87 protein-coding genes and 4 pseudogenes (2 of these 91 only partly in view) are annotated in these 115,343 nt (G+C 64.0%); 56 read left to right on the top strand and 35 right to left on the bottom strand.

Annotated elements, in window-relative coordinates; genetic code table 11:
* The 20 genes and pseudogenes from carA to AXW84_RS07055 form a co-directional block, all read left to right on the top strand.
* Positions 1 to 400, top strand: partial view of a glutamine-hydrolyzing carbamoyl-phosphate synthase small subunit gene (gene carA, locus AXW84_RS07150; RefSeq protein WP_068230641.1) — the 3' end only. It extends 695 nt beyond the left edge of the window; only the last 400 of its 1,095 coding nucleotides appear in the window; the start codon falls outside the window, past its left edge; the stop codon is at positions 398 to 400.
* Between the two features lie 87 nt (positions 401 to 487).
* A complete protein-coding gene (locus tag AXW84_RS24620; RefSeq protein WP_157886871.1) occupies positions 488 to 1,246 on the top strand; it encodes a hypothetical protein in 759 nt (252 codons plus the stop codon).
* 73 nt (positions 1,247 to 1,319) lie between these two features.
* Positions 1,320 to 4,550: a carbamoyl-phosphate synthase (glutamine-hydrolyzing) large subunit gene (gene carB, locus AXW84_RS07145; protein WP_068230638.1), complete on the top strand. Its 3,231-nt coding sequence runs from the start codon at positions 1,320 to 1,322 to the stop codon at positions 4,548 to 4,550.
* Between the two features lie 118 nt (positions 4,551 to 4,668).
* Positions 4,669 to 4,935, top strand: a complete 267-nt coding sequence (locus tag AXW84_RS07140; RefSeq protein ID WP_157886870.1) for a hypothetical protein — start codon at positions 4,669 to 4,671, stop codon at positions 4,933 to 4,935.
* 89 nt (positions 4,936 to 5,024) lie between these two features.
* On the top strand, positions 5,025 to 5,969 hold the full coding sequence (locus AXW84_RS07135; protein ID WP_068230630.1) for an N-acetylornithine carbamoyltransferase: 945 nt from the start codon (positions 5,025 to 5,027) through the stop codon (positions 5,967 to 5,969).
* A 377-nt stretch (positions 5,970 to 6,346) separates the two neighbouring features.
* Positions 6,347 to 7,069: a rhamnogalacturonan acetylesterase gene (locus AXW84_RS07130; protein ID WP_068230628.1), complete on the top strand. Its 723-nt coding sequence runs from the start codon at positions 6,347 to 6,349 to the stop codon at positions 7,067 to 7,069.
* A 17-nt stretch (positions 7,070 to 7,086) separates the two neighbouring features.
* Positions 7,087 to 7,917, top strand: a complete 831-nt coding sequence (locus AXW84_RS23115) for an IS5 family transposase (protein ID WP_236943273.1) — start codon at positions 7,087 to 7,089, stop codon at positions 7,915 to 7,917.
* A gap of 38 nt (positions 7,918 to 7,955) precedes the next feature.
* On the top strand, positions 7,956 to 8,567 hold the full coding sequence (locus AXW84_RS26400; RefSeq protein ID WP_068230623.1) for a hypothetical protein: 612 nt from the start codon (positions 7,956 to 7,958) through the stop codon (positions 8,565 to 8,567).
* Positions 8,534 to 8,821: a glycosyl hydrolase family 28 protein gene (locus AXW84_RS26395; RefSeq protein WP_068230621.1), complete on the top strand. Its 288-nt coding sequence runs from the start codon at positions 8,534 to 8,536 to the stop codon at positions 8,819 to 8,821. Before AXW84_RS26400 ends, AXW84_RS26395 begins: the two co-directional genes overlap by 34 nt.
* Entirely contained in the window at positions 8,818 to 9,447 is a 630-nt protein-coding gene (locus AXW84_RS26390; RefSeq protein WP_068230619.1) for a glycosyl hydrolase family 28 protein, read from the top strand. Before AXW84_RS26395 ends, AXW84_RS26390 begins: the two co-directional genes overlap by 4 nt.
* Positions 9,448 to 9,578: 131 nt before the next feature.
* A pseudogene (locus tag AXW84_RS23920) lies at positions 9,579 to 10,844 on the top strand (glycoside hydrolase family 88/105 protein).
* A 49-nt stretch (positions 10,845 to 10,893) separates the two neighbouring features.
* Positions 10,894 to 11,859 carry an IS481 family transposase gene (locus AXW84_RS07095; protein ID WP_068230605.1) on the top strand — a complete coding sequence of 322 codons (966 nt, stop codon included), beginning with the start codon at positions 10,894 to 10,896 and terminating at the stop codon, positions 11,857 to 11,859.
* Entirely contained in the window at positions 11,859 to 12,059 is a 201-nt protein-coding gene (locus AXW84_RS07090) for a pectate lyase (RefSeq protein WP_157886869.1), read from the top strand. The genes AXW84_RS07095 and AXW84_RS07090 overlap by 1 nt, the downstream gene beginning before the upstream one ends.
* Positions 12,060 to 12,082: 23 nt before the next feature.
* A complete protein-coding gene (locus tag AXW84_RS07085; RefSeq protein WP_236943272.1) occupies positions 12,083 to 13,627 on the top strand; it encodes a tagaturonate reductase in 1,545 nt (514 codons plus the stop codon).
* A gap of 145 nt (positions 13,628 to 13,772) precedes the next feature.
* Positions 13,773 to 15,425, top strand: a complete 1,653-nt coding sequence (locus AXW84_RS07080; RefSeq protein WP_068230600.1) for a UxaA family hydrolase — start codon at positions 13,773 to 13,775, stop codon at positions 15,423 to 15,425.
* A 118-nt stretch (positions 15,426 to 15,543) separates the two neighbouring features.
* Positions 15,544 to 16,995 (top strand): glucuronate isomerase, encoded by a 1,452-nt coding sequence (gene uxaC, locus AXW84_RS07075; RefSeq protein WP_068230597.1) that lies wholly within the window; start codon positions 15,544 to 15,546, stop codon positions 16,993 to 16,995.
* Positions 16,996 to 17,181: 186 nt separating this feature from the next.
* Positions 17,182 to 18,198: a sugar kinase gene (locus AXW84_RS07070; protein WP_068230594.1), complete on the top strand. Its 1,017-nt coding sequence runs from the start codon at positions 17,182 to 17,184 to the stop codon at positions 18,196 to 18,198.
* A gap of 112 nt (positions 18,199 to 18,310) precedes the next feature.
* Complete coding sequence (locus AXW84_RS07065) at positions 18,311 to 18,964, top strand: ketohydroxyglutarate aldolase (protein WP_068230591.1); 654 nt, start codon at positions 18,311 to 18,313, stop codon at positions 18,962 to 18,964.
* 175 nt (positions 18,965 to 19,139) lie between these two features.
* On the top strand, positions 19,140 to 20,519 hold the full coding sequence (locus tag AXW84_RS07060) for an MFS transporter (protein WP_068239018.1): 1,380 nt from the start codon (positions 19,140 to 19,142) through the stop codon (positions 20,517 to 20,519).
* 10 nt (positions 20,520 to 20,529) lie between these two features.
* Positions 20,530 to 21,048 carry a nuclear transport factor 2 family protein gene (locus AXW84_RS07055; protein WP_082773749.1) on the top strand — a complete coding sequence of 173 codons (519 nt, stop codon included), beginning with the start codon at positions 20,530 to 20,532 and terminating at the stop codon, positions 21,046 to 21,048.
* 193 nt (positions 21,049 to 21,241) lie between these two features.
* On the opposite strand, the gene treF is transcribed toward AXW84_RS07055, so the two are convergent.
* Entirely contained in the window at positions 21,242 to 22,888 is a 1,647-nt protein-coding gene (treF, locus tag AXW84_RS07050; RefSeq protein WP_068230589.1) for an alpha,alpha-trehalase TreF, read from the bottom strand.
* Between the two features lie 302 nt (positions 22,889 to 23,190).
* Here treF and AXW84_RS07045 point away from each other — a divergent pair, with 302 nt between their 5' ends.
* On the top strand, positions 23,191 to 25,848 hold the full coding sequence (locus AXW84_RS07045) for an MGH1-like glycoside hydrolase domain-containing protein (RefSeq protein WP_068230586.1): 2,658 nt from the start codon (positions 23,191 to 23,193) through the stop codon (positions 25,846 to 25,848).
* A gap of 160 nt (positions 25,849 to 26,008) precedes the next feature.
* Here AXW84_RS07045 and AXW84_RS07040 read toward each other — a convergent pair whose 3' ends face one another.
* Together AXW84_RS07040 and AXW84_RS07035 are read right to left on the bottom strand one after the other, a co-directional pair.
* Positions 26,009 to 27,178 (bottom strand): tol-pal system protein YbgF, encoded by a 1,170-nt coding sequence (locus tag AXW84_RS07040; RefSeq protein ID WP_236943271.1) that lies wholly within the window; start codon positions 27,176 to 27,178, stop codon positions 26,009 to 26,011.
* 248 nt (positions 27,179 to 27,426) lie between these two features.
* Positions 27,427 to 28,461: a Gfo/Idh/MocA family oxidoreductase gene (locus AXW84_RS07035; protein WP_236943270.1), complete on the bottom strand. Its 1,035-nt coding sequence runs from the start codon at positions 28,459 to 28,461 to the stop codon at positions 27,427 to 27,429.
* Between the two features lie 84 nt (positions 28,462 to 28,545).
* On the opposite strand from AXW84_RS07035, the gene AXW84_RS07030 reads away from it, so the two are divergent.
* Complete coding sequence (locus AXW84_RS07030) at positions 28,546 to 28,971, top strand: DUF983 domain-containing protein (protein WP_236943269.1); 426 nt, start codon at positions 28,546 to 28,548, stop codon at positions 28,969 to 28,971.
* Between the two features lie 62 nt (positions 28,972 to 29,033).
* Here the strand turns inward: AXW84_RS07030 and AXW84_RS07025 are convergent, their stop codons facing one another.
* The 4 genes from AXW84_RS07025 to AXW84_RS07010 all read right to left on the bottom strand — a co-directional run bounded on the left by AXW84_RS07025 (position 29,034) and on the right by AXW84_RS07010 (position 36,266).
* Positions 29,034 to 29,612: a hypothetical protein gene (locus tag AXW84_RS07025; RefSeq protein WP_068230580.1), complete on the bottom strand. Its 579-nt coding sequence runs from the start codon at positions 29,610 to 29,612 to the stop codon at positions 29,034 to 29,036.
* A 164-nt stretch (positions 29,613 to 29,776) separates the two neighbouring features.
* Positions 29,777 to 30,970, bottom strand: a complete 1,194-nt coding sequence (locus tag AXW84_RS07020) for an efflux RND transporter periplasmic adaptor subunit (RefSeq protein WP_068230576.1) — start codon at positions 30,968 to 30,970, stop codon at positions 29,777 to 29,779.
* A gap of 200 nt (positions 30,971 to 31,170) precedes the next feature.
* Complete coding sequence (locus tag AXW84_RS07015; RefSeq protein ID WP_068230573.1) at positions 31,171 to 35,661, bottom strand: CusA/CzcA family heavy metal efflux RND transporter; 4,491 nt, start codon at positions 35,659 to 35,661, stop codon at positions 31,171 to 31,173.
* Positions 35,662 to 35,852: 191 nt separating this feature from the next.
* A complete protein-coding gene (locus AXW84_RS07010; protein ID WP_068230566.1) occupies positions 35,853 to 36,266 on the bottom strand; it encodes a hypothetical protein in 414 nt (137 codons plus the stop codon).
* Positions 36,267 to 36,703: 437 nt separating this feature from the next.
* Between AXW84_RS07010 and AXW84_RS07000 the strand changes: the two genes are divergently transcribed.
* The 9 genes from AXW84_RS07000 (at position 36,704) to ureG (ending at position 43,592) form a co-directional block, all read left to right on the top strand.
* Positions 36,704 to 37,309 (top strand): hypothetical protein, encoded by a 606-nt coding sequence (locus AXW84_RS07000; protein ID WP_068230559.1) that lies wholly within the window; start codon positions 36,704 to 36,706, stop codon positions 37,307 to 37,309.
* Between the two features lie 194 nt (positions 37,310 to 37,503).
* A complete protein-coding gene (locus AXW84_RS06995; protein ID WP_068230555.1) occupies positions 37,504 to 38,235 on the top strand; it encodes an urease subunit beta in 732 nt (243 codons plus the stop codon).
* Between the two features lie 52 nt (positions 38,236 to 38,287).
* Positions 38,288 to 38,893: a hypothetical protein gene (locus tag AXW84_RS24610; RefSeq protein WP_157886868.1), complete on the top strand. Its 606-nt coding sequence runs from the start codon at positions 38,288 to 38,290 to the stop codon at positions 38,891 to 38,893.
* 34 nt (positions 38,894 to 38,927) lie between these two features.
* Positions 38,928 to 39,038: a hypothetical protein gene (locus AXW84_RS23110; RefSeq protein WP_071891089.1), complete on the top strand. Its 111-nt coding sequence runs from the start codon at positions 38,928 to 38,930 to the stop codon at positions 39,036 to 39,038.
* A 48-nt stretch (positions 39,039 to 39,086) separates the two neighbouring features.
* Entirely contained in the window at positions 39,087 to 39,467 is a 381-nt protein-coding gene (locus AXW84_RS06990; RefSeq protein WP_068230552.1) for a helix-turn-helix domain-containing protein, read from the top strand.
* A 167-nt stretch (positions 39,468 to 39,634) separates the two neighbouring features.
* Positions 39,635 to 40,075 (top strand): hypothetical protein, encoded by a 441-nt coding sequence (locus AXW84_RS24605; RefSeq protein ID WP_157886867.1) that lies wholly within the window; start codon positions 39,635 to 39,637, stop codon positions 40,073 to 40,075.
* Positions 40,076 to 40,088: 13 nt separating this feature from the next.
* The gene (gene ureC / locus AXW84_RS06985; RefSeq protein ID WP_068230550.1) at positions 40,089 to 41,804 is read left to right on the top strand and encodes an urease subunit alpha; all 1,716 of its coding nucleotides are present in this window, start codon (positions 40,089 to 40,091) and stop codon (positions 41,802 to 41,804) included.
* Between the two features lie 153 nt (positions 41,805 to 41,957).
* On the top strand, positions 41,958 to 42,632 hold the full coding sequence (locus AXW84_RS06980; RefSeq protein WP_068230547.1) for an urease accessory protein UreF: 675 nt from the start codon (positions 41,958 to 41,960) through the stop codon (positions 42,630 to 42,632).
* Between the two features lie 204 nt (positions 42,633 to 42,836).
* Entirely contained in the window at positions 42,837 to 43,592 is a 756-nt protein-coding gene (gene ureG, locus AXW84_RS06975; RefSeq protein WP_068230544.1) for an urease accessory protein UreG, read from the top strand.
* 236 nt (positions 43,593 to 43,828) lie between these two features.
* On the opposite strand, the gene AXW84_RS06970 is transcribed toward ureG, so the two are convergent.
* Entirely contained in the window at positions 43,829 to 44,686 is an 858-nt protein-coding gene (locus AXW84_RS06970; RefSeq protein WP_068230541.1) for an urease accessory protein UreD, read from the bottom strand.
* A 240-nt stretch (positions 44,687 to 44,926) separates the two neighbouring features.
* Here AXW84_RS06970 and AXW84_RS06965 point away from each other — a divergent pair, with 240 nt between their 5' ends.
* The 5 genes from AXW84_RS06965 (at position 44,927) to AXW84_RS06945 (ending at position 50,392) form a co-directional block, all read left to right on the top strand.
* Positions 44,927 to 45,622: a hypothetical protein gene (locus AXW84_RS06965; protein WP_068230538.1), complete on the top strand. Its 696-nt coding sequence runs from the start codon at positions 44,927 to 44,929 to the stop codon at positions 45,620 to 45,622.
* Complete coding sequence (locus AXW84_RS06960; RefSeq protein WP_068230535.1) at positions 45,619 to 46,617, top strand: PspA/IM30 family protein; 999 nt, start codon at positions 45,619 to 45,621, stop codon at positions 46,615 to 46,617. Before AXW84_RS06965 ends, AXW84_RS06960 begins: the two co-directional genes overlap by 4 nt.
* 90 nt (positions 46,618 to 46,707) lie before the next feature.
* Positions 46,708 to 48,486, top strand: coding sequence for an OmpA family protein (locus AXW84_RS06955; protein ID WP_068230532.1), 1,779 nt, complete (start codon positions 46,708 to 46,710; stop codon positions 48,484 to 48,486).
* 193 nt (positions 48,487 to 48,679) lie between these two features.
* Positions 48,680 to 49,456, top strand: coding sequence for an ABC transporter permease (locus tag AXW84_RS06950; protein WP_068230530.1), 777 nt, complete (start codon positions 48,680 to 48,682; stop codon positions 49,454 to 49,456).
* A 102-nt stretch (positions 49,457 to 49,558) separates the two neighbouring features.
* Complete coding sequence (locus AXW84_RS06945; RefSeq protein WP_068230526.1) at positions 49,559 to 50,392, top strand: ATP-binding cassette domain-containing protein; 834 nt, start codon at positions 49,559 to 49,561, stop codon at positions 50,390 to 50,392.
* On the opposite strand, the gene AXW84_RS06940 is transcribed toward AXW84_RS06945, so the two are convergent.
* The 3 genes from AXW84_RS06940 to AXW84_RS06930 form a co-directional block, all read right to left on the bottom strand.
* The gene (locus AXW84_RS06940) at positions 50,389 to 50,847 is read right to left on the bottom strand and encodes a hypothetical protein (protein WP_068230525.1); all 459 of its coding nucleotides are present in this window, start codon (positions 50,845 to 50,847) and stop codon (positions 50,389 to 50,391) included. The two genes, AXW84_RS06945 and AXW84_RS06940, sit on opposite strands and share 4 nt — an antisense overlap.
* Positions 50,848 to 50,932: 85 nt before the next feature.
* Complete coding sequence (locus tag AXW84_RS23105; protein WP_071891083.1) at positions 50,933 to 52,078, bottom strand: AAA family ATPase; 1,146 nt, start codon at positions 52,076 to 52,078, stop codon at positions 50,933 to 50,935.
* Positions 52,079 to 52,238: 160 nt separating this feature from the next.
* Positions 52,239 to 52,907: a Dps family protein gene (locus AXW84_RS06930; RefSeq protein ID WP_082773747.1), complete on the bottom strand. Its 669-nt coding sequence runs from the start codon at positions 52,905 to 52,907 to the stop codon at positions 52,239 to 52,241.
* A gap of 489 nt (positions 52,908 to 53,396) precedes the next feature.
* Between AXW84_RS06930 and AXW84_RS06925 the strand changes: the two genes are divergently transcribed.
* Together AXW84_RS06925 and AXW84_RS06920 are read left to right on the top strand one after the other, a co-directional pair.
* Positions 53,397 to 54,068 (top strand): response regulator transcription factor, encoded by a 672-nt coding sequence (locus AXW84_RS06925; protein ID WP_068230517.1) that lies wholly within the window; start codon positions 53,397 to 53,399, stop codon positions 54,066 to 54,068.
* Positions 54,052 to 55,449 (top strand): sensor histidine kinase, encoded by a 1,398-nt coding sequence (locus AXW84_RS06920; RefSeq protein WP_157886866.1) that lies wholly within the window; start codon positions 54,052 to 54,054, stop codon positions 55,447 to 55,449. The genes AXW84_RS06925 and AXW84_RS06920 overlap by 17 nt, the downstream gene beginning before the upstream one ends.
* A gap of 92 nt (positions 55,450 to 55,541) precedes the next feature.
* Here AXW84_RS06920 and AXW84_RS06915 read toward each other — a convergent pair whose 3' ends face one another.
* The 4 genes from AXW84_RS06915 to AXW84_RS06900 are packed head-to-tail and all read right to left on the bottom strand — an operon-like array spanning position 55,542 to position 58,667.
* Complete coding sequence (locus AXW84_RS06915) at positions 55,542 to 56,819, bottom strand: DUF3570 domain-containing protein (protein ID WP_068230511.1); 1,278 nt, start codon at positions 56,817 to 56,819, stop codon at positions 55,542 to 55,544.
* A 41-nt stretch (positions 56,820 to 56,860) separates the two neighbouring features.
* A complete protein-coding gene (locus AXW84_RS06910) occupies positions 56,861 to 57,097 on the bottom strand; it encodes a DUF4266 domain-containing protein (RefSeq protein ID WP_204248433.1) in 237 nt (78 codons plus the stop codon).
* A gap of 20 nt (positions 57,098 to 57,117) precedes the next feature.
* Entirely contained in the window at positions 57,118 to 58,200 is a 1,083-nt protein-coding gene (locus AXW84_RS06905; protein ID WP_068230507.1) for an FAD:protein FMN transferase, read from the bottom strand.
* Positions 58,201 to 58,205: 5 nt separating this feature from the next.
* Entirely contained in the window at positions 58,206 to 58,667 is a 462-nt protein-coding gene (locus AXW84_RS06900; protein WP_068230504.1) for a thioredoxin family protein, read from the bottom strand.
* 219 nt (positions 58,668 to 58,886) lie between these two features.
* Between AXW84_RS06900 and AXW84_RS06895 the strand changes: the two genes are divergently transcribed.
* Positions 58,887 to 60,239 (top strand): sigma-54-dependent transcriptional regulator, encoded by a 1,353-nt coding sequence (locus tag AXW84_RS06895; protein ID WP_068230501.1) that lies wholly within the window; start codon positions 58,887 to 58,889, stop codon positions 60,237 to 60,239.
* Positions 60,240 to 60,383: 144 nt separating this feature from the next.
* The gene (locus AXW84_RS06890; protein WP_068230498.1) at positions 60,384 to 61,847 is read left to right on the top strand and encodes a sensor histidine kinase; all 1,464 of its coding nucleotides are present in this window, start codon (positions 60,384 to 60,386) and stop codon (positions 61,845 to 61,847) included.
* Between the two features lie 126 nt (positions 61,848 to 61,973).
* On the opposite strand, the gene AXW84_RS06885 is transcribed toward AXW84_RS06890, so the two are convergent.
* The 5 genes from AXW84_RS06885 to AXW84_RS06865 all read right to left on the bottom strand — a co-directional run bounded on the left by AXW84_RS06885 (position 61,974) and on the right by AXW84_RS06865 (position 67,246).
* A complete protein-coding gene (locus AXW84_RS06885; RefSeq protein ID WP_157886865.1) occupies positions 61,974 to 63,299 on the bottom strand; it encodes a DUF4270 family protein in 1,326 nt (441 codons plus the stop codon).
* Between the two features lie 10 nt (positions 63,300 to 63,309).
* Positions 63,310 to 64,203: a Kelch repeat-containing protein gene (locus AXW84_RS06880; RefSeq protein ID WP_157886864.1), complete on the bottom strand. Its 894-nt coding sequence runs from the start codon at positions 64,201 to 64,203 to the stop codon at positions 63,310 to 63,312.
* A gap of 274 nt (positions 64,204 to 64,477) precedes the next feature.
* Entirely contained in the window at positions 64,478 to 64,927 is a 450-nt protein-coding gene (locus tag AXW84_RS06875; RefSeq protein ID WP_068230486.1) for a hypothetical protein, read from the bottom strand.
* Positions 64,928 to 65,075: 148 nt separating this feature from the next.
* Positions 65,076 to 65,816 carry a LytR/AlgR family response regulator transcription factor gene (locus AXW84_RS06870; protein ID WP_068230482.1) on the bottom strand — a complete coding sequence of 247 codons (741 nt, stop codon included), beginning with the start codon at positions 65,814 to 65,816 and terminating at the stop codon, positions 65,076 to 65,078.
* 308 nt (positions 65,817 to 66,124) lie between these two features.
* The gene (locus tag AXW84_RS06865; protein WP_068230479.1) at positions 66,125 to 67,246 is read right to left on the bottom strand and encodes a sensor histidine kinase; all 1,122 of its coding nucleotides are present in this window, start codon (positions 67,244 to 67,246) and stop codon (positions 66,125 to 66,127) included.
* A 317-nt stretch (positions 67,247 to 67,563) separates the two neighbouring features.
* Here AXW84_RS06865 and AXW84_RS06860 point away from each other — a divergent pair, with 317 nt between their 5' ends.
* Positions 67,564 to 72,087, top strand: coding sequence for a Pls/PosA family non-ribosomal peptide synthetase (locus AXW84_RS06860; RefSeq protein WP_068230476.1), 4,524 nt, complete (start codon positions 67,564 to 67,566; stop codon positions 72,085 to 72,087).
* 150 nt (positions 72,088 to 72,237) lie between these two features.
* Here AXW84_RS06860 and AXW84_RS23100 read toward each other — a convergent pair whose 3' ends face one another.
* Positions 72,238 to 73,155, bottom strand: a complete 918-nt coding sequence (locus AXW84_RS23100) for a DUF2971 domain-containing protein (RefSeq protein WP_082773745.1) — start codon at positions 73,153 to 73,155, stop codon at positions 72,238 to 72,240.
* A 202-nt stretch (positions 73,156 to 73,357) separates the two neighbouring features.
* On the opposite strand from AXW84_RS23100, the gene AXW84_RS06850 reads away from it, so the two are divergent.
* From AXW84_RS06850 to AXW84_RS06825, 6 genes are all read left to right on the top strand, one after another.
* Positions 73,358 to 74,059, top strand: coding sequence for a 4'-phosphopantetheinyl transferase family protein (locus tag AXW84_RS06850; RefSeq protein ID WP_157886863.1), 702 nt, complete (start codon positions 73,358 to 73,360; stop codon positions 74,057 to 74,059).
* 165 nt (positions 74,060 to 74,224) lie between these two features.
* Positions 74,225 to 75,103, top strand: coding sequence for a hypothetical protein (locus AXW84_RS06845; RefSeq protein WP_157886862.1), 879 nt, complete (start codon positions 74,225 to 74,227; stop codon positions 75,101 to 75,103).
* Between the two features lie 75 nt (positions 75,104 to 75,178).
* Positions 75,179 to 78,463: an AsmA-like C-terminal region-containing protein gene (locus AXW84_RS06840; RefSeq protein WP_068230463.1), complete on the top strand. Its 3,285-nt coding sequence runs from the start codon at positions 75,179 to 75,181 to the stop codon at positions 78,461 to 78,463.
* 404 nt (positions 78,464 to 78,867) lie between these two features.
* Positions 78,868 to 79,680: a hypothetical protein gene (locus AXW84_RS25765; RefSeq protein ID WP_068230460.1), complete on the top strand. Its 813-nt coding sequence runs from the start codon at positions 78,868 to 78,870 to the stop codon at positions 79,678 to 79,680.
* Complete coding sequence (locus tag AXW84_RS26385) at positions 79,598 to 80,437, top strand: T9SS type A sorting domain-containing protein (RefSeq protein ID WP_068230457.1); 840 nt, start codon at positions 79,598 to 79,600, stop codon at positions 80,435 to 80,437. Before AXW84_RS25765 ends, AXW84_RS26385 begins: the two co-directional genes overlap by 83 nt.
* Positions 80,438 to 80,601: 164 nt before the next feature.
* Positions 80,602 to 84,024 (top strand): S41 family peptidase, encoded by a 3,423-nt coding sequence (locus tag AXW84_RS06825; RefSeq protein ID WP_204248432.1) that lies wholly within the window; start codon positions 80,602 to 80,604, stop codon positions 84,022 to 84,024.
* 37 nt (positions 84,025 to 84,061) lie between these two features.
* On the opposite strand, the gene AXW84_RS06820 is transcribed toward AXW84_RS06825, so the two are convergent.
* Entirely contained in the window at positions 84,062 to 84,607 is a 546-nt protein-coding gene (locus tag AXW84_RS06820; protein WP_068230454.1) for a hypothetical protein, read from the bottom strand.
* Positions 84,608 to 84,878: 271 nt separating this feature from the next.
* Between AXW84_RS06820 and AXW84_RS06815 the strand changes: the two genes are divergently transcribed.
* Positions 84,879 to 85,577, top strand: a complete 699-nt coding sequence (locus tag AXW84_RS06815; protein ID WP_068230451.1) for a hypothetical protein — start codon at positions 84,879 to 84,881, stop codon at positions 85,575 to 85,577.
* 415 nt (positions 85,578 to 85,992) lie between these two features.
* Positions 85,993 to 87,954 (top strand): CocE/NonD family hydrolase, encoded by a 1,962-nt coding sequence (locus tag AXW84_RS06810; protein WP_071891077.1) that lies wholly within the window; start codon positions 85,993 to 85,995, stop codon positions 87,952 to 87,954.
* Between the two features lie 266 nt (positions 87,955 to 88,220).
* Here AXW84_RS06810 and AXW84_RS06805 read toward each other — a convergent pair whose 3' ends face one another.
* A complete protein-coding gene (locus tag AXW84_RS06805) occupies positions 88,221 to 90,971 on the bottom strand; it encodes an MGH1-like glycoside hydrolase domain-containing protein (protein ID WP_071891074.1) in 2,751 nt (916 codons plus the stop codon).
* Positions 90,972 to 91,141: 170 nt separating this feature from the next.
* Here AXW84_RS06805 and AXW84_RS06800 point away from each other — a divergent pair, with 170 nt between their 5' ends.
* On the top strand, positions 91,142 to 91,375 hold the full coding sequence (locus AXW84_RS06800; protein WP_068230449.1) for a hypothetical protein: 234 nt from the start codon (positions 91,142 to 91,144) through the stop codon (positions 91,373 to 91,375).
* 76 nt (positions 91,376 to 91,451) lie between these two features.
* On the opposite strand, the gene AXW84_RS06795 is transcribed toward AXW84_RS06800, so the two are convergent.
* From AXW84_RS06795 to AXW84_RS23090, 12 genes and pseudogenes are all read right to left on the bottom strand, one after another.
* Positions 91,452 to 92,303, bottom strand: coding sequence for a hypothetical protein (locus tag AXW84_RS06795; RefSeq protein WP_157886861.1), 852 nt, complete (start codon positions 92,301 to 92,303; stop codon positions 91,452 to 91,454).
* 217 nt (positions 92,304 to 92,520) lie between these two features.
* Positions 92,521 to 93,702: pseudogene (locus tag AXW84_RS25755) on the bottom strand (GH39 family glycosyl hydrolase).
* Complete coding sequence (locus tag AXW84_RS26140) at positions 93,657 to 93,923, bottom strand: GH39 family glycosyl hydrolase (RefSeq protein ID WP_204248431.1); 267 nt, start codon at positions 93,921 to 93,923, stop codon at positions 93,657 to 93,659. Before AXW84_RS26140 ends, AXW84_RS25755 begins: the two are co-directional and overlap by 46 nt.
* A 158-nt stretch (positions 93,924 to 94,081) precedes the next feature.
* On the bottom strand, positions 94,082 to 94,753 hold the full coding sequence (locus tag AXW84_RS25750) for a hypothetical protein (RefSeq protein ID WP_236943327.1): 672 nt from the start codon (positions 94,751 to 94,753) through the stop codon (positions 94,082 to 94,084).
* A 396-nt stretch (positions 94,754 to 95,149) separates the two neighbouring features.
* Positions 95,150 to 96,174: pseudogene (locus tag AXW84_RS25745) on the bottom strand (glycosyl hydrolase 115 family protein); the annotation flags it as partial.
* Positions 96,175 to 96,724: 550 nt separating this feature from the next.
* Positions 96,725 to 97,273 carry an endo-1,4-beta-xylanase gene (locus tag AXW84_RS06770; protein ID WP_236943268.1) on the bottom strand — a complete coding sequence of 183 codons (549 nt, stop codon included), beginning with the start codon at positions 97,271 to 97,273 and terminating at the stop codon, positions 96,725 to 96,727.
* A 104-nt stretch (positions 97,274 to 97,377) separates the two neighbouring features.
* Positions 97,378 to 99,453, bottom strand: coding sequence for a transketolase (tkt, locus tag AXW84_RS06765; protein WP_068230431.1), 2,076 nt, complete (start codon positions 99,451 to 99,453; stop codon positions 97,378 to 97,380).
* 78 nt (positions 99,454 to 99,531) lie between these two features.
* Complete coding sequence (xylA, locus tag AXW84_RS06760; RefSeq protein WP_068230428.1) at positions 99,532 to 100,848, bottom strand: xylose isomerase; 1,317 nt, start codon at positions 100,846 to 100,848, stop codon at positions 99,532 to 99,534.
* A 213-nt stretch (positions 100,849 to 101,061) separates the two neighbouring features.
* Positions 101,062 to 102,567 (bottom strand): xylulokinase, encoded by a 1,506-nt coding sequence (locus AXW84_RS06755; protein WP_068230425.1) that lies wholly within the window; start codon positions 102,565 to 102,567, stop codon positions 101,062 to 101,064.
* Between the two features lie 9 nt (positions 102,568 to 102,576).
* Positions 102,577 to 103,374, bottom strand: coding sequence for a glycoside hydrolase family 3 C-terminal domain-containing protein (locus AXW84_RS06750; RefSeq protein WP_068230423.1), 798 nt, complete (start codon positions 103,372 to 103,374; stop codon positions 102,577 to 102,579).
* A 106-nt stretch (positions 103,375 to 103,480) separates the two neighbouring features.
* Positions 103,481 to 104,571 (bottom strand): IS3 family transposase gene (locus AXW84_RS06745; protein WP_157886860.1). Its coding sequence is split into 2 segments (ribosomal slippage): positions 103,481 to 104,322 and positions 104,322 to 104,571, totalling 1,092 coding nucleotides; the frame shifts between segments, so codons are not numbered across the junction.
* A 72-nt stretch (positions 104,572 to 104,643) separates the two neighbouring features.
* Positions 104,644 to 104,757 (bottom strand): annotated as a pseudogene (locus AXW84_RS23090) (mannonate dehydratase); the annotation flags it as partial.
* Between the two features lie 365 nt (positions 104,758 to 105,122).
* Here AXW84_RS23090 and AXW84_RS06735 point away from each other — a divergent pair.
* The 6 genes from AXW84_RS06735 to AXW84_RS06710 all read left to right on the top strand — a co-directional run.
* Positions 105,123 to 106,238, top strand: a complete 1,116-nt coding sequence (locus AXW84_RS06735; protein ID WP_236943267.1) for a LacI family DNA-binding transcriptional regulator — start codon at positions 105,123 to 105,125, stop codon at positions 106,236 to 106,238.
* A gap of 123 nt (positions 106,239 to 106,361) precedes the next feature.
* Positions 106,362 to 109,115, top strand: coding sequence for a substrate-binding domain-containing protein (locus AXW84_RS06730; RefSeq protein ID WP_068230409.1), 2,754 nt, complete (start codon positions 106,362 to 106,364; stop codon positions 109,113 to 109,115).
* A gap of 211 nt (positions 109,116 to 109,326) precedes the next feature.
* Positions 109,327 to 110,646 carry a sugar porter family MFS transporter gene (locus AXW84_RS06725; RefSeq protein ID WP_442905604.1) on the top strand — a complete coding sequence of 440 codons (1,320 nt, stop codon included), beginning with the start codon at positions 109,327 to 109,329 and terminating at the stop codon, positions 110,644 to 110,646.
* Positions 110,647 to 110,688: 42 nt separating this feature from the next.
* Complete coding sequence (locus AXW84_RS06720; RefSeq protein WP_068230403.1) at positions 110,689 to 111,573, top strand: carbohydrate kinase family protein; 885 nt, start codon at positions 110,689 to 110,691, stop codon at positions 111,571 to 111,573.
* A 22-nt stretch (positions 111,574 to 111,595) separates the two neighbouring features.
* Positions 111,596 to 113,158 (top strand): glycoside hydrolase family 32 protein, encoded by a 1,563-nt coding sequence (locus AXW84_RS06715; protein ID WP_071891065.1) that lies wholly within the window; start codon positions 111,596 to 111,598, stop codon positions 113,156 to 113,158.
* A gap of 359 nt (positions 113,159 to 113,517) precedes the next feature.
* On the top strand, positions 113,518 to 115,343 hold the 5' portion of the coding sequence (locus AXW84_RS06710) for a SusC/RagA family TonB-linked outer membrane protein (RefSeq protein ID WP_082773742.1). Its footprint extends 1,240 nt past the window's final position; the window shows 1,826 of its 3,066 coding nt (coding positions 1-1,826); its start codon is at positions 113,518 to 113,520; its stop codon lies beyond the right edge, outside the window.

The raw sequence follows: 115,343 nt of genomic DNA, 5'->3' as shown, positions 1-115,343 counted from the left end.
CCAGCACTTGCAAAAAGCCCTGCAACAGGACAAGCCCATTTTCGGCATCTGCCTGGGCAGCCAGCTCATGGGCCTGGCCGCGGGCGGCGACACCTTCAAGCTGAAATACGGCCACCGCAGCCACAACCAGCCCGTGAAGCTCACCGGCACCCAGCGCTGCTACATCACCAGCCAGAACCACGGCTTCGCGGTAGATACCGAAACGCTACCCGCCGAATGGCAGATGCTGTTCGAGAACCTGAACGACGGCACCTGCGAAGGCATCAAGCACAAAACCAAGCCGTTTTTCTCCACCCAGTTTCACCCCGAAGCCGCCGGTGGGCCCCAGGATACGGAGTTTCTGTTCGATGATTTTTTGAAAGCGGTGGTGGAGTATAAGAGTAATGCCGGGGCAAAGTAGAACGTCATGCAGAGCGCAGCGAAGCATCTCCACCGCTTCGTTGCAAACTGGTTCTGTCAATCCTTAATTAAAACTTTCCACTCTCACATGAAATCACTCTTCGCTCTGCTCGCAATAATTTTACCCTATGTTGCAACAGCACAGACTGTGAAGAAAATTACTTCGAAAAAGGCGGCAACAACACTAAAGGTGAGCGTTCCGCGAGAACCCAATTTAAAAGGGCTAGGGCCATTCATTATTGGCAAATCAATAACTGCTATTCTTAATCCCTTAAAGGCGGAATGGAATACTGACATTCGTGTTGCAATCTCTGCGATTGAGGTTGAATTGCAGACTAGCACAACAGAAAGTATTATAGAATTAAAACCAGCACTTGATAATTATATTTTTAACGCTCCTCAATGTTCAGATAGCAGAGTGTTTGTATTGCCAAAATACCTTGTACAAATAGGTCGGGATGGGACAGTGAAGTCAACTATAAATTTATATATAACATTTTACAAGGGAGTATTAGCGCGAATTTGGTCTGGTGACACTGAAACCATTCAAAATTCATTTCAAGATTATTATCATTTCATTGATGGCATCGAAGCTCAAGCCAAAAGCGCTGAAATTATTACTTGCTATGATTCCCAAATCAAAAAATATATATCTCGACCCCTAACCACCACAAAAACTACAACCTGGCAAAATGGCGATGTTGTAGCAGTAAGCTATTCAATATATAGTTACGCAAAAGACGCAACGAATTGTGCGCCAAGTAGGGATAGTTTTTTGGTAATAAAGAGTCGTCGTTTAGATGCTGAATTACTGAGTTGCGAAGCAGCAAGTAAAATAAAGCCATAACTGGTCTTACGAAGTGTGCGAGATGCTTCGGCCGGCTCAGCATGACCGTTCTTTTTTGAACATACACAACCTAATGAACAAACCCAACAAAGTACTCATCCTTGGTTCCGGCGCGCTGAAAATTGGCGAGGCCGGGGAGTTCGATTATTCCGGCTCGCAGGCCCTCAAGGCGCTGAAGGAGGAAGGCATCCGCACCATCCTCATCAACCCCAACATTGCCACCGTGCAGACCTCCGACGGCATGGCCGACGACGTGTACTTCCTGCCCGTGACGCCCTACTTCGTGGAGGAAGTCATCAAAAAAGAGCGGCCCGATGGCATTCTGGTGGCCTTTGGCGGCCAAACGGCGCTGAACTGCGCCGTGGCCCTGTACCGCGCCGGCGTGTTCGAGCAGTACAACGTGCAGGTGCTGGGCACGCCCGTGCAGAGCATCATCGACACCGAGGACCGGGAGATTTTCAAGGTCAAGCTCGACCAGATTGGCGTGCTCTCGGCCCGCAGCGTGGCCTGCACCAGCATGGCCGAGGCCCTGGCCGCCGGCGAAACCATTGGCTTCCCCATCATCGTGCGGGCCGCGTTTGCACTGGGCGGGCTGGGCAGCGGCTTCGCCAACAACATGGACGAGCTGCGGGCCCTGGCCCGGCAGGCCTTCACGACTTCGGACCAGATTTTGGTGGAAGAATCGCTGAAGGGCTGGAAGGAAGTGGAGTACGAAGTGGTGCGCGACCAGTTTGATAACTGCATCACGGTCTGCAACATGGAGAACTTCGACCCCATCGGCATCCACACCGGCGAGAGCATCGTGGTGGCCCCGTCCCAAACGCTCAGCAACCGCGAGTACCACAAGCTGCGCAGCATCGGCATCCAGACCATTCGGCACCTGGGCATTGTGGGCGAGTGCAACATTCAGTACGCCCTCGACCCCGTGTCGGAGGATTACCGGGTGATTGAGGTGAATGCGCGCCTGTCACGCTCCTCGGCGCTGGCCTCGAAGGCGACGGGCTACCCGCTGGCCTTCGTGGCCGCCAAGCTGAGCCTGGGCTACTCGCTGGCCGAGCTGAAAAACAGCGTCACGCAGACCACTTCGGCCTTTTTCGAGCCGGCCCTCGACTACGTAGTAGTGAAGCTGCCGCGCTGGGACCTGGGCAAATTCTCGGGCGTGAACCGCCAGATTGGCTCGGCCATGAAGAGCGTGGGCGAGGTGATGGCCATCGGAAAATCGTTCGAGGAAGCCATTCAGAAGGGCCTGCGCATGCTGGATACCGGCAAGCGCGGCTTCGTGGCCAACCGGCCCGAAAACATCGAAAAGGACACGATTGATAAGCTCCTGAGCGAGCCTAACGAGGAGCGCATCTTCGCCATCAACAACGCCTTCGAGGCCGGCTACACGCTGGAACAGGTGCACCAGCTGACCAAGATTGACCACTGGTTTTTGCAGCGCCTGTTCACCATTTTCGAGCTGGGCCAGCAGTTGGCCGCCGGCCGCACCGTTGGGTTGGATTCTTTGGAAACCAAGCTGTTGCGTGAGGTGAAGAAAGCCGGTTTCTCAGACCAGCAGATTGCCGTGCAATTGCTGGGCGAGGGCGACGTGAAGGCCGACGAGCTGCGCGTGCGCGCCCGCCGCAAGGCTCTGGGCGTGCTGCCCGTGGTGAAGCAGATTGACACGCTGGCCGCCGAATTTCCGGCCAAGACCAACTACCTCTACACCACCTACCACGGCACCGAAAACGACCTGGCCCGCGAAACCGCGAAGTCCATCGTGGTGCTGGGCTCGGGCGTGTACCGCATCGGCTCGTCGGTGGAGTTTGACTGGTGCGGGGTGCAGGCCGTGCAGACGGCGGCCGAGGAGGGCTACAAAACCATCCTCATCAACTACAACCCCGAAACCGTTTCGACCGACTACGACGTGAGCGACCGGCTCTACTTCGAGGAGCTGAGCTTCGAGCGGGTGATGGACATCCTCGATTTCGAGCAGCCCGGCGGCGTCATTCTGAGCACCGGCGGTCAGATTCCCAACAACCTCGCCACCCGCCTCGAAGAAGCCCACGCGCCCATCCTGGGTACCTCGGCCGCCCGCATCGACGAGGCCGAGAACCGCCACAAGTTCAGCAGCATCATGGACGAGCTGGGCATTGCCCAGCCGCGTTGGAAGGAGCTGACCTCGCTGGCCGCCATGCAGGAATTCGTGCAGGAAGTTGGTTTCCCAGTGCTCATCCGGCCGAGCTACGTGCTGTCGGGCGCGGCTATGAACGTGGTGTCCAACAACTTCGAGTTGGAGGAATTCCTAAAAGCCGCCAAGGAGGTGAGCGCCGAATACCCGGTGGTGGTGTCCGAGTTCATTCAGGAAGCCAAGGAAATTGAGCTGGATGCGGTGGCCGACCACGGCGAAATCGTGAGCTACGCCATTTCCGAGCACGTGGAATTTGCCGGCGTGCACTCCGGCGACGCGACGATGTACTATCCGCCGCAGCGCGTGTACGTGGGCACGGTGCGCAAACTGAAAATCATCGCCGAAAAAATTGCGAAGCGCTACGAAATCAGCGGTCCGTTCAACATCCAGTTCCTGGAAAAGAACGGCACTATCCGGGTGATTGAGTGCAATATCCGGGCGTCGCGGAGTTATCCGTTCGTGTCGAAAATCTCGGGCAATAACCTCATCAAAAAGGCCACCCAGGTACTGCTGGGCAAACAAGTAGCCCGCGACGAGAGCGAGCGGGTCTACGACCTGCCCTTCGTGGGCGTGAAGGCCCCGCAGTTCTCCTTCACCCGCCTGCCCGGCGCCGACCCGGTGATGCGCGTGGACATGGTGAGCACCGGCGAAGTAGGCTGCCTGGGCGACACCGCCGAGGAAGCCCTATTGAAATCGATGCTGAGCGTGGGCTACAAAATCCCCCAGAAATCGGTGCTCATTTCCGGTGGCCCTATCAAGTCGAAAGTGGCCCTACTCTCGGCCAGCGAGCTGCTCGTGAAAAAAGGCTACCAGATTTACGCCACCCAGGGCACCCACCGCTTCTTCGCTGAAAACGGTGTACCCAGCAGCCTGCTCTACTGGCCCGACGACGCCCAGGAGCCCAACGTGCTGACCTACCTGAAGGAGAAGAAAATCGACTTGGTCATCAACATCCCCAAAAACCTCTCGAAAGGCGAGCTGGACAACGACTACAAAATCCGCCGCACCGCCGTGGATTCCGGCGTCGGTTTGCTGACGAATGCGCGGCTGGCGAAGGCGTTTATCCAGGCCTTCTGCACGCTGGAGATGAAGGATTTGAAAATTAAGAGCTGGAATGAGTATAAGGCGATGTAGTCGTTGAACGTCGTAAAACATCCATCCAGAACCTCATGCTGAGCTTGTCGAAGCATCTCTACCGTTTCGTTGTGACTGTTATATCAGCAGCGTATGAGGAGTCATCAAATGAGAACAGGTGAGTATTATTTACACAAAACGGCGTTTTGCGGCCGAGTTATTGGCGGAATTAGAGCGTGATTTAGCGGAAGCCGAACCACCTTTCTCAGTTGTGCGATTGGCCCGCTGGGCCTCAAGCAAGCACTTCAAGCACCAAGGTCATCTTGAAAAAGGCTTGTACGACACCATAATGACCATTGCGATGATGAAAGACGGGCCAGAGTTCGAACTAGATATAAACCAAGTTAGACAATTAGCTAACGAACTGCTGTGCTCTATAGCATGATATTTCAGTAAACTAATCTAACTACCAACGAAGCAGTAGAGATGCTTCGGTAAGCTCAGCATGACGTTTTGAAAGCCTATACACAGACTATGAAAAACTTCACTTCCTTCGCCGATGCGGGTGACTATAAAGCCCTGTTACAGCAAGCCCTAGAAATCAAGGCCAATCCCTACGGCTACCAGCACATCGGGCGCAACAAAACCGTCGGCCTCATCTTCTTCAATCCCAGCCTGCGCACCCGGCTCAGCTCCATCAAGGCAGCTTATAACCTGGGGGCCCAAGCCTGGGTGCTCAACGCCGGAGCCGACTCCTGGACCCTGGAAATGGCCGACGGCGCAGTGATGAACGGCGGCACCCAGGAGCACATCAAGGATGCCATTGCGGTAATGAGCCAGTATTGCGACGTGCTGGGCGTGCGCACCTTCCCCACCCTCACCGACCGCGACGAGGACTACCAGGAAGTCGTGTTTAACAAGATTCTCCAGTACGCCACCGTGCCCGTCATCAGCCTGGAAAGCGCCACCCTGCACCCCCTGCAAAGCTTCGCCGATCTCATTACCGTGGCCGAAACCAAGCAGAAGGAGCGCGTGAAAGTGGTGCTCACCTGGGCCCCGCATGTGCGCGCCCTGCCCCAGTGCGTGCCCAACTCGTTCGCCGACTGGTTTTCGGAAATCGACTGGGTGGATTTCGTCATCACCCACCCCGAAGGCTACGAGTTGGCCGAGCAGTTCACCAAGGGCGCCCGCATCGAATACGACCAAAAGAAAGCCTTCGAGGGCGCCGACTACATCTACGCCAAAAACTGGAGCAGCTACCGCAACTACGGCCAAATCCTCAGCTCCGACCCCGCCTGGATGGTAAGCGAAGCCCACATGGCCTACACCAACAGTGCCAAATTTCTGCACTGCCTGCCCGTGCGCCGCAACGTGGAAGTATCCGATGCCGTGCTGGACTCGCCCAACTCCCTTATCATTCAGGAAGCCGGCAACCGAACTATTTCCATGCAAACCGTGCTGCACGAATTAATAAAATAGTAATATATATTTTATATATTGGACGTGAGAAAAGGCCTGCCAGTAATTGGCAGGCCTTTTTTCGTAGCGCTGCCAGCGAAAGGCAATTTGCAAACAACTGCCAAGCGCAGCTTATCCGACAACGTTACCGGGAATGTTTGCGCAGAAAAATGGGCCCTGGGACCAGTTTTGAGCGTCTCCGGGGCCCAACCAGCGCTAGTATTGTCTTGCCCTATTTTGGGGTTGCGGCCCGTTGGTGCGGGCGAGGCCGCGCTTTTCCATCCCCTACCACGAGGTCTTTTGTCCTGTATTTTCTCGTCGGCGCAACGGCTTGCCTGCTGGCGTTCCGGCCGGCCGCTGAGCCTAAAACCCAGGTTTTTCTGGTCGGCGACTCCACCATGTCGGACAAGCCGCTTGATAAGGCCGAGCGGGGCTGGGGCATGTACTTCCAGCAGTATTTCGACGGCCAGATTGAGGTGCACGACGTAGCCGTGAACGGCCGCAGCACCCGCAACTTCCGCACCGAGGGGCGCTGGGCCAAGGTGCTGGCCGAGCTGCACCCCGGCGACTGGGTGTTCATCCAGTTTGGGCACAACGACAGCAAGATGGAGGACACCGCCCGCTACGTCGCGCCCCAAACCGCCTACCGCCAAAACCTGACCCGCTTCGTGCAGGAAGCCCGCCAGAAGGGGGCCCTGCCGGTGCTGCTCACGCCCGTGGGCCGCCGCTACTTTGACGCAAAAGGGCAGCGCAAAGACGACCACGGCGAGTACCCCGGCGTGGCGAAGGAAGTAGCCAAGCAGCAGAAAGTGCCGCTGATTGACTTGCACGAAACCAGCTGGGCCCTGTACGCGCAGCTGGGCGAGAAAGGCACGCAGCCGCTGTTTTGGAGCTACCAGAACGGGGCCCACAACGCCAAACTCGACAACACGCACTTCTCGGCCTACGGCGCCGAGCGCGTGGCCCAGCTGGTGGCCCAAGACGTGAAGAAACTGAACTTGCCGCTAGCCAAGAACTTGCGCGCCACGGGCTTCGACGGCAAATTTGTATTTGACTTGCCGGTGGTGCTGGCGCCGTATTTTGAGAAGGACACCTTCAACATTAAGAGGCTATCCAAATAGGGGATTAACTTTGGCTAATGGCGACAGTTCAAGAATTCACGATTTCAGACACGCTTTGGGCGCGGTTAGCGCCCCTGCTGCCCGCGCATGTGGGCAAGGCCCACCCGCTGGGCTGCCATCGGCCGCGCATCCCGGACCGGGACGCGCGGAGCGCCATCTTCTTCGTTTTGCGCACGGGCTGCCAGTGGAAAGCGCTGGATGCAACCGGTTTGTGCCAAAGCAGTACCGCCCACAGCCGGTTCCAGCAGTGGGTGCAAGCCGGCGTATTTGCCCGCCGCTGGGACGAGGCCCTGGGCGACTACGACGAGCTGCTTGGGTTGAATTTTGCGTGGATGGCGCTCGACGGCTCGCTGCACAAAGCGCCGCTGGGCGGAAAAAAAAACCGGCCCCAACCCCACGGACCGCGGCAACGGCGGCGTCAAGCGCAGCCTGTTGACGGAGGCCCGGGGCATCCCGGTGGGGCTGGTGCTCGACGGGGCCAACCGCCACGACGGGAAGCTGGTGGAGAGCACCTGGGCCAGCGTGCCGCCCCAGGCCGAAGCGGCCCGGCAAGCCCACCGGGCAGCGGGCAGCAGGGGCTGTGCCTGGCTGCCGGCTACGCCTCGAAACAGGTGCGCGAACTGCTGGCCGGCTTGGGCTACACGGCCCACATCCGCCCGCGTGGGGAAGAAGTCCAGGCTAAAAAAGCCGGCCAGAAAGCCCGGCGCTGGGCCGTGGAGCGGACCCACTCCTGGCGCAACCGCTTCCGGCACTTGCTTATTCGCTGGGCCAAAAAGCCCGAAAACTACCTGGCCATGCTTCATTTTGCTTGCGCGCGAATCACCTGGTCCAATTGCCTATTTGGATAGCCTCTTAGGCCTACGGGGCCCTGGCCGACGGCCAAACGTTGAACACCGAGGCTTTCCGCAAGGCCACCGACGCGTGCGCGGCCAAGGGCGGTACCGTGCTGGTGCCGCCGGGCCTGTGGCTGACGGGGCCCATCCAGCTGAAAAGCAACGTGAACCTGCACGTGCAGCGTGGGACCCTGGTGCGGTTCACCACCGATAAAAGCCAATTCCGCCTCATCAAAACCAACTGGGAAGGCGTGGACGCCGTGCGCAACGAGTCCCCCCTTTCGGGCTACGATTTGGAAGACATTGCCATCACCGGCGCGGGCGTGTTCGACGGGGCTGGCGACGCCTGGCGCATGGTGAAGAAGGACAAGCTGACCGCCACCCAGTGGCAACGGCTGGTGAAATCGGGCGGCGTGCTCGACGAGAAGCAGACCACCTGGTACCCCTCGGCACAGTCGCTGAAGGGCTCGGCCACTCCAGAACCCGGCATTTTGAAGCCGGGCAAAGACGTGGGCGACTACGCCGACATCAAGAATTTTTTGCGGCCCAACATGCTGAGTTTGCACCGCTGCAAGCAGGTGCTGCTGGAGGATTTCACGATTCAAAACCGCCGGCCTGGACCATCCACCCGATGCTGTGCGACAACATTACGCTGCGCCGCGTGACGGCCAAAAACCCCTGGTACGGCCAGAACACCGACGCCCTGGACCTCGAATCGTGCCGCAACGGGATTGTGGAAGGCTGCACGTTTGACGTGGGCGACGACGGCATTTGCATCAAAAGCGGCCGCGACGAGCAGGGCCGCCAGCGCGGCGTGCCGACGGAAAACTTCATTGTGCGCGACACCAAGGTGTACCACGCCCACGGCGGCTTTGTGATTGGCTCGGAAATGTCGGGCGGGGCCGCAACCTGTTCGTGAGCAACTGCTCGTTTATTGGCACCGACGTGGGGCTGCGCTTCAAGACGGCCCGCGGCCGCGGCGGCGTGGTGGAGAACATTTTTGTGGACGGCGTGGCCATGACCGACATTGCCGGCGAGGCGATTCTTTTCGACATGTACTACGCTGCCAAGGACCCTGTGCCGCTGGCCGGCGAATCGACGGCGCCGCCCGTTATTGCGCCCATGCCGCTGAACGCGGGCACGCCGGTGTTCCGGGGTTTCCGCATCCGTAACGTGGTGTGCAAGGGCGCGGCCACCGGCATCCTGGTGCGGGGCCTGCCAGAGATGAGCATCAAGGACATAGCGCTGGAAAACATCACCATTGAGTGCCAGAAAGGCCTGCTGTGCCAGGAGGCCAGCGGCATCCGCTTCACGAACGTGACGCTGCTTTCGGCCGATACCAAGCCGGTGCTGGAAGTGCAAAACAGCCAGGATATTCGCTTCGACGGCCTGCGCTACACCGCCGGCGCCGACCTGTTGCTGCGCGTGAGCGGCGACCGCAGCAAGAACGTGCAACTGGTGAACACCGACCGCAAAGCCGCCAAAAAAGACGTGGAAATCGGCCCGAAAGTGGGCAAGAAAGCCGTCGTGATTTCGCAGCGCTAGCCAGCAGAACTGGCCGTCCTGCTCATCTGGCGTCCGCGCAGCCGAAGCATCTTTACTGCGCAACTAATTATGGTTACTGCTGCGGTAGGGATGCTTCGACAAGCTCAGCATGACGGCCTCTTGGCAGAAATATGCATAATACCGGGTTCAGCTTTATGAAACACCAACTTCTCGGGGCCCTGGGGCTCACTTTGGCCCTGGCCAGCTTGTCCGCCGGGGCGCAAACGGTCCCCGCCGCGGCCGGGGCCCCCATGTCGGAGCGCATGGCCGATGCGTTCATCGCCCAGCACCCCGATTCCATCGTCATCGGCAGCCGCAAAACGGCCCGCTGGGACTACGAGCAGGGCCTGATGCTCCGGGCTCTGGAGCGGGTGTGGCAGCGCACCGGTGATGCCAAGTACTTCACTTACATCCAAAAAGACGTCGACCAGTTTGTGCAAAAGGACGGGAGCATCCGCACCTACAAGAAGGACGATTACACCCTCGACAACCTGCCCACTGGCCGCGCGCTGCTGCTGCTGGCGCAGGTATCGGGGCCCCAGCAGGCGCGCTACCAGCAGGCCGCCGCGCGGCTGCGCAAGCAGTTGGCCGAGCAGCCCCGCACGAAGGAAGGCGGCTTCTGGCACAAGAAAATCTACCCCAACCAGGTGTGGCTCGACGGCCTGTACATGGCCGAGCCTTTCTACGCCGAGTACAGCCAGCTGATGCAGGAGCCGGCGGGATTTGACGACGTGGCCAAGCAGTTTGCGCTGGTGGAAAAGCACTTGGTAGACCCCAAAACCGGCCTCCTCTACCACGGCTACGACGAAAGCAAGGAATAGAAATGGGCTGATAAAACCACCGGCGACTCGCCCAACTTCTGGGACCGGGGCCTGGGCTGGTACGCCATGGGCCTGGTGGACGTGCTCGACTACTTCCCCCCCGCCCACCCGCAGCGCGCCCAGCTCATCAAGTACTTGCAGCGCCTGGCCCCCGTGCTGGCCAAGTACCAGGACGCCAAAGCCGGCACCTGGAGCCTGGTGATGGGACAGGAAACCCGCAAGGGCAACTACGCCGAGGCGTCGGGCAGCAGCATGTTTGTGTACGCGCTGGCCAAGGGCGCGCGGCTGGGCTACCTCGATAAAGAGTACGCTCAGGTGGCCCGCAGGGGCTACGACGGCCTGCTGAAAAGCTTCGTGGCAACGGAGGCCGGGGCCCTGGCCTTCAACGGTACGGTGAGCGTGGGCGGGCTGGGCGGCACGCCCTACCGCGACGGCTCCTACGAATACTACCTGAGCGAGCCGCTGCGCAAAAACGATTTGAAGGGCGTGGGGCCCTTCATCCTGGCCAGCACGGAAATGGAAATTGCGGCCGAAAACGCCGTGGGCCAGGGCCAAACCGTGGGCCTGGACTACTAGTCCCAGAGGATGGAGGTGTAGCTTTGGAGTCTGCTTTCAAGGCAAACTTATGGGCAAAATACCACATGGCTGCGTCACAACAACGCCGGCAACTCGGCGTCTTATCCAGCAAAGTACAGAAAGCCTACAAAAGGTAGCCAAGCAATTGGGTATCAACGAAAAAGCAGTGGCCAAGTGGCGCGGCCGCACCACGACCGAAGAGGCCGTGCGCGGTCCTAAACCCGCCTCTACGGTGCTCACGCCCGCCGGGGAAGCGGCTGTCGTTTTGTTTCGCCAACAGACCCTGCTGCCCCTCGATGATTGCCTCTATGCGTTGCAGCAGACCATTCCGACCCGGAGCCGCGCGGCCCTGCATCGCTGTTTTCAACGCCACGGCGTCAGCCGCTTGCCACCGGACGAAGAGGCGAGCGCGGCAAAAAAGGCGAAGTTCAAGGACTATCCACTGGGGTATCTGCACCTCGACTTTGCCGAGGTGCAGGCCGAGGAAGGCAAACAGTATCGTTTTATCGCCATTGACCGCACCAGTAAGCTGGCCTTTGCTGGGTTACACCCGCACGCTACCCAGGCCATCGCGGTAGACTTTCTGCGGCGGGTCTTGCCCCAGATTCCCTACAAGGTGCATAAGCTGCTGACGGACAACGGAATTCAGTTTCGCCATTTGCCTCACCAGCCGCAAGTAGGCCGCCCCCCGGTGGGGCAGCTCTGCGACGCGTGGGGTATCGAGCAGCGTTTTACCAAGCCCGCCCACCCCTGGACTAACGGCCAGGTCGAACGGATGAACCGCACGGTCAAAGAAGCGACGATTAAATGCTTTCACCATGAGACCAATGACCAGCTTAATGGACACTTGCAAAGCTTTTTACAGGTTTACAATTTTGCTAAACGGCTTAAGCGCCTGAAAGGACTCACCCCCTACGAATTTGTTTGTGCTGAATGGAGAAAAAATTCTAATAATTTTATTCGCGACCCCACCCACTATCCTCCGGGACCACACACCGGGGCCACGACCGGGTGATGGTGCCCACGCCCGGGGCCGTGTTCTGGGCCCGGTTTTACGAGCTGGACACCGACCGGCCGATTTACGTGGGCCGCGGCACTACCAGCGAAAACGAGCGCCGCGCCGGCTACCTCTACGCCGGCACCTGGCCCGAAAAGCTCCTTACCCAGGCCTACCCCCAGTGGCAGCAAAAACAAGCCAAACCCGCCGGCCAGTAGCCAGCGCCTTACCCCTACTTCCAATGATGCCCTTACTAACGCCCGACCTCGTGCGGGCCGGCGCAGCCAGCCCTGCCGCCTCACTGCCCGCCCCGGCCCTGCTCAGCCTCCCCGAAAAAGTGCTGCAATTCGGCACCGGCGTGCTGCTGCGCGGCCTGCCCGACTTTCTCATCGACCAGGCCAACCGCCAGGGCCTGTTCAACGGCCGCGTGGTGGTCGTGAAGTCCACCGACGGGGGCGACGCCGGCGCCTTTGCCCGCCAGGGGGCCCTGTACACGGTGTGCGTGCGGGGCGTGGAGGACGGCCACACCGTGGCCGAAAACGTGGTGTGCGCTGCCCTTAGCCGCGTGCTGTCGGCCCGCAGCCAGTGGGCCGACGTGTTGGCCTTTGCCGCCAGCCCCGATCTGCAAATGGTCATCTCCAACACCACCGAGGTAGGCATTGAACTGCTTGACGGCGAAGATATTCACGCCGCGCCGCCGCGCTCGTTTCCGGGCAAGCTGCTGGCCGTGCTGTGGGCCCGGTTCCAGGCATTTGCTGGGGCCCCGGACCGGGGCCTGGTCATCGTGCCCACCGAGCTAGTGCCCAACAACGGCACCAAGCTGCGCGCCATTTTGCGCACCCTGGCCGAGCGCCAGGCCCTGGGGCCCGATTTCCTACACTGGCTGGACACGGCCAACGACTGCTGCAACTCGCTGGTGGACCGCATTGTGCCCGGCGCGCCGGCCGCCGGGGCCTTGGCCGCGTTGCAAGCCGAGCTGGGCTACACCGACGAGCTGCTCATCAGCGCCGAGGCTTACCGCCTGTGGGCCATCGAGGGCGGGCCGCGGGTGCGGCAGGCACTGAGCTTCGCGCCCACCGACCCCGGCATTTTCATTCAGCCTGACATCACCCTGTTTCGGGAGCTGAAGCTGCGCCTGCTCAACGGCACGCACTCGCTGAGCTGCGGGCTGGCGGTGCTGGCCAGCTTCGGCACGGTGCGCGCGGCGATGGACGACCGCAACCTGGCCTCGTTCATCCACAACCTGATGCTGGCCGACCTGCTGCCCGGCATCTCCTATCCCATCGACGAAAAGGTGGGCCAGCGCTTCGGCCTGCAAGTGCTCGACCGCTTCCGCAACCCCGCCGTGGAGCACCGCTGGCTGGCCATCACCCTCAACTACAGCGCCAAGATGAGCCTGCGCGTGGTGCCCACGCTGGTGCACTACAGCCAGCACTTCGGAGCCGTGCCGCAGTACGTGGCCCTGGGTTGGGCGGCGTACCTGCTGTTCATGCGCGGCGAAACGCAGGACGAAAAGGGCACCTGGCACGGCCGCCTGCCCAACGGCACCGCTTACCCCATTCACGACGAGCGGGCCGGCTACTTCGCCAACCTCTGGCAGCGGCTGCCCGTTCACATGCTAACCGCCAGCGTATTGGCCGACGTTTCCCTGTGGGGCCAGGACTTGGGGGCCCTGCCCGGCTTTACGGCCGCCGTAACCCAGCACCTGGCCCAGCTATTGACCCACGGGGCCCCGGCCGCCGTGGGGGCCCTGCTGGGCCGCGCCGTACCCGCGCCGGCTGGGTAAAAATTAGCTTTTGCTGGTGGCCCTGGGCGTTCCCAAGGGCCTCGGTGGCACTTTTAGCATTAGCTTAACGATAAGCGGCCAGCCAGGGGCCCGGCCGGGGGCTTGCGGCTTCGTTTGATTTTTATTTTAGCTAGCTTAATCCGTTATGAAACACCTGGTTGCGAAAATCCACTCCGCCGACAACGTACTGGTGGCCCTGGCGGACCTGCCCATCGGTACGCCCGTGACGGCCGGCGGCTTCACCGTGACCACCACGGCCGCCATTCCGGCCAAGCACAAGCTGGCCATGCACCCGCTGGCCCCCGGCGACGCCGTGACCATGTACGGCGTGCTGGTGGGCCGCATGCGCCTGGCTGTGCCCGCCGGCGGCCTGCTCACCACCGCCAACATCCAGCACGCCACCGACAGCTACGAGGAAGGCCAGGCCCGGGCCCCCTGGGCGGCCCCCGACGTAACGCACTGGCAGGGCCGCACTTTCCAGGGCTTCCACCGGGCCGATGGGCGCGTGGGCACCGCCAATCACTGGCTGGTGGTGCCGCTGGTGTTCTGCGAAAACCGCAACATCCAAGTGCTGCAAGCGGCCCTGGTGGACGACCTCGGCTACGGCCGCCGCAAGAGCTACCGGCCCCAAACGCAGGCGCTTATCGAGCTAATGCAAGCCGGCAAGTCGGTGGAAGAAATCCTCCAGGCCGACTTGGAAGGGACCCTGAACGGGGCCCCCAAGCCGCGCCTGTTCCCGAACGTGGACGGCGTGCACTTCCTGACCCACGAGGGCGGCTGCGGCGGCATCCGGCAGGACGCGCAGACGCTGTGCGGCCTGCTGGCCGGCTACATCACCCACCCCAACGTGGCCGGTGCCACCGTGCTCAGCCTGGGCTGCCAGAACGCGCAAGTAGCCATGCTGCAAGCCGAAATTGCGAAGCGTGACCCGAACTTCAGCAAACCGCTGTTTGTGCTGGAGCAGCAGCAGCTGGGCACCGAGGAAACGCTGGTGAGCCAGGCCCTGCGCCAAACCTTTGTGGGCCTGATGCAGGCCAACGGCCAGCGCCGCCAGCCCGCGCCCCTGAGCAAGCTCACGCTGGGCCTGGAGTGCGGCGGCTCGGACGGCTTCTCGGGCATTTCGGCCAACCCCGCGCTGGGCTATGCCTCCGACGTGCTGGTGGCCCTGGGGGCCTCCGTCATCCTGGCCGAATTCCCGGAGCTGTGCGGCGTGGAGCAGGAAATCGTGAACCGCTCGGTAACGCCCGAAACGGCCCACCGCTTCACTTCGCTGATGAAAGCTTACGGCGACAGCGCCGTAGCCGTGGGCTCGGGCTTCGACATGAACCCCTCGCCGGGCAACATCCGCGACGGGCTAATTACCGACGCCATGAAATCGGCCGGGGCGGCCCGCAAGGGCGGCTCGTCGCCGGTGGTGGCCGTGCTCGACTACCCCGAGCTGGTGACGCAGCCCGGCCTGAACCTGCTCTGCACGCCCGGCAACGACGTGGAAAGCACCACCGCCGAGGTGGGCTCGGGGGCCAACATTGTGGTGTTCACCACCGGCCTGGGCACGCCCACCGGCAACCCCGTGGCCCCCGTCGTCAAGGTCAGCTCCAACACCCAGCTGGCCCTGCGGATGCCCGACATCATCGACCTGAACACCGGCACCGTCATCGACGGCGAGGAAACCATCGAGCAAGCCGGCGAGCGCATCCTCGATTACCTGGTGCGCGTGGCCAGCGGCGAAACGGAAGTCAGCGCCGTGCGCCACGGCCAGGAAGACTTTATCCCCTGGAAACGAGGCGTTTCGTTGTAGCCGTTACTTTCCCGATTTTTTCATTTCCGCCGGGCAAGACGCGGCAGGAAGGTAGCCGACCGCCCGGGGCCCTACATTCGCCGCTGCACTCCCGCCCGTCGCCCATCCGTTCGCCCCCATGAGCAAGCCCTTTCTGAACGAAGATTTCCTGCTGCAAACCGAAGCGGCGCGCCAGCTCTACCACCGGCACGCCGCTCCGCAGCCCATCATCGACTACCATTGCCACCTGCCGCCCGACCAGATTGCCCAGAACCGGCAGTTTGACAACCTGACGCAGATTTGGCTGTACGGCGACCACTACAAGTGGCGCGCCATGCGGGCCAACGGGGTAAACGAGCGTTTCATTACCGGCGACGCCTCGGATTGGGAGAAGTTTGAAAAGTGGGCCGGGACCGTGCCCTTCACCGTGCGCAACCCCTTGTACCACTGGACGCACCTGGAGTTGCAGCGCTACTTCGGCATCACCGAACTGCTGGATAAAACCAGCGCCCGCCGCATCTACGACGCCTGCAATGCCCAGCTGCGCACGCCTGCGTTTTCGGTGCAAAGCCTGCTGGCCAAGATGCACGTGGAAACCGTGTGCACCACCGACGACCCCGCCGATAACTTGGAGCACCACCAAACCCTGGCCGTCAGTGGCTTCGGTACGCGCGTGCTGCCCACTTTCCGCCCCGACAAGGCCATGACTCCGGAAGCGGCCGATTACAACCAGTACCTCGACCGGCTGGGCGCGGCGGCGGGCCAGAAAATCCACACCTACGCCGACCTGCTGGGGGCCCTGCGCCAGCGCCACGACCATTTCGCCGCCCACGGCTGCCGGCTGTCGGACCACGGCCTGGAGCACATCTACGCCAGCGACTACACCGAGGGCGAGGCCGCGGCGGCCTTCGCCAAAGCGCGCGGTGGCTACGAGCTGGACACGTTTGAAATCAACCAGTTGAAGTCGGCGCTGCTGATTTTCCTGGCCGAACTGGATTGGGAAAAGGGCTGGACGCAGCAATTCCACTTGGGGGCCCTGCGCAACAACAACTCGCGCGCCCTGCGCCAGCTGGGCCCCGACACGGGCTGGGATTCCATCGGTGATTTTAGCCAGGGCCGCGCCCTCTCGCGCTTCTTCGACCGGCTCGACAGCCAGGACAAGCTGGCCAAAACCATCCTCTATAACCTCAATCCCGCCGACAACGAGCTGATTGCCACCATGATTGGCAACTTCAACGACGGCTCGGTGGCCGGCAAGGTGCAGTTCGGTTCTGGCTGGTGGTTCCTCGACCAAAAGGACGGCATGGAAAAGCAGCTCAACGCCCTCAGCAATATGGGTTTACTGAGCCGCTTCGTGGGCATGCTCACGGATTCGCGCAGCTTTCTCTCCTACCCGCGCCACGAGTACTTCCGCCGCATCCTGTGCAACCTGCTGGGCAACGACGTAGAAAACGGCGAGCTGCCCGCAGAGATCATGCCCTGGCTGGGCGAGGTGGTGGAAAACGTGAGCTACCGCAACGCCAAGGCGTACTTTGGCTTCGAGCAAGGGGCCCCCACGGTGCAGCCAGTGGCCGAAGCCACGCACGTTTAAAGCAGGTTCATATTTGCAGGCAATTAGCCCGTCATGCTCATCTGGCGTCCGCGTAACGAAGTGGAGCCGAAGCATCTCTACTGCTCAACTAATTAGGCTTACTGCCGCAAGAGAGATGCTTCGGCAAGCTCAGCATGACGGCTTTCTATTAAAAAGGCTTACCAATTACCCTCATAATCTCCTTCGATGAAGCAAGTCGTGACGTTCGGCGAAATCATGATGCGGCTCTCGCCGCCGAACCACGAGCGCCTGACCCAGGCCCCGGCCCTGGCCGTGACCTACGGCGGCGGCGATGCTAACGTAGCCGCCGCCCTGGTGCAGCTGGGCCAGCCTGCCGCCCACGCCGGCTGCTTCCCGGCCAACCCGCTGGGCCACGCGGCGGCCGAGCATTTCCAGCGCTACGGCGTGGACATGCAGCACTGCGTGTTCAGCGAAACCGGGCGGCTGGGCCTGTATTTTTTGGAAGTGGGAGCCTCGCTGCGCCCCAGCCGCATCGTGTACGACCGGGCCGAATCATCTTTTGCGCACTTGGACCCGGCGGCGTTCGACTGGGCCAAAATCTTGGACAACGCGCGCTGGCTGCACTGGACGGGTATCACGCCCGCTATTTCGGCCAGCGCGGCGCAGGTCTGCGGCGAGGCCATTGCCGAAGCCCGCCGCCGCGGCCTCACCGTATCGGCCGACGTGAACTACCGCCGCAACCTGTGGCAGTATGGCCAGAAAGCGCAGGATGTAATGCCGCCCCTGGTAGCAGGCTGCGACGTGGTGGTGTGCGCTGAGGGCGACGCCGAGGACCTGTTCGGCATCCGGCCCGCTACCGGGGCCCCCAACGCCTTCGTGTCGATGGCGGAGCAGCTCATCGCGCGCTTCCCGCAAATAAAGCAAGTCGTTGCTACCAAGCGCGAAACCCAGAGCGCCTCTCATGAGCGCATCCGCGGGCTGCTGTACCAGGGCGGCGAATACTACGAAACCGCACCTTACGACATCGCGCCGGTCATTGACCGCATCGGCGGGGGCGACTCGTTCATTTCTGGCTTCATCTACGGCACCACGATGCACCCCGCCGATCCGGCGCGGGCGCTGGCCTTCGCCACGGCCGCCTCGGCGCTGAAGCACACCATCGCCGGCGACATCAACCTGGTATCGGCGGCTGAGGTGGAACACATCGTGGCGGGCAACACCACGGGGCGGCTATTGCGCTGAGTTTTTGGCCCCCAGCAGGGCCCAGCTACCGCAAACGTTCCCGGCTTTTTTACTAGGAATGGGCCCTGGATTAGATCATCTTCGCACAATCGTTTATTCCTTGCCCAGGCCCATGCCCCAATTCTCTGCCGCCGACGTGTTGGCCCGCACGCTGCAAGCGCCGCTGGTCCCCGTTTTTTACCACGCCGATGCGGCCCACGCCCAAGACGTGGTGCGGGCCTGCTACGCGGGCGGCGTGCGGGTGTTCGAGTTCACTAACCGGGGCCCCCAGGCCTACGAGGTTTTCCAGGCATTAGCCAAGCTCACCGCCGAGTTGCCCGAGCTGCTCCTCGGCATTGGCACCATCTACACCGCGGCCGACGCCGAGCGGTTCATCGGCGCCGGGGCCGCCTTCGTGGTGCAGCCCGTGACGACGGCTGAGGTGGCCGCCGCCTGCCGCGCCCACGGCGTGGCCTGGGTGCCGGGGGCCCTCACGCCCAACGAAATTTACGCCGCCCAGCAGCTCGGCGCGGGGCTGGTCAAAATCTTCCCCGGCAACCTGGTGGGCCCCGACTACATCCGGGCGCTGCGGGGCCCCATGCCCCAGGTGCCGCTGATGGTGACCGGCGGCGTGGAGCCCACCACCGAGAACCTGGGCGAGTGGTTCGGGGCCGGCGTGAACGTGGTAGGCATTGGCTCGCAGCTCTTTAAGGGCGCGGCCGACCCAGCCACAATTACCGGCCGCGTGGCTCCGCTTATGCAGTTTCTTTCATCATTTAACAATTAACAATTACCATTTAACACCCCAGCAACCGGCCAGCCAAGCGTGTAAAACGGAGTGGTACTCCGTTGCCGTGCGCATGCCGAACGGAGTACCACGCCGTTCTACAGCACCAGCTCAAAAACGGCCGGCCAACCGCTGCTAAATGTTAAATGCTAACTGTTGAATGACCCTCCGCTCCATGAACCCCGCCCTTCGCAGCTCGCCGCCCCCGCCCGTGACCGGGGCCCCCGGCATAGGCCGATACCGCTGGACCATCTGTTCGCTGGTGTTTTTTGCCACCACGATCAACTACCTCGACCGGGCGGTTATCTCGCTACTGAAGCCCTACCTGGAAAAGGCATTCAGCTGGAATTCAGGCGATTACGCCAACATCGAAATTGCCTTTAAGCTAGCCTACGCGGTGGGCATGGTGGGCGCGGGCCGCATCATCGACAAGCTGGGCACCAAGAAAGGCTACGCCTTCTCGACGGCCTTGTGGAGCCTGGCGGCGATGGGCCACGCATTGGTTAGCAGCACGTTGGGCTTTGGGGTGGCGCGGGCGTTTCTGGGCATCACCGAGGCCGGCAACTTCCCGGCGGCCATCAAAACCACGGCCGAGTGGTTTCCGCAGCGCGAGCGGGCCCTGGCCACGGGCATCTTCAACTCGGGCTCGAACGTAGGGGCCATCGTGGCCCCGCTCACCGTGCCGCTCATCGCCGTCACCATCGGCTGGCAGTGGGCGTTTATCATCACCGGGGCCCTAGGTTTCGTGTGGTTGGTGCTGTGGAACAAGTATTACGAAACGCCGGCTACTCACCCCAAGCTCAGTAAGGCCGAGTTTGACTACATCAACGCCGACATTCCCGCCGGCCTGCCCGCCGAGGGCGTGGTGGAGGAAAAACCCAAGGCCTCGTGGGGCCGCCTGTTGGGCTTCCGCCAAACCTGGGCCTTCGTGATCGGCAAGTTCATCACCGACCCCATTTGGTGGTTCTACCTGTTCTGGCTCCCCGATTTCCTGGGCAAGCAGTACCACCTCACGGGCACGGGCGTTGCCCTGCCGGTGGCGGCCGTGTACGTGCTCTCGAGCGTGGGCAGCGTGGGCGGCGGCTACCTGCCGCTGGGCTTTATCAAACGCGGCCTGCCCGCGTTTCAGGCCCGCAAGTCGGCTATGCTGCTCATTGCCTTTTGCGTGTTCCCGATTGTGTTTGCGCAGTATTTGGGCAAAACCAACATGTGGCTGGCCGTGGGCGTGATTGGGATTGCCGCGGCGGCCCACCAGGCCTGGAGCGCTAATATTTTCACTACCGTGTCGGACATGTTTCCGAAGCGGGCCGTGGCCTCCGTCACGGGCATTGGGGGCATGGCCGGGGGCCTGGGCGGCATCGCCCTCACGGCCCTGGTGCAGAAGCGCATGTTTGTGCACTACGAGGCCATTGGCCAGCTCGACAAGGCCTATTTCATCATGTTTTTGATTTGCGGCGGGGCCTACCTGGTGGCCTGGGTGCTGATGTTTGCCCTGGTGCCGCGCATGGAACCCATCGTGCTCGACGACGAAGACATCCTCCCCACCGCTTCCTAACCCATTGCTGATGAAACAATTATTTGCGGCACTCGTGCTGGGGGCCCTGCCCGTGGCTGGCTTTGCCCAGGGGGCTTCCAAAGCCCCCCGCCGCCCCACCGACCTGGTGGCCGTGGAGGGCAAGCTAGCCGAGCGCAACGCCGCCGCAGTGAAGGAAGTGGAGGCGCTGGAGCGCCAGCGCTTCGCCGCCCAAGTCAGCAAGGATTACACGTTCCTGGAAAAAGCTTTCGCCGACGACCTGGTGTACACCCACGCCAGCGGCAAGCAAAACGGCAAAACGGACTACCTCCAGAGCATCCGCGACGGCAAGAGCGTGTATGATAAAATCGAGGTGGAAAACCTGAACGTGCGCGCCTACAACGGTGGCCAAACGGCGGTGGTAAACGGCCAAATCATCATCTACCAGCCCAATAAGCCCGACGGCACGCCCAACGTGGCCCACCTTAAATACGTGGTGGTGCAGGTGAAAAGCCCGGCCAACGGCTGGCAAGTGGTGCTGTGGCAGTCGCAGAAGCAGCCCGAGAAATAGGCGCGGCTACTCTGGGGCCCCGGGAATCATTAGAATTGTTCCCAATCCAAAACAGCAGCACGTCATGCAGCGCGCAGCGAAGCATCTTTACCGCGGCAGTATATCAATTGATTACTACCCCAGTAGAGATGCTTCGGCTGCGCTCAGCATGACCGTTCCAAAAACCCAAACGGCTGCTAACACCTCCTAATACTTACAGCGGCTTGCCGGCGCCGGGGTAGCGGTTCAGGAGCCAGAGCAGCGTGCCGTTGGTCCAGCCGAAGCCGTCTTGCAGCGGGTACTCGCCGCCGCCGGCGGCGGTGTTCACGTCCAGCACGTTGTATTTCTCCAGCAGCTTGCCGGTTTGGGTGAACACGCGGGCGTTCAGGCCGGCCCAGCGCAGGGCCACGGTGCGGACCAGGGCGGGCTGGTTGTACTTGCGCAACCCGCTGATACTCATCCACTGCAAGGGGGCCCAGGCGTTGGGCGCGTCCCACTGCTGGCCGGTGCGCAAGGGCGTGGTCACGAGGCCGCCGGGCTTGAGGAAGTCGCGCTCCAAGCCAGCCGCCACCAGCTTGGCCTGGGCGGGCAGGGCCAGCCCCAGGGCCAGCGGAAATACCCCCGCCAGCGTGTGGCGGGCCGAGCGCTTCCCTAGTCGCCAGTTGTAGTCGGTAAACCAACCGGTGGCCGGGTCCCAGCAGTATTGCAGCAGGGCTTGGCGGCGGCGGGTAGCCTTTTGCTCGAAGGCAGCGGCCTGCGCGGCGTTGCCCTGCTGGCGGTAGCCGCGGGCAATGGTTTGCTCCAGCCCATAAAGCAGGCAGTTTAAGTCCACGGCCACCAAATCGGTGGTTTGGATGGAGCCCAGCGTGCCATCGGGCCCAAACCAGCGGCTGCTGAAGTCCCAGCCCGAGGCGGCCGCCGCCCGGATGTTGCGGTAGAATGCGGCCGGGGCCTGGCGGCTCAGCTTGGCGGCGGCCACGTCCTCGGCGTACGACTCCTCGCGGGGCTCGGTGCTGGCGTCCCAGTAGCGGTTCAGCAGGGCCCCACTGGGCAGGCGCACCACCGGGCCAGCGGCGGTGCCGGCGCGCACGGCATCGGCCCCAGCCATCCAGTAGGTGTACTCGCCCAGCAAGGCCCCTTGGTAGCGGCGGCGCACGGTGTCGCCCTGGGCGGTGGCCAGCAGCTCCACCATTTGGGCGAAGAACGGCGGCTGCGAGCGGGTGAGGTAGTAGGTGCGGTTGCCGTTGGGGATGAAGCCGTAGCGCCCGATGAGGTAGGCAAAATTGTCCACCATGTCGCGCACCAGGCCCACGCGGTGGGCGTCCACCAGGCCCAGCATCGTGAAGTACGAGTCCCAGTAGTACACCTCGCGGAAGCGGCCGCCGGGCACCAGGTACGGGTGCGGCAGCGGCAGCAGCGACGAGCCGGGCGTCACGGCCGCGGCGTCGGGCCGGCGCTGCAGCACCGTCCACAGCGTGTCGAGGTGGGCGCGCAGGCCGGCGGCGATGTCGCTACGGTAGACGTCCGTGCCTGCCACTGGGGCTTGAAAGTAGGTGTCGGCGAAGGCTTTCAGGTCGAAGCCGGGCTGCTGGTGCTGCTGCGCGTAGGCGGCCACGATGGTGGCCACCGGCGCCTTGGGCAGCGCATCCACGAAGGTTTTGCCGTCGGGGTACACGTGCCCGAGCTGCACGGCCTCGAACAGGCCGGGGTACAGCTGCCGGGGCGACAGCGGCAGCGCACGGGCGGGAGCCACCCGGGCGGCGGGGGCAGCGGGGGCAGCGGCCGGGGCGGCCGCGGGGGCCTGGGCGTGGGCCGCGCCCGCCAGCAGGGCGAGCCCGAGGGCGCAGAAGGAGTTGCGCATGGGCAAGGAGCGTTGGAATGGGAACGGGCCGGCAAGTTCGGCGCTTTTTGGCCAACGGCCACGGCGCGGCGTGGGGGCCCGGCCGGGGCCCTACTTGGGGCCGGCAGCGCATTTTTTTGCCGCCCTTGCTTTTTAGCCGGAGTCCTCCCAAACTACCTTTACGGGCCCCTGGGAGGCCTTTAGTAGGCGAGCTACGCTGGCGCTTCGGCAGCGGCCAGCACAACCTCATGCGCTTTGGTGCGTTTGTTTGCGGCAACGCGCCACCCGGCGGGGCCCCTTGCCCCGCCCCTGCGCCCGCCCACATGGAAGAACAACGACGCCTCGCCGCGGCCACCGCGAAAACAGCCCCCTGGAAGAAATTTGGCCCCTACCTCACTGAGCGCCAGTGGGGTACGGTGCGCGAAGACTACAGCCCCGACGGCAACGCCTGGGGTCACATCACCCACGAGCGCGCCCGCGCCTACGCCTACCGCTGGGGCGAGGAAGGCCTCGGCGGCATCTCCGACGACCAGCAGCACCTGTGCTTCGCCGTGGGCCTGTGGAACGGGCAGGATGACCAGCTCAAGGAGCGCCTGTTTGGCCTCACCAACGGCGAGGGCAACCACGGCGAGGACGTGAAGGAGGTCTACTATTACCTCGACAGCACGCCCACGCACTCCTACATGCGCATGCTGTACAAGTACCCGCAGGCCGCGTTTCCCTACGAACAGCTGCGCCAGGAAAACGCCGCCCGCAGCCGTCAGGAACCCGAATATGAGCTGCTCGACACCGGCATTTTCGACGACGGGCGCTACTTCGACGTGTTCATCGAGTACGCCAAGGCGGGGCCCGACGACCTGCTTATTTCCATCACGGCCCACAACCGGGGGCCCCAGGCCGCGCCGCTGGCCATCCTGCCGCAGCTCTGGTTCCGCAACACCTGGGCCTGGGGCTACGACGACGCCCGCCCTACCCTGGCCGCCGGCCCCGCCGGCACGGTGCGCGCCGAGCACCCCACCCTGGGCCGCTACCAGCTGTACTGCGACGGCCCCGCCGCCCTACTGTTTTGCGACAACGACACGCGGCCCGAAACGGAGCCCGGGGCCGACCACGCCGGGGCCCCCAACTACAACCCCGCCACCGGCGCGTACTACAAAGATGGCATCAACCGCTACGTGGTGGAGGGCGACGACGACGCCGTGAACCCCGCCCGGCGCGGCACCAAGGCCGCCGCCTGCTACACCGCCACCGTGGCCCCGGGCCAACCCCACACCATGCGCCTGCGCCTCAGCCAGGCCGAGCTGGGGGCCCCATTTGCCGATTTCGATGCCGTATTTGCCGCCCGCCGACAGGAAGCCGACGTGTTCTACGACTGCCTTCAGGAAGGATTGACCGGCGCCGACGCCCGCAACGTGCAGCGCCAGGCCTACGCCGGCATGCTCTGGAGCAAGCAGTTCTACTACTACGACGTGGCCCAGTGGCTCGACGGCGACCCCGCCCACCCCGGGGCCCCGCTGCCCGCGGCGCGGCGCGCGGGCCGCAACGCCACCTGGCGCCACCTGCACAACGCCGACCTGGTGTCGATGCCCGACAAATGGGAATACCCCTGGTACGCGGCCTGGGACCTGGCCTTTCATTGCCTGCCGCTGGCGGCGGTGGACGCCGAATTTGCCAAGAGCCAGCTGCGCCTGCTCTGCCAGGACGGCTACCTGCACCCCAACGGCCAGATGCCGGCCTACGAGTGGAAATTCGAGGACGTGAACCCGCCGGTGCACGCCTGGGCCACCTGGCGCGTGTACCAGATGGACAAAAAGCTGAACGGCGGCCAGGGCGACCGCGCCTTTCTGGAGGCCGTGTTCCAGAAGCTGGTGATGACGTTTACCTGGTGGGTGAACCGCAAGGACCGCGACGAGCGCAACATTTTTGAGGGCGGCTTTTTGGGGATGGACAACATTGGGGTGTTCGACCGCAGCTCGCCGCTGCCCACCGGCGGCAAAATGGAGCAGAGCGACGGCACCAGCTGGATGGCCATGTTCGCCCTCAACCTGATGCGCATGGCCCTGGAGCTGGCCCAAACCAACCCCGTGTACCAGGACATGGCCAGCAAGTTCTTCGAGCATTTCCTCTACATCGCCGACGCCATGACGCGCGGCGGCGGCGGCGAACTCAACCTTTGGGACGAGCAGGACAACTTTTACTACGACGTGCTGCACGCCCCCGACGACTCGCGCACCAGCTTGCGCATCCGCTCGATGGTGGGCCTGATTCCGCTGTTTGCCGTGGAAGTACTGGACGACGAGCTGCTGGCGGCCGCGCCGCACTTTATGGCCCGGGCCACGTGGCTCCTCAACCACCGCCCCCATTTGGCCGCCCTCGTGGGCCAGTTGCAGGAGCCCGGCCAGGCCACCCGCCACCGCCTCAGCCTGCTGCGCCGCACCCGCCTGCGCCACGTGCTCACGCGCATGCTCGACGAGCAGGAATTCCTGGCCGATTACGGCATCCGCTCGCTCTCGCGCCACCACCTGGCCGCGCCCTACCAGTACCACACCGCCGACAACGCCTTCACGGTGGCCTACGTGGCCGGCGAGTCCGACTCCGATATGTTCGGCGGCAACTCGAACTGGCGGGGCCCCATCTGGTTCCCGGTCAACTACCTCATCATCGAGTCGTTGCAGCGGTTCCACTTCTACTACGGCGACTCGTTCAAAATCGAGTACCCCACCGGCTCGGGCCACGAGCTGAACCTGCACCAAGTGGCCGCCGCCCTGGCCGAGCGCCTCGCCGGCCTGCTGCTGCGGGGCCCCGACGGCCGCCGCCCGGCCTTCGCCCAAGCCGCGCTGCTGCAAACCGACCCGCACTTCAAGAACTACCTGCTCTTCCACGAATACTTCGACGGCGACAACGGCAAGGGCCTCGGCGCCAGCCATCAAACCGGCTGGACGGGCCTCATCGTGCGGCTGTTGCAGCAGGCGCAGCAGTAGGGCCCCAGGGGACACCGGGGCGTGCAGGTTGGTTAATAACCCGGTCATGCTGAGCGCAGCCGAAGCATCTCTACTGCGGCAGTATTCAATGGTTTAGTGAGCGGTAGATATGCTTCAACTGCGCTCAGCATGACGGCCTAAAGCGTGTTGAAAGACCGCGCTATTTCTTTTTGCGCGGCTTGAAGTATTGCTGGGCTTCGGCGCGCAGGGGCAGGCTGTGGTCGGCGTGGTCGAGTATGGCTTGGTAATAGCGGCGGGCGGCGGCGGCGTCGTGCTCCTGAACGGCTATTTTGGCCAGGTTGCCGTTGGCGTAAGCGTAGTAGCGCTGCTGGGTCTGGCTGCTGATTTCGGCAAAGACGATGCAGCGCAGGTAGTAGTCTTTGGCGGCCACCAGGTTGTGGTAGATAAACTGGTTGTAGTAGCCAAGGTAGTAGGCTGCGTAGCGCCCGCTGGTGGCCTCGTAGCCGGGCAGGCCCTGGTTGATTTTGTCGAGCAGCTGGCGGCTCACGGCCTCGCCTGGCCCGATGTTGCCCGTCACGAAGCACAGCTTGGCGTACTCGCGCTGCACGTAGGCATTGTCGGGGAATTCGGCCATCAGGCCCGCGCAGATTTGCAGGGCCCCGGCGGGGTTTTTCTCGCGCGTGCTTTCCAGCATGTCAATGAGTTGGATCTTGGCCTCGGTGCGGGTGTAGAAGCCCTCGGTGGCCACGGTGCGCACCTGCTGGAGGCCCAGCATACGGTTGCCCTTCGGGAAAAATACCAGGACGGGCTTGAGCCAGGGGTGCGCCTCGCTGATGAGGTCGGCGTAGTAGTTGAACAGGCCCTGGCCGAGCAGAAACTCGGGGCTGAGGCCGTTGGCTTCGCGGCTGCGCTCCAGGTAGTTGAGGGCCCGCTTGCTGTACAGGCTGGCCTTGGCGAAGGAGCTACGCTCGCCGAACAGCCGCGCCTCGAACCCGTAGGCCGCCGACAGGAAAAAGCACGCTTCATAGTCCTTGTCGTCGGCGTCGTAGCGGCGCTTGGCCTGGGCAATGGTCGTGTCCATGTAGGCCAGAAACAGCCGGTCGTACTTCGGGTCGGTGAAGTTGCTGGGCATCATCTTCCACCACACGTTCAGGCCCAGCAAAAAGTAGGGCATGGGGTGGTGCGGGTAGCGCCGGCGCAGCGACCGAAACTGCCGCTCGGCGCGGTCGAACTTGAAGTTGTAGAGGTTGGCCACCGCCCCGCCCAACTCCCCCCGGATGTCGGGGTCGAGCAGCAGCCAGCCCTGCGTGTCCACGGCCTGCGGGGCCACCGCCACCGTGTCGAGGGCCACGGTGCGGGGCCGGCGCACCGTATCGGCCGGGGCTTGGGCACGGGCCCCCAGGGGCCCCAGCAGCAGGCAAAACAGGTAAAATAGCTGTTTGATAATCCTGTAGATATAAAGTTATAAGAACGTCATGCTTATCTGGCGTCCGCACAGCCGAAGCAGCTCTCCCGTGTAAGTAATCAACGATTAGTCAGCGGGAGAACTGCTTCGGCTGCGCGGACGCCAGATGAGAAGGACCTGGCGAGTTACTACTAAAGCAAAATAGCCAGCTGTTACGCCTCGGCTGGTTGTTCCAGAATTTCCATCTGCCAGGCCACTTCTTCGGCGCGCACCGGGTAGGGCTGGCCGTGGCGGATGGTTTGGGCCACAGCGTCGAACAGGCCCAAATAGTTTCCGGAAGGGGCTGGGTCGGGCTGCGTGCTCAGGGCCCCGTGGGGGCCAGCGAGGGTGAGGTGGCCGTCGCTGCCGGGCAGCTCGTGGCCGTAGGCGGGGTCGGTGGGGCGCAGGCCGGCCAGCAGCTGGGCCTCCTGGGGGTCGGTGCGGCCTTTTTGGTAGCTGCCCAGGGTGCCGTGCAGCACGTAGGCCGGGCCGGGAGCAGCCACCAGCAGGCCCGCCGTCAGCCACACGTTCAGGCCGGCGGGGTAGCGCAGGTGAAAGCTAAAAAAATCGTCGACCCGCCCGCCGGGCCGGAAGTGGCCCTGCACCTTGCGCACGCCCAGCGGCTGCCCAAACAGGGCCACGGCTTGGTCGACGAGGTGGGGCCCCAGGTCGTAGGCCAGGCCCACGGCCGGGCCGGGCGTTTCCTTGAAGGGCTTGGCGTTCAGGGCCATCTTGTAGCGGTCGTAGCGGAAGTGGGCCTCGATCAGCTGGCCGAGCTGGCCGCTTTCCACCACGCGGCGCACGGCGCCGAAGTCGGTGTCCCAGCGGCGGTTTTGGTAGGCCAGCAGGTGGCGGCCCTGCTGCTGGGCCAGGGCCGCCAGGGCCTGCCACTCGGCGGCGGTGGCGGCCACGGGCTTTTCAACTAGCACGTGCTTGCCGGCCAGCAGGGCCTGGCGGGCCTGTTCGACGTGCAGGCCGCTGGGGGTGTTGACGATGACCAACTCGAGGGCGGGGTCGGCCAGGAATTCGGCCACGCTGGGGTAGCTGCGGGTGCCGGGGTAGTCGGCGGCCATGCGGGCGTCGTGGCGCTCTACTACGGCGTGTAGCTCGAAGCCGGGGTGGGCGGCAAGGAAGGGCGCGTGAAACAGCTTGCCCGACATGCCGTAAGCCAACAGGCCGGTGCGGATGGGTGCGGAGGAAGGCATCATGCCCAAAACTACCGCCCTCGCCCCGAACGTGGCCGCCCCGCCTCCCGGGGCCCTACTTTTACGCCCCTCTCCGCCGCTCTACTCATGGAACCCGAAACCGAACCCGCGCCCACCTCCTCCACCCTGGCGCTGCTGGGCCTGCGCTGCCCGCGCTGCCACGAGGGGGCCCTGTTTTCGCACCCCGCCACCAGCCTCACCAAGTTCACCGACATGCCCGCCGCCTGCCCCGTGTGCGGGCTGAGCTACGAGCCCGAGCCGGGGTTTTATTTCGGGGCCATGTACATCAGCTTCGGCTTCGCGGTGGGCATTTTCTTTGCCGTCGGCATCGCCCTCTACTTCCTGGCCGGCGACCCCGATACGTGGGTGTACGTATCCATGGTGGCCGCCCTTACGCTGGTGGCCACGCCGCTGGTGTTCCGCTACTCCCGGGCCATCATGCTGTACCTGTTCGGCAACAGCGGCTACGACCCCAACTGGGCCCGCTTCCACCGCCGCGGCCTGGACGACTAGTCATTGCGGCAGCCGATGGCTGCACAGGGTCCCCGCGGCGTGCTGCGCCGCGGGGGCCCACTTTACTTAACCAGGGTTTCGGAACCGACGTTGGCCTGCAATTCGTAGCCGGCCGGAATGTCGGCTTCTTTGCCTTTGTGCAGCAAGAACAAGGGGCTGACGACAACGGCCAGGCCAATGGCGGAGCCGGCGGTGCCGCTGCCGGCCGTGCTGACGACGGCGCCAGTCAGCGGTACCAACTGGCCGTCGACGGCCTGCACCGCGCTGGGCCGAACGGCTAGTATGCCCTGTTTGCCCACGCCCTTGTGGTGCTGGGCCTCCACGACTTGCCCCGAGCCGGGGGCCCCGGCCTTGATGACAACGCGGCCGTCTACCATCACGTCGTACTTCACCCGCAGCCCGATGGATTGGCCCATCTTGGCGTCTTTGGACGAAAGCGGAACGGCCGTTTCGAGCACCACCAGGGCCCCAACTTTAAGCGTAGCCGGCCCCGCTGGCTGAGCGGTAGTAGCGGCCCTGGTGGTGCTCGAAACGGCCGCAGTGGCCGCCTGGGCAGCGGTGGGGGCCTGGGCGTGTGCCGATTGGCTGATAATGCACAGCCAGAGTAGGCTGGCCGGCGCTAAGTAGGCAAAGTTGCTCATGGAAGAAAGAAAGGATTAAGCATGGCAATAATAGAGCAATTTAATGGTACTTTATATGAAGCGCTGAATCCTTAATCATAATAAAATCAACGGGGCGCAGGGCCGTCGGCAACTTTCCACAAAGACATGTTAGCCAGAGCCAAAATATGCCTTCCGGGGCTCATTTAGTCGCCGCCTTCGCCTTTTCGTAGCTCGGCGTCGAGGAAGTACGCGCCTTTGCGCACCAGCTTGGTGGTGTCGGGCAGCGGGTCGAGCACGGTCACGGCCACGTCGCCGTGCTGGGGCAGGCCGGCGCGCACCTTCACGCGGCGGAACACGGTGCGGCCCGAATCTTTGCCCACGGCGCGGAAGATGTAGCTCAGCTCGCCGGCCTGGATGAGGGCCCCCTCGGGCAGGGTGCGCGCGCGGGCCCCGGCGGTTTGGATGCGGGCGGCCACGAACTGGCCGGGCAGCAGGTCGGTGCGCTCGGGCTCGAGGTGGGCGTGCACGCGCACGGTGCGGGCGTTGTCGTCGAAGGCCTTGCCCACCAGAAACACGCGGGCCGTTAGCTCTTCAATGCGCCCGGTATTCTGCACCTTGAACAGAATCTTCTGGCCGACTTTCACCTGGGCCACGTCCTTCTCGAACACCTTGAGCTCCAGGTGCAAGTCGTCGCGGTTCAGCACCTCTACCAATATATCCTGGGGCCCCACGTACTGGCCGGGGTTGATGTTGACGGCCTTCACGTAGCCCGAGATGGGCGAGGTGAGCGGCACACTCTGCACAATCTGGCCCGTGGCGTCGAGGTGAGCCACCGAGATACCCAGCAGCCGCAGTTGGGCCGCCGTGGCGCGCAGCGTGGCCTGTTCGGAAGCATAATCGGAGCGGGCCATTTGCAGCTTGCGCTTGGCGCCCACGTCTTCCACGTCGAGGACGCGCTGGCGCTCCAGGTCTTCGGCCAGGAAGCGCACCTTGGCCTTGCTCTGGAGGTAGGTTTCCTGCATGGTGAGGTACTCGGGCGAGCGCAGGGTGGCCACCGGGGCCCCGGCCCGCACCCGCTCGCCGGGCAGCACCAGCACGGTTTGCACGTAGCCGCCCAGCACGGCCGTGATGGACACGCGGTTTTGGGGCGGCACTTCCACCGAGCCGTTGGCCTGCACTTCGGTGGTCATGTTCTGGCGCTCGAAGGTGCCGAAAGTGATGCCGGCGGCCTGCTCCTGGGCGGGGCTCACGCTTACCTGATCGGGGTTGGCGGGGGCGGCCGGCGCGGCGGCCTGGGCGGGCGCGTCCTTCTTAGCGGCGTCGCCGGACTTTGAGCCGCAGGCTGTGAGCAGCGCCAGGGCCCCCAGCGCGGGGTAAAGTTTGAAGTTAAAAGGCATTTTGTTGTGGTCAGATTTTAAATAAAGGACGGCGGCTTGGGGGCCCCCGTCAGGCCGTCATGCTCATCTGGCGTCCGCGCAGCCGAAGCACCTTTCCCGTGGCAGTAATCCTGATTAGGGGCGCAGTAGAGATGCTTCGACTCCGCTCCGCTGCGCTCAGCATAACGTTCAATAAAGTCGGAGTGACACTCCGTTCTACATTATTTTGCCGTGGGAATATCCGTACCCGTCAGGGCCTGCACGCTCACCACCAGGTCGTTGTAGCGCTGGGCCTGGTCGAGGTAGTTGGTTTGGATTTGCCAGGCGGGGTCGGTGTTCACCACGTAGGCAACGTAGTCAATGTCGCCGGCGCGGAAGCTCTTTTCGGCCGTGTCGAGGATGAGCCGGGCCTGGGGCAGGGCCGTGCGCTCGTAGTAGTCGAGCGAGGCGCGGGCCCGCCGCAGCTGCAAGCGCAGCGTGCGCAGCTGGGTGCCGAGCTGGCTGGTGGCGTAGCTGAGCTGGCCGGTGGCCACCTGCTCGCCGAGGCGGGCGGCGGCCACCCGCGCCCGGCCCGCGCCGCCCAACAGCGGGATGGCCAGGCCCAGCTGCACCACGCTCAGGGCCTGGTACTCGGGCCGGAGGGTTTGCTGGAAGTAGCCGGCCCGCACGTCGGGCAGGCGGCGCAGTTGGTCCACCCGCGTTTGCAGTTGGCTCACGGCTATTTGCTGGCGCAGCAGGCCCAATGTGGGGTTGCTCTCGGGCGAGAGGGCCGCCGTATCGGTAGCAGTGAGCGGGGCCACCAGCGCGTCGGTGGTGTCGATGGCGGCCGGGGCGGGGCTGCCCAGCAGCTGGCCCAGCTGCGCCCGCTGCACCTCCAGGTCGGAGAGGGCGGTGAGCAGGCGGTTTTCCAGCTCGCGGGCGCGGGCCTCGGCCGCCACTTGTTCGAGGCGGTTGGTTTCGCCCACTTTGTAGCGGATGAGGGCGGCGTGGGCGGCGCGGCGGTACAGGCTGTCCTGGCGGCGCAGCAGGGCCACCCGGCGGTAGCTCACCAGCAGGCCGTAGTAATTGCTGCGGATGGACTGCACCAGCGCGCGCTGGCTCAGGCGGGCCTGCTGCTCGGCCGTCACGCTTTGGCCTTGCAGCAGCTTGCGCTGCGCGAGGTACACGCCGGGGAAAGCCGCCTGCTGGATGACGTTGAACGTGTGGTCCCGCAGGGGCCCCGAAATCTGGCCGAGCTGAAAATCGACGATGGTGCGCGGGGCCTCCAGGCCGGTGCGCACCAGGGCGCGCTGCTGCTGGGTCTGCAGGCCGGCGGTTTGCAGCGACTGGTTTTGGACCCCGGCCGCTTGCAGGGCCCCGCTCAGGTTCAGGGGCTGGCCGGCCGTCGAGCCCAGCGTGTTTTGGGCCTGCGCCGGGTGGCTTAGGGCCCCCAGCAGCGCCAGCAGCAGGGCGGTGGCCACGGCTACCGCGGGCTTCTTGGCCGGCGCGGGGCTATGGGTGGGGCCTTGGCCGTCGGGGGCCGGGGCGCCGGGGCCCTGGCTGGGCTCCTCCCCTTTCTCGGCGGCGTGCTTGGCGTCTTCGGCGGCCTTGGCGGCGTCGCGGGGGTTGGGCTCACCGTCTTTGGTGAAGAGGCCGTAGAGCACCGGCAGCACCACCAGCGTGAGCAAGGTGGCCGAAATGAGGCCCCCGATGACCACCGTGGCCAGCGGCTTCTGCACTTCGGCGCCGGCCGAGGTGCTCAGGGCCATCGGCAGGAAGCCCAGCGAGGCCACGCTGGCCGTGAGGATAACCGGCCGGAACCGCTCCTCGGTGGCCCGCAGAATCCGGTCGCGCACGGAGGCCACGCCCTCGGCCGCCAGCTCGTTGAGGCTGGCCAGCAGCACGATGCCGTTGAGCACCGCCACCCCAAACAGGGCAATGAAGCCTACGCCCGCCGAAATACTAAACGGCATGCCGCGCAGCCACAGCGCCACAATGCCGCCAATAGTGGCCAGCGGCACGCCCGTGAAAATCAGCAGCGCCTGCTTGATGGACCGGAACGAGAGGTAGAGCAGCAGGAAAATGAGCAGCAGCGACACCGGTACGGCTATTTTAAGGCGCTCGATGGCGTGGTTCAGGTTCTCGAACTGGCCGCCGTAGGTGATGGTGTAGCCGGGGGGCAGCTTGAGGCCCTGGCCAAGCTTGCCCTGGATTTCCTGCACCAGGCTCTGCACGTCACGGCCGCGCACGTTGATGCCGATGTTGATGCGGCGGCGGGCGTCGTCGCGCGAAATCTGAATGGGCGCGTTGCGGAAGGCCACAGTGGCCAGCTCGTCGAGCGGGATTTTCTGGCCGCCGGGCGTGTCCACGTACAGGTCTTGCAGGTTGGCCAGGCCCTGGCGGTGGGTGCTGTCGAGGCGCATCACCAGGTCGTAGCGCCGCTCGCCCTCGTACACCTGGCCCGCCACGTCGCCGGCGAAAGACGCGCGCAGGATCGTATTCAAGTCGCTGACTTTAACGCCGTACTGGGCCAGCTTCTGGCGGTTGTAGGTCACGCGCATCTGGGGCAGGGCCGCAATTTGCTCCACCTTCAGGTCGCCCACGCCGGCCAGCGGGCGGATGAGGCCGGCGGCCTCGTTGGCCTTGTCGTAGAGCACGCCCAGGTCGTCGCCGTAAATCTTGATGCTCACGTCGGACTTCACGCCCGAAATCAGCTCGTTGAAGCGCATCTGGATGGGCTGCTGGAACTCCATGCTCACGCCGGGGATGCCGGCCAGGGCGGCCTGCATCTTATTGGCCAGCTCCTCGCGGGTGCTGGCCGAAGTCCAGAGGCTGTGGTCTTTGAGGATGACCATCTCGTCGCTGTCCTCCAGCGACATCGGGTCGGTGGGAATTTCCGAGGTGCCGCTCTTGCCCACAATCTGCTCAATCTCCGGGAACTTGGCCTTCAAAATCTGCTGCACGCGGGTGTTGGTGGCCACGGTTTGGCTGAGCGACGAGCCGGGGGCCAGCGTCACGTTCAGGGCAATGTCGCCCTCGTCGAGCTGCGGGATGAACTCGCCGCCCATCCGCGAGAAAATAAAGCCCGCCCCTACCAGCAGCGCCACCGCCGCGCCCACCACCACCACCCGGGCCCCCAGGGCCCAACGGATGATGGGGTCGTAGCCGCGGTGCAGAAACTTCATGATGCGGTAGGCCACGGTGCCTTCCTCCTTGATGTCCTTCTTCAGGGCCCAGGCCGTAACGGCCGGCACGTAGGTGAGGCACAAAATCATGGCCCCGAGGATGGCGAAGCTCACGGTGAGGGCCATCGGCCGGAACATCTTTCCCTCGATGCCGGTGAGCGAGAGGATGGGGAAGTACACGATGAGGATGATGAGCTGCCCGAACAGCGCCGACGACATGAGGCGCGTGGCGGCCGCCTCGGTCATGTCGTCCATGGTTTCGTGGGCGGCCTGCTCGCGCTGGTGCACGAGGTGGAATATGACGGCCTCCACCACAATCACGGCCCCGTCCACGATGAGGCCGAAGTCCAGGGCCCCCAGGCTCATCAGGTTGGCCGACACGCCGAACAGGCTCATCATGCCCAGCGCAAACAGCATGCACAGCGGAATCATGGTGGCCACGAGCACCCCGGCGCGCCAGTTGCCCAGCAGCAGCAGCAGCACCACCAGCACAATCACGCCGCCCTCCACCAGGTTGTGCTCCACGGTGGCAATGGCCTTGTCGATGAGCTTCGTGCGGTCCAAAAACGGGGTGATGACCAGCCCCTTAGGCAGCGTTTTCTGGATCTCGGCCACCTTCACCTTCACGTTCTTGATGGTCTGCTCCGAGCTGGCGCCCTTTAGCATCAGCACCACGCCGCCTACGGTTTCGCCCTGGCCGTTGCGCGTCATGGCGCCGTAGCGCACGGCGTGGCCCATGCGCAGGGTGGCCACGTCGCGCACCAGCAGTGGGGCCCCGGCGGCAGCCTGCTTGATGACGGTGGCGCCCACGTCGTCGAGCGAGTTGGCCCGGCCCTCGCCCCGGATGAAGTAGGCGTTGGGGCCCCGCTCGATGTAGGCGCCGCCGGTGTTGGCGTTGTTGTCCTGCAAGGCCGCGTACAGCTCGGCCACCGTCACGTCGTTGGAGGCCAGGCGGGCGGGGTCCACGGCCACCTCGTACTGGCGCAGGTAGCCGCCGAAGCTGCTCACGTCCACCACGCCGGTGGTCCCGGCCAGCTGGCGGCGCACAATCCAGTCCTGCACGTCGCGCAGCTTATCCAGCGGGAATTGCTTTTCGTAGCCCGGCAGCACCCGGATGCTGTACTGGTAAATTTCGCCCAGGCCCGTGGTGATGGGCGCCATGGTGGGCTTGCCGGCCCCGGCGGCCAGGTCGGCTTCGGCCGATTTCAGCTTCTCGGCCACCAGCTGCCGGGTCTGGTAGGTGGTCATGTCGTCGGGAAATACGACGGTAATCACCGACAGCCCGAAGCGCGAGATGGAGCGGATTTCCGTCACGCCCGGCACGGTGCGCAGCTGCAGTTCCAGCGGCACCGTGATGAGCTGCTCGACCTCCTGGGCGGCCAGCGCGTCGCTCTGGGTGATGACCTGCACCTGGTTGTTGGTGACGTCGGGAATGGCGTCGAGCGGCAGGTTGGCCGCCGAGAAACCGCCCCAGGCAATGAGGGCCAGCACCATGAGCGCCACCAGCAGCTTGTTGCGGACGCTGGCAGCAATAATTTTTTCAAGCATAAAAATACAGGAACAGGGCCCCGGTGCAGCCGCTCGTAGCGTAGGCTCGGCGAGTCCGCGCGTTGAACGGTTTACGCGGATTCACCGAATACGCGCAACACCCAAACCACTAGTTTTCAATTTATTAAACTACGCAATACCCAGGCTACCCGGCCCAACCGGGCACACTGCACCCCAGGGCAGCAGCCACGCTACGCTCGCGGCGGTTGCAGCAGCGAGGCGCTGGGCTGAAAGCGGTACAGCACGGCCCAAGTACCTTGGGGCCCCGGCACCGGCCGCGGCACCCGCGGCGCCCAGCCCAGGTGCGGGCCCCGCGCCACCAAAAACGCTACTGCGCCGCAGCCGTGGTGGCAGCGCAGGGGCAGGTTGTGGTGGTCTTGCCGGTGGCGAGCCGAAAGGGTGCAGCCTGAATAATGCGCGCTGCCCGCCCCGTAGTGCTCCACCAAAAACTGCCCCAGCGAGAGCCCGCCACCCGCCGCCGAGTGGTGGAAGCGGTAGTGCCGCGCCAGCTCGGGCAGCTTGGCCAGCTCGCCCAAGTCGTTCTCGGGCACGCAGCTTCCCAGCAGCATCAGCAAGCTTAAGAAGATGGCGGCGAGGCGTTTCATTGGCGACAGTACCTAATTGGTCCCTTAATGGTTTAGGAGCAGCCGCGAATTTAAGGCGATTTTAAGGGGTTGCGCCCGGCGCGGCAGCGGCAGGCGCAACCCGGGTGGGCGACTTTTGCGGGGGCCGCCCGGCAATCGTTGGGGGCCCCAGCTGGGTTTGAGAAAGGCCGGATTGCAAGCGAAAAGCCCGTCATGCAGCGCGCCGCGAAGCATCTCTTTCACAGCAGCAATTATGAAGTCGCGCAGTAACGATGCTTCGCGGCGCGCTGCATGACGGTCACAGGCTCCTCTCTGCGGCAGGTATGATTGATGCGCCAGGGGCCCCACAACGGCACAACGGCCCGCCAATAAACTCCTGCGATTACCGGGCAGCCCGGCCTGCCCAAAACTACCCCGGGGCCCCTATCTTGCCGCCTCACCCCGCGCTAGTGCCCGGCATGGAAAGCCTCTTGCCCGTTGTATTTGCCTCGGTGGCCGGCCTGGGCCACGCCCTGGAGCCCGACCACGTGCTGGCCGTGAGCAACATGGTGTCGCGGCGCGACGCCCTCACTCCCGCCCTGCGCGACGGCCTGTTTTGGGGCCTGGGGCACACGCTCATGCTGGCAATTATCGGGGCGGTGCTGCTGCTGGGGCGCGTCACGTTCCACCACTGGGGCTACTTCGAGGCGCTGGTGGGGCTGGTGCTCATCGGCATGGCGCTGCACCGCCTCTTCACCGAGCACGCCGAACGGCCGCCGCGCTTGAACCGCACGGCCCACGGCTGGGCCTTCGCCGTGGGCCTGGTGCACGGGCTGGCCGGCAGCGGGGCCCTGGTGGTGCTGGTGCTCACCGAAATCCACAACCCCTGGCTGGGCCTGCTCTACATCGTAGTGTTCGGCCTGGGCTCGGTGGCCGGCATGTTCGGGGTGGCGGGCCTGCTCAGCATCCCCTTCACCCAACGCATGCGCCTGAGCCGCCGCCTGCGCCGCACCTCGGTCTGGCTCTCGTCGGTAGTCTGCATTCTGTACGGCGGTTGGATGGTGTATTCAAACGTTAAGTTTTGAGGATTGAATTATTAGGCCGTCATGCTGAGCGCAGCGCAGCGGAGTCGAAGCATCTCTCCCGCTTCGTTGCGCCGATTGAGTTACTTGCGCAGTAGAGATGCTTCGGCTTCGCTCAGCATGACGGCCTGAGGGTTCCACCAATTATTTCTCATGACCACCTTGGGGCCTTATTCCCCGCTTTCCACTAAACCCCCATGCACCTCGCCCCCAAAGACCTCGACAAGCTGGTGCTGCACCAGGCGGGCTTCGTGGCCCAGAAGCGCTACGCCCGCGGCCTGCGCCTGAACTACCCCGAGGCCGTAGCCCTCATCGCCACCCAGCTGCTCGAGTTCATCCGCGACGGCGAGCGGGTGGCCGTGCTCATGGACAAAGGCAAGCAGCTGCTGGGCCTCGCCGACGTGCTGCCCGGCGTGGCCGACCTCGTGGGCGAAGTGCAGGTGGAAGGCACCTTTCCCGACGGCACCAAGCTCGTGACCGTGCACCACCCCATCTGCCGCGACCACGGCGACCCCGCCCTGGCCCTCTACGGCTCGGGCCTCGCACGCACGCCCCGGGCGGGAGCCCCCGACACCACCATCAACGCCCAGCCCGGCGAATACCTGCTGGCCGACGGCGACATCATCCTCAACGAAAACCGCCCCACGGTGGCCCTCGAAGTGATAAACATGGGCGACCGGCCGGTGCAAGTCGGCTCGCACTACCCCTTCTTCGAAACCAACGCCGCCCTGCACTTCGACCGCGCCGCCGCCTACGGCTTCCGCCTCCACATCCCAGCCGGCACGGCCGTCCGCTTCGAGCCCGGCGAACGCAAGCGCGTCACGCTAGTAGCCCTCGCCGGCGAGCGAATCGTGTACGGCGGCAACGGGTGGATTGACGGGCGGTTGGACGAGGAGGGAAAGAAGGAAACGGCCCTGGAGAAACTTTAGACTCATCAAGGACAACATGCTTTAGCTTTACAGGATACCTAATCCTTGAAATATGAATGACATTGAATTAGCTCAAAAACGCCAAGTGGCACGCGACGTACTGATTACATATGGTATCGACCCCGATGCTGTAATTCCTAGCATTGGCTTTGGTTCGGTTTCAGAAATTGCTCAAGCGCAGCAAGAAAAACGTATTGGATTAGGTGCAAATTATCACACTGGTACATGGAATTATCTTGCCAATGCACCTGAAAAGCGAATTGATTGGTGGCTGGCAGCAGTGCCATGGTTAATGGCTGGGATTTCAATCATATTGGCAATTACACAGGGACTAAAGTTGTATGCCTTTGTCGCGTTTGGTATTCTGATAATTAACTCAATATCCAAGCGCTTCGCCGAAGCAGGAAACGCTATTGGGGGAATCGGCATAATGGCTGCGGCAATAGTTGCTTTTAATGGACACTGGGACTGGGCAGGCATTGTAATAGCATTTGTAATTGCCGCTTTTTGTGGGCGTGCTCGAATCATGTGGTACAGCGAAATTATTGTTGCGCGTGCGCTATTAAACGATTCCATATTTGCGATGCTATTTGCAACAGAAAAAGTAAACATGCGAGAAAATTCTACTGGTAAACGTATCTATTACAAGAGGGATTAATTGCAATAATTATTAGCCGTAAAATTTAGATTACATGTCCCTTCCCCTCTCCCGCCGCGCTTACGCTGAAATGCACGGCCCCACCACGGGCGACCGGGTGCGCCTGGGCGACACCGACCCGCTGACTACCCGCGTTCGGCGATGAAAAGCTCGGAACTCTACCGGCTATGTGCCACCAACAAAAGCAGCACTGATGAAAAAGTATGAAATGATCGTCGAGCGCACTGCCACCGGCTACAGCGCCTACAACGAAGGCGAAGGGGCCTACACGGTGGGAACCAGCTTTGAGGAGCTAAAAGCCAACATGGTAGAGGTGCTGAACCTAGCCCTAAGCGACACGGGCCGCACCGTGGGCATCGGGGACGTGAAAATCACCTATGATTTGAAATCGTTTTTCGATGCCTACAAAGTCATCAACGCCGCCGCGCTGGCCAAGCGCCTGGGCATGACCCAAAGCCTGCTCAGCCAGTACGTTTCCGGCAACAAGAAGCCCAGCCCCACCCAGACGCGGCGGATTTTAGAAGGCGTGCGCGCCGTAGGTCGCGAGTTGGCGGAAATGGATTTTGCTTTTTAAGTTCGCGTCCGGCGAATGCAAGCACGTGTCGCTAGGGCCCCTCGCCGGCGAGCGAATCGTGTACGGCGGCAACGGGTGAATTGACGGAAAGCTGGATGAGGAAGGGAAGCGGCGCTGGGTAAATTAGGAACCAAAAAAAATCCGATTAGCTAATATTAATAGAGAAAATGAAACTTATCCGTTTAGTTCTTACGATATTTTTTAGTTTGGCTTTTAGCATAAGCTATGGCCAACGCACGCGCTACATAGCACATGCTGCATTAAACGGGCGTCCGGAAACAGATACACTAATCGATAAAATAAATTTTACAAGATTTATACTTGACACAACTCATGTATTTATAACTGCCTTTGACATAAATGGCAAGCAATTATGGAAGACTGATCCGTGGAAAGACAATGGATTGAAGCCTTATCGTGTTGAAAGGCCTACAATTGCACGTTTTTATTTTAGAAACTTCTCCTACGAAAACAATGTGAGTGGTAAACGAAAAAATAAAAGAAACAAAGTTGAGGATGAAGAAATCATTTGGATTAATTACAACAATACTCAAACAGGTGTCATAGATAAAAAGACAGGGAAGTTCAGTTTTTTAGGTCAAGATTAAGTAAATATCACCCATGTCCCTCCTCTTCTCCCGCCGCGCTTACGCTGAGATGTATGGCCCCACCACGGGCGACCGGGTGCGCCTGGGCGACACCGACCTGCTGATTGAGGTCGAGCGCGATTATTGCCAGTACGGCGAGGAATGCAAGTTTGGCGGCGGCAAGGTGCTGCGCGACGGCATGGGCCAGGCCGCCGGCATCGGCCAGGCCGACGCGCTGGACCTGCTCATTACCAACGCGCTGGTGCTTGATTACACCGGCATCTACAAGGCCGACGTGGGGGTGAAAGCCGGGCGCATCGTGGGCATCGGCAAGGCCGGCAACCCGCACATCATGCCCGGCGTCACGCCCGGCATGGTGGCCGGCGTGACCACCGAAGTGGTGGCCGGCGAGGGCCTTATCCTCACCGCCGGGGCCATCGACTGCCACATCCACTTCATCAGCCCCCAGCAGATCCCCGAGGCGCTGGCCGCGGGCATCACCACCATGGTGGGCGGCGGCACGGGGCCCGCGGCCGGCACCACGGCCACCACCTGCACGCCGGGCGCGTTCTACCTCGAAATGATGCTGAAGGCCACCGAGGCCTACCCGCTCAACTTCGGCTTCCTGGGCAAGGGCAACACGTCCAAGCCCGAGGGCCTGCGCGAGCAAGCCGAGGCCGGGGCCCTGGGCTTCAAGCTGCACGAGGACTGGGGCACCACGCCCGCCGCCATCGACCAGTGCCTGGCCATCGCCGACGAGTACGACGTGCAGGTGTGCATCCACACCGACACGCTGAACGAGAGCGGCTTCGTGGAAAACTCCACCGCCGCCTTCAAGGGCCGCACCATCCACGCCTACCACACCGAGGGTGCGGGGGGAGGCCACGCCCCCGACATCATCAAAATCTGCGGCGAGCCCAACGTGTTGCCCTCGTCCACGAACCCCACGCGGCCCTTCACGGTCAATACGTTAGATGAGCACCTCGACATGCTCATGGTGTGCCACCACCTCGACCGCAACATCCCCGAAGACGTGGCCTTCGCCGAGAGCCGCATCCGCGGCGAAACCATTGCTGCCGAAGACATTCTGCACGATATGGGGGGCCTGAGCATCATCAGCTCCGATTCGCAGGCCATGGGCCGGGTGGGCGAGGTCATCACCCGCACCTGGCAAACGGCCCACAAGATGCGCCAGCAGCGGGGCCCCCTGCCCGAGGACGCGCCCGGCCGCCACGACAACTTCCGCGCCCGCCGCTACGTGGCCAAGTACACCATCAACCCCGCTCGCGCCCACGGCTTCGCCGACGAAATCGGCTCCGTCGAGTTGGGCAAGCTGGCCGACCTCGTGCTCTGGAAACCCGCCTTTTTCGGCTCGCGGGCCGAGATGATCATCAAGGGCGGCGTCATCGTGCAGTCGCAAATGGGCGACGCGAATGCGTCCATCCCCACGCCGCAGCCGTCGTTTTCGCGCCCCATGTTCGGCTCCTACGGCCAGGCCGTGGGCCCCACGTCGATAGTGTTTGTATCCAAGGCATCAGTGGCGCACGTGCAGGCCACCTACGGCCTCACCAAGCAAGTAGTAGGGGTAAAAAACTGCCGTAATATCGGCAAGAAAGACATGGCCCTGAACGACTACCTACCCAACATCGAAGTAGACCCCGAAACCTACCGCGTAACGGTGGACGGCGTGCACTTGACCTGCGAGCCAGCGGAGAAATTACCGCTGGGGCAGTTGTATAATTTGTTCTAGAATCATTAAAACGGTCATGCTCATCTGGCGTCCGCGCAGCCGAAGCATCTCTCCCGCGGCAGTAATTAAGATTAGCGAGCGGTAGAGATACTTCGGCTGCGCGGACGCCAGATGAGCATGACGGTCTGTTGCCGGTTTTAATTTCCAATTTCCTTGGCTCAATTTGTTCGCCTGCTGCACCTCGTCGATTCGGCCTTGCCCACCGGCTCGTTCGCCTATTCCTACGGGCTGGAAAGCAGCCTCACGTTTGGGTTAATTGACACACCATTCAAGCTCCGCAACTACCTCTACGCCTACTTGCAGCAAGTCGCCAGCCTGGAAATCCCCTTTATTAATTCCTGCTTCATCCTGCCCGAAGGCACCGCCGAAATGCGCGAAATGGCTGCCGACTACGACGCCCTGCTGCTGGTACCCACGCTGCACCGCGCCAGCATCGTACAAGGTAAGAACTGGCTGAAACTATTAGCCACGTTTTACCCCAAAGCCAAATTAGCAGAATTAATTAATTGGTTTGGGGCCCAGGAAATCCCCTTGCACTTCACCCTCAGCTTCACTCTCACGCTACGCCGGGCGGGATTCGCCAAAGCTGATTTACAAGCCGTATTCCTGCACATGGCCCTGCGCGACCAGCTCAGCGCGGCCGTGCGCCTGGGCTTTTTGGGCCCCATGGAAGGCCACCGGCTGCAACACGATTTCTACGCCGTATTCGAGCATCTATTAGCCGCCCACGCTGAGCACGATTACACCCAGGCCACCCGCTCCACTTTTATGCTTGACACTGTACAAGTATTGCACGAGGATATTTATTCCCGACTGTTTCAGAATTAATTATAGACATTTTTATCCTGGAACGTCATGCTGAGCGCAGCGCAGCGGACCCGAAGCATCTCTCCAGCTTCGTTGAGCGATTGAATTGCTGCCGCAGTAGAGATGCTTCGACTCCGCTGCGCTGCGCTCAGCATGACGACCTTTTCTACATTAGATTAATTTCCACATCCCTCATATTTTCACATTCCCCACATTTAAAAGAACATGGCTTTTGTCGACAAACTCGCCCTGCTGCTCCACGGCCACAGCCATGAGGCCTACGACTCGCCCGGCGACTTCCAGGCGCGCGAGACGCGGCGGCTGCCCAGCTACCGCGACTTCCGCAAGCGGGCCTTCACGGTGGGCATTGGGGGCCCCGTGGGTACGGGCAAAACGGCGCTGCTCAAGGCGCTGTGCGAGCGGCTGCGCAACGAGTTCGAGTTGGGCGTGGTCACGAACGACATTTTCACCCGCGAAGACGCCGAGTTTCTCATCCGCCACAGCGCCCTCACGCCCGAGCGCATTGTGGGCGTCGAAACCGGCGGCTGCCCCCACGCCGCCATCCGCGAGGATATTTCGGTGAACATGGACGCGTTAGAAGGCCTAATGACTAAATTCCCAGCCCTGGATTTCCTGTTCGTGGAAAGTGGCGGCGACAACCTGGCCGCCCACTTCAGCCGCGAATTAGTGGACTACTCCATCTACGTCATCGACGTGTCGGGCGGCGACAAAATTCCGCGCAAAGGGGGCCCCGGCATCACCCAATCCGATTTATTAATAATTAATAAAATCGACCTCAAAGACCTCATCCGCGCCGACCTCGGCGTGATGGAGCGCGACTCAAAACGGATGCGCGGCGAAGGCCCATTTTTATTCGCCAGGGCCCTGGACGGTTTTGGCCTGGACGAGATTATTGGCCATATCCACGCCGCCAAGGCGCGAGCCCTCGCCGCCGTCACCCCCGAGCGCCGCCCCCTGTAGCGTGGCCGCTGCGAGTCCGCGCGGTTGAACGGTCGCTAAACGTTCTGTAGCGCGGCTGTAGCGCGGACTTTGTAGTCCGCAGCGCTCGCTTCGTCCTACCGATAATCACTCAGCTACGTTCAGACGCGCGGACTCGCATCGTCCACGCTACACCGTTTAATACTTGCGATAACCGCTCAGCGACCGTTTAAAGCCGCGGACTACAAAGTCCGCGCTACAAACCGTTCAGCGACTGTTCAATACTTCCGCGCCAGCGGGTTGTACCCCAGAAATTCTTCCTTCGCCAGCGTTTGCAGCAGGTGGTGGTAGATGAAATCCGCGTCTTGCCGGTGGTAGGCCAGGGCGCGCAGCACCACCACGCCGGGGCGTGCCTGAGCCACCGCCACCACGCAGGCGCGGCCGGCCAGGCGGAAGTGCGGGTCGTCCTGCACCGGCATTTTGAGGGCGTGCAGGGCCCCGGCCAGCGCGGCGAAGCGCGGCTCCCCGGGGGCCCCCACCAGGTACACCGTCAGCATGGTTTCGTAGCGGTCGAAGTTGGCGGGCGCGGTGGCGATGTGCTCGGCGGGGTCAAAGTGGAATCGGTCGAGCACCAACGGCCGGCCGGCCACGCTGATGCGCGTTTCGGACGTGAAGTTTTGGAAGGCAAACCGCTCGCCGAGGTCGGTGCGGCCGGCGGCCCACCAGTCGGCCAATAAAAGCAGGGCCCCGGGGGCCAGGGCCCAGCGCTGGGTTTGGCGGTAGCGGCTGCCGGCCTGGGGCACCACGGGGTCGGGCAGCACGGCGGCTAGGGCCCCAGCCGCCAGGGTGCCGGCGAAGTGCTGCGCCGCCCACTTCCCGTCGATGGACTTGAACACCTTGGTGTTGGCCTGGGTGCTGAGGCACAGGCGCGTGCCGGCCCCGCCGTGGACGCGCAAGCGTAGGTCGTCGCCGGCGACTAGGCCACCGCCGTAGCTGGACAGCACCACGTGGCAGGCCGCGTGGGCCGCGCCGGGGTTGAGGATTTTGAGCGGTTGGATGCTTTTGCTGGCCACGAGGCGCGCGCGGCCCTGCACCTGGGCCACGGCCAATTCGCTCCATTCGGCGGGGGTACTCATCGGGGCAAAGTAAGCGGGCAAACCGCCGCCGCCGGGCCCCCAAAAACCTCTTTTCCGTTGCGGTTATGAAAAAAAAGGCTTTCCATAATGGAAAAATTAGCCCTTTTTACGAGCAATATTTAATTTAATAAATTATTATTTTATTGATTGCCAGTTACTTAAATTATTAATTGATTGTTTGCTGGCGCGCGGCATCTGGATTGGCAATAGGCTACCATCCCCAACCTACTGCTGCCTGCCATGCCCATTTTTGATAACCTCGCCAAAGCGGCCAAAGAATTCTTCGTGGAAGACGACGCGGCCGCGCCAGCCGCCGCAGCGGTTCCTGCGCCGCTGCCGGCTCCGGCCCCACTTGCCGCCCCGGCCGCCGGGGCCCCGGCGCAGGCCGAGCAGCGGCACCTCGACCACGTGGCCCAGCTGCTGGCCGACGACCACGACTTCGGGGCCTACCTGAAAATCGTGAAGAGCCTGACCGGCAGCGGCATGGCGGGTCCCCTGCTCTACCAAACGGCCTTCAACGCCTACAGCGCCGTCACGGGCCACGACCTGCCCGCCCTGCTGGCCTCGGCCGACCGCCTGGCCCAAACCCTGGCCGACGACCGCGCCCGGGTGCTGGCCCGCCACCGCCAGAAGCTGGGCGAAACTGCCCCGCCGCCCGGCACGCCCCCCAGCGCCCTGGCCCAGCTCGCCGGCCAGGAGGCCCAGCTGCAAGCCACCGTGGCCGACCTCACCCGCCAGCTGGCCGAGCGCAGCCAGCAGCTGGCCACCGCCCAGCAAGCGCTGGCCGCCGAGCGCCAGAAGGCCCAGGGGGCCCTGGCGTCCTACGAGGTGGCCCAGGCGGCGGCGGCGGCCGAGGTGCAAGCGCACCGCCATGCCACGCAGTCTTTTCTGGTCACTTCTGCTTCTGACAACCCTTTAACTACCAACGCGAAATGAACACGCTGCCCGTTTTTTCTTCTTCTGAACCCGCCGGCCTGCCCAAGTGGCAGCGGCCCGAAAAGGTGGCCGGCTGGGTGGTGCTGGCCGGCCTGGGGGCCGCCGGCGCCTACGGCTGGGGCCACATCGTGCCCTTCCTGGTGGCCATGGTGTTCGACACCGTGCGGCTGGGCCTGGGGCTGGGGGCCCTGTTCGTGCTGTTTTTGCTGGGCACGAACAAGCGGATCCAGGCCGGATTTTGGTACGCGGGGCAGCGCATTTTGCGCACTGCGGCGGGCATTTTCGTCAACACCGACCCCATCGGCATCATGGAGGACTACATCCGCACCACTGAGCAGGAGGCGCGCAAGATGGACGCCGAAGTGGGCCACATCGAGGGGGCCCGCGAGCTGGTGCAGCGCAAGCTGGCCGCCAACGCCGCCCAAACCCGCGAGTACCTGGCCCTGGCCGACGCCGCCACCCGCCAGGGCGAAAAAGACGCCGCCGACAGCTACGCCAGCCGCGCCGCCCAGCTCCAGGAGTACAGCCAACGCCTGCAGCCCATGGCCACCACCACGGCCAACGTGAGCGTGGTGATGCGCCAGATCCTGAAAGCCGCCCTGCGCCAGATTGACGCCAGTAAGTTCAAGGTCAACCTCTTGAAGGACGAGTACGAGCTAGTGAAGCGCACCAGTTCAGGCATGCGGGCGGCGATGAACATCCTACGCGGCGACCCTGACAAGAAGTACTTTTTCGACCTGGCCACCGACCGCGTGGCCCAGGACATGGCCCAGCAGCTCGGCCAAATCAAGCAGGCCATGCGCTACTCGCAGGAGTTTGTGAAGGAGATGGACATCCAGAACGGCGTGATGAGCGCCCAGGGCCAGCGCCTGCTGGAGAAGTACCAGAAAGGCGACTTCAACGCCCTGCTGACCAACGACAAACCCGCGGGCCAAACCGCCCCCACCACCCTCAAAAAAGCCTCCGATGATGCCTATTCTAGTTTGCTTGACTAGCAGCGCCCTGGCTCAGTGCGCGCTGCTGCTCCTGGGCTACTAACCCGCCCGGGGCCCCTTCCTCTCAACTCTTTTTTTGCTTTAACTACAATGACCACTCGCGGTAAAATCGTAATCGGCGCCTTGCTCGCCGTGCTGCTCTACTTTGGCATTAACAAACTGATTGCCAGCGGCAGCTTCTTCAAACCAGCGGAAACCCAGTCGGTGCTGCTCAGCTCAATTGAGTTGCCGGCGGCCACCGGCGGGGCCCGCACCAACCTGGCCGTGCCGCTGGCCCCGCTGCCCGGCACGGCCCCGGCCGGAAAGGGCACCCCCGTGGTCTGGGAGGTGATGGCCTGGAACAGCCAGATGGCCGCCATGCTGGCCAACGGGGGCCCCCGCACCACGCAGGGCTCGGCGCTGGCCGCCAACGGCTTGGACGTGCAAATTGAACGCCAGGACGACGTGGCCAAAATGCAGGCCGACCTGGTGAAAAATGCCCTCGACCTGCAAAGCAACCCGCAGGCTCCGGGCCTGGTGGTGAGCATCATGGGCGACGGCCTGCCGGCGTTTTCGGCGGTGCAGGCGCAGCTGCGCAAGGCGGGCACCGGCCTGGCCGTCATCCCCTACAGCGTGGGCAAGTCGTTTGGCGAAGACAAGCTGATGGGCCCCAAGGCCTGGCTCGACAACCCCAAAGCGGCGCTGGGCAAAACCATTGCCTGCTACCTGCGCGACGGCGACCAGAACATCGCCCTGAAGTGGTGCGCGGATAACGGCCTGAAGGTCAACCCCGACGAGACGACCTACGACCCGCAGGCGGTGAACTTTATGGCCGCCCCCGACTTCCTGGCCGCCGCCGAGAAGTACATCGTAGGCAAGCCCGAGAGCCGCGCCCAGGTCATCAACGGCCGCAACACCGGCACGCAGATAGACGTGGTGGCCGACGGCGTGGCCACCTGGACGCCCGGCGACGTGAACATCGCCAAGCAGAAGGGCGGCCTCGTCAACATCGTGTCCACCAAGGACTACTCCAACCAGATGCCCAACATCATGGTGACCACCAAGCGCTGGTACGACGCCCACCCGCAGCAGGTGCTGGGCCTGATGACGGCCCTGGCCGTGGCCGGCGACCAGGTGAAAAGCCACTCCGAAGCGTTGGCCCGCGCCGCGGATATTTCGGCCCAAGTATACGGCGACCAGGACAAGCCCGGCGCCTACTGGCTGAAGTACTACAAGGGCACGAGCGAGGCTGACCAGACCGGCGAAGTGGTGGAGCTAGGCGGCAGCAAAGCCTTCAACTTCAGCGACAACCTGGCCCTGTTTGGCCTCGACAACGGCGGTACCAACATCTACGCCGCGGTGTACAAAACCTTCGGCGACGTGCAGAAGAAACTGTACCCCAAGGAGCTGCCCAGCTACGTGCCGCTCGATGAGATGCTCGACCTGGGGCCCCTGCGCAAGCTGCAAGCCCAGTACCAGGGCAAGGCCGTGGCCCCGGCCGAAACGCCCAAGTTTGCCGCCGACGACGAAATCAGCCGCCGCGTGAGCCAGCGCGTGTGGGACATCGAGTTCAACACCGGCCAGAGCACCTTCACGCCCGCCGCCCAGCGCCAGCTCAGCCAGCTCTTCGACGACCTCGTGGTGGCCGGCCGCCTCAAAGTGGCCGTGCACGGCTACACCGACAACGTGGGGGCCCCCGCCCAGAACCTGCGCCTCTCCGAAACCCGGGCCCAGGCCGTGGCCCAGTGGCTGGCCCACCAAAGCGCCAGCGCCTTCCCCGCCGGCCGCGTGCAAGTGTACGCCCACGGCGCCGCCGAGCCCGTGGCGAGCAACGCCACCGCCGCCGGCAAGGCCGCAAACCGCCGCGTCGAAATTGTATTGGGCAATTAATTATTAATTACAAATAAGGTCACTCAAGGAATTGCTGAAATTAATTAGAACGTCATGCTGAGCGTAGCCGAAGCATCTCTACTGCGGCAGTAAATCATGATTAGTTGAGCAGTAGAGATGCTTCGACTGTGCTCAGCATGACGTTCAATTATGCTGTTTAAACACCCTGCATTTTCTAATTCATAACTCCCAAATGCACTCCCTTTTTACCCCCAATGCCCAGCCGCGCCGGCGGGTGCTGGCCATGCTCGTCGGCACGCAGGCGGCGGCGCTGCTGGCGCTGTGGGCTTTTTATCCGCTTCAAATATTCCCCCGGCTCGGCGACGTGCTGGGGGCCCTGGCCGACCTCGTGACCACCCAGGGCCTGGTGCCGGCGCTGTGGGCCAGCATGGTAACGGCTGGTCAGGCGCTGGCGGGGGCCACGGCGCTGGCGCTGCTGATTTCGTACTGCACGGCGCTGCCGTTTTTCCGGCCGCTGGCGTTCGTGGCCTCCAAGCTGCGCTACCTCACGCTCACGGGCCTCACGTTTTTCATGGCCCTGCTACTCAGCTCGGGCCACCAGGTGAAGCTCTCGGTGCTCACCTTCGGGGCCACGGTGTACCTCGTCACGGGCATGACGCGCGTCATCCTCGATACCACGCAGGAGGAGATGGACCACGCCCGCACCCTGGGCCTGGGCGAGTGGCGCAGCTTTTGGGAAGTGGTGGTGCGCGGCAAGCTGCCCGCCATGCTCGAAGTGGTGCGCCAAAACTTCGCCATCGTCTGGACGCTGATTACGCTGGTCGAGACGCTCTACCAATCTGAAGGCGGCATCGGCCTGCTGCTCTACAAGCAAAACCGCTACCTGCACCTCGACGGCGTGCTGGCCATTCAACTGGTCATCCTCGCCACCGGGGCCCTGCAAGACTATGGGTTCGAAGCCCTGCGCCGGTGGATTTTTCCCTACGCCACGCTGGGCACCGCCCAGTAGCGCGGGCCCTGCACAGCCGCGCGGCTAAACGGCTGCCAAACGCTAAAGCATAACCCCACCACGCGTAGACTCGCAAAGCCCGCGCTACAGCCAAATCTCCCCATGACGCCTTTTCCGCATACCTACAAAGCCCCGCTACTGACGCTGGAAAACGTCTCGATGCGCTTCGGTGCCGAGCTCGTGCTGCGCGACCTCAATGCCCAGGTACTCGACGTGGTGCGGCCCGGCCTGCACCAGGGGCAGGTGGTGGGCATTTATGGGCGCTCGGGCATCGGCAAGTCGGTGCTGTGCCGGCTGCTGGCAGGGCTGGGGGCCCCCAGCGCGGGCACCGTGCGGGTGGGCGAAGCCCAAGAGCCCGTGCGCGCCGGCGCCGTGGGCTACGTGCAGCAGCGCTACCCGCTGTTCAATCACTACTCATTGGCCGACAACCTGTTGCTGGCCGCCCGCCGCAAGTACGCCCCCGCCGACGCCCTCGCCCACGTCGAGGTATACCTCGACCGTTTCGGCCTGGGGGCCCACCGCCGCAAGTACCCGGCCCAGCTCTCGGGCGGGCAGCGCCAGCGGGCGGCCATTGCCCAGCAGCTGCTCTGCTCCGACCACCTCATCCTGCTCGACGAGCCCTTCTCGGGCCTCGACGTGGCGATGATCGACGAGGTGAAGAAAATTATCGTCGAGGTCACGACCCTCGACGAGCTGAATACGGTCCTCATCGTCTCGCACGACATCGCCACCACCACCGCCCTCGCCGACCGCCTCTGGCTGCTGAGCCACGAACGCGACGCCGCCACCGGCCAGCTCCTGCCCGGGGCCACCATCAGCCCCCGCCACCAATACAACTTGGCCGAAATGGGCCTGGCCTGGCACCCCGACGTGGAAAGCGAGCCAGAATTCGCGCAGTTCGTGGCCGAGATTAAGGAGGAGATTCGGGGGAGTTAGACGAGGTCGCGCACCTGCCAAAGTGCCGGCCGGCGCTTATCTAAGTCGTACAGAAAGAAGGGAATGCCCCACTGGTACAACTTTGCCGTCAGCTTTTGATCAAGGATATTCTTTCGGTCCTTCTCGGTCACTTTGCGAAGCTGGGTACTACGCTGCGGCGCTAACGGCGGCTCCTCCAGAAAAAGAACTACTTCAATAAGCGGCTGTTGGCTCAGGCAAGCCATCGGCCGCAGCGACGCATCGCCTAGGCGCTCGGCCAACACCAGGCTGGCCAGGGTGCCCAGCGTTTTGCGCAGCATGGTCTGCCGAAGCTCCTCGTGGCGAACGGCCACATTGGTAGCAGAGTCGCGCTTGCGCTCGTCCTTCACCTCAATGAATTGCAGGCGCTTGGCTTCCCCCGGCAGCCGGCACACAATGTCCACCCCACGCACCTGTTGCACTCCTTCGCTCAACATAACGCGCCGATAGAAGCCAGCCGATTCGCCACTAGCTGGTTCTGCGTCTCGGTCGTATTTCACTGCGTACCAATCGGGCGGAAAATCAAAGGCCAGGCTGTTCTCCTCGATTGTTGGCATAGTACTCCCGGTCTTCGCGGATAAAAATTTCCTCTAATTCGTCCGCTTGCTTTAATTCTGCCGCTAGCGCCACGACATCGGGCAAAAGCTCGAAATTATCGGTCGTAACAATTCGGGTAGCCTCACCGGGTTCGGCATTCAACCCAAAATATTTTATCGGCAGCGGCTTGGCATCTTTTTGCCGCGAAAGGATGTGAAATTCCTTAAGTAAATCTGTGCTGTGCGTAGCCAGAATTATTTGAAATCCCTGGCGGGCTAATTCGGCTAGAATGGCGGCTAATTGACGAAGAAGCGCTGGATTCAAATTGGCTTCAGGCTCATCCCAAAAAAGAGTTGATCCACTATTTAGACTACCATTAGTCAATAAATGGATCAATGTACCAAGTTTTCGAAATCCTTCAGCAGCTAGCCCTATTCTGAATCTATTGCCCTTATTTGGTTGAAAATAAAACCTTCCGTCTTCTGACTGTATCGTTCCCTGCATTACTTTGGCCCATCCATCAACTATAGTCCTTGCGAGGACAGGTGGAACTTGTGGCGCCCTAATAGTTAACTGCGTAGCAAGGTCAGAATATGTACTATCGAACACATCTGGATTACTTTTGCTTATACCCACAATATCTGGCATAAGCGACAGAATTTCTTTAGCTGGAATAAAAACTGGAACAGCTACTTCTACAAATGAAGAAGTAAATGTTTTAGTAGTATCAATACTACTAATAGTATTTGAGGGCTTTTGGGAATATCCAATACTGAAATTAAATCCTATTTCACCTTCTTTACCAAAAGCAGAATTTATTTGTGCATCTTCACTATTAGAGATGTTTCTTACTAATCTGTTTTGGGTACCAGGAAGAAATACATTAGATAGACGCGTGCTTAAACCAAGAGCGGCAAAAAGATTGAGGGTATCGAGGCTTGCTTCATCTGCAGATTTATTACGCCGGTTTCGCTCTGCCGCAGCAACTGTTTGAGCTACTGCATACCCCAGCTTAAGCACATGGCTCTTTCCAGTACCATTAGTACCAACAAGCACATTCAGCCCCGGCCCGAACTCAAAGTCGGCGTCGGCAAAAACGGTGAAATTCTTAATGTGGAGACGCTTTAGCATAGCTCAAAATTACATCGTAATCACTGCTATATCCAGTAGGTAGCACATCATGATACCTATGGGCCCAAAACGAAAACGGGGTGGGTGCGCGGCGACTACTTGCCACCATGCACCCACCCCGTTTACTATTCAGCACCTAGGGCCTGGGGCCCTGGGTGGCTTATTGCATGTGCACGCGGAACTGCCACACGTGCTTGTCGAGAACGTAGCTCAACTCCTGCAATTGGTTGGAAGTCACCTCGTCAATTTTGCTCATGTGGTCAATGCGCTGGCGCACGCGCTTGGCCACGGTGGTGATGCGCTCGGTCATGAGGATGAGCACTTGCTTGTCGGAGAGATAGCCGCCGGGCATGTCGCCCAGGTTGGCAGTGGCAGCTATTACGCCGGTGCGGCCGTCGATGGGGTGGCCTACTTGCAGCACGCGCTCGGCCAGGATGTCGGCGTACTTGCGGTACTCGTCGGCATTTTCTTGCAGCTTCTCGTGCAGCGGCAGGTACAGGGGGCCCCGCAGGTTCCAATGGCACTGCTTTGAGTCGTGGAACAGCTCCAGCAGCTCTACTACCGTGGCTTGCAGGTCGTCGGTGATGGGCTGGCGCTTGTCGGCCTCCACCGGAATGAGCGGGTCGGCGGCCGGGTTGCGGTAGTCGAGCTTGCCGTTGGGGTCGGCCGGGGGCGTGGGGGTGTTGTCGGGGGCCGTGGCGGCCCCAGTGGCCGCCGGGGCAGCTTGCCCAGTGGGGGTCCGGTTGGCGCGGCGGGTTTGGGCGGTGGCGTGGTGGGGAGCTGCGGCGGCCAATAGGGCTACGGAAGCCGCAAGGAGGCAAACTTTCATAAAAATGAAAAAAGAAGAAATTTGACCGGCGGTGGGGCCCCGGGAAGAGCCGTTCCCATCGGCGTGAGGGATTGAGCTTTAAACGCCGCTTTTCCTTAAGCATCGCTTAGCAAAAGCTTAAAATTGGCTTAAGACCACGCGTGGGGCCTTAATGTGGTGGTTATTAGCGTCTGCTTACCGTTTATACGGGTATTCCCTCAGCAAGTCGTTGCCTCAGAAAAATTAGTGGGCCTCGGTGGGTGGGCAGCCAAAAGGCGCTCATGCGCATCGAGCGTCCGCGCAACTGAAGCATCCCTCCCCGGCAGCGGGTAGTTACTTGCACGGGAGAGATGCTTCGGCAAGCCCAGTACGACGATTACTGGAGCATAGCGTTCCAGGGCACGAGGTTGCTTTTATTTAAATCCAGCGTGAGAACTTACTCCCGCATATTACTTATTTCCGGCCGCCGCGCGTTGCGGAGCCGTTACGTCCCTGGCCTTTTCTATTTCTATGCGACTATTGGTGATTGACGACGAACCCGGCATTGCCCGGTTCCTGAAGCAGGGGCTGGAGGAAGAGGCCTTCGCCGTGGACGTGGCCGGCACGGGCCCCGCCGGCCTGGCCCTGGCCCTGGCCCAGACGTACGACCTGCTGCTGGTGGACTGGATGCTGCCCGGCCTCAGCGGCTTGGAAGTATGCCAGCAGCTGCGCGCCGCCCACGACCAAACGCCCCTCATTTTCCTCACTGCCAAAGACACCGTGGCCGATACCATCGCCGGCTTGCAGGCGGGGGCCAACGACTACATCCGGAAGCCGTTCCACTTCGAAGAGCTGCTGGAGCGCATCCGGGTGCAGCTGCGGGTGGCGGGGCCCCCGGCCGAGCCCGAGCGCTTCAGCGTGGGGCCCATCGTGCTCGACGTGGGCACCCACCAGGTGCACAAAGACGGCGAGGAAATTATGCTCACCCAGAAAGAGTTTGCCCTGCTCGAATACCTGCTGCGCCACAAGGGCAAGGTATGCCGCCGCCAAAAAATCATCGAAAACGTGTGGGACATCCACTTCGAGTACAACACCGGCGTGATTGACGTGTACATGAACGCGCTGCGCAAAAAGCTCAAGCTGGGCAAGGAAGACGAGTACCTGCAAACCATCCGCGGCATTGGGTATGTCGCCCGCGACTAACATGGAGCTGCGTTTTAAAGACCGCGTGGCCCTGCACTACGTGCTGGCCACGGCCGCCCTGGTGGCGGCCGCCTACCTGGTGGTGTTCGGGGTGGTGCGCCACCGCGTGTACACCGACCTCGACGCCAACCTGCGCTTCGAGGCCGCCAAGCACATGGGCGAGCTGGCGGTGACGGGCCGCACCGTGCGCTTTGCCAACCGCAAGGAGTGGGAGGAGCGCGAGCACCTGGAGGTGCAGGTCGACCCGGTGTTCATCCAGGTGAACGACGCGCTGGGGCACCTCACCGACCGCTCGCCCAACCTCAAGGCCGACCAGCTGGCCTTTGATGCCGGGCCAGGCTGGCGCGCGCCCCGCAACTCGGTGCTGCGCGGCAAGGCCATTCGGCAGGTGCAGGTGCCCATTCTGCGGAATGGGGCCCCGGTGGGCTACCTGGTGGCGGGGTTGTCGTCGGAAGCCGCGCAGCACGTGCTGGGCAGCCTGGCGCTGGTGCTGCTGGGCTCGTTTCCGGTGGTGCTGCTGGTGCTGTTTGGCAGCGCGCGGCGGCTGGCCGGGCGCAGCATCGCCCCCATCACTCAGATGACGGCCACCACCGACCGCATCACGCGCAACAACCTGGCCGAGCGCATTGCCCTGCCCCCGCGCCCCGACGAGCTGCATACGCTGGCCAGCGCCATCAACGGCCTGCTGCACCGCATCGAGCAGGCCGTGGCCCGCGAAAAGCAATTCACCGCCGACGCCTCGCACGAGCTGCGCACCCCGCTGGCCGTGCTCAAGGGTACGCTCGAAGTGCTGGTGCGCAAGCCCCGCACCCCGGCCGAGTACGTCGAAAACATCACGCTCGGCATCCGGGAAATTGACCGCCTCACGTACCTCGTCGAGCAGCTGCTGCTGCTGGCCCGCTTCGGCGACCACACCCCGGGCCCCCACCGGCAGGAGCTGGCCGTGCGCAGCAGCGTGCACGACGTGCTGCTGCGCCACCGCGGGGATCTCAGCGCCAAGCACATCCGGGTGGACGTGGAGGACGGCCCGGCCGACGCCATTGCCTCCGACCCATACCTGGTGGACCTGATTTTGGACAACGTGCTGAGCAACGCCATCAAGTACTCGCCGGCGGGCTCCACCATTGCGGTGGGGATGGCGCACCGGGGCCCCCGGCTTGTCTGCACCGTGGCCGACCAGGGCATCGGCATTCAGCCCGCCGACCTGGCCCGCATCTTCGACCCGCTCTACCGCTCCGACGCCCTGGCCCACAAGCACATCGACGGCACCGGCCTGGGCCTTTCCATCGTAGCCAAGGCCTGCACTCTGCTCGGCATCGAGCGCACTGTACAGAGTAAGCTAGGCCAGGGCACGGTGTTTACGCTGGTATTCCCAGCGTAGGGGGCCCCGGGATTAGTTTTCTTGATAAAACGGGGTGGTCCGGCGACTGAAAAAGTCGCCGGACCACCCCGTTTTAGAACACCCCTAGCGCCTCAAGGCATCACGAAGGAGAAATCCGCGCTCACCACATTGGCCGTGAGGCCGGTAGTTTGCCAGTAGTGGCCGTAGCGCAGGTCGACGGATTTGAACTTGGCGACCCGGCCCCCGAAGGGCGTTTTGAAGCGGCCCAGCCCGTAGAGCGGCGCGTAGCGGAAGCCCAGGCCCACCTTCTGGGCCGTGAAGGCCGCCAGGTCATAGTCGGAAGTGTAGAATTCATCAGCCACCGAATGAGCCAGGTAGGGCGCAAAGTAGGTCGAGGCCGTTTGGGTGTGGTAGCGGTAGAACGGGTAGAGCGTGAAAAAGGGCGTCACTTTCACCGGCGCTTCCAGCTCGAAGGTGTGCGCCCGGATGCCGAAGTTGTCGTTGTAGAAGCGGTAGAAGCCGCGCAGCTGCACCAGGTCGGTGGCGTAGTAGGTTAGGCGCAGGCCCACGGGGTACTTGTAGCGCAGGCGCGGCAGCAGCTCGGCCTTGGCCGTACCCAGGGCCCCGGGGGCCCCCAGCACGGGGCTGCTATCGAAGAAGTACACCCGCTGAAACGGCGTGCTCAGCAGTCCGCGCTGGGCCACGGGCTCGGCGCTGATGGCCACCTGCAGGCGCTTGCTCAGCACCTGCGCGTACACCAGCGACAGGTTGAAGCTCTGGCGGTTATCGGAGCCGTACTTCTTATCGCGGGGGCCCCCAGGACGAAGCTCGGCGGGCAAAATGAGCGTCACGCGGTCGATGAACACCTGCCCGGCCGCGCTGAACTGCCGGTTGCCGTCGCGCGAGGTGCGGGCATACGACCCGACGACGTTGAAGGACAAATAATCGTACTCCTTCGACACGCCGGCCCCCGCCCCCACGGTCGTCAGCTTGTCGGCCAGCAGCCGCGCGAGGCCAAAATCGGCGTGGTAGCGCACGTCCTGGGCCGACGGCGACGAGAGGACCTGGTCGATGCGGTCGGTCGAGGCCGAGGCGTAGTAATCGAAGCCCACGTTGGCCGCGAGGCGCGTCACCGAGTCGAGCGGCACGTTTAGGATGATGGCCGGGGACACGTCGGTGAGGTGCTGGGTGCCGATGCCGCCCTCCACGGCGCTGTGGTCGCCGTTCTGCTGGTAGTAGCTGCCGAGGATGTCCACCTCCGTTTCGCCCACCGCCAGGGGCCCCCGGCTGACCGGCGCGGCCGTGGCCGGCACCCCCGAGCCGTCGAGGCGGTTGGGCGTGGGCGTGCCCTGGGCCCACGCCGCGGCAGGCGCCAGCAACAGCAACCCCACTAAGCGTAAAAATTTCATAGTTAATCAGTTAATCAAATACAGAAAATGCCGCCGGGGCCCTAATTGCAGCCGCAGCCGCCGCCTACCTTGCCGCCGTTGGCCCCGCCGGCCCCCTCGCGGTAGCTCTCGAAGTTGACCTCCGAGGTCTCAACTTTCTTGGTGGCGAGCTTCATGTCCTCGTCGTTGAGGTAGGCTTTTTGGTAGGCGGCTACCGACACGCAGGCGGGCAGGGCCCCGGCGCCGGCCAGCAGCAGGCCCAGGGCGGCAATGCGCAGATAAACAGGGTATTTTGTCATGGCAAAAAGAGCTTTTGGCGCTAGGGCTTGGCGGGGGCGGGGGCCGCGCTGTGGTAGGAATTAAGCTGCATCCCGCGCGACACCAGCGTCTGGCCGTCGTCGGTAATCACCGTGGCGTCCACGCCCTTGAGGCGGTTGATCAAGGCCAGGCCCGCCCGGGGCCCCAGCACGAACACGGCGTCGTCGAGGGCGTCGGCCAGCTCCACGTCGGGGCAGACGATGGTGACCGAGCGCAGCCCCGTGGCCGGGTAGCCCGTGTGGGGGTTGATGATGTGGCCGTAGTACGTGCCGCCCACCGTGAAGTACTGCTCGTAGTTGCCCGCCGTCACCACGGCCAGGTCGCGCACCGTCAGCCACGACGAGACGCTACGGGGCTTGGCCGGGTCGCCGATGGCGATGCGCCAGCCCGCGCCGTCGGCCTGCCGGCCCCAGCAGTACACGTCGCCCGAGCCGTTGATGAGGCCCCCGGCGATGCCCATCCGCTTCATGGTCTCCGAAGCCCGGCGCACGCCGTAGCCTTGCAGGATGCCGGCCAGGTTGATCCGCATTCCCTTATCAGGCAGAAAAACGGCGTGCGTAGCCGGATCCAGCTGCACCTTTTGCCAGCCCACGCGCGCCACCGAGCGGCGCACCGCGGCCGAGTCGGGCAGGCGGGCGTGTTCCTGCCTGTCAAATTGATAAATCTTGTCGCCGCTGGCAAACGTGACATCGAACGCCCCGCCGCTGAGCGCCGAAATCTTCAGCGTGCGCGCAATGAGGTCGTACACCTCCTGGTCCACCACCACCGGCCGGATGCCGGCCAGGCGGTTGATTTTCACCACCTGCGAGGCCGAGTCCCAGTACGAACACAGGCGGTCGATGCGCTGGGTTTCGCGCAGGCCGGCGCGCAGGGCCCGCCAGGCCAGCGAGTCGTCGGCCGACACGGCCGTGAAGGTGAAGTGCGAGCCCATCAGGTGGGCGCTGCGGGTGTAGGCGCGCGGCGCGCGGGCGGCCGCCACGGTGGGGGCCCCCTGGGCCCGGGCCGCCGGCAAAGCCAAGGGGCCCCGGGCCAGCGCCACCAGCGCTACCCACCACACCGGGCGCCGAACCAAGAAGGTGCCCATGGGGCCTAGCGGGGGGTTAGTAGCTGTGCCAGGTAAGCATCGTAGGCCGCCGGACCGCCGGGGCGGTACCCGCTCTTGGCCAGCACCTTGCCCTCGGGCGAGAGCAGCACTACCAGCGGAAACGTGCCTTCCTTATTAAGCTGGGCGGCGGCTTGCTCGCTTAGCTTGGTTTGGGCGGGCGGCAGCTGGTTTTTGCGGTTGCGCGGGAAGTCGAAGCGGGCCAACACGAATTTATCCTGGGCGTACTGCGCGAATTCGGGCTGGTCGAATACCTCCTGCTTGAGCATGATACACGGCTTGCACCAGTCGGAACCCGAGAACACAGCCAGCACCGGCCGCTGGCTGGCCTTGGCTTGCGCCAGGGCGGCGGTGAGGTCGGTGTTCCAGGCGGTGACGGGCGGCGTTTGGGCACGGGCCCCAGCGGCCATCAGCAGCGCACTGGCCATGAAGAGATGGAAAAAGCGCATGACTGATTAACAATAAGGAAGTACGAACAGCCCACTAAGAACGCGGACCCGACCCGCCGCGGTGCCCAAAGCCCGTGGCCCGCGGAGCTTTTAAGCAAATCTTAAGCTTGATCCTTAGCCAACCGTTGGCCCACTAACACAAAGTACGCCGAAGCGCGGCCCAGTCCCCAGCGGGCCAAAGTCTGGCTTTCTTTGCACTCGCCCCAAACTGCCCCACCCATGCCCACCGGTACCCTGCTGATTATCGACGACGAAGCCCGCTTGCGGCAGCTGCTGGCGCGGGTGCTGGAGCTGGAAGGCTACGCCGTGCTCCAGGCCCCCGACGCGGCCCGCGGCTTCGAGCTGCTGCGCGACCATACCGCCGAGGTGCTCGTCATCCTCTCCGATGTGAAGCTGCCCGACGCCCACGGCGTGGACCTGCTGCCCCGCTTCCGGGCCGCTGCGCCCGACGCCGAAGTGGTGCTGCTCACCGCTTTCGGCACCATTGCCGACGGCGTGCGGGCCATGAAGCAGGGCGCGTTCGACTACCTTACGAAGGGCGATTTTGAGCAGCAGCTGGTGGTGGTGGTGGAGCGCGCCGCCGACAAGGCCCGCCTGCGCCAGCGCCTGGCCGCCCTGGAGCGCCGCGTGGCCCAGCGCGCCGATTTTGATGCCATGATTGGCACCTCGCCCGCCCTGCGCCGCGCCCAGGACCTGGCCCGCCAGGTGGCGCCCACCGACAGCACCGTGCTGCTGGAGGGCCCCACCGGCGCGGGCAAGGAACTGTTTGCCCAGGCGCTGCACGAGGCCAGTGGGCGCCGCCAGAAGGCGTTCGTGGCCGTCAATTGCAGCGCCTTCCCGCGCGATTTGCTGGAGTCGGAGCTGTTTGGCTACAAGAGAGGCGCCTTCACGGGGGCCCTGGGCGACAAAAAAGGGCTGCTGGAAGAAGCCAACGGCGGCACGTTGTTCCTGGACGAGATTGGCGAGCTGGAGCTGAACGTGCAGGCCAAATTCCTGCGGGTGTTGGAATTGCAACAGTTCACCAAGCTCGGCGACACCAAGCCCACCCAGGTGAACGTGCGCCTAGTGGCGGCCACCAACCGCAACCTTAAGCAGGAAGCGGCCGAAGGTAATTTCCGGCTCGACTTGTACTACCGGCTCTCGGTGTTCACCATCGCGGTGCCGCCGCTCAGCGCCCGCACGGCCGATGTGCCGCTGCTGGCCGCCTACTTTTTGCAGCACTTCGCTGCCCGCCTCGCCAAGCGCCTGCCCGGCTTCGAGCCCGACGCGCTGCGCCTGCTGCAAGCCTACGCCTGGCCCGGCAACGTGCGCGAGCTGAAGAACGTGTTGGAGCGCGCCGCCATCCTGGCCCCCGCGGGCCAGCTCTTAGCCGCCGATTATTTGCCCGACGAGTTCCACGCCCGCGCTGGGGCCCCACCGGCCGGCGGCGACAGCCTGCGCGCCCTTGAAGCCCAGCACATCAGCCGCCTCATGCGCGAGCGCGCCGGCGACAAGCCCGATGTGGCCAAGCGCCTGGGCATCGGCTTGACGACGCTCTACCGCAAATTGCAGGAGTACGGCCTGGACCAGTAGCGCGCTGTAGCGCGGACTTTGTAGTCCGCGGCCTCGCTTCGTCCTGTCGACAATCGTTCAGCCACCGTTCAAAGTGGCGGACTACAAAGTCCGCGCTACAGCGCGCTACTGCTCGACTTAAACCGCAACGTTTGCTTTCCCCAAATGACCCTGAAACTCAAAATCCGCCTTGGTGTGGGGTTGCTGCTGCTGCTGCTGCTGGGCCTGGGCGGCTACGCGCTAGCCACCATCGCCTTTCTGGAAAAAGGGGCCCGGGGCATCGAGCAGGCCGATTTCGACGCGGCGCGGCGCGCGGTGACGGCCTTCGTGATGGCGGGCACGGTGCTGGGCGTGCTGCTGTTGGTGCGCCTGCCGCGGGCCGTGGTGGGGCCCCTGCACCGCCTGCGCGCCGACATGGAGCAAGTGGCGGGCCCCGGGCCCGCCACCCGGGTGGCGGTGCGCAAAAACGACGAAATCGGCAACGTGGCGGCGGCCGTGAACCTGGTGCTGGGCCAGGCCCAGGACGAGCGCCGCATCACGCTGGCCGAGCTGCTGGTGCAGCGCAACCGCATGGACAGCCTCGTGATGAGTCTCGACGAGGGCCTGTTGCTGCTCGACCAGCACGGCGACCTGGTGCTAGCCAACCCGGCGGCCTGCAACCTGCTGGGCGAAACCGCCGCCACCCTGCTCGGCCGCCCCGCCGCCGAGGTGGCCCGTACCAACTCGCTGCTGGCCGACCTGCTGGCCGCCGTGGCCGTGCCCCACCCCTCCGACGCCGTGGTGCAGGGCCCCGTGTTCACCATTCCGCACAAAACGCCCGAGCCGCACTACCGCCTCACCATCGGCCACATCGAGGCCCCAGGAGCCGACGGCGGCCCGCCCACGCCGGCCGGCCACGTGCTGTGCCTGCGCAACGTGTCCGATTTCAAAAAGCTCGACCAACTGAAATCCAACTTCCTGGCTACTATTTCGCACGAGCTGAAAACGCCGCTGGCCAGCATCAACCTCAGCCTGTTCCTCTTGCAGGACGAGCGCACCGACCCGGAGGAGCGCCAGCGCATTGCGGCCGGCATCCGCGACGAGACGCAACGCCTGTTGGGCATGGTCGGCCAGCTCATCGACGTGTCGCGGCTCGACGCCGGGGCCGGCATCCAGCTCAACGTGCGGGCCCTGGCCCTGGCCGACGTGGTGGCCTACGCCACGGGCATCGTGCGCCCCCAGCTGGAAGACAAGCAGTTGCAACTAGAGCTGCGCCTGCCCCCCGACTTGCCCGCGGTGCACGGCGACGTGGAGAAAACCAGTTGGGTGCTCATCAACCTGCTGGCCAACGCCATCCGCTACTCGCCCGCGGGGGCCCCGCTCGTTATCCAGGCCGTGCCGTGGGGCGAGATGGTGCAGCTGAGCGTGCGCGACCAGGGCCCCGGCATTGCCCGCGAGCACCACAAGCGCATCTTCCAGCGGTTTGCGGGCGTGCCGGGGGCCCCAGGCCAGGGCCCCAGCCCCGGTAGCTCGGGCCTGGGCCTGAGCATCTCGCGCGAGTTCATTGCCGCGCAGGGCGGGCAGCTGTGGGTCGAAAGCCAGCCGCCGGCCGGCAGCTGCTTCCTGTTCACGCTGCCCGTGGCGGGCTGAACGGGGCTTTTCATTGGCAACTCTTACCATCAGCAGGGGCCATGCTGCCAACCCCAGCAATGCAAAAGCCGCCGGCCCGCAGCAACTGCTGCGAACCGGCGGCTTTTTGGGGGTCCCACAAACGGGCTATTGTACGATGCGAGTGTAGTAGATCTTAACTTGGAGCGGCGCAGCGGTATTAGCCTGGTTACCCAACGCACCACCTTTAAAAACAAGCAATTGCACATCCGGGCTCAGTAGCAAGCCATTATTATCAATAGTGCCAGCCAGCACAGCCTGGATGTAACTGAACAGGTTAATGGCATACGTAACCTGCGGTAAGCCGCTCTGAGGCGAAGTAATCACCGTGGCCCGGACCGCATTGGGGCTCATAGCGTTGGTGGGGTTGCTAGCGTACGGAGCCCGGAGCTGGTTGGAACTGTTGGTCAGCGCCGTACCCAGAGTGGGCAGGCGCCCCGCGGTGCTGTCCTGCGCGGCACCGGGCACCGCCAGCTGCAACGTAGCCGAGTTCAGCACCAAGCTGTTGCCGAACTGATTTAGCGACCGCAGGTAGGGAAACTCCAACTTGGTGTAAACGCCCAGCGTGCCTTGTACAAAGCTGCGGTTGCCCGTAGCGGTGCTGCTGAGCGCCTGGCGGAACGCGGTGAGGCCCGCCAGCGCGGTACCCGCCCGGTTAGTTTCCAGGTGGTAGAAGTGCGGCGTGGCGCTGCCTCCGCCCGTGAAGGTGTAGGTGAGCACCGTGGCCGGGTCGTTGGTGGCGTGGTGGTACAGGCGCAACACTGCGGCCGCCCCGAAGCGCAGGATGGCCCCGTTGTCGTTAGCCCCGGGTGTCAGAGCCAGCCCGTTCAGGTAGCGCCCCAATTGGTCTTGGGAGGTAAGCTGGTTGGTTTGGCCGGCGTTCCAGAGTGCCTGGCCCAGCACATTGCTTAGGCGGATGTGTAGCGACTTAGCTTTGTTGCCCGGTCGGAACTGGCGCTGGCCGAGCACGGTCGCGCCGTAGGGCACGTCGTCTTTCGTGTAGTAGAACTTGCCGTCGGTGCGCAGCGCGTTGGGAAGCTGGTGTACTTCCACCCGTTGCACACCCGTACTGTCGCCATAGCGGTAGTTATCCGACTTAATTTCCAGCGCTAGCGAGTCGTACACCTGGGTTTGGTCAACCACCAGCGGTGCATCGAGCGTGAAGCTTACGTAGCCCCGGCCCGTCACGGTGCCAAACAGTGGGTCGACGTAGCGCCCCACGGCCAACCCGGAGTTGTTCGACGAAATAATGGAGTCGATGAGCACCGTGCTGGTGCGCACCGTCACGGTATCGGTGTAGAAGGCCACTCGGTTCACCGCCGCGGGCGCGGGCAGCGAATCGTTGATGCCGTCGCCCTTTTTGCAGCCCGCCAGCAACACGATTGCCAACAGCAGGGCCAGCAAGCCGGCCCCGGTGCGGGGCCGGCTCGTCAAACGGCGTGCTTTATTGAGGAACTGCATCCGGTGCGAACTGGTACAGATCGTCGAGGCGCGTGGTGCCCGTTACGCCCAAGCCCACGTAGCCCGTGGTGCCAATGGCAAACCCAATGCCGTTGGAGCGGCCGACGCCGCCGCCGCCGCCGGTGGTGGTGGCGTTGAAGGCCGTTTTCAGCGTCCAGGTATCGTCAGCCGGGTTGTAGGCCCAGCAGTCTCCTTGCACCGTGCCCTTAGTGCCCGTGGCAATGTAGCCCATCGAGCCCACCGCGAAGCTGACGGCGTTGGCGCGGGGCAGGAGGCTGTAATCGTAGTCCAAGGCATCAGCTGAGGTGGCCGAGTGTACCATGAGCTGGCGGCGAGCCGTCCAAGTACTCGTGCCGGGGTCGTAGGAGTACACATCGGTGGGGTAAGCGGCGTTGTCCGTGCCCAGCATTACGTAGCCTTTGTCGTTGACCGTGAAAGCCGAAGCGCCCTGGCGCTTGGCCCCGGGGAAGCCATTGATGGCCGACCAAGTGTTGGCGGTGGCGTTGTACTGGTAGAAGTCGTTCTGGGTGTTGCCGGTGTTGCCGGTGCCCACGTAGCCCACGTTTTTAACGGTGAACGCCACGGCGCCGTAGCGGGCCGATGGGAACGAAGCAATCTGGGTCCAAGTATTCTTGGTTGGGTCGTACTTCCAGAAGTCGCTCAGGTAGTTCAGGCCGTCGTAGCCGGTGCCCACGTAGCCGAAATTGGCGTCGGAGAACGCCACGGCCAGGTAGCGGCCTTTGCCCGGGAAACGGGCTACTTGGGTCCAGCTGTTGGAAGAGGCAGTGTAAGCGTAAAAGTCTTTGAAAGCACCGAGTGAGTCATTACCGTTCATGCCCAGGCCAGCGTAGGCCGTGCTGCCGATTGTGAAGCTCACAGCACCGCTGCGCTTCAAGCCGCCGAAATACGCGCTGCGGGTCCAAACACCGGTAGCGGTGGTAGTGGAATCACTTTTTTTGCAGGAACCGAGACTTAGAGTCGCCAGCGCAAGCAAAACGACTGGAAAAAAATTCTTCATGAAAAGAAAAATGGAGTAAGCAAAATGGATGTCGTATGCCGCAAAGATACCTGAAACCTATCTGATGGTTGCTTGCCTGCTCAACTACTTTTGAGCTTTCGGGGCTTGGGGTGGCCCCACCAACGGCAACGGGCTACGATTTAGTGCCCCGGGCAGCCCCGCTTTGCCGCTGCACCAGCCACTGGTTCAGGGGCCCTTCTTCGGCAAAGAAGGCCACCCGGGCCTCGGCCCCGGCCGTCGCTGCCGCGGCCCCGAGTACGGCCAGGTGCCGCGGCGATACCAGGTAGGCCAGGTACACGGGGCTGGCCAGGCGCGCGGGCAGCAGTGGCAAGAACGTATCGGTGAGCCAGCGCGTGGCGGCCGCGTCGAGGGCGTCGCGGCTGCGCACGTCCACCACCCAGTAGGGGCAGGCCGCTGCTTCGGCGGCGGCCAGCAGGGCCCGGTAGCCGCGCCGCAGCTCGGCTACCGGGCCCTGCTGGCGCCAACGCGCCACCAGCTGGTGCACGTCGGGGCGGTAGGCGAGGCGCAGGAAATCGGTTTCCAGCGGCAAGGCGGCGGTAGCGGGGGCAGTGCGGGGGGTCATGGCCAACAGCGAAGCAAGCGGGCGGCCCCAGTGCCGGCCCGCGGCGCAAAGGTGCCGCCCGGGGCCCCGGCCGCCGCCGGGCTTCGGCCGGCAGTGGAGCTTCCTAGACCAACTTGGCAGTTCCATCGCCGGGAGGCCCCAAATGGCCTCAGGTCCAGCGGCTCAGGAACTGCCCAAACGCCTCCTTGTACTGGTCGCCCACGGGCAGCGTGGCGTCGCCAATTTGCACGGTGAGGCGGCGCACGGCTTCGATTTTGTCGAGCGCCACGATGAACGAGCGGTGAATGCGCAGGAAGCGCCGGGCGGGCAGTTTCTCCTCCATGGCCCGCAGGCTCATCAGCGAAAGCAGGGCCCGGGGCGAGCTTTTGAGGTGCACTTTCACGTAGTCCTTCAGCCCCTCTACGTACAAGATGTCGGCCAGCAGCACCCGCACGAGCTGGTACTCCACCTTCAGGAAAATGCTGTCTTCCTCGGGCGGCGCAGCGGCGGGGGCGGCCGCGGCCTGGTCGCGCTCGGCGTAGGCACGGGCCTTGGTGGCGGCGCGCAAAAACTCCTCGTAGTTGAAGGGCTTCACCAGGTAATCGAGGGCGTCGACGCGGTAGCCTTCCACGGCGTACTGGCTGAAGGCAGTGGTGAACACCACCCGGGGGCCCCCGGACTGGGCCAGCACGCGGGCCAGCTCCAGGCCGTTGAGCTCCTGCATTTGAATGTCGAGAAACGCGACGTCAACGCCGCCCGGGGGCAGCGCGTGCAGGCCTTTCAGGGCTTCTACGCCGTTGTCGTAGCGCCCCACCAGCTCCAGAAAAGGGGTTTTTTCAATGAATGAGCAGACCAGGCCCAGGGCCAGCGGCTCGTCGTCGACGGCAATGCACTTGAGAACGGTAGACATTTTATTGGCTGTTAGCTTACAGCTGAAGGCTGTTATCGGTTAATTAATTCTACGTTCACGATCATCCGGCGACTGTTCCCAGGACTTGCCATTTCAATAGTAGCCTACAACGGGGTGGTCCGGCGAATTGCCCGAAGGGCTTCGTCGGGCCACTCTGGCGCTTGAACACTGGCCTCGTTCAACCGCCAGAGTGGCCCGACGACTGAAAAAGTCGCCGGACCACCCCACCCTGGCCCCGCAGCAACTACTAAAATAGGTAGCCGTGGGGGCCCCCACCTGTTTAAAAAGCCAGTGGCTAACCGCCACAGCTACTCCACCGTCAGCGCCAGCTCCACCAGGTATTCGTTGGCGGGCGTGCGCTCGGTTACGCGCAGGTTGTAGCGGCCGGGGTAGAGCAGTTCGAGGCGGCGGCGGGTGTTGGCCAGGCCGATGCCGTTGCTGCCGGCCAGGTCGGTGGTGGGCGTGGGCAGCAGCGTGTTGCGCACTTCCAACGCCAAGGTTTGGGGCGTGGGCTGGCGCAGGGCCACCACAATGCGGCTGGTGTGCGAGGCCGCCGCGCCGTGCTTAAAGGCGTTCTCGACGAAGGGCAGCAGCAGCATGGGGGCCAGCGGCACGTCGTGCAGCGGCGCGGGCGGCGCAAATTCCACGCTCACGCGGTCGGTGAGGCGCAGCTGCATCAGGGTGATGTAGTCCTGAATGAAGGCCACCTCCTGGCTGAGCAGCGTGGGGCCCGCGGCCGTGTCGTAAAGCACGTAGCGCATCATGCGCGAGAGCCGGTGGATGGCCGTGCGCGCCTGCTCGCCGTCGAGCAGCGTGAGGGCGTAGATGTTGTTGAGCGTATTAAAAAAGAAGTGCGGGTTGATTTGCGCCTTCAGCGAGGCCAGCTCCGAGAGCACGCGCTGCTGCTCGAGCCGCTCGCGGCCCTGGGCCTCGTTTTGCCAGCGCTGCACCACCGTGATGCTGGTGGCAATGCCCAGCACCAGCAGCGTAATGAGCGTGCCGGTGCCGGTGGCATCGAAGCGGAAGGCGCTGCGGGGGCCCCGCGGGCCACCGGGGCCCCGCAGCAGCTGGGGCCCCGCGCCCACCGGCTGGGTGGCCGCGTGGAAGGCGCGGTCCATCAGCTCGCGCAGGTGCAGCTGCTTTTCCAGGCCGTAGTTGGCCAGCAGCAGCAGCGCGGCCGTGGCCACCAGGGCCCCCACAAACCAGCCCGTGTGCCCCCGAAACAGCAGCCGCGGCACGCTGACGCCCGCCGTGAGGTAGAAGGCCGCCACCCACACGGCCAGCATCACGCCCTGCTTCACCCAGAACTGCGGGGGCATGACGACGCGCCCGGTGAGCGGGTGAAACAGCAAAAACGTGAGCCCGAACAGCCCCCACACCAGCACGTGAATGAGCGGCTGGAGGGCGCGCCGGAAGGAGAAATCGGCCATGATAACGGCAAAAAGGTAGGCAAGCGGGAAGGCAAATTTAGGCCCGCGTACCCCCCGGCGGCGGCCGGCCCGACCGACCGGCCGATTGTGCCGACCAGCGCCCAGCTTTGGCCGGACGGCCCCCACTGCCGGGGCCCCAGCTGGCGCAATCCTTGCACCGCACCGGGCCGGCGGTAGCCAGCCGAACCAACGGCGCGCTACCTTCATCAAAAACCCTTGCGGCGTTTCTAGCTTTAACGCCTCGTTTCTTTCACGTCGCCTTTCACACCCGCCGCGGCGGGGGCCCTGCACAGCCCCCGCCGCGGGCCCCTGCTCCTATGCTTGACGTAAACGAACCGCTGGTTTCGCCGCCGCCCGCGGCCGACCCGGCGCCGCCGGCCCCCGAATTTGAAGTTCTGTTTCAGAAAAAGGAAAAGCTGATTGCCGGCTACCTGGCTGCCTTCGCGGTGGTGTACTACCGCCACCAGCCCGAGCGCGCCCCGGCCCAGCTGCAAGCCACGCTGCACATCGCCAACGCCGCGCTCGACTTTCCCGCCGCCGCGGTGACGCTGGGCCTGCACGACGGCCTCCCGCTGGCCGAAGTGGAGGCCGAAGCCGCTGCCCAAATCGCCTTGGCCCTGGCCGGCGTGGCTGAGGAGCTGGGCGCAGGCATTGTGCGGGCCCGCATCTCCTTCCCCGCCCCCGAGGCCCAGCGCCCCGACCAAACCTGGTGCGTGACGCTGGGCTTCGAGCAGCCCGAGGCCGTGGCCGTGGGCTTCAGCTGCGCCGAGGCCGCGGGCGGGCTGCGCGTTGAGCTCTTCATGCCCGCCCACGTGCAAAGCGTGTTCGGGCAGCTGGCCACGGCGCCGGGCGCCACCGTGGGCCACGTGTTCTTCCTGGCCCCCGACGAGGTGGCGCAGCTCCGGCAGTTCGCCACCGTCCCCCAGCGCGCACCCGACGGGGGCCCCCAGCAGCTGCACCGGCTGTTTGAGGAAACCGCCCGCACCTACCCTAATCACCCGGCCGTGCAGTGGGCTGGCCGCGCCGTGCCCTACCACGAGCTGGACGCCCTGGCCGAGGCACTGGCCGCGCGCCTGCAAGCGGCCGGCGTGCGGGCCGGCGACTTCGTGGGCCTGCTCATGCACAAGTCGGTGGAGCTGTACGCCGGCATGCTGGCCGTGCTCAAGGCCGGGGCCGCCTACGTGCCCCTCGACCTCTCCTACCCCGCCGACCGCGTCACCTTCATCCTCAACGACTGCGGGGCCCGGGCCCTGCTCGTGAACGACGATGCGCCCGACTACCTCGCCGCCTGGCCCGGCCAGGTGCTGCTGGCCGAAGCGCCAGCCGGGGCCCCCGCACCGGCCGCACCGCTGGGCCCCGTGGCCGGGGGCCCCGAGTCCATTGCCTACGTCATCTACACCTCCGGCACCACGGGGCTGCCCAAGGGCGTGCTCATCCCGCACCGCAGCATTTGCCACCTGGTGCGGGCCGAGCAGCTGCTGTTTCAGGCCACCCCGCAGGACCGCGTGGCGCAGGGCTTTTCGGTGGCCTTTGATGCGTCGCTGGAAGAATTGTGGCTGGCCTGGGCCGCCGGGGCCGCCCTGGTGCCCGTGCCCGAGGAAACCATGAAGGCCCCCGACGCCCTCCCCGACTTCTTGAGCGCCAACCAGGTAACGGTATTTTCGACCGTGCCCACGCTGCTCTCGCTGCTGGCCAGCACCGTCCCCAGCCTGCGCCTGCTCATCCTCGGCGGTGAGGTATGCCCGCCCGAGCTGCTGGCCAAGTGGGCCAGCCGCCAGTGCCGCGTGGTGAACACCTACGGCCCCACCGAAGCCACCGTGGTGGCCACCGCCGCCGACTTCGTGCCCGGCCAGAAGCTCACCATCGGCCGGCCCCTGGCGGGCTACGAGGCGCTGCTGCTCGACCACCTCGGGCAGCTCGTGCCGCTGGGCGCCACCGGCGAGCTGTGCATTGGGGGCCCCGCGCTGGCCGCCGGCTACCTCAACCGCCCCGAGCTGACGGCCGCCAAGTTCAACACCGTGGCCGAGCTGGCCACCGGCTTCAGCGGCCGCCTCTACCGCACCGGCGACCTGGCCCGCTTCGAGGCCGACGGCAACGTTGACTTTTTGGGCCGCATCGACACGCAGGTGAAAATCCGGGGCTTCCGAGTGGAGCTGGCCGAAATTGAGTCGCTGCTCTTGCAGTGGCCCGGCATCCGCAACGCCGCCGTGGCCCTGAAAACCGGCGACGACGGCGTGCAGAAGCTCATCGCCTACCTCATCCTCGACCCGGTCCACCCGCTGCTCGACGCCCAGGCCGTGCGCACTTACCTGCGCGAGCGGCTCGCGCCCTACATGCTGCCGGCCGCGCTGGTGCCGCTGGCCACGTTCCCGCTGCTCACCAGCGGCAAGGTCGACCGCAAGGCCCTCCCCTACCCGGTGAGCGACGCCGCGGCCCCCACCCGCGAGCTGGCCCTGCCCCGCACCCCCACCGAAGCCGCCGTGTACGCCGCCTGGCAGAAGCGCTTCGACACGTCGGACCTCTCCACCACCGACGACTTTTTCGAGATTGGCGGCAACTCGCTGCTGGCCTCGCTCATCATTTCCGAGCTGCGCCAGCAGCCCCAGTTCGCCGGCCTTTCGGTGAAGGAGATGTACACGCGCCGCACCATCGAGGCCCTGGCCCAGGCCGTGGACGCGGGCGCTGCTGCCGCGCCCGCCGCCGTGGCAGCGGTTCCCGCCGGGCCCCCGGTGCCGCGCGCCTCGCACGCCATGCGGGTGTTCACGGCCGTGCTGCAAGCGGCGGCCGTGTTCCTGTTCTACCTCGTGCCGGTGCTGATTTTGAACACTTCCATCGCCGTGCGGCCTTGGCTGACGGCGCAGTCCGATTGGGCCATTGTGGCGCTGGTAGCGGCCGCGGTGCTGGCCTACGTGCCAGTAGCTTGCGGGCTGGTCATTGTGTTTAAGTGGCTGATTATTGGCCGGTTCAAAGCGGGCGAGTACCCGCTGTGGGGCCTGTACTACGTCCGTTTTTGGGTGGTGAAAAAGCTGGTGGAAGCCGCGCCCACCCAGTTGCTCTCGGCCACGCCCTACCTCAACGTGTTCTACCGCCTGCTGGGGGCCCGCATCGGCCACGGCGTGTACCTGGGCTCGACGCGCCTGATGGCCTTCGACCTGCTGACGCTGGACGACGGCGCCAGCATTGCCCGCGAGGCCGGCCTGCTGGGCTACCGCGTCGAGCGCGACCGCCTCATCCTGGGGCCCATCCGGGTGGGGCGCGACGCCTACGTGGGCCTGCGCGCCATCCTCGAAACCGACACCGAACTGGGCGACGAGGCCGAGCTGGACGACCTCTCGGTGGTGGCGGCCGGCCACCGCGTACCGGCCCGCGAGGGTTGGCAGGGCTCGCCCTCGCAGCGGGTGCGCACGCTGGCCGGCGCCGCCCCGTCGCGCGTGCGGCCAGGGGCCGCTTATATGGTGGTCCAAACCCTGGCCATTGCCCTGATGCTGCTGCTGCCCACGGGCGCCTCGGTGCCGGTATTTGGCCTCTTCTACGAAGCCGTGGAGCGCTGGGGGTTGCTGCCGGCGCTGCCGGCGCTGGTGCCGCTGGCGGCCGCCTACGTGCTGGTGCTGGGGGCCCTGCTGGCCCTCACCAAGCGCTTCGTGGCGGGGCGGCAGCTAGCAGGAACGCTGCCGCTCTACAGCCTGGCCTACGTGCGCCACTGGCTGGCCGACGCCGTGCTGGCCCAGAGCCTGAGCGTGCTCAAGCCGGTGTACGCCACCATTTACGCGCCGTTCTGGCTGCGCTTGCTGGGCGCCAAAGTGGGCCGCCGGGCCGAAATCTCGACCCTCAACCACATCTCCGCCGACCACCTCACGGTGGAGGCCGGCGCCTTCCTGGCCGATTCGGTGAGCGTGGGGGCCCCGCGCGTACAGCGCGGCCAGGTGGCTGTAGAAGCCACTGTGGTGGGGGCCCGCACCTTCATCGGCAACAGCGCGGTGCTGGCCGGGGGCACGGTGCTGGGCACGGGCCAGCTCGTGGGGGCCCTGTCCACGGCGCCGCCCGCGGGGGCCCCGCCGAACACGTCGTGGGTGGGCTCGCCGGCGTTTTTGCTGCCCAACCGGTCGGTGTCGGCCACGTTCACCGACGCCCTCACGTTCGACCCGCCCACGCGCCTGGTCTGGGCGCGGGGCGCGATGGAATTCTTCAAAATCACGCTGCCGTTCGCCTTCGTATCGGCCACGTTTGCGGCGGTGTATCACTACTGCGCCTGGCACCTGCGCAACGGCTACCCGTTCTGGATCAGCGCGTTGCTGGGCACGGGCGTGCTGCTGGGCACCGTGCTGGCGCTGTCGCTGCTCACCGCCGCCACCAAGTGGGTGCTCATCGGGCGCTACCGGCCCTCCGAAAAGCCGCTGTGGTCGAGCTACGTGTGGCGCAACGAGCTGGTCAACTCGCTGTGTGAGAGCTACGTGTTCCTGTACTGGGTGACGCCGCTGCTGGGCACGCCGTTCGCCACCTCGTTCTTCCTGCTCATGGGCACCCGCTTCGGCCACTCGGTGTACCTGGACACGACCGAAATCACGGAATTCGACCTGGCCTGGGTGGCCGACCACGCCGTGCTCAACAACGGCAGCACCATCCAAACCCACTTGTTCGAGGACCGCATCATGAAGATGTCGACCCTGCGCATCGGGCGCTACGCCACGGTGGGTACCTCGTCGGTAGTGCTCTACGATTCAGTCATCGGCCCCGGCGCCACCCTCAAAAGCCTGTCGCTGCTAATGAAAGGCGAAACCCTGCCCGCCAACACCCGCTGGCAAGGCATCCCGTGCGCCTTTGTGCCGGGGGGCAATGGGTGAGGTTGGGGTGCTGAATAGGTCGGTGAAAGTTGGGATTGCGGACTTGTTAAAATTCGGGGTCCTGAGCAAGCAATTCAACTCTAATTGCGACTGATCTATTAAATATGTGAGCGTATACAATTGGAACTAAACGTGCTGTACTGATAATTATTAAGTAATATATGGAATTATTGATGACACAACTTCAGCATTGTAATGAGCGACTTTATCGCTCGTATAAAGCAAGCTCTTACATGCATCTTCAGCAAATTTTCTCAAATTATCAGGCAAGTTACTAGGACTCATTCTGACTATCGCAACACTGACGTTTCGCCTACTTTCATCATGCTTAAGTGGGATTTCTACATAAGGAATAAAAGCATTACCTCTAGGGCGAACTTTCACATTATTTGATGGCAATATTTCAGAAAGTGCATTACTTCCATACTGACGATGTGCATCCGTTGATATAAGGGTCTTAATTAAGCGCCATTCTTCTTCTTGGCAAAAATTAGGATCCTTTAAAATTGGAGCTACTCTACTAATTTTATTAAATATCTCGTAATGTAGTGTGTTGACTGAAAATGGAAGCTCTGACGAGTCCTTCGTAGCTCTTGCATGCTCAAATTGCGCTTGAGTAATTCCTATTACATACTTCCTTAGCACTTCCTTCTGATCATTAACATTATATACGCACTTTACAATTTGCAAATTATTATCTTTTATAAAATTATTAAAACTCACGTTTTCAAAAGATAATGCAAAACCACCTTTTGGGCAATATCCTCTCCATTGACTTAAAGAGTCACCTTGCTCTGATAGTGAAAAGGAGAAACTTAATGACATTTTTCTACCTAACATACTTATGGTAGTATCATGCAATAATCCCGGGTATTCGGTATTTAGAATATCCTTCAGCATGTTTATTGCATAATAATATTCTTTTGAATCGTTTTGATAATGCAGACTTGTCAACCATAATTTGCCATTTACTAGTCCCACAAGCCCTCCCGCATCAGTATAATGGAAAAGGCTTTTATTTAAAGGAATTGAGTCGAAAAATGGATTTTGTAGGGCCGTAGATTCCATCTATATAATGAGAAAAAGCAAACCGTGATTACGCAATTATATATTACCCGTTTGATGGGCCAACGAAAGCCAAAACCAAACGGCTCATCAAAACTCTAGGTCTTGCAATCGGCCTTATTGCGGTTAGCTTGCAAAATCGTGAGACCATATGGCCCTAAAGTATGCATCAGCAACCGATAATCCGCACCTGACCACCCGCCTTATGCCTCCTCCCTTCGTGCACCTCTGGCACGCCGACCTGGCCGCCGAGCACCCCGCCTGGGGCCCTACTGAAGTCACCTTGTCCGAAACCGAGCGGGACCGGCAGGCGCGGTTTCGCACCGATGCGCTGCGCCAGACTTACGGGCGGGCCCACGGCTTTTTGCGGGCGGTGCTGGGGCCCTATGCTGGGCAGCAGCCGGCGGAGTTGGTGCTGGCGGCGCCCGTGCTGCGCGGCAAGCCGGCGCTGCCGGCCCCGGCGGCGGTGCAGTTCAACCTCTCGTACCGGGCGGGGCGGGCGCTGCTAGCGGTATCGAACGAATGGGCCGTGGGGGCCGACGTGGAAGCCCTGCACCCGATGACCGACGCGCTGGCCCTGGTGCAGGAGCTGTTCTCGGGCCCCGAGCAGGCGGCCTTGCGCGCCACCGCGCCGGGGGGGCCCTGGGAGGCCCTGTTCTACACCATCTGGACGCGCAAGGAGGCCTACGCCAAGGCCTTGAGCATGGGCTTGTCGCTGCCGTTCGCGGAGTTTTCGGTGCTGGAAATGGGGGCGGACGGGACGCCGTGGCTGGCCGCGCCGGCGGGGGCCCAGTTGCTGGGCTTCGCGGCGGGGCCGGGCCACCGGGGGGCCCTGGCGGTGCTGGGGGCCCCGGCCGGCGTGGTGCCGCGCCACTTCCATTTTCCTGATGATTTGGGAGCTGTTTGAATTATTGAATTAATAGAACGGTCATGCAGAGCGCAGCGAAGCATCTCTCCCGCAGCAGTAATTATAATTAGTGGAGCAGTAGAGATGCTTCGCTGCGCTCTGCATGACGTTTTTATAAAATCCTAAACTTCCATATCCTAAACGTTCCTCTCCCCACCCAACTGCGTGAAGCACCTCTTACTTTTTGCCATTGCCTTGGCTTTACCCTCCGGCCAGCTGCAAGCTCAAACCCTTCCCGCGCCGCCGCGCCCCATTGCTGCCGATACTGCTGAATGGACCGTGGCCCTCGACGCCGACCAGCGCACTTACTACCTGGGCCGCGAGTACGGCGACCACGCCCTGGCCCTGAGCCCGAGCGTAATGTACAGCCACCCGAGTGGGTTTTATGGGCAGCTCCAGGGCTATTATTTCCGGCAGAGCGCGCCGCCGCGCTACTCGTTCACGGACCTGGAGGTGGGCTACGCCAACGAATTTTTGCCCCGTTGGACGTATTCGGTATCGCTCGACCGGGTGTTTTTTACGCAGGCCCTGGGCCGCGACGAGCCCCGCATCAACAACGGCTTCGAGGCCAACACGGCCTACGCCTGGGGGCCCCTGGCGCTGGCCCTGGACTACAACTTTTTCTTCCAGCAGCAGCGCGCCCAAACAGTTTCGCTGCTGCTCACGGGCACCCTCAAAAAGGATAACTGGCTGGGCGCCGACGCGTTGAGCCTGACGCCGGGGGCGGAGGTATTTTATGGCTCGCCGCTGGCCTTGCTGCGCTACGGCGGCACGTACGCGCCCCCGGGCGCGGCCGGCGCGCCGGTGGTGGCCACCCGGCGGCGGCGCAACGGCACGGTGGCTTCCACCGTGCCCGACGCCACGGCCGCGCCCAGCCTGATGGGCTACGAGCTTACTTTGCCGCTGACCTACGCCCGCTACCCGTTTTCCTACGCCCTCACGGGCCACTACGTGGTGCCCCAGCGCACCAGCACCGACCCCACCGCCGAGGTGCTGCGCCCGGCGGCCTACGCAAGCTTCCGGATCGACTTTACGTTCCGGTAGCGCGGCGGCCGTGGTAGGCTCATCGGTAGGCGGTGGTTTTGCGTATGGGGCCGACTGGCCCCGTGCTCGTTGCTTATGAAAAAAATCTCCCTCCGTGTGTTGCTGGCCGGCTTGCTGCTCGTGCTGTTGGCAGCCGGGGGCGGGGCGTGGCTGCTGGGCAGCCGCTACGGCCGGGCGCTGATTGCCCAGCGCGTGCGCCAGCAGCTGGCCAAAAGCTCGGACCTGGTGCTGGGGCCCTTCGAGGTGGAGTTTTCGCCCTGGCGCGACTTCCCGCACCTCACCGCCTCGCTGCGCCACCTGGCCCTGACCGACACGGCCCACGGCCGCCCCGAGCTGGTGCTGCGCCTCGACCGGGCCGATGCGCGCCTGGAGCTGGGGGCCCTGCTGCACGGCCGCGTGCAGGTCACGCGCCTCACGCTCAGCGACGGGGCCCTGCGCGAAGTGGTGGATTCGCTGGGCCACAGCTGGGGGCTGCGCGGCAAGCGCCGGCCCGGCCCGGGCAAGTCGCCGGCGCTGGACTTGGGACTGGATTCGCTCATTATCAACAACTTCACCATCGCCACGCGCAACGCCTACACCCACAGCGCCATTGGGGCCCGGGTGCGGGTGGGGCGCCTGGCGGGCCGGCTGGCGGGCGGCGTGGTGCGCGTGCAGGGCCTGCTGGACGGGCAGCTCGAATTCCTGCAAAACCCGAGCGGCACGCTGCTGGCCCACGAGCCGGTGCGGGCCCGGGTGCGCTACCACTACACGTTTGGGGCCCGGCAGGGCAGCTTCGACGACACGCGCTTCACGCTGAACGGCGACACCGTGCGCCTCAGCGGCACCCACACCGTGGACCCGCGCAACCCCACCGGCACCCAGCTCGACCTGCGCTTTGCCGGCGACCAGCCCCTGCTGGCGGTGCTGAACACGGCCCTGCCCCCGCGCCTGCGGCCGTACCTGGTGGGGGCCGTCAGCCCGAGCAAGGCGCAGGTGACGTACCGCATTCTGGGGCTGAGCGGGCCCACGGTGCGGCCCCGCACGCTGCTCAGCTTTGGGCTGCGCGATGCCCGCCTGGCCTGGCCCGATTCGGCCCGCCGCATCAACCACTGGGACCTGGCCGCCACCTACGACAACGGCCCCGGCCACCGCCCCGAAACCACCACCCTCACCCTCCAGCGCTGCCGCCTGTACTCGCCCGCCGGGCAGCTCGACGTGGCCCTGACGCTGCGCAACTTCCGGCAGCCCTACGTGCGCGGCCGCCTGAGCGGGCGCACCGAGCTGCCCGAGCTGGCGGCCCTGCTCACGCCGCGCGGCCTCTGGCAGGCCCGCCGCGGCACGGCGGCCCTCAACGTCACCTTCCAGGGCCTGCTGCGCCCGCCGCCCAACCGCACGCGGCTGGCGGCGTTGCAGCGCAACCTCGACGTGCGCGGCTGGGTGGTGCTGCGCAACGCCGAGCTGCTGCTGCCCGCCCGCCACGCCCGCCTCGCGGCCCTGAACGTGCACATCGGCATCGCCGACAGCGTGTGGCGGCTCAGCGATGCCTCGGGCGTGCTGGATGGGATGCGCTTCCAGGCCTCGGCCGCCACGGTGCACCTGCTGGGCTACCTCACCGGGCAGTCGGCCACCACCACCGTCCGCGGCGACTTTGCCGTGGACGACCTGAACGTGGGGCGGCTGCGCGGGTTGCTGCGCCCCCCGGCGGGGGCCCCGGCGCGGCCCAACGCCCGCCGCCGGGCCCAGGCCCGCGCCGCCCTCACCGCCACGCTGGGCACCAGCCTCATTCCGCAGGGCATGCGCCTGAGCGTGGCCCTGCACTGCCGCCGCCTGCTGCTGCCCGCCGATACACTTTCTGACTTGTTTGTGCGGGTGTACCACGACGGCCGCCAGGTGCGCCTCCAGGGCCTCACGGGCCGCATTTACGGCGGCGAGGTGCAAGGCAACCTGGCCTGGCCCACCGCCTCTGCCGCTACCGACGTGGCCCCCATCAACTTCCAATTGGCCGTGCATTTTGGCACGCTGCCCTACCAGCAGCTGCTGGCCCGCCTGGCCCCCGTGCGCCGCCCCGCCCCGGGCCGCCCCGGGTACCGCAAGCGCGCCGCGCTGCCCGCCCTGCGCGAGCTGCTGCTGACGGCCGACGGCCAGCTCGACTGCTCCATCGACGCCGTACGCCTGCCGGATGGCCAGTCGCTGCGCAACCTGCGCCTGCGCCTGATCAAGGAAGATTCGCTGCTCGACATGCCCTACCTCACCGTGACGGTGCCCCAGGGCGGGCAGGGCCGCGCCTCGGCCTCGGCCATCGTCGACGACCTGCGCCTGACCGCCGCCGCCGCCGACGTGCGCCTGCGCTACGCCACCCTCGATGTGCAGCAGTTGCTGAAACTGCTCGCCGCCCTCAACCCGCCCGACAGCCTCGTGACGCCCGCCCGGCGCGTGGCCCGCCAGGCCGCCCGCACCCGCCGGGCCAGCGGCCGCACCGCCCGCGGCCGGCCCCGCACGGGCTCGATGCTGACCAACGGCGTGCTCGCAGCCACGCTGCACGTGCAGGCCGACCAGGTACGCTACGCCGCGGTGCGCGGCGGGCAGTTCCGGCTGGCAGTGCAGTTGCGCGACGGCGCGGCCCGCATCGACACGGCCTCCCTCAACGCTTTTGGGGGCCGGGTGCGCCTGAGCGGCGTGCTGCACACCGACCGCGGCCGCGACCACCATCCGCTACACGTGCAAACCGCCCTTGACGACATTCAGCTGTCGGAGTTTTTTGGCGTGGCCCAAGCCATGCACCTGCGCGTGCTGGGCGGCGACAACATCCGCGGCACAGTGCGCCTGGCCGGCGACCTGCGCACCGACCTGGACGCTACTTTTTTGCCCGGCTTCGACCAAACCCAGGCCTACCTCCAGGCCGACATCCGCAACCTGGAGCTTATTGATGTAGAGGCCCTAACCGAGAGCCTCCGGTTCATCCGCAAGGAGCGCAGCGGCCACCTGTACTTCGAGCCCGTGCGCACCCAGCTCATCCTCGACCGCGGCGAGGTGCTGATTCCGGGCCTGGAGCTCAACAGCAACCTGGCCAACATGGCCGTGAACGGCACCTATGCCCTCGACGGCCGCGCCAACCTCTACGTGGGGGCCAACGCCATCCAGGCCCTGTTCGGCGACAACAAGAAGCGCATCGAGCGCATCAAAAACAACCAGCCCCTGGCCCCGCGCCCCCACCCCGGCCTCACCTACGTGAACCTGCGGCGCGCCAGCGGCGAGGCCAAGTACCACGTGCGCCTGTTCAAAAAAGACGAGCAGCGCCAGCAGCAAGACCAGCTGCGCCTCCAGGCCCGCCAGTTCCTCGTCACCCAGCGCCTCGACACCACGCTCCACCTGATACGCTGAAGTAGGTCCCCGGGCGCGGTGGCTGTAACCTTTTGCGGAAATTGGCGCTCCCTGCGTGGCCCCGGTCCTGTCCTGAAATTACCGGGGCGTGGCCGGGGCCGGGAAGCTATCCTTCAGTTGCTAGCCATTAGTTGCCAGTGGCTATTTGGCTTATAACTCATTGACCAACAACTAGCAACTCGCAATCTATTTGCTTTTGCACGGCTACTTAAAGGCTATCCAAAAAGACACCAAAGGAACGGTCGTGCCGAGCGCAGCCGAGGCATCTCGCGTGCCGCAGTGAGCAGCCCCACCCCAACAAAGCGGGCGAGATGCCTCGGCTGCGCTCGGCATAACGGCCTATTGGGATGAGCTATTCAAAGGCTGGGGCCGGCTGCGGAACCCTTTTTATTACTACCTCTGCCATGTTCTCTGCCAAAAGACTTGCCTGGGCTTTACTGCTGTTATTGAATAGCTCGCGGGCCTGGGCCCAGCACGAAGCCGATAACTGGTACTTCAACGAAAGGGCCGGGTTTAGCTTTCGCGCGGGGGCCCCGCAGGTGCTGCTCGACGGCCAGATGACGGCGTTTGATGCCAGCGCGGTGCTGTCTGACCCGGCCACGGGGCAGTTGCGACTTTACTCCGACGGCGGGCGGGTGTGGGGCCGCGACCACCGCGTGCTGCCCAACGGCAGCGGCCTGTGGGGGTCGCTGTTTCCCGATTCGCCCACCCCGTCCCCTTCCTACGCCACCCAGGGGGCCCTGCTGGTGCCCGTGCCGGGCGACGCAGCGGGCTACTACTTGTTCACGCTGCGGGCGGGTGAAAAAAGCCTGACCATCAATGTGCCAGCGGCGGCCTACGCCAGCTCCCTCGCTTACTCGCAGGTGGACATGCGGCGCAACAACGGGCTGGGCGACGTGGTGCCGGAAACCAAAAACCGCCGCCTGGCCACCGGGCTCACCGAAAAGCTGACGGCCGTGCGCCACGCCAACGGCCGCGACTACTGGGTGCTGTGCCACGAGTGGCTGAGCAACGCTTTTGTGGTGTACCCCGTCACGGCCGCGGGGGGGGCCGGCCACGCGCTACGCAGTGGGCCCCGTGGAGCCGGCCGACGCCGTGGCGGGCAGCTACTTTTCGGACCAGGTAGCCGGGGCGATGCAGGCCGCACCCAACGGCCGCCAGCTGGCCTTCGGCCACCTCACCACCGCCGGCACCCGCCCGTCCTTGGGGCTGTTTGATTTTGACCCCGCCACCGGGGCCGTTTCCAACTACGTGAGCCTGGGGGTCTTGCTTGACGCCAACAGCCCTTGCTTCTCGCCCGATAACACCAAGCTCTACGTGCCAGACTTCCGCCGGCAGCCAAACGGCCAGGGCCGCAACGTCATCACCCAGTTTGATTTGCAAGCCGGCGACGGGGCCGCCATTGCGGCTTCGGGCCAGAGCATCGTCGCGGGCAATCCGGCCACCAACATCAGCGCCACGGTACTGAGCGAAACCGTTTACCTGCTGCAAAACGGTCCCGACGGGCGCATGTACGGGGCCAGTGGCTACCAGGGCCCTGGCGCGCCGCTGAGCGACAACGCCAACGTGTTTTACGTCATCGGCCGGCCCAACGCCCGGGGCTTTGCCTGCGACGTGCGCGCCCAGCGTTTCGATTTTGGCGGGCGCAGCGGCACGGGGGGCCTGCCCAACTTCATGCAGCACTACTTCAATGGCCTGGAACCCGCGCCGGCGGATACGGCCTGCGACCCGGCGCAAGCCACCGTGTTTCCCAACCCGGCCACCGCGGCCTTTCAAGTGCGGCAGCCCGGCACGTGCTTCCTGCCCTACGCGCTGGCGGTGTACGACGCGGTGGGGCGCAAAGTGCTCGGCCGAACGGTGGCCGGCAACGCCAGCGAAGCGCCGGTGGAAGTGGCCGGCCTGGCCGCGGGCGTGTACGTGGTCGAATTGCGCTTCGCCCAGCGCACCGTGGTAAAAAAACTAGTGAAACTGTAGCGCCTGAAGGTGATGGGGAACCCATAAAAGCACGGCACTGGCTTTTTTGCAGGATTATTTGCATTCGTAGCGTTTTTGGTGTTGATATTCGGCGTGCTGAAACATCCCAGCGCCGCGCCCGGCGCTGCGCCAGCTGCCCGCCGCCAACCCCCACGCCGTTCCGCTTGAAAACACTTTTTCTCCCGCTCCTGCTGGCCCTGCCGCCGCTGGGGGCCCCGGCCGCCCCGGCCCCCGCGCCCGTGCCCGTGCCGTACTTCTCCGAGCCGGCGGTGTCGCCCGACCGCCAGGAACTGGCGTTTGTGTCGGGCGGCGACATTTGGACGGTGCCGGTGGCCGGCGGCGAGGCCCGCCTGCTGGTGGCCCACCCGGCCACCGAGAGCCGCCCGCTGTACGCGCCCGACGGCCGCTCGGTGGCCTTCGTGAGCACGCGCACCGGCAACGGCGATGTGTACGTGCTGGCCCTGGAAACCGGGGAGCTGCGCCGCCTCACGTTTGACGACGCGCCCGACCAGCTCGATAACTGGTCGGCCGATGGCAAGTGGCTGTACTACAGCTCCACCAGCCACGACATTGCCGGCATGAACGACCTGTACCGGCTGCCCGCCGCCGGGGGCACGCCCACGCCCGTGAGCGCCGACCGCTACGTGAACGAGTTCTACGCCGCGCCCAGCCCTGACGGGCGCCGCGTGGCGTTTGCGGCGCGCGGCATTGCGGCCAGCCAATGGTGGCGCCACGGCCACAGCCACTTGGACGAGTCCGAAATCTGGCTGCGGCGCGAGGGCCCCGGGGCCCCCACCTACGAGGCCCTGACGCCCGGCGGCGCCAAGCAGCTCTGGCCGATGTGGGGCGCGGGCGGCCAGCAGCTCTACTACGTATCGGACCGCAACGGGCCCGAGAACATCTGGGCCCTGAACCCGGCCGGGGGCCCCGCCGCGGCGCACGCCGTCACCACCTTCGCCGACGGGCGGGTGCTGTGGCCCAGCATTTCCTACGATGGCCAGCTCATTGCCTTCGAGCGCAACTTCCAGCTCTGGACCCTCGACCCCGCCACCGGCCGGGCCCGCGCCGTGCCCGTGCGGCGGCGCGGGGCCCCGGCCGGCCCGGCCGTTGAGCGCCTGCGCTACACCGACCGCTGGCAGGGCCTGGCCCTCTCGCCCGACGGCACCAAGGTGGCCTTCGTGGCGCACGGCGAGGTATTTGCCGCGTCGGCGGCTGATGGCGGCGAAGCCACCCGGCTCTCGGCCACGCCCACGGCCGAATCCGACGTGGTGTGGGCTCCCAACAGCAGCCGCGTGGTGTACACTTCGGAGCGCGACGGGCCGGCCCACTTCTACGGCTACGACTTCGGCACCGGCCGGGAAACGCGCCTCACCAACGCCGCCCGCGCCGATGCGTTTCCGTGCTTTTCGCCCGATGGCAAGCAGCTGGCGTTCGAGCGCGACGCCCGCGAGCTGCGGGTGCTGGACCTGGCCACCGGGCAGGAGCGCCTGGTGGCCACCGGCCAGTTTGGGCGGCCCCCGCTGAGTGCCGACCGGCCGCTGGCCTGGGCCCCCGACGGGCGCTGGCTGGCGTTTATGAGCGGTGGCACGCGCAGCTTCACCAACGTGTCGGTGGTACCGGCGGCGGGCGGCAAGGCGCAGGCGGTGAGCTTCTTGGGCAACGGCAACAGCAACGCCCTCTCGTGGAGCCCCGACGGCAAGTACCTGCTCTTCGACACCGGCCAGCGCACGGAGGACGCCCAGCTGGCCCGCGTGGACTTGCAGCCGCGCACCCCGCGCTTCCGCGAGGACCAGTTCCGCGACCTGTTTCGGGAGCAGCCTGCCCCCAGCCCCGGCCTGCCCGGCCGCAACACCGACCCGGTAATAAAGCCCGCCAGCCCCAAGCGCCCGGCCACGCTGCCGGGCGTCGATTCGGCCGGTGCGAAAGGCGGCGCGGGGGCCCCGGCCGGCGGCCGCAGCGGGCGGAATGGGGCCCCGGTCAGCATCGTGTTTGCCGACATTCGGCGGCGGCTGAGCTTGCTGCCGGTGGGCGTGAACGTAGGCAGCCACGCCATCAGCCCCGACGGCAAGTGGCTGCTGCTCACGGCTTCGGCCGCCGGGCAGACAAACCTGTACGTTTTCCCGCTCGATGAATTGAGCAAGGAGCCGGCTGTGGTGCGCCAGCTTACCTCCACCACCGGCGCCAAGCGCGACGCCCAGTTTGCCCCCAACAGCAAGGAAATCTACTACCTGGACCAGGGCGTTATCAAAGTGGTGCCGCTGGAAGCCGCGAAGGGCCCCGCGCCCCGCACCGTGGCCGTGACGGCGGAGATGGACGTGGACTTCGAGCAGGAGAAAATGGCCGTGTTCGACGAGGCCTGGACGCGCCTGCGCGACTTCTTCAACGACTCGACCTTCAACGGCGTGGACTGGGCCGCCCAGCGCGCCCAATTCGCGCCGCTGGTGGCCGGGGCCCGCACGCCCGACGAGGCCCGCCGCCTGACCAACCTGATGATTGGCGAGCTAAACGCCTCGCACTCGGGCATGAACCCCGCGCCGGCCGCCGGCGGGGCGGTGCCGCCCGCCACCGGCCGCCTCGGCCTGCGCTTCGACGCCGCGGAATACGAGCAGAGTGGCCGCCTGCGCATTGTGGCGGTGCTGCCGCTGGGCGCCGGGGCCCTGGCCGGCCTGCGCCCCGGCGACGAGCTGCTGGCCGTGGACGGCCAGCCCATCGGCCCGCGCACCAACCTCGACGAGCTGCTGCAATACAAGGTGGGCCGCCGCGTGACGTTGCGCGTGCGCAGCGCTACCGCCGCCACATCGGCCGATTTGCAGCCGGCCGCCGCCGCGCCCAAAGGCCGGAAAAACTGCCGCACCGCGCCCGCCGGGGCCCCCGCTACCGCCCGCGACGTGGTGGTGCGCCCGCTGAGCCGCGACACCGAAAAGGCCCTCGACTACCGCCAGTGGGTGGAGGAGCGCCGCGCCTACGTGGCCAAGGCCAGCGGCGGCCGCCTGGGCTACGTGCACATGTTTGATATGTCGGCCGGGGCCCTGGCGCAGCTGTACCTCGACCTTGACACCGAGAACCTGGGCCGCGACGGCGTGGTGGTGGACGTGCGCAACAACAACGGCGGCTTCGTGAACGTGTACGCCATCGACGTGCTCACGCGCCGCAGCTACCTCACCATGAGCAGCCGCAGCCAGCCGCGGCCCGTGCTGGCCCGCGGGGCCCTGGGCCAGCGCGCCCTGGAGCTGCCCACGGTGCTCGTCACCAACCAGCACTCGCTCTCCGACGCGGAGGATTTCAGCGAGGGCTACCGGGCCGGGCAGCTGGGCAAAATCGTGGGCGAGCCCACCGGCGGCTGGATCATCTTCACCTCCAATATTTCCTTGCTCGACGGCTCCAGTCTGCGCCTGCCCGGCAGCACCATCCGGGCCGTGCGCGACGGCAAAATTATGGAAATGAACCCCCGCCCCGTGGACGTGCCCGTGAGCAACCCCGTGGGCGCCAGCTACCAAGGCAAAGACGCGCAGCTCGACACCGCCGTCCGCGAGCTACTGGCCCAGCTGCCCGCCAAGGCCGGCGGCACCAGCACCGGCGGGCACTAGGGCCCCCAGCAGGTAGCTTGGACGCTGCGAGTCCAAGCTACATCCGGCCATCGTCGGGCAACGTCAGGCCGATGAGCACCATGCCCCAAAACACCACGCCCACCACCAGCAGCACCAGCTGCCGGCCGCTGAAGCCGGTGGGCTCACGCAGCGGCACGCCATTCAGGCGCGGCAGGGTGCGGTTGAAGGCGTCGAAGCCCGAGACGAGGAAGCCAAAGGCCCCCAGCGACACCAGCCAGAACGGGTCGGGCAGGCGCGCGAGCAGGCTCAGCACCACGTAGCCGCTGGCGGCGTTGCCGGGCGAAAAGCCAGCCGGGGCCCCCGCGCGCCGCGCCAGCTCCTTGATGCGCACCAGCAGGCCGTAGACGGTGAAAATGCTGAACAGGGTGCGCGCCACGGGCCAGGTGTCGTTCTGCTCCCACTGCTTGAAAAACCGCCAGGTTTTGTACTGCCACCACAGCGCGTACACGCCGCCTGTGGCCGCGCACAGGGCCACAAACCGGCCGGTGCTCAGCAGCGCCTGCTCTTCGACGTACACAATGGGCGGGGCTGAATAATCATCAGCGGCAAGTTGGGCATCCATGCAAAGGGGGTGGCTAACTGGGGAAGTTTCCCAAAGAAACGGCGCCGCCGCCGGGGCCCCACGCGCGCCGGGCGCGGGCCGCGAAAGGTGAAAGTTTTTGGCCGAATAAGCCAACGGCGCGGCGGGGCAAACGGTGGGGCCCCGGCGGTTTTTGGCGCGGTTGCCGGGCCGGCGGCGGGCGGGGCCAATGGGAAAAAGGCCGCGGGATTTCGGTTGTTGCCAGGCGTTTGCCGTAAACAGGGCCAGCTTATTCGCTCCTTATTCTTTCCCAATGCAAAACTTCACCGTCGAACGCCTCTCCTTCCAGCACCTCGCCGAGCTGCCCGCCGCCTGGGACAACACCGACTACAAGGCCCTGCTGACCAAAATGGCCTACGACAACCCCGACGAAATCGACGCCGCCGAGTTGAAGGCCATGTGCCTGATGTCCATCACCGACCAGGAGCCCGCCGATGCCGCCAAAATCGTGCTCGAGTACCTATTCGAAGACGAGCTGAAGGAAGGCCAGATTGACCAGCTCGCCCACCAGCTCCAAACCGAGAAGCTGTGGGAAGAAAACCCGCGCCTGGAGCTGCACGAAGGCTTTTTCAACGCCACCCAACTGCTCTACGAAGCCTACAACGGCAAATTCCCGCACCCGCAGGCAGTAGAATTCAAGGTGAAAGTGACTGCCGCTGACGGTGCCGACCTGGCTGTATTCGACGAGAACCCGGCCGCCCCGCTGCTGCGCCTGCTGGCCCCCGGCCTGTCCGACAGCGCCCTGCTGCACCGCCTCTTCGGCGACCAGCTGGCCGGCACCACCTTCGTTGAGGCCCCGTCCATCCTCTGGCAAATCACGCCCAGCGAAAAAACCGCCACCAGCGTAGTGTTCGACGTCATCGCCTCGGATTACTGGCTCGAAGACTTCAAGTACGCCGACACCTACGAGGCCCCCACGCACGCCGATGCATCGGTCGAGGTGGCGGAATAGCGCAGGCAAAGCAGGCTGCTACGCTGAACGGAAACACCGTGATGCGTCAAAACCGGCCGTCATGCTGAACGCAGTGAAGCGTCTCTCCCGCGGCAGCAATCTAGCAGCAATCTATCGGTTAGCTACGCGAAATGCTTCACTGCGTTCAGCATGACGGCCGGTTTCACTTTACCAGCGCGTCCAAACGGACCCTTGAGGGTTCAATTCTCAAGCCGCCCCAGCCGCTGCTTGCCCGTAGCCGAGTAGCAGCACCACCACGCCGACGGCGAGGTACACGAGGAAGCGTTTGAGGTTGGCGGCGGGCTTTTGGTGGTCACACATGCTGGCCCAACACGCGCGGCGGCGCGGGCGTTTCATGGTTCCAACAGCGGCTGGAGCCGTACTTGGGGCCCCGTTCGCTTTTCCCCCGTTTCCCATGACTCGTTTTGCCCTTGCGGCGCTGTTGCTGGCCGCCGCGGCTGGCCCCGCCGCCGCCCAAACGCCGGTCCACACACCCGCCCCCGGCCCAGCCCCCACGACCCCCACCCCCGCCCAGGATTCGGCGTTTGTGCGGCAGCACTACCGCAAGCTCGACCGCCAGGTGCCGATGCGCGACGGCACCAAGCTTTACACTGTGCTGTATGTGCCGCTTGATGCCGCGCCCGGCCGCCGTTACCCATTTCTGATGACGCGCACGCCCTACTCGGCGGGCCCCTACGGCGAAGAAAACTACCGCTCGCGGGGCCCCGGCCCCAGCCGCGAGCTGTCGGAAGAGCAGTACATCTTTGTGTACCAGGACGTTCGGGGCCGCTACCAGAGCGAGGGGCAGTTCGAGGAAATGACGCCCGCCCTGCCCACCGCGGCCTCCAACAAGGCCCGGCGCCGGGGCCCCCAAGGCCAGCTCGCCCCCCACGACGAGAGCACCGACACGTACGACACCATCGAGTGGCTGCTCAAAAACGTGCCGAACAACAACGGCCGCGTGGGCATCATGGGCATTTCGTACCCCGGCTTTTATGCCACGGCCAGCCTGCCCACGGCCCACCCGGCCCTCAAGGCGGTATCGCCCCAGGCCCCGGTTACGGACGAGTTTATGGGCGACGACGCCCGGCACAACGGGGCGTTTTTCCTGTTGGATAATTTTGATTTCACCAACTTTTTCGACGTGCCGCGGCCCCAGCCGGTGCCCAAGTACGAGGCCCTGTTCAAGGCCCAGCCGGCCGACGCCTACCAGTTTTTCCTGAACCTGGGGCCCCTGGCCAACGCCAACGCGCCGCAGTACTTCAACGGCCGCGCCCGCATCTGGAACGAGTACTTGCAGCACGACACCTACGACGCCTACTGGCAGGCGCGCAACATCCGCCCGCGCCTGACGGGCGTGCGGCCCGCCGTGCTGGTGGTGGGCGGCTGGTTCGACGCCGAGGACCTATTCGGGGCCCTGCACACGTACAAAGCCATTGAGCAGCAGAACCCCGGCGCCACCAACCGCCTCGTGATGGGGCCCTGGACCCACGGCGCCTGGAGCCGGCCCGATTGGACCACCTTCGGGCCCCTAAACTTCGGCACCAACACCGCCCAGTACTACCGCCAAACGCTGGAAACCCCATTTTTCAATCACTACCTGAAGGACAAAGGCGCCTTCAACCCCGCCGAAGCCACAGTGTTCAACACCGGCACCAACGCCTGGCAAACCTACCCGGCCTGGCCGCCCAAGGCCACCGCGGGCCGCACCGCCTACGCAGGCGCCGGCGGCCGCCTGGCCTTCGCCGCGCCCGCGGCCAACGAGAAACCGGAAGAATACGTGAGCGACCCGGCCCACCCCGTGCCCTACACCGCCGGCGTGGCCGATGGCCGCAACAACGAGTACGTGATTGAGGACCAGCGCTTCGCCGCTCAGCGGCCCGACGTGCTGGTGTTCCAAACCGAGCCGCTGGCCGAAGACCTGACCGTGGCGGGGCCCCTGGCCGCCGACCTGTGGGTGAGCACCTCCGGCACCGACGCCGACTTCGTGGTGAAGCTCATCGACGTGCTGCCCGCCGACGCGCCCGCCCCCGTGCCCAACCCCGACGAGCTGCTGATGGGCGGCTACCAGCGCCTGGTGCGCGCCGAGGTGATGCGCGGCCGCTTCCGCCAGAGCTTCGAGCACCCCACCGCCTTCGTGCCCAACCAGCCCACCGAAGTAAAATACGAGCTGCCCGACGTGCTCCACACCTTCAAAAAAGGCCACCGCCTGATGGTGCAGGTGCAAAGCACCTGGTTCCCGCTCGTGGACCGCAACCCGCAGCAGTTTCTCAACATCTCCACCGCCAAAGCAGCGGATTTCCAGAAGGCTACCATCCGCCTCTACCACGACGCCGCCCACCCCTCGGGGCTGACGCTGCCCGTGGTGGGGCCCTAGGTGGGGCTAGCGGTAGTTGTGATAACAGGAACCGTCATCCTGAACATTCTGCGCATCAAGCAGAGATGAAGGATCTGGGGCAGCGGAACAGCACGCAGTGAACCATTGGACAGCAGCCTAACCCTTTCATCCTGAACGCAGTGAAGGATCTGGGGATAGCCGAACGATTCGCAATAAATCATTGATTACTGCGTGCCGTTCGGCTGTCCCCAGATCCTTCACTGCGTTCAGGATGACAGTTATTGAGATCCCGCTTTACACCTTATTTACTGCACCCGCTGCACCCGCAGGTAGTCGAGCATGGCTTGGTTCACGGCGATGTTCATGTTGGTATTGGCGGGCTCCAGGGCCAGGCGCAGGGTATTTTTGCCTTTTTCGAGGCGCACCAGGAGGGGGTTGGTGAAGCCCCAGTTCGACCACTCGCCGGTGCCGCGCTGGGGCAGCACCACGGTGCCGAGCAGGGCCCCCGCGCCGCTGCGCAGCGTGCGGATGGCGCACTTATTCTCGGTGTTAATCGGGCCGTTGCCGTTGGCGTAGCGGAAATCGAGGGCGTAGAGGCCGGCCTCGGGCACCGTGACGGGAATGGCCAGGGCGGCGTTTTTGGTGGTGCTGGTTTCCACGAAGCCCGCGCCCGTGAAGCCCTGGTAGGGCAGCTTCGACTTGGGCGCCACCGTGACGAGCGGCACCAACTGGGGCCCCACGCCTTCGCCGGCTACGGCCACCGGCTCGCTGGCAAACGACTCCAGGCCCTGGGCGTCCACGGCCACCACCTGGTACTCGGCGAAGGCGGCCGTGGGCACCGGCCAACCGGTGGCCGGGTTGGCGTTGGCGGTGATGACCTGGGCGTTCTTCAGCACTTTGTAGCTTTTCGCGCCGGCCACGGGGGCCCAGCTGAGGCGGTTTTTGGCGTAGGTGACCTGCGGCGTTTCGGGCGAAAACCGGTTGGCCACGCGGTTGACGGGCGCGGCGGCCGGAGCCTGGCTACGCAGCACGATGCGCAGGGCGTGGCGGCCGGTGAGGGTGGCGGGCACGGCCGCGTCGGGCAGCGGCTGGCCGTCGAGCGTAATAGTCTGAATTTCATTACCGAAGCCGTTCATTTCCACATCCAGCACCGCCCCGCGGTAGCGGAAGTTCGTCAGCTTGCGAGGGCCCTGAAAAGCCTGCGGCACAAACGGTCGGAACACTAGCCGGTCGGTTTCGTAGTGCATGCCGAACAGCACCTTGTACACCAGCCCGAGGCTGCCCGACAGGCTCCAGAGCATGTTGGAGGAGTTGATTTGGGTGCCGGCGAAGTCGCCGGTGCTGGCCACGAAGTTCTCTTTGTTGGTAAGGAACAGCGCCGCCGGGCGGTAAATGGCGGCCATGCTCTCGGTGAGGGAGGCGTCGTTGCCGGTTTGGGCGGCGGCCAGGGCCCAAAAGCTCTGCACGAAGGGCCACACGGCGTCGTTGTGGTAGGGCGGGATGCCGGGAATCTGGGGGTAGATGCAGGGTACGCCGAACGGCACGGTGGGCGTGCGTTCCACCACCGTTTTGGCCCTTGTCGCGTCGGCCACGCCGAAGCACACGCTCAGGGCTTCGCCCAGGGCCTCGGCCCGCGGCGACACGCTGCCGAACACGCGCCCGTAGCGGAACTGGCCGTAGTAGCCGGCTTTTTCGAGCCACAGGTACTGGTTCACGCCGTGGCGGATTTGGTTGGCCAAGCGCTCGTGAACGGCGGCCACCTCGGGGTGGCCCAGCTGGCGGGCCATGGCGGCCAGCACGGTGTTGGCCTGGGCGTGCACGGCGTTGGTGCCCAGGTTCTCGCTCTGGTAAATGTCGGCCGGCTGCATCCAGCGCGGGTAGGTTTGCTCGCGCCAGTCCAGAAACGACGACTCGCCGCGCACCAGGCCAGTTTCGGGGTTGTAGGCGTTCTGCACATCGTCGGCAATGGACTGCTGCACAATGGGGTACACCTTACGCAGCCAGGCCTCGTCGCCGGTCACCTTGTAGATTTCCCAGGCCGCCACGGCCCAAATCACGCGGTCCGTCGAGCACGGGTAGGCCCCGCCCGTGCCCGTGTCCTGGATGATGCGGCCCTGGGGCGACACCTTGCGGAGCAGGCTTTTCATGGCCGAGCGCGGCTGCAACGTGGCCTGCGCCAGGAGGATGGAGTAGCTGATGTCGCGCGTCCACACGCCCGCCCACTCCTTGCCGGTGCGGAAAGTGCTGTCGGGCTCCACGGCGCGGCGGGCCTCCTCCAAAGCTAGGTTGTAGAGGGCATCGGCCAGCGGATACTCGGAAGAATACTGCGGGAAATCGTCCGTTTTAATGGTCTGGTGCCACTCCTGGGCGGTGGTTTTGGCAGCATCAGGCGCGTTCAGTACCAGCGTGGTTTCGTAGATGCCAGTGCCGTTGGGGTCGTGCAGTTCCAATTCGGGCTTGTTCACCAGGTTGTCAAAATCCCAGCTCAGCGGGGCCACGTCGCCGGCCACCAGCACGTGCTTCAGGTCCTGCTGGTAAATCTTTTCGCCCTTGAAGTTGGTGTAAAACCCGTCCTTCTGAAACGCCGCCAGCACGGGCCGCAAATCAAGCCGAATCTTCACCGACGTGCCCGGCGCCAGCGTGGCGCCATCGGGCACCGCGGCGGCTTCGGGCCCCGGCTGGCCGAACACGATGACCGGCGTTTCCAGGGCCCCCGTGCCCGCCGCTCCGGGGCCCCGTAGCGCCACGAAGCTGTGGTTTTGGCCGGCCGGCAGCTCGTTGTCCTTGCCGTTGAGGCTGAATTTGAAGGCGATGCGCGGGCTCAAGGCCCGGGCTGGGCTGTGGTAGTTGGATGTCAGGGCCGTGGCGGAGGCGGCCGTGGCCCGGTAGGGGCCCTGCACCACGGCGTCGCGCAGCACGGTATAGGCGTCGGAGTGCCACACCGCGGCAGACGTGGGGGCCGGCGCGGGACCGGCGGCGGTCAGTGTTTTTTGCGTTTGGCAGGCCATCACCAACAAGTTGCCGGCCACAGCGGCCGGAAGCACCAAGTATTTCATGCCCACAAAGAAACCTCAAACCGCAGGGCCTTCGTCCCGGGCCCCGGTTTGGCACGGTATTTTAGTAGATGAGCCTTGATAGGCAATATTTTCTCCCGCCCTGTAGTTTAGGAAGCGGGCCTAATGCCGGCCTTATTTCCTTTTTCGTTCTCATCCCAATCGTCCGCCTCATGCCTCGTTTTCTGCTGCTGCTTTTTTGCGCGTCGTGCGCCTGGTTGGCTACCCCCGATGCGTCGGCCGCGCCCCTGCGCCACCGCTACCCCACGCCCGGCAATCACCGCCCGGTGTACACCTACTACCACGGCGGGGGCAGCCCCCACCGCAAATTCAGCCTATTTGGCCACCACTCGGGCACCCACAAGATGAAACCGCACCGCCCGAGCCGTCACCGTGGCACGCGGTAGGGCCCCGGCTAACCGCCAGTATTCCAACAAAAAAGCCCCGCCAGTTGGCGGGGCTTTTTTGTTGGAATACTGGCGGTTAGCGCAGCGTAATCATCTTCGTCCAGGCCCCTACCGTCACGCTGGCGGAGTTGTCGCAGGCCTGCGAGCCGCTGGGATCGTAGTTGAGCACGAGGGTGCTGCCCTTGTCGTTGGCCAGCGTCACGGTACCGGCCACGTAGTATTTGTAGCAGTCGCCGCGCTTAATGAGGGGCTTGGTGATGGTGGCCGTGTAGCTGACGCCCTTGCGGTTGGTGCCCGCCGCCTGGCCGGTTACGCTGTACACGTCGTCGGATACCTGGGGCGTGCCGTAGCCGGCGGTGCGGGTGTAGTCGCGGTGGGCCGTCCAGGTGCAGGTGCCGCCATTGTTGGCGTAAATGATGCCGCCATTGGCCACGTCTACCGAAAACGAGCCATTGCCGAGGTCGGCAAAAGTGCGGGTGGCCGTGTGCTGATTATCGTTCACGAAGTAGTTTTCGCGCGTAACGACGGCACCCGAGTGGCGCGCGAGGTTGGCGCCGGTGAAGCGCACCACAATCTGGCCGCGGCGGTAGCGCCCGTCAGGGCACAGGCAATTGGTGGGCCCAAAATCGATGGTGAGCGTGCGGGTGGCGGCCACGTAGGTGCGGGTACCGCAGGTGCCGTACACCCGCACCAGCTCGGCAAAGCCGGCCACGGCGGGCGAGCCCGACTGGGTTTCGTCCTGGGGCGCGGCGGCCGTTATGATGTCGCCGCTCAAGGCCGTTTCGCTTTCGGTGGTGCTGTTATCCTCCGCGGTGGTCACGTCCTGGTCAGGCGTCACGGCGTCAGCTTGGCGCTTGCAGCCCGAGGCCAGCAGCAGGCCGCTGGCTAGGCCAGCCAGCACAAAAGAACGAGCAGAAATAAGGTGCATAGGTAAAAGAATAAAGGGTGAAGTAGGGAATAATCTGGCGGTTGGATAGCCTTGGCAAGTGCTGGTTTAACCCATTAACCAAAATATTTCGCCACGCCTAAATCCTTCTATTTTAAGCGGTTTAGATGCAAGAGCACCACATCGTTTTCGCGCAGATCTAGTGTGTACGCCAAGCGGCCGTCGGGCCCCACGCGCAGGGTGCGGGCGGCCCCGGGCGTCACGTGGGCCGCGGCCCGCAGCTGCGCCTCCTGGGCGCTGCGCCTCCTAGGCGCGGTCGAGCTGGGCGGGGCGGCCCATTTTGAGGTACGCCGTGTAGGAATCGCGGCGCTCGTAGCCGGTGCGCTCCTCCGCGAGGGCGTAGGTGCCGGGGCGCAAGTGCTGCCACCTCAGGCGCACCGGGGCCCCAGCAGCGGCCCGGCTGCGGGCGCACGAAGTATTGCTGGTCGGCCTCGGGGCCCAACGCGGGGGCGCTGAAGTTCCAGCACAGCACCTGCACATTGCCGGCCGCATCGGTGGTGGCCCACGAAGCCGGGTCGGTGTTGTGCAACTCGCTGGGGCCCAGCTGGTGCAGATATTGGTAGGCGAAATAAGCCGGCTTCTTGATGCCCTGCAAATTCAGCAACCCAAAGCCCCCGTGGAAGAGCGTGGCCGGCACCCCAGCTTCCTCAAAAATGTCGCTGAACGTCCAACACGACATAGAATTGGCCATTTTCTCGGTCTGCTTGAGTGTGTTGAGGATGTACGCCGCGCTCTGGTAAGCGTCGTGCACGGGGTCGTGGGGTGAACACGAGGCGCTCCACTCCGTAATGTGCAGCTCCAGGTTGGGAAAGGCGGAGGCACGAATTTTGGCGCGCACTTCCGCTACGTGCTCGGCGATGCCATTGGGGTCGCCAAGCTTCTGCTGGCCCTGGCCAAACTCGTCGAGGCCCCCCTCGCCCACGCCGTAGTCGTGGGTGCTGATGAAATCGAGGGGCACCTGGTTTTGAGCGCAGTAGGCCAGCGTTTTATCGATCCAGCCGGTGCCGGAGCTGGCCGGCCCGCCCACCCGGTAGCTGGCCGATACGCTTTTCACGGCCCGCGCCGTGGCCGCGTACAGCTTGAAATATTCCGCTTGGTCGCCCGTAAAAAACGCCGGGTAGTTCGGCTCGTTTCACACCTCAAAGTACCAGCTAGCCACCTCGGCGCGGCCGTAGCGCTGCTCCCAGTGCCGCACCAGGGCCGTAATCAGGGCCTCCCACTTGGGGTAAGACTTGGGCGGCGACACGTTGGCTTTCCACCAGAAAACGGTTTGGTCGGTGCTACGCAACGCGCTGGGCATGAACGACAACTCCACGAACGGCTTCACCTTGATGCTCAGTAAAAAGTCGTAGAGCTTGTCGATGTACTGCCAGTTGTACACCGGTTGCAGTTGTACACCGGTTGGCCGGCCCGGTCCTCGCGGTACACGCCCATGTCGTCGTGCAGCAGGCCGTGCAAACGCAGGTAGTGGAAGCCGCACTCCTTTTGAGCCTGCGCCAGTTGCTGCTGCCAGTCGGCGCGCAGGCCCTCGTTGGCCCGGCCAGCCCCCGCGCAAAAGTCATACGCATGGGCCCGGGGGCCCTGCACCCGGTTGACGTCCAAGTTGATTGCGCGCGGGGCAACAGGTTGGGCACGCCCAGGCGCCGCGGAGAGCAACGCCAGCGACGTAAAAAAATATCGCATAAAAAATTGGTGTAGAACTGATTGTCGCCCCGTTGCTATATGGTCCCGGCGCGCACTAACATTTCGTTTATCAGTGGTTAGCGGCTGCCTAGGTTGCCTTTCGTAGCCGGAGGGGCCACATTTTCCGGGGGGCCGAGGTAGCTGGCGGGCACTGCGCCCTGGCTTACCACCAGCTTTTCGAGCACCACACCCGCATCGACGCGCCAGAGCCTGAGCACGTGCGAGCCCGCAGCGGCTACGCCGTGCTGCGAGGTTTTGATGACGATGTTCTCCGCCACCGCTTGCTCCCAGGGCCGGTTGCCGTTGTCGGGCACGAGGCCGGTGTGTAGGTTGACGATTTGTGGCGCTTCGTCGTCCAGCGACACGGCGTAGCGCAGGCCGGTGGTATTGGTGAAGTCCAAAATCGGGGCCAGGTAGGCCCGCACCGTTACTGGGCCCGCCTCGGCCAGGCTGATGCGGTACGCCAGGTGCGGGCTGCTACCGCCGGGCGTAGCCGTGGGTGCGGCCGTAACCGGAAAATTCGTGACGGCCCCCGCCGTGCGGCCCAGGTCGGGCAGGCGCTGCCAGGTGATGGGCCCCGTGGCCACGGCCTGGGTATAGTGCTCGGCATCGAGCGAGGTGTAGGCAGCGGCGGTTGGCGCGGCAAGGGGCGCCGCCCCGGGCGCGGCGGGGGCCCCCGCGGGCAGCGTTACCACCCCGGGCAGCTTGTCGGCGGGCTCGTCGTGCCAGGCGGTGTAGCCGATGTGCATCTGGTCCATCATGTGGTGCCATTTGCCGCCGGCCACAGCGTGGCAGCGCGCCCTTATTTCAGCGTCTTTGGCAAACAGTGCCCGGGCCTTTTCGGCCAGCGCGTTGGTGTTGGGCTGGTTGGTTTTGGCGGCCTCGCGGTTCAGGGCCACAGCGTAGTACAGCTCGTTGAGGTTGGCGCAGGCCAGCACCGGGTGCAACACCAGCTCGAAGTAGGCGTCGCGGTGGGCCCCGGGCAGCTTCTGGTTGGGAGCCTCGGCGCGGGTGAGAAGCTGGTTGTAGTCGGCCACTACCGTAGCCCACTCGCCGGTAGCCAAGCTGTAGGTGTTGGCGTCGAGCAGCTCGGGCTTGCGGCGGCCGTTGTACTTGGCGTATCTGGCCAGAATGTCGGCAATATTGGCCGCGTATTTTGGGCCAAACTGCTGGTCGGCCCAGCGCTGGGTGTAAGCGGCCACGCCGTTGGCGGGCAGGGCGTCGGGGTTCCAGGCGTAATCGAGGAAGAACGAAATCGGCAGCTCCATCGGCTTAAGGTCGCCCACGTTCACCACCCAAATCTGGTTGGCCCCGTACTCGTGGGCCAGGTGCATTTGTTCCCACACGCGCGGCAGTGGGTTGTTGTTAAGCCACTTGTAGTTACGGGGCCCACCCACGTAATCAAAGTGGTAGTAGATGCCGTAGCCGCCCTTGCGGGGCTGGTCGCCCGGCCTGGGCAGCTTGCGCAGGTTGCCCCAGTTGTCGTCGCAGAGCAGCAGCGTCACGTCGTCGGGTACGCGCATGCCCTTGTCGTAGTAGTCCTGCACCTCTTTGTAGAGGGCCCACATCTGGGGCGTTTGCTCGGCGGGCTTGTGGGTTTCCTCGGCGATAACCTGGCGCTGGTCGGCCACTATTTTCTCCAGCAATTTGATGTTGCTCCCCTCGCTCATCGGCTCGTCACCGTCGCCGCGCATGCCGATGGTGACGATGTTCTCGCGGGTGCCCATGCGCCGCATACCCTGGCGCCAAAAGCGCCGCAGGGTGGTGTCGTTGGTTTGGTAGTTCCAGGGGCCGTGGCCGGCCTTTTTCCATTCCTCGTGCGCCCGCGTCAGCGGCTCGTGATGTGGGGTCCCATCACAACGCCGTACATATCGGCCAGCTCGGGATTGCGCACGTCGTCCACGTTGAACATGTTGCCCCACATGGCGGGCCAGAGGTAGTTGCCCCTGAGCCGCAAAATCAGCTCGAACATGTGCTCGTACACGCCGTGGTTGACGCCGCCGAATTTCTCCTTGGCCCAGCCCGAAAAGGCCGGTGCCTCGTCGTTGATGAAGATGCCGCGGTACTTCACTTTGGGCCCGCCCAGGGTGTGGCGGCCGGGGGCCACGTACAGGTTTTTTTGGTGCGCTACCGGCACGTCGGCCCACCAATACCACGGCGATACGCCCATCTGCTGCGACAAGTCATACAGCCCGTAGATGGTACCGCGCTTGTCGCTGCCAGCCATCACCAGGGCCCTGGGCACACCCGGCAACGGATTGTCGATGGCCTGCACCACGAAGGTTTCCCACTTTCCAGCCAGTCCGCTGACGTTGAGCTTGCCCGATTGCACCAGCTTGTCAATCAGCGCGCTGCGGCCCACCGTACCCACGAGCACGGCCGGTTGGGGCCCCTGCGGCTGGCCGGTGCTAAACGCCGGTGCCTGGCCCGTCACGCGCTGCACGTCGGCCTGCACGTCGTAGGCGGCGCGCAGCACGCCCGGCCACTCGCCCTCACTGGCGTAGAGGGCAGCGGCTCGGCCACCGGCCACCAGCGGGAAGCTGCCGGCCTCTTTTTTAGCCGAGATGTAGTGGTCGGCGAGCGGCGGGACGAGTTGCTGCGCTACTCCCAAAGTGGGCAGCAGGAGCAGCAGCGCGACGCGGTGGACGTGGGAAAGGAGGGACATGGGACAAGAAGAATAAATTATAAGCGGCGGCGGGGACGATTGGGCCGCCGGGGCCCTAAAACTTCACCACTTCGTAGTACGCCGGCTTGGGCCGGTACTGCTCGTCAAACAGCAGCGGGTAGTTTTTGCGGCCCGCTACGGGGCAGGTATCCAGCCACGAATAATGGTCGGAGATATTCCAGAACGTGACGTCCGTGAGGTACTTGGCTTCGTCGCGGAACACCTTGAAAAACATAGCGTACTGCGCCGCCTGCCTGGCCTGCATGTCGGGCGTGTAGGCATCCGACTCGTCGGGGCGCTTGGTGCGGCGGTCCTTCTCCCAGAGGTACACCGACACGTCCAGCTCGGTCACTTGCACTTTCAGGCCCAGCGAGCCAAAGCGCTCGATGGTGGTGCGCAGCTCCTGTTCCGTGGGCTCCACCAGCGACCAGTGGCTCTGCAGGCCCACCCCGCCGATGGGCACTTTGGCATCTTTCAGCTTCTTAAGCAGCTTGTAGATGCGCTCCATCTTCTCGGGGCGCTCGGTGTTGTAGTCGTTGTAGAACAGCACCGCGTTCGGGTCGGCGGCGTGGGCGTAGCGGAAGGCCTCCGCAGTGCGTTGCACAACGTTATTTTCGCCGAGACGCTTCTGCTTGAAAAACAAAGGTGGAGGGCCAAAACCAGTAGCTGTTTTCAACCCTCCACCCTTACCTCGTTTCACTTAGGGCCCTAGTCGCCCTTGGCCACTACTTGTTTTTTCTCTTCGTCCTGGCTTTCATCTTCGGGGTGGCCAGCCAGCACGCCCTGGGCGCGCTTGACCACGTTTTCCACCGTGAAGCCAAATTTTTCGAACAGCTCCTCGGCCGGGGCCGACTCACCGAACCGGTTCATGGCGATAATCCCGCCCTCGTCGGTGGTGTATTTGTGCCAGCCAATGGGCGAGCCCGCCTCGATGGCCAGGCGCTTGCGCACGGTGGGCGGCAACACCTTTTCACGGTAGGCTTTGTCTTGGTGCTCAAACAGCTCCCAACTCGGCATGCTCACCACGCGGGTGGGCGTACCAGCTTTTTGCAGCACTATTTGCGCTTCCATCGCCAGCTTCACCTCCGAGCCAGTGGCAATAAGAATGAACTGCGGCTGGCCACCCTCCGCTTCGCTGAGGATGTAGGCGCCCTTGGCTACACCTTCGCGGGCCGAGCCGAGCTTGGTCTGGTCGAGAATCGGCAGTTTCTGGCGCGAGAAGATGAGCACCACCGGCGACTTGGGCGTGGTCATGGCAATGCGCCAAGCTTCGGTGCTTTCGTTGGCGTCGGCGGGGCGCAGCACCACAATGTTGGGGATGGTGCGCAGGGCCAGCACTTGCTCCACCGGCTGGTGGGTGGGGCCGTCTTCGCCCAGGCCAATGCTGTCGTGGGTGAACACGAACGTGGCCGTGCTCTCGGCCAAGGCCGTGAGGCGGATGGCGGCGCGCATGTAGTCGCTGAACGTGAGGAAGGTGCCGCCGTAGGTGCGCAGGCCGCCGTGGTGAGCAATGCCGTTCATGGCCGCGCCCATGGCGTGCTCGCGCACGCCCCACCACACGTTGCGGTTGGCGGGGTGCGCGGGCTGGAAGCTGTCACTGCCCGCCTTGTCCATCTCGTTCGACGTAGCCAAATCGGCCGAGCCGCCGAACATAAACGGCACCGCTTTCTTGATGGCGTCCAGGGCTTTGCCCGAAGCCTGGCGGGTGGCCAACTCGCCATCGGCGGGCGTGTACACCGGCAGGTCCTTGTCCCAGCCTTCGGGCAATTTGCCTTCGAAGGAAAGCTTAAACATGTTGGCCTCGTCGGCAAATTTCTCGGCGTAGGCCGCGAAATCGGCGTCCCACTGCTTTTGCAGCTCGGCGCCTTGCTGGCCGGGCTGCTGGAGGTGTTCGTACACTTCGGCGGGCACCTGGAACGACTGTTCGGGGTCGAAGCCGTAGAACTTCTTGGTGGCCTTCACATTATCGGGGCCCAGCGGCGAACCGTGCGACTTGCTGGTGCCGGCCAGCGGCGAGCCGAAGCCGATAATGGTGCGCACCGCGATAATCGAGGGCCGGTCCGTCACCGTTTGCGCCACCCGAATGGCGTTCTCGATGGCGTCGAGGTCGTTGCCGTCCGGTACGTGCTGCGTGTGCCAGTAGTAGGCATCGAAGCGCTTCATCGGGTTCTCGGTGTAGGTCAGGCTGGTCGGCCCATCGAGCGAGATGTTGTTATCATCGTAGAGATAAATCATCTTGTTCAGCTGCAGGTGGCCGGCCAGCGAGGCCGCCTCCGAGGCGATTCCCTCCATCAGGTCGCCGTCGCTCACCAGCACGTAGGTGTAGTGGTCCTGCACCGGCGCGTGGCCCGCTTTGTTGTAGACCGCCGCGAGGTGGGCCTCGCTCATGGCCATGCCCAGGCCATTGGCGAAGCCCTGGCCCAGCGGGCCGGTCGTCACCTCCACGCCGGGCGTGATGTGCGACTCGGGGTGGCCCGGCGTCTTGGAGCCCATCTGGCGGAACTGCTTCAAATCGTCCAGTGACAAATCGTAGCCGTAGAGGTGCAACAGGCTGTAGAGCAGCGCCGAGCCGTGGCCCGCCGACAGTACGAAGCGGTCCCGGTTGGGCCACTTTGGGTCCTGGGGGTTGAAGCGCAGGAAGCGCGACCACAGCACGTAGGCCATTGGGGCGGCGCCGAGGGGTAGGCCGGGGTGGCCCGAATTGGCCTTCTGCACCATATCTACCGACAGCAGGCGGATGGTGTTGACGCTTAGCTCGTCAATCGAAACTTGGGGATTGCTCATGGTTGAAGCGAAAATGATTGGTAGCGCAAAGGAACGCGGCGCAGACGGGCCGCCCCGCGCTCCTCTACGGATTTTTCGCTAGATGTACTGGTTGATGATGCTCTCCAACCACTCCTGCTTGCCGCTGCGGGGGGTAGGCTCGCCCGATTCGTGCGCAATTTTGCGTAAGTCTTCCAGCGTGAGGGCGCCCTTGGCGAAGTCGGCGCCTTTGCCCGCGTCGAACGAGGCGTAGCGGTCGGTGCGAAATTTCTTGTAAGCCGACTTCTCCAAAATGGCGTCGGCCGTGACGAGGGCGCGGGCGAAGGTGTCCATGCCGGCGATGTGGGCCACGAAAATATCCTCCAGGTCGGTTGAGTTGCGGCGCGTTTTGGCGTCGAAGTTGATGCCGCCCGGCGTAATGCCGCCGTGCGCCAAAATGATGAGCATCGACTCGGTCAGCTCGTTGAGGTTGTTGGGGAACTGGTCGGTGTCCCAGCCGTTCTGGTTATCGCCGCGGTTGGCGTCGATGCTGCCGAGCAGGTTGGCGTCGGCGGCTACTTGCAGCTCGTGCTGGAAGGTGTGGCCGGCCAGCGTGGCGTGGTTCACTTCCAGGTTCAGCATGAAGTCCTTCTCCAGGCCGTGCTCGCGCAGGAAGCCGATAACGGTGGCCGCGTCGAAGTCGTACTGGTGCTTGGTGGGCTCGGCCGGCTTGGGCTCGATGAAAAACTTACCCGTAAAGCCCTGCTTGCGGGCGTAGTCGCGGGCAATGCTCAGGAACTGGCCCAGGTGCGCCTGCTCGCGCTTCATGTCCGTGTTGAGTAGAGTCATGTAGCCTTCGCGGCCACCCCAGAAGGTGTAGCCCTCGCCGCCCAGCGCGATGGTGGCGTCAATGGAGTTTTTGACTTGCGTGCCGGCGTAGGCCACCACGGCGAAGTCGGGATTGGTACTGGCGCCGTTCATGTAGCGCGGGTTCGAAAACACGTTGGCCGTGCCCCACAGCAGCTTCACACCGGTTTCCTGCTGCTTCTGCTTGGCGTAGTCCACGATGGTGGCCAGGTTGCGCTCGTACTCGCTCAGCGACGAGCCTTCGTCCACCAGGTCCACGTCGTGGAAGCAGTAGTAAGGCGTGCCGAGCTTAGTGAAGAACTCAAACGCCGCGTCGGCCTTGTCCTTGGCGCGGCCCAAGATGTCGCCCTTGGCATCCCAGCCAAACTTCTTGGTGCCGGGGCCAAACGGGTCGCCGCCGGTGCCCACGAAGGTGTGCCAGTAGGCCGTGGCGAAGCGCAGGTGGTCCTTCATGGTTTTGCCGGCCACCATGCGGTTTTCGTCGTACCACTTAAACGCCAGGTGATTATCAGATTCGCGGCCTTCGTACTTAATCTTGCCGATGCCTTTGAAATACTCAGAGGTTGCCATGTTGAAAGGTGGTTGGGGGTAGTTGGAATAATGATTTAAAGTGAGGCCGGCCTGGCATTTGCCTCACCCCTAGCCTCCCCTCCGAAAAGGAGAGGGAACGGGCTTTAGTCTTAGCATCTAGCTCAAAATCATCATTTTAAAGCTAGAGCCAGCGACCAGTCCCCCGCTCCTTTTCGGAGAGGGGGCTAGCGGGTGAGGCGACGCCCGCACAGCTTACGCCAGCAGCAATTCTGCCGGCCGGGTTTCACGGGCCAGCAACTCCTGCCAGTTGCTATATATTTCCTGGTACTGCACCTGCAAGGTAGGTGTGGGTTCTACGGTGCTGATGCGCGCCAGGCCATTAAACGCCTCCTTCGGGCTGGCGTAGATGCCCGCGCCGATGCCCGCGCCGCGCGCCGCGCCCTGGGCCGCATCGGTGTCGTAAAGCTCCAGAGTCACGTTGCCGCAGTTCACAAATGCCTCGCGGAATACGGGGCTCAGGAACATGTTGGCGTGGCCGGCGCGCACTTTCTGCACCCGCACGCCCGAGGCGCGCATGATGTCCATGCCGTAGTTGAGGGCGTACACGATGCCCTCCTGGGCGGCCCGGATGAGGTGCGGCTGGCCGTGGATGTTAAAATGCAAGCCGTGGAGGCCGGCGGCGGCGGGCCGATTTTCGAGGATGCGCTCGGCGCCGTTGCCGAAGGGGAGGAATAGCAGCCCCTGGGCCCCCACGGGGGCCTGGGCGGCCAGCGCGTTCATCTGGTCGTAGGGCAGGTTGCCCACCATTTTGCGCAGCCAGCTGTTGAGGATGCCGGTGCCGTTGAGGCACATGAGCACGCCGTTTTTGGGCTGCTCGGGGGTGCTGTTGACGTGCACAAACGAGTTGACGCGCGAGCGCGGGTCGGCGGTGGCAGTTTCGTTGATGCCGTAGACCACGCCGCTGGTACCGCCGGTGGCGGCTACTTCGCCTGCGTTCAACACGTTCAGCGAGAAGGCGTTGTTGGGCTGGTCGCCGGCGCGGTAGCTGATGGGCGTGCCGGCCACCAGGCCCAACGCCTGAGCCGCTTCGGCGGTGAGGTGGCCCTGCACCGAAAAGGTGTCAACCACTTCGGGCAGCAGTTCGGCGCTGATGCCGTAGTAGTCGAGTAGCTCCTGGGCGATGGCCTGGGTCTTGAAATTCCAGAACACGCCCTCCGACAGGCCCGAGACCGTCGTCTGCATTTGGCCCGTGAGCTGGTAGGCGAGGTAGTCGCCGGGCAGCTGAATCTTGTGGATTTGGGCGTAAATCCCGGGCTCGTTTTCGCGCACCCATTTCAGCTTGGAGGCCGTGAAGTTGCCCGGAGAGTTGAGGAAGTTTTGCAGGCAAAACTCCTCCCCCAGTCCGGCAAAGGCCTCGTTGCCAATTTCCACGGCGCGGCTGTCGCACCAGATGATGGCGGGGCGCAGCACGTGGCCGGCCTTGTCGAGCAGCACCAGGCCGTGCATCTGGTAAGTAATGCCGATGCCGGCCAGCAGCGAGGCGTCGAAGCCGTACTGCGCCTTCAGTTGCTGGGTGGCGTTGATGACTTCCTGCCACCAGCGCTCGGGGCGCTGCTCGGCCCAGCCGGGCTGGGGCACGTCCATGCCCATCTCGGTGGTGGGCGAGGTGACGGCCGCCACGCAGCGGCCAGTGGCGATGTCGAGCAGCGAGGCTTTGATGGAAGAGCTACCGATGTCGTAGCCGAGGAGGTATTTCATGCGGGGAAATTACTTGATGGTGAGCATTGCCGACGCGGGCTTGGGGGGCCCTAGCTCCAGGCTGCGGGCGCTGGGCAGGCCGCCCGCCCACACCGTGACGGGGCCGCTGGGCGCCACGGCCTGCCCCTGCGCGTTGACCAAGGCCAGCAGGTCGGGGGTGAGCGTGAACTTGACGGTGGTGCTGGCGCCCGGCGCCCGGCTCACGCGCTGGAAGCCTTTGAGGGCGAAGAGCGGCGTTTGGGCCCCGGCTTTGGGCGGGTGCGTGAGGTAGAGCTGCACAACTTCCTCGCTGGCCATCGGGCCATTGTTGGTGACGGTGGCGGTTAGCTTGACGGGCTTGTTTTTGGCCGCTTTGGTGGCCGAGAGCCGGGCGGCCGAGTAGGCAAACTTGCCGTAGCTGAGGCCGTAGCCGAAGGGGTACATCGGCTCGGCTTCGAGGTAGCGGTAGGTGCGGCCCTTCATGCCGTAGCTCTCGTAGGCCGGCAGTTGGGCCAAGCTGCGGGGGAACGTGACGGGCAGCTTGCCCGAGGGCGAAGCCTTGCCGAAGATGAGGTCGGCCGCCGCGTTGCCGCCTTCCTCGCCGGGGTACCAGGTCAGGAGCACGGCGTCGGCCAGCTCGTGCACCTCGGCCAGGTTCATGGGGCTCCCCCCCGTCACGACGGCGATGATGGGCGTTTTGCTGCCCTGGCGCAGCTTTTTGAGGAAGTCGATTTGGTTCTGGGGCAGGTTGTAGTCGAGGCGGTCGCCGGCGTGGGCCGAGGCGATGGACTCGCCCTCCTCCCCTTCCAGCACGCCCGTAATGCCCATCACCACGATGATGGCGTCGGTCTGCTTGGCCTCGCCGGTGGTCCAGTCGATGGGGTTGATGTTGGGCTGTAAGCTTCCCCTAAAAGGGGGCCAGTCAAAACTGGAGTCAGGCCGCTTGTTTGGCTTCGAGGGGCGTTAAAAAGTTGAGGGCCTGGTGTGGACGCAGGGTGTTGTAATCGTGCATCCATTCGGTGAGCCGCCGCCGCACTTGCTGCAAGCTAGTGAAGAGGTACGCATCGAGCACCTCGCGGCGAAACGAGCCGTCGAAGCGTTCGACGTAAGCATTCCGGGTGGGCTTGCCGGGCTGAATCCAGTGCAGGGCAATGCCCTGGTCTTCGCACCACTCGCTCAAGGCACGGCTAATCAGTTCCGGGCCATTATCGCAGCGCAGCTTGGCCGGTCGTCCGTGTTGGGTAGCGAGCTGGGCCAGCAAGCGCACGACGCGCACCGCGGGCAACGAAAAGTCGACTTCGATGCCGAGTACCTCGCGGTTGAAGTCGTCGATAACGTTCAGGGTGCGGAAGCGGCGGCCATCGGTCAGCGCGTCGCTGGTGAAATCGAGCGACCAGCAGACGTTTGGCGTGGCCGGCACTTCAAGCGGCTGTTTGAGGCGGGCGGGCAAGCGCCGTTTCTTGCGCCGCTTGCCCAGTTGCAGCCCCAGCGCCTGGTAAATACGCCACAAGCGTTTGTGATTGACCCCCGCGTTGTTCTTGCGCAGGCGGTGGTGGTATTTCCAGCCCCCCCCCCCCGGGTGCCGGGCCACCAAGGCCCGCAAGGCCGCCGTGACGGCGGCATCGGTGGCTGGCCGGGCCGTTGCTGGGCCCCCGCGTTCGTAGCGGCTGCGCGCCAGGCGGACCACCTGGCAGGCGCGCCGCTGGCTCAGGCCGTGGGCCACCAAGTGGTGAGCCGCCTGCCGACGAGCCGTGGGGACCACTACTTTTTTCGCAGGACCTCTTTAATCGCGTGATTTTCCAGGCTCAGCTCGGCGTACAGCTGCGTTAAGCGCTGGTTTTCGGTTTCCAGGTGCTTGAGCCGCGTCAGCTCACTGACTTGCAAGCCCGCGTATTTCGTTTTCCACGCGTAAAAGGTGGCCTCGCTCATGCCGTGCTCCCGCACAATCTGCGCGACGGTCTGCCCGCTTTGTTGCTGCTGAAGGATAGCGACGATTTGCGCTTCGCTGAATCGGCTCTTTTTCATAAGGGTGAATTGAAGGTGAGAAAATTACGCCTTTCTCCACTTTCAACTGGCCTACTTTTAGGGGAAGCTTACAACTGGCCACACCGCACCCACCGGCAGCTGGTGCAGGGCCGAGACCACGCCGGCGCAGCCCGCCTGGCGGAGGTCGAAAAGCGAAACCGGGTCGTTGGACCCAAACCAGCGCATGGTGTGCAGCACGGCAGCAATATTTAAATAGTACAAAAACTATTACCTCTACCCAAAACATTGGGCTTTATGCAATCGACCGGCATTTGCAGTAGCAACGACTGACTTCCTACCAAATGTAACTAAGTCAATACAGCTTGCTGCGCATTAAATCATTGAAAACAGCAAGATTTTCAACAAAAACTATCGGTATGGTTTTCACAAAGGTTTTTGATAGGTAGCACAATATAATTTTCTGATGAAAATTTTTACTGTTACTTTACGCTATCGAATGCGCTGCATCGTACCACCGAGTGGTACTTTCTTTTTATTTTACAAAAAAACTTATGCCCACCTGTACTAAGTGTAACGAACCCGAGGGCGTAATGAAGGCTGGCTTTGTGCGGGGGCGGCAGCGGTTCTTTTGCAAGGGCTGCGCCTACCACTTCACCGAAGCCAAGCCCGCGGTGCCCGAGCGCAAGCGCTACCAGGCCACGCTGGCCGACGTGGCCCGCGCCGTGGGCGTGGCGTCGTCCACGGTTTCCAGGGCCCTAAACGGGCACGCCGACATCAGCCCCGTCACGCGGAAGGCCATTCAGGAAGCGGCCCGGCAGCTCGACTACCACCCCAACTTTTTGGCCCAGAGCCTCAAGCGGCGCGAAACCATGACCATTGGGGTGGTAATTCCCGACCTTGAGCGGCCGTTTTTTGCCACGGCCGTCAGCGGTATTCAGGACGTGGCCACGGCGGCGGGCTACCGGGTAATGATTTGCCAGTCGAAGGAATCGTACGAGGCGGAAGTGAGCAACGTGCAGGCCCTGATTGCCAACCGGGTGGACGGCTTGCTGATTTGCCACTCGCGCGAAACCGAGAACTTCGACCACGTGAAGGAGCCGGCGCGGCGCGGCATCCCGGTGGTGCACTTCGACCGGGTGTGCAACGAAGTGAACAGCGCCAAGGTCATCCTCGACGACCGCCAGGGCGCGTTTGCCATCACCGAGCACCTGATTGAGCAAGGGTGCCGGCGCATTGCCATCCTGGCCGGGCCGCCGTCGCTGCTCATCAGCCGGCAGCGGCAGGCCGGCTACCTGGGGGCCCTGCGCAAGCACGGCCTGCCCACCAGCGAGGAGCTGTGCACGCACATTAACTTCCGCCCCGAGTCGGCGGTGGCGGCCTTGGATGCGTGGCTGGCGCTGCCCGAGCCGCCCGACGCCATCTTTGCCATCAACTACACCAATGCCTTCGACCTGTTGCTGGCCCTGAAGCAGCGCGGCCTGCGGGTGCCGGCCGACATGGCCATCGTGGGCTTCGGCGACGAGTTTCTGGCCATGCTCATCGAGCCCGGCCTCACCACAGTGGACCTGCACCCCTTTCGCATTGGCCAGCAGGCGGCGCGGCTGTTTCTGGAGCAAATGGCGCAGAAAGAACAATTTGAGCCCCGCACCTGCATCATCCCCGGCGAGCTCATCATCCGCCAATCGTCGCTGAAAAGCCGCGGCTGACCCGGCCCGGGGCCCCATACTGATATAATACGGGGCCCCGGCCCGCCTGGGACCCTTTGAGAAAGCTTGGCTACCTTACCTTGCGCCCTACAAGCCTAATCCTTGCGCGCCTTCCTTTTTCCTTTGAATAGCCTGCATTCGTTGCGGCGGTGGTTTTTGCTGGGGCTGCCGCTGCTAGCGCTGGCCGGCTGCGCCCCAAGCACTCAGGAGCCCGTCTACCGCATTGGGTTTTCGCAGTGCACGGCCGGCGACGCCTGGCGCCAGGCCATGCGGGCGGGCATGGAAAAAGAGCTGAGCTTCCACCCCAACGTGCAATTTGAGGTGCTGGACGCGCACGACAATACCGCCTTGCAGCGGCGGCAGGTGCAGGCCCTGATCCGGCAGCGGGTGGACTTGCTCATCATCTCCCCCAACCAGTCGGGGCCCCTGACGGACCTTACTGAAGCAGCTTACAACCAAGGCATTCCGGTGGTGGTGCTGGACCGGCGCATTACTTCGCGCCTCTACACGGCCTACGTGGGCGGCAACAACCTGGAGGTGGGCCGCACGGCCGGCCACTACGCCGCGCAGCTGCTGCGCGGGCGCGGGCGCGTGGTGGAGGTACTGGGGGCCCCGGGCTCGTCGCCGGCTACCGACCGCGAGCAGGGCTTCCGGCAGGCGCTGGCGGCCTACCCGGGGCTGCACCTGGTGGCGCAGGTGCAGGGCAACTGGCTGCCGGGCTCGGTGCGCCAGCGGCTGCCGGCCGTGCTGCGCGCCCACCCGGACGTGGACCTGATTTTTGCCCACAACGACCCCATGGGCCGCGCCGCCCGCCAGGTAGCGCAGGCACTGGGCCTGGGGCCCCACGTCCGCATCATCGGCGTGGACGGATTGCCGGGGCCCGGCAACGGCTTGCAGCTGGTAGAAGACGGGGCCCTGAACGCCACGCTGCTCTACCCCACGGGCGGCGAGGAAGCCATCCGCACGGCCCTGCGCATTCTGGCCCACGAGCCTTACGAGAAGGAGAACGTGCTGGGTACCATGGTGGTGGACTCGACCAACGTGGGCACCATGCGCACCCAAACCGAGCAGCTGGCCGTGCAGCGCCACGACCTGGGCCAGCAGCAGCGGCGCCTGCAAGCCCAGCAGCGCCGCTACGCCAGCCAGGAAACCACGGTGTACCTGCTGGGCGCCAGCCTGCTGGGGGCCATACTGCTGGGGGCCCTGGCCTGGCGCTCGTCGCGCGTCAACCGGCGCATCCGGCGCACGCTGGAGGGGCAGAACGCGGAAATCAGCGCCCAGCGCAACCAAATTGCCGCGCTGGCCGAGGAAGCCCGCCACGCCACCGAGGCCAAGCTGCGCTTCTTCACCAACTTCTCGCACGAGCTGCGCACGCCCCTCACCCTCATCCAGGGCCCCGTGGAGGACCTGCTCACCAGCCCTGCCGACCTCACCGCCGCCCAGCGCCACGACCTGCAGCTGGTGCGCCGCAACACCCAGCGGCTGATGCAGCTGGTGAACCAATTGCTGGATTTCCGCAAGATTGACGTGGGCAAGATGGCCGTGCGCGCCACCGAGGGTAACCTGGTGGCCTTCGTGCGCGAACTGACGGACGGGTTTGAGAAAACGGCGCGCCGCCGCGGCATCACGTTCCGGTTTTTGCCCGCCGAGCCAGTCGTCACGCTCTGGTTCGACGGAGCCATCCTGGACAAGGTGTTCCTCAACCTCTTGTCCAACGCCTTCAAGTTCACGCCCAACGGTGGCCAGATTACCGTCAGCCTTCAGCCCGTGGCGGCCGATAACACCGTGCGCATCAGCGTGGAAGACAACGGCCGCGGCATTGCCGAAGCCGACCAGCCGCACGTGCTGGACTGGTTTTACCAGGGCCGCCAGCCTTCGGCCAACGGCTCGGGCCTGGGCCTGGCGCTGGCCGAGGGCCTCACCCGGCTGCACGAGGGCACGCTCTCGTTTCGGAGCCAGCCGGGCGTGGGCAGCACGTTTGTGGTGACGCTGCCGCTGGCCCGGCCGGCCACGTTTCTCGACGCCGCGCCCGGCCCAGCCCCCGGGGCCCCGGGGCCCCTGCGGCTCGACGACGAGCCCCCCGAGCCGCTGCCCGACGCCGCCGTGGCCCGCACCGACGCCACCGCCCTGGTCATCGAAGACCACGAGGAGGTGCGCAACTTCTTGGTGCAGAAGCTCCAGCCGCACTTCCGGGTGCGCACGGCGGCCGACGGGGCCACCGGCCTGCGCCTGGCTGGCGAAACCATTCCCGACGTGATTGTGTGCGACGTGACGCTGCCCGGGCTGGGGGGCCTGGAGGTGGCCGCTGCCCTCAAGGGCGACTGGCGCACGAGCCACATTCCGCTGGTGCTGCTCACGGCCCGCGACGCGCCCGAGCAGCAGGTAGCCGGCGTGCAGGCCGGGGCCGACCTCTACCTCACCAAGCCGTTCAACCCCACGTTCCTGATCGAAAGCCTGCGCACGCTGCTGCGCAACCGCGGCCAGCAGCGCGAGCACTTCCGGCGCGAGCTGAGCGTAACCACCGCCACCGTGGCCCCGCAGCGCGTGGACCAAAAATTCCTGGCCGACCTCACCGCCGCCATCGAGGCCCGCCTCGACCAGCCCGCCCTGAGCGTGGACGACCTGGCCCGCCACCTGGGCGTGTCGCAAATGCAGCTCTACCGCAAAGTGAAGGCCGTGCTGGGCACTGGCGTCAGCGACTACATCCAGAGCCTGCGCCTCACCAAAGCGCGGCAATTGCTGCTGGTCGAGGGCAGCACCATTGCCGAGGTCGCTTACCAAACGGGGTTCTCCTCACCCTCCTACTTCTCCACGGCCTTTAAAAGCAAGTACCAGTTGTCGCCTTCCGAGTACAAGGCGCTGCATACCCCTACCTGAACCTGACAGAATTTTGCAAGCCGCGTCGGATTATTGAAGACAGCGGGTTTATAGGCGAAGCAAATTTGCTGTTAAACCATTAATTATCAGTACATTATTTCAGAAATGGAAAATTGTGATAATCTTGCGATGATTTGAAGGAAAGCTGCAAGCCATAGGTTAAAAGAATAGTAGATATTTGCGCAATCGTTCCCATCCCGCTCTTTTGTCTATGCAACGCAAGGTTCTGTTCTGGTCTTTGGTCACGGCGCTTGGCGGCTTTCTGTTCGGCTTCGATACGGCTGTGATTTCGGGGGCCGAGAAAGCCATCCAACAGCTCTGGAACCTGAGTGCCGTTGAGCACGGATTCACGATTTCCATCGCCCTCATCGGTACGGTCATCGGGGCCATCTTCGGCGGCATCCCGTCCGACCGGCTGGGCCGGCGCCAAACGCTGCGCTGGATTGCGGTGCTTTACCTGGCGTCGGCGGTGGGCGCGGCGCTGGCCCCGGCCTGGGTGCCGTTCCTGGTGTTTCGCTTCCTGGGCGGGCTGGGCGTGGGGGCCTCGTCGGTAACGGCGCCGCTCTACATCTCCGAGATTTCGCCGGCCCGCTCGCGGGGCAGGCTCGTGGGCCTGTTCCAGTTCAACATCGTGTTCGGCATCCTGGTGGCGTACTTGTCCAACTACCTGCTGGCCAACGTGGGGGCCCACTCGTGGCGCCTGATGCTGGGCGTGCAGGCCGTGCCGGCCATAGCATTTCTACTATTCTTGTTCCGGGTGCCCGAAAGCCCGCGCTGGCTGCTGCTGCACGGGCGCGTCGAGGAGGGCCGCGACGTGCTCCGCCTCATCGAGCCCGAAACGGTGGACGCCGACGTGGCCGCCATCCTCACCTCGCAGGCGCACTCGGCCCAGCAGAGCGGCTCGCTCTTCGACCCGCAGTACCGCACGCCGGTGCTGCTGGCCGTGGCCTTCGCCTTTTTCAACCAGGTGTCGGGCATCAACGCCATCATTTACTACGCCCCGCGCATTTTCGAAATGACGGGCCTGGGCCAGGGCGCGGCGCTGCTTTCGTCGGCCGGCATTGGGCTCATTAACTTCATCTTCACCTTGTTGGGCGTCAACCTGATTGACCGGTTTGGGCGACGCACGCTCATGCTGGTGGGTTCGGTGGGCCTCATTGCCACGCTGGGGCTGGTGGCGCGGGCCTTTTGTACCCAGCAGTTTGGGGGGGTGCTGGTGCCGGTGCTGCTGTTCGTGTACATCGCCTTTTTCGCGTTCTCGCAGGGGGCCGTCATCTGGGTATTCATCTCCGAGATTTTCCCGAACGCCGTGCGGGCCCGGGGCCAGGCGCTGGGCTCCAGCACGCACTGGGTGATGGCTACGGTCATCGCCTTCACCTTCCCCTACTTCGCCGAGCGGCTGGGCGGGGGCCCCACGTTCACGTTTTTCTGCGCCATGATGGTGCTCCAGCTGGTGTTCGTGCTGCGCTTCATGCCCGAAACCAAGGGCACCAGCCTCGAGCAGGCCGACCGCACGCTAGTGATTCACTAGCGTACCCGGGGCCCTATTTCCTACCTTAACTCTTTGCTTCACATGACCATTGCCTGCTTCGGCGAAATGCTTTGGGACGTGCTCCCCACCGGCAAGCAGCCCGGGGGGGCCCCGCTCAACGTGGCGGTGCACCTGCACAACTTTGGCGCGGACGCGCAAATAATCAGCCGCGTGGGGCGCGACGACCTGGGGGCCGAGCTACTGGATTTTGTAGCCGCCAAAGGCATCAGCACCGCGTACGTGCAGCAAGGCGAAACCCACCTCACCGGCGCGGTAAAGGCCAATGTGAGCGATAACAACGAGGTGGTTTACAAGATTGTGCAGCCCGTGGCCTGGGACTACATCCAGTACGACGACGCGCTGGGCGAGCTCGTGGCCGCGGCCGATGCCTTTGTGTTTGGCAGCTTGGTGGCCCGCAGCCCGGCCTCGCGCGATACGCTGTACCAGCTGCTGGAACACGCCCGGCTCCGGGTGTTCGACGTCAATTTTAGGGCCCCGCACTACTCGCGCGAGGTGGTAACCTACCTGCTCCAGCAGGCCGACGTGGTGAAGCTCAACCACCACGAGCTGGCCGAAATCACGGACTGGTTTGGGGCCCCGGCGGCCGAGGAAACGGCCCTGCCCTGGCTAGCCGAGCGTTTCGGCCTGCAAGCCGTGTGCGTAACCAAGGGCGCCGACGGTGCCGCGCTCTGGACCGACGGCCAGCTCTACCAGCGCCCCGGCGTGCCCGTCACGGTGCAGGACACCATTGGCAGCGGCGATGCTTTCCTGGCGGCCCTGCTCACGGGCCGGCTCGCCGGGCAGGCACCCGTTGATTACCTGGCCTTTGCCTGCGCCGCCGGGGCCCTGGTGGCTACTTACCAGGGCGCCACGCCGGCCATTTCGGCCGCGCAGGTGCGGGCCCTGGCCGCCGCGCCCGCTGCTTAGTTTTCGCCCGCTTCTTCCCCGCATGAAATCCCTTCTTCCTTGCGCATTGGTTTTGTTGGGCGCGTGCAGCAGCCCGGCGCCGCCGGCCGCCACCGCCCCGGCGGGGGCCCCGGCCGACCCGTACCGGCCGGTGTACCACTACTCGGCGCCCAAAAACTGGATCAACGACGCCAACGGGCTGGTGTACACCAACGGCCAGTACCAGCTCTTCTACCAATACAACCCGCAGGGCCCCACGCCGGGCCACCTGGCCTGGGGCCACGCCACCAGCCCCGATCTGGTGCACTGGGTCCCGCAGCCCACGGCCCTGACGGAATACAAGAACCCCGACGGCAGCAACACGATGATCTTTTCAGGCAGCGCCGTGGTGGATTCGGCCAACACCTCGGGCCTGTTTCCGGCCGGCACCACCGACGGGCTGGTGGCCTTTTATACCGGCCACGTGGAGCGCCCGGGCCTGGTGCTGCGCCAGCGCCAGGAGCTGGCCACCAGCCGCGACCACGGTATTACCTGGCAGCGCTACGCCAAGAACCCGGTGCTCGACATCGGCAGCAAGGAGTTTCGCGACCCCAAGGTGTTTTGGTACGCCCCGCAGCACAAGTGGGTGATGGCCACCGTGAAAGCCGACCGCCAGCAGGTGTACCTCTACGAATCAAAAAACCTCACGCAGTGGACCTTTCTGAGTCGCTGGGGCCGGGCTGGCAACACGGTGAAGGAATGGGAGTGCCCCGACCTGTTTGAGCTACCCGTGCCGGGCGGCGGCACCAAGTGGGTGCTGCTGATTTCGGCGGGGGGCCCCGTCGAGCAGTTCCGCGGACAGCAGTACTTCCTGGGCCGGTTCGATGGCAAAATCTTCGTACCCGACCAGCCCTACGACGAGCCTACCTACCTGGACTTTGGCAAGGATTTCTTCGCCGGCGTCACCTTCGGCAATGCCCCCAAGGGCCGCCGCATCCTGGTGGGCTGGGCCAACAACTGGGCCTACGCCCCCACCGTGCCCACCGGCAACCAGTGGCGCGGCTGCTTTGCCGTGCCCCGCGAGTTGAGCCTGCGCCGCACGGCCCACGGCCTGGCGCTGGTGCAGCAGCACGTGGCCGAGCTGCGCACGCTGGGCAAGGAAGTGCTGAGCGTGCCAAGCCAATCCATCCCGGCCGGTGCATCGGGCTACGAAGTGCCTTTTAAAGGCGAATCCTACGACCTGACCTTGACGTTGACGCCCGGTATTGCCAAAACGCTCACCTTGAACGTGCTGCAAAGCGCCGCCGAGCGCACCACCCTGCGCTACGACGTGGCCCGGCAAACCCTGACGCTTGACCGCACTAAGTCGGGCAACGTGGACTTTCACCCCATGTTTGCCAGCAGCCTCGAAACGGCCAGCGTGCCCCTGCGCAACGGGCAGCTGCAACTGCGGCTGCTAGTCGATAAGTCGGTAGTGGAAGTGTTTGCCCAGGATGGCGAAACGACCCTTACTGACTTGGTTTTCCCGCGGCAGCACACCGGCCGCATCACCCTAACCGCCGAGGGCGGTACTGCCCAAATGTCTGCTTTGCACTTAACTGACCTCGGCCACACAGCGGCTCCCTAGCGTTATGCTCATTCTATTGCGGCTGCTCAATACCTATATCTAGCCTCTAGCAGCTACTCTCAGAAGCAACTGTACTTAGAGATTAAGCCGATCCACTGGAAAATGACAATATATATTGCATAGTTCTAATTTTATATTATAGCTAAATCAATGAAATTTTAACATTTTTTGGTATTAATAAACTACATAAATCTACTGCTAGCAATTACTTTTACTCTACCAAATGTTCCCCAGTTAAGTATGGGGCCTTACTGCCACCTCTCGTAATCGTTTGCGGTTTCGTTTGCGTTATCGATTGCACCTAAATAGCTGCCAAATTGGCGCCTTAAGTATTTTTCTCCCACCTTCAATTTTCACTCATGAGTAACAATTGGTACAAACGTTACAACCTCTACGAGCAACCCGCTGCTCAGCGGGTCGGCCAGACCAAGCCTGCGCTACTACAGCTGCTGGCTTTTACCCTCTTGGTTCTTTTATTTCCCCTACTGAGCCAGGCGCAAACCAACCGGGCCATCACCGGCAAAGTGGTTGACAGCAAAGCCGTCGGCTTGCCGGGGGTCACAGTCATCGTGCCCGGCACCACAGTGGGAGCCAGCACGGGCTCTGACGGCACCTTCCAGCTCCAGGTGCCCAACACCGCCACCGCGTTGTCCTTCTCGTTCATCGGCTATGCTACGCAGAAGGTTGACATCACTGGTAAATCCACTGTGCAGGTTACCATGCAGGACGACGCCCAAGCGCTGGGCGACGTGGTAGTGGTTGGCTACGGCACGGTGAAGAAAAGCGACCTGACTGGGGCCGTTAGCGCCTTGAGCACCAAGGATTTCAACAAGGGCACGTTTACTTCGCCTGACCAGCTTATCCAGGGCCGGACGTCGGGGGTGCAAGTGACCCAGAACAGCGGCCAGCCCGGGGGCGCGTCCACCATCAAAATTCGCGGCAACTCGGCCGTGACGGGCACCGGCCAGCCGCTGTACGTTGTGGACGGCGTGCCACTCGACGGCCGCTCGGCCCGCCCGGGCCTGAACACCGCCTTTGGCGACAGCCCTGACAGCAACCCGCTCAACTTTCTGAACCCGGCCGATATTGAGTCAATCGACATTTTGAAAGATGCTTCGGCCACGGCCATATACGGTTCGCGAGCTGCTTACGGGGTAGTTATCATCACTACTAAACGAGGCAAGGTAGGTGAAGCCAAGCTGGACATAGGTGCCTCGGGTGGCTTCTCGAACATTATGCGCAAGATCAAGGTGCTCAGCGCCGACGAGTATCGCCAGGCACTAACTTACTACGGGGCCTCGGCCAGCAACAATAAGGGGCTGAGCAACGACCCATTGGGGGCTATCCTGCAAACCGGGCCGCTCCAGAACTACAACGCGGCCATCAGCGGCGGCAGTGAAAACGCCCGGTACCGCCTCTCCCTCGGCTACCTCGACCAAAAGGGAATCATCAAGAAAACTGACTTCCAGAAATTCAGCACCAACTTCGTAACCAACATGAAGTTCTTGGAAAGCAAGCGGTTGGGGATAGACGTGAACATCACGGCCAGCCAGTCGCGCGAGCAACTGGCTCCCATTACCAACAACGGCGACTTCCGGGGCAGCCTCATTGGCCAAGCGTTGCAGTGGAACCCGACCGACTCGCTTTACGGTGCCAATGGTCTTCCGGTGGCCCGGCTAGGCAGCTCCGTCATCAACCCGGTGGCGCAACAGGAGTATTACAACGACAACTCGCGGGTGACCACGGCGTTGGCATCGGTTTCGCCCTATTACAAGTTTAACGACTGGCTGGAGTACCGGGCATTGGTGGCAATTAACTACAGCACTGGCATCCGCCGCACTTCTATTGACCAGCGCCTCAACATCTCGGACTATCAGCAGTTGGGCTACGCTGCCATCGGCACCAGCGAACTGCAAACCCAGCAGATGACCCATACGCTGAATTTTAACAAGAAGCTCGGTTCCGACTTTAACCTGAACGCTTTGGTGGGCTATGAATACACCAAGTTTGGCTATTCAGGCACGAACCTGAACGGGCGGGGGCCAGTGAATACCACGACGGGAGCACCTATTGGCTTTGGTACCTATGGACTGGACTACACCAACTACCTCCAGTTTTCCAATCCCTCGGGCCGCTCCATCACATCGTTCGTAGACCCCGTAACCGAGTTGCAATCGTTCTTTGG

This window comes from Hymenobacter sp. PAMC 26628, assembly GCF_001562275.1.
Classification (GTDB): Bacteria; Bacteroidota; Bacteroidia; order Cytophagales; family Hymenobacteraceae; genus Hymenobacter.
The sequence above is the reverse complement of the archived record's forward strand: the minus strand, read 5'-3'. Positions and strand labels throughout refer to the sequence as shown.

Coding starts and splice junctions, on each gene's coding strand:
- AXW84_RS24620 (WP_157886871.1), top strand. CDS start 488: ATGAAATCACTCTTCGCTCTGCTCGCAATAATTTTACCCTATGTTGCA.
- carB (WP_068230638.1), top strand. CDS start 1,320: ATGAACAAACCCAACAAAGTACTCATCCTTGGTTCCGGCGCGCTGAAA.
- AXW84_RS07135 (WP_068230630.1), top strand. CDS start 5,025: ATGAAAAACTTCACTTCCTTCGCCGATGCGGGTGACTATAAAGCCCTG.
- AXW84_RS07130 (WP_068230628.1), top strand. CDS start 6,347: ATGTCGGACAAGCCGCTTGATAAGGCCGAGCGGGGCTGGGGCATGTAC.
- AXW84_RS23115 (WP_236943273.1), top strand. CDS start 7,087: ATGGCGACAGTTCAAGAATTCACGATTTCAGACACGCTTTGGGCGCGG.
- AXW84_RS26395 (WP_068230621.1), top strand. CDS start 8,534: ATGCTGTGCGACAACATTACGCTGCGCCGCGTGACGGCCAAAAACCCC.
- AXW84_RS07095 (WP_068230605.1), top strand. CDS start 10,894: ATGGGCAAAATACCACATGGCTGCGTCACAACAACGCCGGCAACTCGG.
- AXW84_RS07090 (WP_157886869.1), top strand. CDS start 11,859: ATGGTGCCCACGCCCGGGGCCGTGTTCTGGGCCCGGTTTTACGAGCTG.
- AXW84_RS07085 (WP_236943272.1), top strand. CDS start 12,083: ATGATGCCCTTACTAACGCCCGACCTCGTGCGGGCCGGCGCAGCCAGC.
- AXW84_RS07080 (WP_068230600.1), top strand. CDS start 13,773: ATGAAACACCTGGTTGCGAAAATCCACTCCGCCGACAACGTACTGGTG.
- uxaC (WP_068230597.1), top strand. CDS start 15,544: ATGAGCAAGCCCTTTCTGAACGAAGATTTCCTGCTGCAAACCGAAGCG.
- AXW84_RS07070 (WP_068230594.1), top strand. CDS start 17,182: ATGAAGCAAGTCGTGACGTTCGGCGAAATCATGATGCGGCTCTCGCCG.
- AXW84_RS07065 (WP_068230591.1), top strand. CDS start 18,311: ATGCCCCAATTCTCTGCCGCCGACGTGTTGGCCCGCACGCTGCAAGCG.
- AXW84_RS07060 (WP_068239018.1), top strand. CDS start 19,140: ATGAACCCCGCCCTTCGCAGCTCGCCGCCCCCGCCCGTGACCGGGGCC.
- AXW84_RS07055 (WP_082773749.1), top strand. CDS start 20,530: ATGAAACAATTATTTGCGGCACTCGTGCTGGGGGCCCTGCCCGTGGCT.
- treF (WP_068230589.1), bottom strand. CDS start 22,888: ATGCGCAACTCCTTCTGCGCCCTCGGGCTCGCCCTGCTGGCGGGCGCG.
- AXW84_RS07045 (WP_068230586.1), top strand. CDS start 23,191: ATGGAAGAACAACGACGCCTCGCCGCGGCCACCGCGAAAACAGCCCCC.
- AXW84_RS07035 (WP_236943270.1), bottom strand. CDS start 28,461: ATGATGCCTTCCTCCGCACCCATCCGCACCGGCCTGTTGGCTTACGGC.
- AXW84_RS07030 (WP_236943269.1), top strand. CDS start 28,546: ATGGAACCCGAAACCGAACCCGCGCCCACCTCCTCCACCCTGGCGCTG.
- AXW84_RS07025 (WP_068230580.1), bottom strand. CDS start 29,612: ATGAGCAACTTTGCCTACTTAGCGCCGGCCAGCCTACTCTGGCTGTGC.
- AXW84_RS07020 (WP_068230576.1), bottom strand. CDS start 30,970: ATGCCTTTTAACTTCAAACTTTACCCCGCGCTGGGGGCCCTGGCGCTG.
- AXW84_RS07015 (WP_068230573.1), bottom strand. CDS start 35,661: ATGCTTGAAAAAATTATTGCTGCCAGCGTCCGCAACAAGCTGCTGGTG.
- AXW84_RS07010 (WP_068230566.1), bottom strand. CDS start 36,266: ATGAAACGCCTCGCCGCCATCTTCTTAAGCTTGCTGATGCTGCTGGGA.
- AXW84_RS07000 (WP_068230559.1), top strand. CDS start 36,704: ATGGAAAGCCTCTTGCCCGTTGTATTTGCCTCGGTGGCCGGCCTGGGC.
- AXW84_RS06995 (WP_068230555.1), top strand. CDS start 37,504: ATGCACCTCGCCCCCAAAGACCTCGACAAGCTGGTGCTGCACCAGGCG.
- AXW84_RS24610 (WP_157886868.1), top strand. CDS start 38,288: ATGAATGACATTGAATTAGCTCAAAAACGCCAAGTGGCACGCGACGTA.
- AXW84_RS23110 (WP_071891089.1), top strand. CDS start 38,928: ATGTCCCTTCCCCTCTCCCGCCGCGCTTACGCTGAAATGCACGGCCCC.
- AXW84_RS06990 (WP_068230552.1), top strand. CDS start 39,087: ATGAAAAAGTATGAAATGATCGTCGAGCGCACTGCCACCGGCTACAGC.
- AXW84_RS24605 (WP_157886867.1), top strand. CDS start 39,635: ATGAAACTTATCCGTTTAGTTCTTACGATATTTTTTAGTTTGGCTTTT.
- ureC (WP_068230550.1), top strand. CDS start 40,089: ATGTCCCTCCTCTTCTCCCGCCGCGCTTACGCTGAGATGTATGGCCCC.
- ureG (WP_068230544.1), top strand. CDS start 42,837: ATGGCTTTTGTCGACAAACTCGCCCTGCTGCTCCACGGCCACAGCCAT.
- AXW84_RS06970 (WP_068230541.1), bottom strand. CDS start 44,686: ATGAGTACCCCCGCCGAATGGAGCGAATTGGCCGTGGCCCAGGTGCAG.
- AXW84_RS06965 (WP_068230538.1), top strand. CDS start 44,927: ATGCCCATTTTTGATAACCTCGCCAAAGCGGCCAAAGAATTCTTCGTG.
- AXW84_RS06960 (WP_068230535.1), top strand. CDS start 45,619: ATGAACACGCTGCCCGTTTTTTCTTCTTCTGAACCCGCCGGCCTGCCC.
- AXW84_RS06955 (WP_068230532.1), top strand. CDS start 46,708: ATGACCACTCGCGGTAAAATCGTAATCGGCGCCTTGCTCGCCGTGCTG.
- AXW84_RS06950 (WP_068230530.1), top strand. CDS start 48,680: ATGCACTCCCTTTTTACCCCCAATGCCCAGCCGCGCCGGCGGGTGCTG.
- AXW84_RS06945 (WP_068230526.1), top strand. CDS start 49,559: ATGACGCCTTTTCCGCATACCTACAAAGCCCCGCTACTGACGCTGGAA.
- AXW84_RS06940 (WP_068230525.1), bottom strand. CDS start 50,847: ATGTTGAGCGAAGGAGTGCAACAGGTGCGTGGGGTGGACATTGTGTGC.
- AXW84_RS23105 (WP_071891083.1), bottom strand. CDS start 52,078: ATGCTAAAGCGTCTCCACATTAAGAATTTCACCGTTTTTGCCGACGCC.
- AXW84_RS06930 (WP_082773747.1), bottom strand. CDS start 52,907: ATGAAAGTTTGCCTCCTTGCGGCTTCCGTAGCCCTATTGGCCGCCGCA.
- AXW84_RS06925 (WP_068230517.1), top strand. CDS start 53,397: ATGCGACTATTGGTGATTGACGACGAACCCGGCATTGCCCGGTTCCTG.
- AXW84_RS06920 (WP_157886866.1), top strand. CDS start 54,052: ATGTCGCCCGCGACTAACATGGAGCTGCGTTTTAAAGACCGCGTGGCC.
- AXW84_RS06915 (WP_068230511.1), bottom strand. CDS start 56,819: ATGAAATTTTTACGCTTAGTGGGGTTGCTGTTGCTGGCGCCTGCCGCG.
- AXW84_RS06910 (WP_204248433.1), bottom strand. CDS start 57,097: ATGACAAAATACCCTGTTTATCTGCGCATTGCCGCCCTGGGCCTGCTG.
- AXW84_RS06905 (WP_068230507.1), bottom strand. CDS start 58,200: ATGGGCACCTTCTTGGTTCGGCGCCCGGTGTGGTGGGTAGCGCTGGTG.
- AXW84_RS06900 (WP_068230504.1), bottom strand. CDS start 58,667: ATGCGCTTTTTCCATCTCTTCATGGCCAGTGCGCTGCTGATGGCCGCT.
- AXW84_RS06895 (WP_068230501.1), top strand. CDS start 58,887: ATGCCCACCGGTACCCTGCTGATTATCGACGACGAAGCCCGCTTGCGG.
- AXW84_RS06890 (WP_068230498.1), top strand. CDS start 60,384: ATGACCCTGAAACTCAAAATCCGCCTTGGTGTGGGGTTGCTGCTGCTG.
- AXW84_RS06875 (WP_068230486.1), bottom strand. CDS start 64,927: ATGACCCCCCGCACTGCCCCCGCTACCGCCGCCTTGCCGCTGGAAACC.
- AXW84_RS06870 (WP_068230482.1), bottom strand. CDS start 65,816: ATGTCTACCGTTCTCAAGTGCATTGCCGTCGACGACGAGCCGCTGGCC.
- AXW84_RS06865 (WP_068230479.1), bottom strand. CDS start 67,246: ATGGCCGATTTCTCCTTCCGGCGCGCCCTCCAGCCGCTCATTCACGTG.
- AXW84_RS06860 (WP_068230476.1), top strand. CDS start 67,564: ATGCTTGACGTAAACGAACCGCTGGTTTCGCCGCCGCCCGCGGCCGAC.
- AXW84_RS23100 (WP_082773745.1), bottom strand. CDS start 73,155: ATGGAATCTACGGCCCTACAAAATCCATTTTTCGACTCAATTCCTTTA.
- AXW84_RS06850 (WP_157886863.1), top strand. CDS start 73,358: ATGCCTCCTCCCTTCGTGCACCTCTGGCACGCCGACCTGGCCGCCGAG.
- AXW84_RS06840 (WP_068230463.1), top strand. CDS start 75,179: ATGAAAAAAATCTCCCTCCGTGTGTTGCTGGCCGGCTTGCTGCTCGTG.
- AXW84_RS25765 (WP_068230460.1), top strand. CDS start 78,868: ATGTTCTCTGCCAAAAGACTTGCCTGGGCTTTACTGCTGTTATTGAAT.
- AXW84_RS26385 (WP_068230457.1), top strand. CDS start 79,598: ATGCAGGCCGCACCCAACGGCCGCCAGCTGGCCTTCGGCCACCTCACC.
- AXW84_RS06820 (WP_068230454.1), bottom strand. CDS start 84,607: ATGGATGCCCAACTTGCCGCTGATGATTATTCAGCCCCGCCCATTGTG.
- AXW84_RS06815 (WP_068230451.1), top strand. CDS start 84,879: ATGCAAAACTTCACCGTCGAACGCCTCTCCTTCCAGCACCTCGCCGAG.
- AXW84_RS06810 (WP_071891077.1), top strand. CDS start 85,993: ATGACTCGTTTTGCCCTTGCGGCGCTGTTGCTGGCCGCCGCGGCTGGC.
- AXW84_RS06805 (WP_071891074.1), bottom strand. CDS start 90,971: ATGAAATACTTGGTGCTTCCGGCCGCTGTGGCCGGCAACTTGTTGGTG.
- AXW84_RS06800 (WP_068230449.1), top strand. CDS start 91,142: ATGCCTCGTTTTCTGCTGCTGCTTTTTTGCGCGTCGTGCGCCTGGTTG.
- AXW84_RS06795 (WP_157886861.1), bottom strand. CDS start 92,303: ATGCACCTTATTTCTGCTCGTTCTTTTGTGCTGGCTGGCCTAGCCAGC.
- AXW84_RS25750 (WP_236943327.1), bottom strand. CDS start 94,753: ATGCACATCGGCTACACCGCCTGGCACGACGAGCCCGCCGACAAGCTG.
- tkt (WP_068230431.1), bottom strand. CDS start 99,453: ATGAGCAATCCCCAAGTTTCGATTGACGAGCTAAGCGTCAACACCATC.
- xylA (WP_068230428.1), bottom strand. CDS start 100,848: ATGGCAACCTCTGAGTATTTCAAAGGCATCGGCAAGATTAAGTACGAA.
- AXW84_RS06755 (WP_068230425.1), bottom strand. CDS start 102,567: ATGAAATACCTCCTCGGCTACGACATCGGTAGCTCTTCCATCAAAGCC.
- AXW84_RS06750 (WP_068230423.1), bottom strand. CDS start 103,374: ATGGGCATTACGGGCGTGCTGGAAGGGGAGGAGGGCGAGTCCATCGCC.
- AXW84_RS06735 (WP_236943267.1), top strand. CDS start 105,123: ATGAAGGCTGGCTTTGTGCGGGGGCGGCAGCGGTTCTTTTGCAAGGGC.
- AXW84_RS06725 (WP_442905604.1), top strand. CDS start 109,327: ATGCAACGCAAGGTTCTGTTCTGGTCTTTGGTCACGGCGCTTGGCGGC.
- AXW84_RS06720 (WP_068230403.1), top strand. CDS start 110,689: ATGACCATTGCCTGCTTCGGCGAAATGCTTTGGGACGTGCTCCCCACC.
- AXW84_RS06715 (WP_071891065.1), top strand. CDS start 111,596: ATGAAATCCCTTCTTCCTTGCGCATTGGTTTTGTTGGGCGCGTGCAGC.